General features: G+C 50.0%; 104 protein-coding genes and 3 tRNA genes (1 of these 107 only partly in view). 33 read left to right on the forward strand and 74 right to left on the reverse strand.

The window, feature by feature from the left end; translation table 11 throughout:
• The 5 genes from nadA to queE all read right to left on the reverse strand — a co-directional run.
• Positions 1–397 (reverse strand): quinolinate synthase NadA (gene nadA / locus GILYN3_RS06295; protein WP_198147294.1); only part of this gene is annotated, 397 nt, incomplete at its 3' end.
• A 222-nt stretch (positions 398–619) separates the two neighbouring features.
• Positions 620–695 (reverse strand) — tRNA-Lys (locus tag GILYN3_RS06300).
• A gap of 60 nt (positions 696–755) precedes the next feature.
• Positions 756–831 (reverse strand) — tRNA-Lys (locus GILYN3_RS06305).
• A 174-nt stretch (positions 832–1,005) separates the two neighbouring features.
• Positions 1,006–1,680 (reverse strand): 7-cyano-7-deazaguanine synthase QueC, encoded by a 675-nt coding sequence (gene queC, locus GILYN3_RS06310; RefSeq protein WP_198147293.1) that lies wholly within the window; start codon positions 1,678–1,680, stop codon positions 1,006–1,008.
• Positions 1,681–1,732: 52 nt separating this feature from the next.
• A complete protein-coding gene (gene queE, locus GILYN3_RS06315; RefSeq protein WP_049722046.1) occupies positions 1,733–2,383 on the reverse strand; it encodes a 7-carboxy-7-deazaguanine synthase QueE in 651 nt (216 codons plus the stop codon).
• A gap of 77 nt (positions 2,384–2,460) precedes the next feature.
• On the opposite strand from queE, the gene GILYN3_RS06320 reads away from it, so the two are divergent.
• Positions 2,461–2,787, forward strand: a complete 327-nt coding sequence (locus GILYN3_RS06320; RefSeq protein ID WP_049722047.1) for a hypothetical protein — start codon at positions 2,461–2,463, stop codon at positions 2,785–2,787.
• 38 nt (positions 2,788–2,825) lie between these two features.
• On the opposite strand, the gene GILYN3_RS06325 is transcribed toward GILYN3_RS06320, so the two are convergent.
• The 3 genes from GILYN3_RS06325 to lpxL all read right to left on the reverse strand — a co-directional run bounded on the left by GILYN3_RS06325 (position 2,826) and on the right by lpxL (position 6,091).
• A complete protein-coding gene (locus GILYN3_RS06325) occupies positions 2,826–3,929 on the reverse strand; it encodes a phosphoribosylaminoimidazolesuccinocarboxamide synthase (protein ID WP_049722048.1) in 1,104 nt (367 codons plus the stop codon).
• A gap of 218 nt (positions 3,930–4,147) precedes the next feature.
• Complete coding sequence (corA, locus tag GILYN3_RS06330) at positions 4,148–5,101, reverse strand: magnesium/cobalt transporter CorA (RefSeq protein WP_049722049.1); 954 nt, start codon at positions 5,099–5,101, stop codon at positions 4,148–4,150.
• A 45-nt stretch (positions 5,102–5,146) separates the two neighbouring features.
• Positions 5,147–6,091: an LpxL/LpxP family Kdo(2)-lipid IV(A) lauroyl/palmitoleoyl acyltransferase gene (gene lpxL, locus GILYN3_RS06335; RefSeq protein ID WP_049722050.1), complete on the reverse strand. Its 945-nt coding sequence runs from the start codon at positions 6,089–6,091 to the stop codon at positions 5,147–5,149.
• A 158-nt stretch (positions 6,092–6,249) separates the two neighbouring features.
• On the opposite strand from lpxL, the gene GILYN3_RS06340 reads away from it, so the two are divergent.
• Positions 6,250–6,600, forward strand: coding sequence for a hypothetical protein (locus GILYN3_RS06340; protein ID WP_157484862.1), 351 nt, complete (start codon positions 6,250–6,252; stop codon positions 6,598–6,600).
• Between the two features lie 78 nt (positions 6,601–6,678).
• On the opposite strand, the gene grxD is transcribed toward GILYN3_RS06340, so the two are convergent.
• Both grxD and hrpB read right to left on the reverse strand, forming a co-directional pair.
• Positions 6,679–7,008 carry a Grx4 family monothiol glutaredoxin gene (grxD, locus tag GILYN3_RS06345; RefSeq protein WP_049722052.1) on the reverse strand — a complete coding sequence of 110 codons (330 nt, stop codon included), beginning with the start codon at positions 7,006–7,008 and terminating at the stop codon, positions 6,679–6,681.
• 433 nt (positions 7,009–7,441) lie between these two features.
• Complete coding sequence (gene hrpB / locus GILYN3_RS06350) at positions 7,442–9,886, reverse strand: ATP-dependent helicase HrpB (RefSeq protein ID WP_232305516.1); 2,445 nt, start codon at positions 9,884–9,886, stop codon at positions 7,442–7,444.
• Between the two features lie 388 nt (positions 9,887–10,274).
• On the opposite strand from hrpB, the gene GILYN3_RS06355 reads away from it, so the two are divergent.
• The 4 genes from GILYN3_RS06355 to GILYN3_RS06370 all read left to right on the forward strand — a co-directional run bounded on the left by GILYN3_RS06355 (position 10,275) and on the right by GILYN3_RS06370 (position 14,507).
• The gene (locus GILYN3_RS06355) at positions 10,275–11,435 is read left to right on the forward strand and encodes an aspartate aminotransferase family protein (RefSeq protein ID WP_049722054.1); all 1,161 of its coding nucleotides are present in this window, start codon (positions 10,275–10,277) and stop codon (positions 11,433–11,435) included.
• Positions 11,436–11,457: 22 nt separating this feature from the next.
• The gene (gene argF / locus GILYN3_RS06360) at positions 11,458–12,393 is read left to right on the forward strand and encodes an ornithine carbamoyltransferase (RefSeq protein ID WP_049722055.1); all 936 of its coding nucleotides are present in this window, start codon (positions 11,458–11,460) and stop codon (positions 12,391–12,393) included.
• 159 nt (positions 12,394–12,552) lie between these two features.
• Positions 12,553–13,599, forward strand: a complete 1,047-nt coding sequence (gene ygfZ, locus GILYN3_RS06365; protein ID WP_049722056.1) for a CAF17-like 4Fe-4S cluster assembly/insertion protein YgfZ — start codon at positions 12,553–12,555, stop codon at positions 13,597–13,599.
• 71 nt (positions 13,600–13,670) lie between these two features.
• Positions 13,671–14,507, forward strand: coding sequence for an HDOD domain-containing protein (locus tag GILYN3_RS06370; protein WP_049722057.1), 837 nt, complete (start codon positions 13,671–13,673; stop codon positions 14,505–14,507).
• 247 nt (positions 14,508–14,754) lie between these two features.
• Here GILYN3_RS06370 and GILYN3_RS06375 read toward each other — a convergent pair whose 3' ends face one another.
• Positions 14,755–15,651, reverse strand: a complete 897-nt coding sequence (locus GILYN3_RS06375; RefSeq protein WP_049722058.1) for a 3-keto-disaccharide hydrolase — start codon at positions 15,649–15,651, stop codon at positions 14,755–14,757.
• A 101-nt stretch (positions 15,652–15,752) separates the two neighbouring features.
• Positions 15,753–17,420, reverse strand: coding sequence for a BCCT family transporter (locus GILYN3_RS06380; RefSeq protein ID WP_049722059.1), 1,668 nt, complete (start codon positions 17,418–17,420; stop codon positions 15,753–15,755).
• A 410-nt stretch (positions 17,421–17,830) separates the two neighbouring features.
• On the opposite strand from GILYN3_RS06380, the gene GILYN3_RS06385 reads away from it, so the two are divergent.
• The gene (locus tag GILYN3_RS06385) at positions 17,831–19,405 is read left to right on the forward strand and encodes an FG-GAP repeat domain-containing protein (protein WP_049722060.1); all 1,575 of its coding nucleotides are present in this window, start codon (positions 17,831–17,833) and stop codon (positions 19,403–19,405) included.
• Positions 19,406–19,803: 398 nt separating this feature from the next.
• On the opposite strand, the gene GILYN3_RS06390 is transcribed toward GILYN3_RS06385, so the two are convergent.
• The 13 genes from GILYN3_RS06390 to pgi all read right to left on the reverse strand — a co-directional run bounded on the left by GILYN3_RS06390 (position 19,804) and on the right by pgi (position 35,002).
• Positions 19,804–19,893: transfer RNA gene (locus GILYN3_RS06390), tRNA-Ser, on the reverse strand.
• 215 nt (positions 19,894–20,108) lie between these two features.
• Entirely contained in the window at positions 20,109–20,300 is a 192-nt protein-coding gene (csrA, locus tag GILYN3_RS06395; RefSeq protein WP_049722061.1) for a carbon storage regulator CsrA, read from the reverse strand.
• Between the two features lie 231 nt (positions 20,301–20,531).
• A complete protein-coding gene (locus GILYN3_RS06400) occupies positions 20,532–21,767 on the reverse strand; it encodes an aspartate kinase (RefSeq protein ID WP_049722062.1) in 1,236 nt (411 codons plus the stop codon).
• Between the two features lie 126 nt (positions 21,768–21,893).
• Positions 21,894–24,488: an alanine--tRNA ligase gene (alaS, locus tag GILYN3_RS06405; RefSeq protein WP_049722063.1), complete on the reverse strand. Its 2,595-nt coding sequence runs from the start codon at positions 24,486–24,488 to the stop codon at positions 21,894–21,896.
• 45 nt (positions 24,489–24,533) lie between these two features.
• Complete coding sequence (locus GILYN3_RS06410) at positions 24,534–24,731, reverse strand: Trm112 family protein (protein WP_049722064.1); 198 nt, start codon at positions 24,729–24,731, stop codon at positions 24,534–24,536.
• A 103-nt stretch (positions 24,732–24,834) separates the two neighbouring features.
• On the reverse strand, positions 24,835–25,677 hold the full coding sequence (locus GILYN3_RS06415; RefSeq protein ID WP_049722065.1) for a M23 family metallopeptidase: 843 nt from the start codon (positions 25,675–25,677) through the stop codon (positions 24,835–24,837).
• 124 nt (positions 25,678–25,801) lie between these two features.
• A complete protein-coding gene (gene pyk, locus GILYN3_RS06420) occupies positions 25,802–27,238 on the reverse strand; it encodes a pyruvate kinase (protein WP_049722066.1) in 1,437 nt (478 codons plus the stop codon).
• Positions 27,239–27,250: 12 nt separating this feature from the next.
• Positions 27,251–28,261 (reverse strand): type I glyceraldehyde-3-phosphate dehydrogenase, encoded by a 1,011-nt coding sequence (gene gap, locus GILYN3_RS06425; protein ID WP_049722067.1) that lies wholly within the window; start codon positions 28,259–28,261, stop codon positions 27,251–27,253.
• A gap of 117 nt (positions 28,262–28,378) precedes the next feature.
• Positions 28,379–29,011 (reverse strand): bifunctional 4-hydroxy-2-oxoglutarate aldolase/2-dehydro-3-deoxy-phosphogluconate aldolase, encoded by a 633-nt coding sequence (eda, locus tag GILYN3_RS06430; RefSeq protein WP_084005151.1) that lies wholly within the window; start codon positions 29,009–29,011, stop codon positions 28,379–28,381.
• A gap of 26 nt (positions 29,012–29,037) precedes the next feature.
• A complete protein-coding gene (gene pgl, locus GILYN3_RS06435) occupies positions 29,038–29,745 on the reverse strand; it encodes a 6-phosphogluconolactonase (protein ID WP_049722068.1) in 708 nt (235 codons plus the stop codon).
• 10 nt (positions 29,746–29,755) lie between these two features.
• Positions 29,756–31,228, reverse strand: coding sequence for a glucose-6-phosphate dehydrogenase (gene zwf, locus GILYN3_RS06440; RefSeq protein ID WP_049722069.1), 1,473 nt, complete (start codon positions 31,226–31,228; stop codon positions 29,756–29,758).
• 58 nt (positions 31,229–31,286) lie between these two features.
• Complete coding sequence (gene edd, locus GILYN3_RS06445; protein WP_049722070.1) at positions 31,287–33,101, reverse strand: phosphogluconate dehydratase; 1,815 nt, start codon at positions 33,099–33,101, stop codon at positions 31,287–31,289.
• A 257-nt stretch (positions 33,102–33,358) separates the two neighbouring features.
• Entirely contained in the window at positions 33,359–35,002 is a 1,644-nt protein-coding gene (pgi, locus tag GILYN3_RS06450) for a glucose-6-phosphate isomerase (protein WP_049722071.1), read from the reverse strand.
• 340 nt (positions 35,003–35,342) lie between these two features.
• Here pgi and GILYN3_RS06455 point away from each other — a divergent pair, with 340 nt between their 5' ends.
• Complete coding sequence (locus GILYN3_RS06455) at positions 35,343–36,416, forward strand: beta-N-acetylglucosaminidase domain-containing protein (protein ID WP_049722072.1); 1,074 nt, start codon at positions 35,343–35,345, stop codon at positions 36,414–36,416.
• Positions 36,417–36,552: 136 nt separating this feature from the next.
• Positions 36,553–37,533, forward strand: a complete 981-nt coding sequence (locus tag GILYN3_RS06460; protein ID WP_049722073.1) for an aldo/keto reductase — start codon at positions 36,553–36,555, stop codon at positions 37,531–37,533.
• A gap of 44 nt (positions 37,534–37,577) precedes the next feature.
• On the opposite strand, the gene GILYN3_RS06465 is transcribed toward GILYN3_RS06460, so the two are convergent.
• From GILYN3_RS06465 to GILYN3_RS06545, 17 genes are all read right to left on the reverse strand, one after another.
• On the reverse strand, positions 37,578–38,234 hold the full coding sequence (locus tag GILYN3_RS06465; protein WP_049722074.1) for an anthranilate synthase component II: 657 nt from the start codon (positions 38,232–38,234) through the stop codon (positions 37,578–37,580).
• A complete protein-coding gene (locus GILYN3_RS06470) occupies positions 38,231–39,628 on the reverse strand; it encodes an anthranilate synthase component I family protein (RefSeq protein ID WP_049722075.1) in 1,398 nt (465 codons plus the stop codon). The genes GILYN3_RS06465 and GILYN3_RS06470 overlap by 4 nt, the downstream gene beginning before the upstream one ends.
• Positions 39,629–39,636: 8 nt before the next feature.
• Entirely contained in the window at positions 39,637–39,894 is a 258-nt protein-coding gene (locus tag GILYN3_RS06475) for a Trp family transcriptional regulator (RefSeq protein WP_049722076.1), read from the reverse strand.
• Between the two features lie 124 nt (positions 39,895–40,018).
• The gene (locus tag GILYN3_RS06480) at positions 40,019–40,846 is read right to left on the reverse strand and encodes a YbgF trimerization domain-containing protein (RefSeq protein WP_049722077.1); all 828 of its coding nucleotides are present in this window, start codon (positions 40,844–40,846) and stop codon (positions 40,019–40,021) included.
• A gap of 15 nt (positions 40,847–40,861) precedes the next feature.
• Entirely contained in the window at positions 40,862–41,374 is a 513-nt protein-coding gene (pal, locus tag GILYN3_RS06485; RefSeq protein WP_049722078.1) for a peptidoglycan-associated lipoprotein Pal, read from the reverse strand.
• A 47-nt stretch (positions 41,375–41,421) separates the two neighbouring features.
• A complete protein-coding gene (gene tolB / locus GILYN3_RS06490) occupies positions 41,422–42,708 on the reverse strand; it encodes a Tol-Pal system beta propeller repeat protein TolB (protein WP_049722079.1) in 1,287 nt (428 codons plus the stop codon).
• Entirely contained in the window at positions 42,705–43,499 is a 795-nt protein-coding gene (tolA, locus tag GILYN3_RS06495; RefSeq protein WP_049722080.1) for a cell envelope integrity protein TolA, read from the reverse strand. The genes tolB and tolA overlap by 4 nt, the downstream gene beginning before the upstream one ends.
• Positions 43,500–43,515: 16 nt before the next feature.
• Positions 43,516–43,944, reverse strand: a complete 429-nt coding sequence (tolR, locus tag GILYN3_RS06500) for a protein TolR (protein WP_049722081.1) — start codon at positions 43,942–43,944, stop codon at positions 43,516–43,518.
• Positions 43,945–43,978: 34 nt separating this feature from the next.
• Positions 43,979–44,680, reverse strand: coding sequence for a protein TolQ (gene tolQ / locus GILYN3_RS06505; RefSeq protein ID WP_049722082.1), 702 nt, complete (start codon positions 44,678–44,680; stop codon positions 43,979–43,981).
• 125 nt (positions 44,681–44,805) lie between these two features.
• Positions 44,806–45,237 carry a tol-pal system-associated acyl-CoA thioesterase gene (gene ybgC, locus GILYN3_RS06510; RefSeq protein WP_232305517.1) on the reverse strand — a complete coding sequence of 144 codons (432 nt, stop codon included), beginning with the start codon at positions 45,235–45,237 and terminating at the stop codon, positions 44,806–44,808.
• Complete coding sequence (ruvB, locus tag GILYN3_RS06515) at positions 45,234–46,256, reverse strand: Holliday junction branch migration DNA helicase RuvB (RefSeq protein WP_049722083.1); 1,023 nt, start codon at positions 46,254–46,256, stop codon at positions 45,234–45,236. Before ruvB ends, ybgC begins: the two co-directional genes overlap by 4 nt.
• Positions 46,257–46,265: 9 nt before the next feature.
• Positions 46,266–46,877, reverse strand: a complete 612-nt coding sequence (ruvA, locus tag GILYN3_RS06520; RefSeq protein ID WP_049722084.1) for a Holliday junction branch migration protein RuvA — start codon at positions 46,875–46,877, stop codon at positions 46,266–46,268.
• A gap of 44 nt (positions 46,878–46,921) precedes the next feature.
• Positions 46,922–47,440, reverse strand: a complete 519-nt coding sequence (gene ruvC, locus GILYN3_RS06525; RefSeq protein ID WP_049722085.1) for a crossover junction endodeoxyribonuclease RuvC — start codon at positions 47,438–47,440, stop codon at positions 46,922–46,924.
• Positions 47,441–47,511: 71 nt separating this feature from the next.
• Entirely contained in the window at positions 47,512–48,258 is a 747-nt protein-coding gene (locus GILYN3_RS06530; RefSeq protein ID WP_049722086.1) for a YebC/PmpR family DNA-binding transcriptional regulator, read from the reverse strand.
• A gap of 98 nt (positions 48,259–48,356) precedes the next feature.
• Positions 48,357–50,153 carry an aspartate--tRNA ligase gene (gene aspS / locus GILYN3_RS06535; protein ID WP_049722087.1) on the reverse strand — a complete coding sequence of 599 codons (1,797 nt, stop codon included), beginning with the start codon at positions 50,151–50,153 and terminating at the stop codon, positions 48,357–48,359.
• 45 nt (positions 50,154–50,198) lie between these two features.
• Positions 50,199–50,468, reverse strand: a complete 270-nt coding sequence (locus GILYN3_RS06540) for an FmdB family zinc ribbon protein (RefSeq protein WP_049722088.1) — start codon at positions 50,466–50,468, stop codon at positions 50,199–50,201.
• 263 nt (positions 50,469–50,731) lie between these two features.
• Entirely contained in the window at positions 50,732–51,049 is a 318-nt protein-coding gene (locus GILYN3_RS06545) for a Rieske (2Fe-2S) protein (RefSeq protein ID WP_049722089.1), read from the reverse strand.
• A gap of 191 nt (positions 51,050–51,240) precedes the next feature.
• Between GILYN3_RS06545 and GILYN3_RS06550 the strand changes: the two genes are divergently transcribed.
• Together GILYN3_RS06550 and GILYN3_RS06555 are read left to right on the forward strand one after the other, a co-directional pair.
• Positions 51,241–52,551 carry a flavohemoglobin expression-modulating QEGLA motif protein gene (locus GILYN3_RS06550; protein WP_049722090.1) on the forward strand — a complete coding sequence of 437 codons (1,311 nt, stop codon included), beginning with the start codon at positions 51,241–51,243 and terminating at the stop codon, positions 52,549–52,551.
• 43 nt (positions 52,552–52,594) lie between these two features.
• Positions 52,595–52,948 carry a hypothetical protein gene (locus GILYN3_RS06555; protein WP_049722091.1) on the forward strand — a complete coding sequence of 118 codons (354 nt, stop codon included), beginning with the start codon at positions 52,595–52,597 and terminating at the stop codon, positions 52,946–52,948.
• Between the two features lie 106 nt (positions 52,949–53,054).
• Here GILYN3_RS06555 and GILYN3_RS06560 read toward each other — a convergent pair whose 3' ends face one another.
• A complete protein-coding gene (locus tag GILYN3_RS06560) occupies positions 53,055–54,311 on the reverse strand; it encodes a valine--pyruvate transaminase (RefSeq protein WP_049722092.1) in 1,257 nt (418 codons plus the stop codon).
• 168 nt (positions 54,312–54,479) lie between these two features.
• Entirely contained in the window at positions 54,480–54,845 is a 366-nt protein-coding gene (locus GILYN3_RS06565) for a response regulator (protein WP_049722093.1), read from the reverse strand.
• A gap of 179 nt (positions 54,846–55,024) precedes the next feature.
• Between GILYN3_RS06565 and arsC the strand changes: the two genes are divergently transcribed.
• From arsC to sppA, 4 genes are all read left to right on the forward strand, one after another.
• The gene (gene arsC / locus GILYN3_RS06570; RefSeq protein WP_049722094.1) at positions 55,025–55,372 is read left to right on the forward strand and encodes an arsenate reductase (glutaredoxin); all 348 of its coding nucleotides are present in this window, start codon (positions 55,025–55,027) and stop codon (positions 55,370–55,372) included.
• 7 nt (positions 55,373–55,379) lie between these two features.
• Positions 55,380–55,985 (forward strand): NAD(P)H:quinone oxidoreductase, encoded by a 606-nt coding sequence (wrbA, locus tag GILYN3_RS06575; protein ID WP_049722095.1) that lies wholly within the window; start codon positions 55,380–55,382, stop codon positions 55,983–55,985.
• Positions 55,982–56,410, forward strand: a complete 429-nt coding sequence (locus GILYN3_RS06580; protein ID WP_049722096.1) for a DUF2069 domain-containing protein — start codon at positions 55,982–55,984, stop codon at positions 56,408–56,410. The genes wrbA and GILYN3_RS06580 overlap by 4 nt, the downstream gene beginning before the upstream one ends.
• A 63-nt stretch (positions 56,411–56,473) precedes the next feature.
• The gene (gene sppA, locus GILYN3_RS06585) at positions 56,474–58,360 is read left to right on the forward strand and encodes a signal peptide peptidase SppA (RefSeq protein WP_049722097.1); all 1,887 of its coding nucleotides are present in this window, start codon (positions 56,474–56,476) and stop codon (positions 58,358–58,360) included.
• A 290-nt stretch (positions 58,361–58,650) separates the two neighbouring features.
• On the opposite strand, the gene GILYN3_RS06590 is transcribed toward sppA, so the two are convergent.
• The 3 genes from GILYN3_RS06590 to GILYN3_RS06600 are packed head-to-tail and all read right to left on the reverse strand — an operon-like array spanning position 58,651 to position 61,531.
• Positions 58,651–59,652 (reverse strand): cytochrome d ubiquinol oxidase subunit II, encoded by a 1,002-nt coding sequence (locus tag GILYN3_RS06590; RefSeq protein ID WP_049722098.1) that lies wholly within the window; start codon positions 59,650–59,652, stop codon positions 58,651–58,653.
• Positions 59,649–60,992, reverse strand: coding sequence for a cytochrome ubiquinol oxidase subunit I (locus GILYN3_RS06595; protein WP_049722099.1), 1,344 nt, complete (start codon positions 60,990–60,992; stop codon positions 59,649–59,651). Before GILYN3_RS06595 ends, GILYN3_RS06590 begins: the two co-directional genes overlap by 4 nt.
• 26 nt (positions 60,993–61,018) lie before the next feature.
• Positions 61,019–61,531, reverse strand: coding sequence for a GbsR/MarR family transcriptional regulator (locus GILYN3_RS06600; RefSeq protein ID WP_049722100.1), 513 nt, complete (start codon positions 61,529–61,531; stop codon positions 61,019–61,021).
• Positions 61,532–61,931: 400 nt separating this feature from the next.
• On the opposite strand from GILYN3_RS06600, the gene GILYN3_RS06605 reads away from it, so the two are divergent.
• Positions 61,932–62,498: a uracil-DNA glycosylase family protein gene (locus tag GILYN3_RS06605; RefSeq protein ID WP_232305518.1), complete on the forward strand. Its 567-nt coding sequence runs from the start codon at positions 61,932–61,934 to the stop codon at positions 62,496–62,498.
• 1 nt (position 62,499) lies between these two features.
• Here the strand turns inward: GILYN3_RS06605 and nspC are convergent, their stop codons facing one another.
• From nspC to sdhC, 12 genes are all read right to left on the reverse strand, one after another.
• Positions 62,500–63,669, reverse strand: a complete 1,170-nt coding sequence (gene nspC / locus GILYN3_RS06610) for a carboxynorspermidine decarboxylase (RefSeq protein ID WP_049722102.1) — start codon at positions 63,667–63,669, stop codon at positions 62,500–62,502.
• 52 nt (positions 63,670–63,721) lie between these two features.
• Positions 63,722–64,924 carry a saccharopine dehydrogenase family protein gene (locus GILYN3_RS06615; RefSeq protein ID WP_049722103.1) on the reverse strand — a complete coding sequence of 401 codons (1,203 nt, stop codon included), beginning with the start codon at positions 64,922–64,924 and terminating at the stop codon, positions 63,722–63,724.
• Positions 64,925–64,949: 25 nt separating this feature from the next.
• Positions 64,950–66,863, reverse strand: a complete 1,914-nt coding sequence (speA, locus tag GILYN3_RS06620; protein WP_049722104.1) for a biosynthetic arginine decarboxylase — start codon at positions 66,861–66,863, stop codon at positions 64,950–64,952.
• 238 nt (positions 66,864–67,101) lie between these two features.
• The gene (sucD, locus tag GILYN3_RS06625) at positions 67,102–67,974 is read right to left on the reverse strand and encodes a succinate--CoA ligase subunit alpha (protein ID WP_049722105.1); all 873 of its coding nucleotides are present in this window, start codon (positions 67,972–67,974) and stop codon (positions 67,102–67,104) included.
• Positions 67,975–69,141 carry an ADP-forming succinate--CoA ligase subunit beta gene (gene sucC / locus GILYN3_RS06630; protein WP_049722106.1) on the reverse strand — a complete coding sequence of 389 codons (1,167 nt, stop codon included), beginning with the start codon at positions 69,139–69,141 and terminating at the stop codon, positions 67,975–67,977. It abuts the gene before it with no gap.
• A gap of 213 nt (positions 69,142–69,354) precedes the next feature.
• Complete coding sequence (lpdA, locus tag GILYN3_RS06635) at positions 69,355–70,809, reverse strand: dihydrolipoyl dehydrogenase (RefSeq protein WP_049722107.1); 1,455 nt, start codon at positions 70,807–70,809, stop codon at positions 69,355–69,357.
• 100 nt (positions 70,810–70,909) lie between these two features.
• Positions 70,910–72,124, reverse strand: a complete 1,215-nt coding sequence (gene odhB / locus GILYN3_RS06640) for a 2-oxoglutarate dehydrogenase complex dihydrolipoyllysine-residue succinyltransferase (RefSeq protein WP_049722108.1) — start codon at positions 72,122–72,124, stop codon at positions 70,910–70,912.
• A 46-nt stretch (positions 72,125–72,170) separates the two neighbouring features.
• A complete protein-coding gene (locus tag GILYN3_RS06645; protein ID WP_049722109.1) occupies positions 72,171–75,002 on the reverse strand; it encodes a 2-oxoglutarate dehydrogenase E1 component in 2,832 nt (943 codons plus the stop codon).
• Positions 75,003–75,316: 314 nt separating this feature from the next.
• Positions 75,317–76,021: a succinate dehydrogenase iron-sulfur subunit gene (locus GILYN3_RS06650; protein WP_049722110.1), complete on the reverse strand. Its 705-nt coding sequence runs from the start codon at positions 76,019–76,021 to the stop codon at positions 75,317–75,319.
• Positions 76,022–76,035: 14 nt separating this feature from the next.
• Positions 76,036–77,808 carry a succinate dehydrogenase flavoprotein subunit gene (gene sdhA, locus GILYN3_RS06655; protein ID WP_049722111.1) on the reverse strand — a complete coding sequence of 591 codons (1,773 nt, stop codon included), beginning with the start codon at positions 77,806–77,808 and terminating at the stop codon, positions 76,036–76,038.
• 4 nt (positions 77,809–77,812) lie between these two features.
• Positions 77,813–78,181 (reverse strand): succinate dehydrogenase, hydrophobic membrane anchor protein, encoded by a 369-nt coding sequence (gene sdhD, locus GILYN3_RS06660; protein ID WP_049722112.1) that lies wholly within the window; start codon positions 78,179–78,181, stop codon positions 77,813–77,815.
• Positions 78,175–78,549, reverse strand: a complete 375-nt coding sequence (gene sdhC / locus GILYN3_RS06665; protein ID WP_049722113.1) for a succinate dehydrogenase, cytochrome b556 subunit — start codon at positions 78,547–78,549, stop codon at positions 78,175–78,177. The genes sdhD and sdhC overlap by 7 nt, the downstream gene beginning before the upstream one ends.
• An 839-nt stretch (positions 78,550–79,388) precedes the next feature.
• On the opposite strand from sdhC, the gene gltA reads away from it, so the two are divergent.
• Complete coding sequence (gene gltA / locus GILYN3_RS06670; RefSeq protein ID WP_049722114.1) at positions 79,389–80,663, forward strand: citrate synthase; 1,275 nt, start codon at positions 79,389–79,391, stop codon at positions 80,661–80,663.
• A gap of 218 nt (positions 80,664–80,881) precedes the next feature.
• On the opposite strand, the gene GILYN3_RS06675 is transcribed toward gltA, so the two are convergent.
• The 9 genes from GILYN3_RS06675 to GILYN3_RS06715 all read right to left on the reverse strand — a co-directional run bounded on the left by GILYN3_RS06675 (position 80,882) and on the right by GILYN3_RS06715 (position 90,775).
• Positions 80,882–81,328 (reverse strand): hypothetical protein, encoded by a 447-nt coding sequence (locus GILYN3_RS06675; RefSeq protein ID WP_049722115.1) that lies wholly within the window; start codon positions 81,326–81,328, stop codon positions 80,882–80,884.
• Positions 81,329–81,529: 201 nt separating this feature from the next.
• A complete protein-coding gene (gorA, locus tag GILYN3_RS06680; RefSeq protein ID WP_049722116.1) occupies positions 81,530–82,879 on the reverse strand; it encodes a glutathione-disulfide reductase in 1,350 nt (449 codons plus the stop codon).
• Between the two features lie 87 nt (positions 82,880–82,966).
• Complete coding sequence (locus GILYN3_RS06685; protein ID WP_049722117.1) at positions 82,967–83,206, reverse strand: hypothetical protein; 240 nt, start codon at positions 83,204–83,206, stop codon at positions 82,967–82,969.
• Positions 83,207–83,265: 59 nt separating this feature from the next.
• On the reverse strand, positions 83,266–84,666 hold the full coding sequence (gene cysG / locus GILYN3_RS06690; RefSeq protein WP_049722118.1) for a siroheme synthase CysG: 1,401 nt from the start codon (positions 84,664–84,666) through the stop codon (positions 83,266–83,268).
• 3 nt (positions 84,667–84,669) lie between these two features.
• Positions 84,670–85,956: a serine--tRNA ligase gene (serS, locus tag GILYN3_RS06695; RefSeq protein WP_049722593.1), complete on the reverse strand. Its 1,287-nt coding sequence runs from the start codon at positions 85,954–85,956 to the stop codon at positions 84,670–84,672.
• Positions 85,957–86,021: 65 nt separating this feature from the next.
• Positions 86,022–86,399: a fluoride efflux transporter CrcB gene (crcB, locus tag GILYN3_RS06700; protein ID WP_049722119.1), complete on the reverse strand. Its 378-nt coding sequence runs from the start codon at positions 86,397–86,399 to the stop codon at positions 86,022–86,024.
• A gap of 2 nt (positions 86,400–86,401) precedes the next feature.
• Entirely contained in the window at positions 86,402–87,766 is a 1,365-nt protein-coding gene (locus GILYN3_RS06705; RefSeq protein WP_049722120.1) for a replication-associated recombination protein A, read from the reverse strand.
• Between the two features lie 4 nt (positions 87,767–87,770).
• Positions 87,771–88,412 (reverse strand): outer membrane lipoprotein chaperone LolA, encoded by a 642-nt coding sequence (lolA, locus tag GILYN3_RS06710; protein ID WP_049722121.1) that lies wholly within the window; start codon positions 88,410–88,412, stop codon positions 87,771–87,773.
• A 20-nt stretch (positions 88,413–88,432) separates the two neighbouring features.
• Positions 88,433–90,775, reverse strand: coding sequence for a DNA translocase FtsK (locus GILYN3_RS06715; RefSeq protein ID WP_049722122.1), 2,343 nt, complete (start codon positions 90,773–90,775; stop codon positions 88,433–88,435).
• Between the two features lie 225 nt (positions 90,776–91,000).
• Between GILYN3_RS06715 and trxB the strand changes: the two genes are divergently transcribed.
• The 4 genes from trxB (at position 91,001) to infA (ending at position 93,991) form a co-directional block, all read left to right on the forward strand.
• On the forward strand, positions 91,001–91,936 hold the full coding sequence (gene trxB, locus GILYN3_RS06720) for a thioredoxin-disulfide reductase (RefSeq protein WP_049722123.1): 936 nt from the start codon (positions 91,001–91,003) through the stop codon (positions 91,934–91,936).
• A gap of 159 nt (positions 91,937–92,095) precedes the next feature.
• On the forward strand, positions 92,096–92,875 hold the full coding sequence (gene aat, locus GILYN3_RS06725) for a leucyl/phenylalanyl-tRNA--protein transferase (protein ID WP_084005155.1): 780 nt from the start codon (positions 92,096–92,098) through the stop codon (positions 92,873–92,875).
• A gap of 47 nt (positions 92,876–92,922) precedes the next feature.
• Positions 92,923–93,630: an arginyltransferase gene (locus GILYN3_RS06730; protein ID WP_049722124.1), complete on the forward strand. Its 708-nt coding sequence runs from the start codon at positions 92,923–92,925 to the stop codon at positions 93,628–93,630.
• Between the two features lie 142 nt (positions 93,631–93,772).
• Positions 93,773–93,991, forward strand: coding sequence for a translation initiation factor IF-1 (gene infA / locus GILYN3_RS06735; protein WP_049722125.1), 219 nt, complete (start codon positions 93,773–93,775; stop codon positions 93,989–93,991).
• 255 nt (positions 93,992–94,246) lie between these two features.
• Here infA and clpA read toward each other — a convergent pair whose 3' ends face one another.
• Together clpA and clpS are read right to left on the reverse strand one after the other, a co-directional pair.
• Positions 94,247–96,514, reverse strand: a complete 2,268-nt coding sequence (gene clpA, locus GILYN3_RS06740; RefSeq protein ID WP_049722126.1) for an ATP-dependent Clp protease ATP-binding subunit ClpA — start codon at positions 96,512–96,514, stop codon at positions 94,247–94,249.
• 128 nt (positions 96,515–96,642) lie between these two features.
• Entirely contained in the window at positions 96,643–97,038 is a 396-nt protein-coding gene (gene clpS, locus GILYN3_RS06745; protein ID WP_049722127.1) for an ATP-dependent Clp protease adapter ClpS, read from the reverse strand.
• A 433-nt stretch (positions 97,039–97,471) separates the two neighbouring features.
• On the opposite strand from clpS, the gene cspD reads away from it, so the two are divergent.
• From cspD to GILYN3_RS06795, 10 genes are all read left to right on the forward strand, one after another.
• Entirely contained in the window at positions 97,472–97,696 is a 225-nt protein-coding gene (cspD, locus tag GILYN3_RS06750) for a cold shock domain-containing protein CspD (RefSeq protein ID WP_049722128.1), read from the forward strand.
• Positions 97,697–97,846: 150 nt separating this feature from the next.
• The gene (locus GILYN3_RS06755; protein WP_049722129.1) at positions 97,847–98,497 is read left to right on the forward strand and encodes a pseudouridine synthase; all 651 of its coding nucleotides are present in this window, start codon (positions 97,847–97,849) and stop codon (positions 98,495–98,497) included.
• Positions 98,494–98,943 (forward strand): NUDIX hydrolase, encoded by a 450-nt coding sequence (locus tag GILYN3_RS06760; protein ID WP_049722130.1) that lies wholly within the window; start codon positions 98,494–98,496, stop codon positions 98,941–98,943. Before GILYN3_RS06755 ends, GILYN3_RS06760 begins: the two co-directional genes overlap by 4 nt.
• A 51-nt stretch (positions 98,944–98,994) precedes the next feature.
• Entirely contained in the window at positions 98,995–100,107 is a 1,113-nt protein-coding gene (mnmA, locus tag GILYN3_RS06765; protein ID WP_049722131.1) for a tRNA 2-thiouridine(34) synthase MnmA, read from the forward strand.
• Between the two features lie 64 nt (positions 100,108–100,171).
• The gene (hflD, locus tag GILYN3_RS06770; RefSeq protein ID WP_049722132.1) at positions 100,172–100,807 is read left to right on the forward strand and encodes a high frequency lysogenization protein HflD; all 636 of its coding nucleotides are present in this window, start codon (positions 100,172–100,174) and stop codon (positions 100,805–100,807) included.
• A gap of 108 nt (positions 100,808–100,915) precedes the next feature.
• A complete protein-coding gene (gene purB, locus GILYN3_RS06775) occupies positions 100,916–102,283 on the forward strand; it encodes an adenylosuccinate lyase (RefSeq protein WP_049722133.1) in 1,368 nt (455 codons plus the stop codon).
• Positions 102,284–102,336: 53 nt separating this feature from the next.
• Positions 102,337–103,518, forward strand: coding sequence for a cupin domain-containing protein (locus tag GILYN3_RS06780; protein WP_049722134.1), 1,182 nt, complete (start codon positions 102,337–102,339; stop codon positions 103,516–103,518).
• Between the two features lie 22 nt (positions 103,519–103,540).
• Positions 103,541–104,041, forward strand: coding sequence for a GNAT family N-acetyltransferase (locus tag GILYN3_RS06785; RefSeq protein ID WP_049722135.1), 501 nt, complete (start codon positions 103,541–103,543; stop codon positions 104,039–104,041).
• A 79-nt stretch (positions 104,042–104,120) separates the two neighbouring features.
• A complete protein-coding gene (locus GILYN3_RS06790) occupies positions 104,121–104,621 on the forward strand; it encodes a DUF7931 domain-containing protein (protein ID WP_049722136.1) in 501 nt (166 codons plus the stop codon).
• Positions 104,622–105,084: 463 nt separating this feature from the next.
• Positions 105,085–105,495: an HU family DNA-binding protein gene (locus GILYN3_RS06795; protein ID WP_049722137.1), complete on the forward strand. Its 411-nt coding sequence runs from the start codon at positions 105,085–105,087 to the stop codon at positions 105,493–105,495.
• A gap of 66 nt (positions 105,496–105,561) precedes the next feature.
• Here GILYN3_RS06795 and GILYN3_RS06800 read toward each other — a convergent pair whose 3' ends face one another.
• Positions 105,562–106,038, reverse strand: a complete 477-nt coding sequence (locus tag GILYN3_RS06800; protein ID WP_049722138.1) for an HIT domain-containing protein — start codon at positions 106,036–106,038, stop codon at positions 105,562–105,564.
• 187 nt (positions 106,039–106,225) lie between these two features.
• Here GILYN3_RS06800 and GILYN3_RS06805 point away from each other — a divergent pair, with 187 nt between their 5' ends.
• Positions 106,226–107,959 (forward strand): proline--tRNA ligase, encoded by a 1,734-nt coding sequence (locus tag GILYN3_RS06805; protein WP_049722139.1) that lies wholly within the window; start codon positions 106,226–106,228, stop codon positions 107,957–107,959.
• The gene (locus tag GILYN3_RS06810) at positions 107,937–108,593 is read left to right on the forward strand and encodes a transglycosylase SLT domain-containing protein (protein ID WP_232305520.1); all 657 of its coding nucleotides are present in this window, start codon (positions 107,937–107,939) and stop codon (positions 108,591–108,593) included. The genes GILYN3_RS06805 and GILYN3_RS06810 overlap by 23 nt, the downstream gene beginning before the upstream one ends.
• Before the next feature lie 466 nt (positions 108,594–109,059).
• On the opposite strand, the gene GILYN3_RS06815 is transcribed toward GILYN3_RS06810, so the two are convergent.
• From GILYN3_RS06815 to GILYN3_RS06825, 3 genes are all read right to left on the reverse strand, one after another.
• Positions 109,060–109,833, reverse strand: a complete 774-nt coding sequence (locus GILYN3_RS06815) for a hypothetical protein (RefSeq protein WP_157484863.1) — start codon at positions 109,831–109,833, stop codon at positions 109,060–109,062.
• 112 nt (positions 109,834–109,945) lie between these two features.
• Positions 109,946–112,945, reverse strand: a complete 3,000-nt coding sequence (locus GILYN3_RS06820) for a TonB-dependent receptor (RefSeq protein ID WP_049722141.1) — start codon at positions 112,943–112,945, stop codon at positions 109,946–109,948.
• 560 nt (positions 112,946–113,505) lie between these two features.
• On the reverse strand, positions 113,506–115,343 hold the 3' portion of the coding sequence (locus GILYN3_RS06825; protein ID WP_084005161.1) for a glycoside hydrolase family 3 protein. The gene runs 730 nt beyond the window's last position; 1,838 of the gene's 2,568 nt are visible here — the last part of the coding sequence; its start codon lies beyond the right edge, outside the window — the gene reads right to left on this strand; the stop codon is at positions 113,506–113,508.

Below are 115,343 nucleotides of genomic sequence, written 5' to 3' on the forward strand. Positions count from 1 at the left end.
CGGCGGGACAGCCAATATCAAGCGAGCAGGTAGCCTCTAACGTTGGCATTAGCACGCGTTTATGGGGCGTCAAGATTTTAGCCGTCTCGCCCATAAACTTAACCCCAGCGACAATCAGGGTGGTGGCACTATGCTCTTTGCCAAAGCGTGCCATCTCTAACGAATCAGACACGCAGCCGCCGGTTTCTTCGGCCAGCTCTTGAATGATCGGATCGGTATAATAGTGTGCGACCAACACCGCATTGTGCTTAATCAACAAGGCTTTAATGCGGATTTTAAGCTCAGCTTGCTGCTCGGGAGTAAGCGCAGGCTCAGAGCTTAAGCCCGCCAAATGATCTTGTACCACTTGGCGATCAGATGCCAACGGCGGTATTGCAGACGTTGTTTTTTGAGTCATATGGATTACCACGGTCGCACCCACTTTGTGCGGGCTCTTACTGGGGCGGTATTCTACCATATCTTATGGCGCTATCTGGAACGCAGATAACACGGATTTTTAGACATGACTTGATTGTCGTTACGACTCGAAAACTGAGAGGCCACGCCCTAGCGCTATCGTTAAGACACAAAAAAAGCCAGGGGAAGCCCTAGCTTTTAGCGTGCCCTTACGGGCTGAATATGGTGGGTCGTACTGGATTCGAACCAGTGACCAATTGGTTAAAAGCCAACTGCTCTACCAACTGAGCTAACGACCCATAAACTGATTGTAACTGTAACGCGTCTTAATTTAGACGACGTACCCTTGCGGGGAAAGATGGTGGGTCGTACTGGATTCGAACCAGTGACCAATTGGTTAAAAGCCAACTGCTCTACCAACTGAGCTAACGACCCATTCTAATGCGTTTAAATGCTTTGGCAGACGGCCAAAACGGTGTTGCTAACGCCTTAAAAGAGGCGCACATAATAATGATTTGATCAGAAAAAACAAGCGGTTTTTTACAATACGGCCGTAATAAATGGCAATTGATCAATAACTTAACAACTCCGCTGGAAATTTCGGCAGAGCTAGCGGTAACGAGTTGGGTCGTCGACCCCAGCCATTTCAAAGCCAGTGCGACGCAACCGGCAGCTATCGCACACCCCGCAAGCACGACCATCATCATCAGCTTGATAGCACGATACGGTCAAACCGTAATCTACCCCTAACGCCACGCCTCGCTTAACAATATCGGCTTTACTTAAATCCATCAGAGGCGTTCGCACCCTCAGCCTATGCCCTTCGGTACCCGCGCGGGTCGCCAAATTCGCCATAGCCTCGTAGGCGGCAATATAATCGGGCCGGCAATCCGGATAACCCGAATAGTCCACCGCATTTACCCCAATGAAAATATCAGCGGCGCCAAGCACCTCAGCCCAACCCAACGCAATCGACAAAAACACTGTATTGCGCGCTGGCACATAGGTAATGGGAACTCCAGTGGTGTGCTCTTCAGGCACATCGATAGAGGTATCCGTTAACGCCGAGCCCCCAATCGCGCCAAGATCTAAGGTGATTACTTTATGCTCAACACTGCCCAACGCCTTGGCCGCGCGTTCAGCCGCTACCAGCTCGGCACGCATCCGCTGACCGTAGTCAAAGCTAATGCTGTAACACTCGAAACCCTCGGCGCGGGCGATTGCCAGTGCGGTAGTAGAGTCCAAACCACCGGACACCAACACAACTGCTTTTTTTTGGCTCATGACTGCCTTCTCACTTATTCAACGATGATTTAACTATGCTTATCACGCGGCATTAACGACCTGGGCTATCGTCCCACAACAACTTATGCAGCTGCAGCTGATAGCGCACCGGTAAATTATCGGCCACGATCCACTCGCCCAAGGCGCGCTCATCCACCTGCCCATAGCTTGGCGACATCAACACATCATCGACTCGCTCGGCAAGTTGGCGTTCATCGATTTTTAATCTTGCCCAGTCGTAGTCCTCACGTGAGCAAATCACAAACTTTATCTGATCGGACGGCTTTAACGTGGCGAGATTATCCCATAGGTTGCGATGCGACTCACCCGAACCTGGCGTTTTTAAGTCCATAACCTTCACCACCCGCGCATCGACCTCATCCAGCGCTATAGCGCCGCTGGTCTCTAGAGATACGTTATACCCAACATCGCATAATGCGCTCAAAAGCTCTAAACAGGCGCGTTGCGCCAGTGGCTCGCCGCCAGTTACACACACATAGCGAGGCTTAAAGCTTGCCACCTGTGCCAGCACCGCATCAAGACTCATGCGCTCACCGCCGTAAAAGGCGTACTCACTGTCACAGTAATGACAACGCAGTGGGCAGCCTGTTAGGCGCACAAATACCGTCGGTCGCCCCGATGTATTTGACTCCCCCTGCAAGGAGTAAAAAATTTCAGTGATTTTAACGGTTACTGCATTCATAAACGTGATCTGCTTGGCGCCGAGCGCCGGGAACTGATATTCTAAGTGGCTATGCGACAACTGCCGCAGGAGCCTCGATGAAACTGGCTAGATCTAAAAAAGAACAGCGCCAAGAACTGGACGCTTTGATGCGCGATTATCTTGAACACGGCGGCGCCATTAATGAAGTGGCGCGAGGCATATCCGGCCGTCTCGACAACCGCCAAGCGCTACCCCATGTATTTGATAAAAAAGCCGAACCCGACACCCGCACCCCAGTATCGGATGAGATTGCCGCGATTGAGGAGCGCCGTAAACCAAAGCCAGCCGCGCGCGCAACATCCCCGAAAAAACTCAACCGCGCCCGTAAAAAGATCATCTACGATGAATTTGGCGAGGCGCTGCGCTGGGAGTGGGAAAGCTAAAAAAACACCCACTCCCACACATCACGCAGACAACTCTTTTAGTCCACCAAACCGTAATCGCGACGTAGAATATCGATAATTTCCTGCTTAGGGTTATCGCTTAACACTATCGCTTCACCGGTGATTTTCTCGGCAATACTGCGATAGGTTTCCGATACTTGCATCAACACCGAGGCAGGCAAAGCATTGTCTTTTGCCAGAGCATTACGCTCATCCATGCGATCTTTATTAAGCAAAATATCAGGGTCTGGGAAGTAATTTAGCAGCAACTGGCGGAACTCTTCTTTCGATTTTTCCACCACCTTGCCATCGCGATAGCTTGGGCCATCCCAAATACGTGAGGAATCAGGGGTGCCTACTTCATCCATATAAATCAGCTTATCGTTGCCCGCCGCATCGGTGACATAGCCAAATTCAAACTTAGTATCGACAAAGATTTGGTCAAGCGCCGCCAGTGCGTCACTAATAACATCAAAGCCTTCTTTAAGCAGGCGCTCGTAGTACTCGATGTCATCTTTGCTCTTGAAGTTAAACGCCTCAAAGTTAGCTTCGATATCGGCGCGGGTGATGTTGACATCATCGGCCTCGGGCACCCCCGGTATACCTTTAAGAATCCCTTTAGTAGAGGGCGTAATCAGCAGCTCAGGCAACTTTTGGTCTTTTTGCAAGCCATCGGGGATCTCGATACCACAAAACTCGCGGCCACCTTTAGCGTAATCACGCCACATGGAGCCGGTAATATACTGACGGCAAATAGCCTCGATCATCACTGGACGAGCTTTTTGCACAATCCAGATAAACGGGTGCGGAATATCCAAAATATGGCTGTCAGCCAAACCTTGCTCGCGAAACAAACGGAACCAGTGATTGGAGATAGCATTAAGCGCTGCCCCTTTGCCCGGCACACCGTTCATGCCACCCTCACCGTGCCAAATGCAATCAAAAGCTGAGATACGGTCGCTGATCACCATAATCGCCAGCGGCGCATCGGCGGCTACGTTGTAGCCTTTCTCGGCGATCAGGCGGCGACTATCGGCCTCTGTCAACCAATACACACTGCGAACTTTACCGCTGTGTACCGGTTGTTCGGTGCGAATGGGTAAATCGTTGTTAACGGCAAGCACTCTGTCAGCCAGACTCATAAAATAGCCCTTTGTTGTTGCGCGATTGTTGCTGCGCGATTCTAGTTACGCCACTGCTGCGTAAATGAGAGAAATAAGAAAAGCCGGCGATATTAGCAGATTCGCTCGGCTGTGACACGTTTTGCCGCGATTCGCCGCAAAACGGACAGGCCAAACAGTAACAGGTCCAATCGAAACGGCCGCCAGGCGACGGCCGTCAAACTACATATTAAAGAGATTCACAGCCAATCTTTAGCCTTAAAATACCACAGCGGTGCAATAGCCGATGCCAGCATAATACCCGTACCAATTAAATAGCCCCACTCACTATGCAAGCCTGGGATAAACTCAAAGTTCATCCCGTAAAAACTTGCCACCACTGTGGGCGGCAGAAAGATAACCGCCGCAATCGAGAAGGTTTTAATGATCTGGTTTTGCTCGATATTGATAAAACCCTGAGTAGAGTCCATCAAGAAGTTGATCTTATCGAACAAAAAGGCCGTGTGTGACATCAAGGTATCTACGTCACGCTTAATCTCGCGGGCGGTTTCCTGCAACTCAAAATGCTCGCGCAAATGGCGCTGCAAAAACGAAATTGAGCGCTGAGTATCCATCAGACACAAACGAATTTTACCGTTACTGTCCTCCAGCTTGGCCAAACGATCGATGGCATCCTCCAAGTCTGCATCATCGTCCTCCAGCACCGTATGGCTAACCTCTTCTAGCTTGCGGTGAATATCCTCTAGCACATCCGCGAGGTTCTCCACTTTTTGCTCAAACATGGTAATGAGTAGGTCTTGCGGCGAATGCGCTTGCACCTGCCCTCGCCGAGCGCGCATACGTAATAGCCTAAAGTCGGCCAGCTCACTGTCGCGTAGGGTGATTAGGCGCTTATCTTGCAAAATAAACGCGACGGTGGTGGTTAGATGGCGACCTTCGGTTGGCGATAAAAACAACGAGTGAACGTGAATGCCGGCACTGTCCTGAAAATAGCGCGCCGAGAACTCAATCTCTTCGACATCGTCAGACTCAGGTAACTCGGCGCGTAAAAATTTATTCAGCTCATCGCGTTCTTCGTCTGTAGGCTCAGCGGCATCAATCCATACAGCCGTTGCCATTGCCGCTTTAACGTTGTCGGGGTCGACATTTTGATCCCGTAATTTTGCGCCCTGAATATCGAACATTCTCAGCATACTTTCCACTCCATCCGAATGAGCCCATAGTTACATAATCATGCGTTATTTCTTTCTCCGCGGAGCATAGGGCGAAGCCTCACCCTCGGGCCGAGTCTTAAATCGTCGATGCACCCATAGATACTGCTCTGGGTGACGGCGCACAACCGATTCTATCACTGCATTAACAGCCGCCGCATCGGCAACATCATCGCCGCTCGGGAAATTTTGCAACGGCTCTTTAATTTCTACGTGATACACACCCTTTTCATCGCGGTAATGCTCGAAAGGCACCACTGCCGCGCGCCCCATTTGAGCCATCCTAGCGGTGGCCGTAACAGTGGCAGCCTGAATGCCAAAAAAAGGCGCAAACACGGTATTTTGCACACCATAATCTTGATCTGGCGCATACCAAATACGGTGCTTTTTACGTAAATTTTTCACTAACCTACGCACATCATCACGGGGGATGGTGCCACCCGAATAAGTTTCGCGGGCTCGCGCCATCGCCGCCGCCAGCAAAGGGTTACGATCCACCCGATAAATCATATCGCACTCAATGTTCAACCCCATAACACGCCCAGCGATATCCAGCGTGGAATAGTGCCCACCCAACAACAGTACGCCCTGCCCTTCATTGTACAGTCGATGCAGAATCTCCATCCCTTTTAGGGTATAGCGACCCTTAAATTTACGATCGGGGCCCCACAAGGCAACCGCAGTCTCAACAAAGCTTAAGCCTACATTGCGCAAGATATCGCGCACCAGCTGCTCGCGTTCAAGTTCGGACAAGCCTGGAAAACACAAGGCGACATTAACCTTAGCAATATCGCGCCGCGAGCCAGCAAAGCGGTAAAATAACGCACCCAACCACTCGCCCAGCTTGTAGCACAGCGCCCACGGCAAATGTGCCACCAATACAAAAATACCCAGCATCAGCCAAGTCGCCCAGAAACGCGGGTGACCATAACCGGCTAAACTTGTCCGAGTATCGTGCTCTTTTCGCGCCATTACCCTACCACCCCGTCGCGGTTAACCTACTGTAATCTATAAATCCCGGCGCGATTATAACAAGTGCGCCACCATCTTGTGATTAATCTATTACAATCTGTTAGTGTATTTAGAGAAACAACTTCGCCCCTTTGTACCCCAACCAATGAGACCGCACTTTGGACCCCAAAACCGACACAAGACTAATCGAGCTAAGCGCCAGACTGGATAAAACCCACGCGGATATGACCGCCAAGTTGGATGAGCTTTATCGCTTGCGCGAGGCATCCGATGGCGAACAGTGGCGTGAATACGAAGCCCAGATACGTGCCCTTAAAGAGCAAGAGATCCGCCTGCTTAAATCAAAGAACACGGCATGGATGGCACACTGGCTACGCAGCGATGGCGAGATCGAGGTAGTTGACGCGCCGCATCGCACGCTCGGTATAATTTTGATTGGTATCAGTATTATCGGCGCAGCCGCACTGGCAACCTTGTGGTGGTACCTAGATAGCGCTGGGAAACTATAGAGAGAGGTTTAAAAAGACAGGACTAAAAAAGAAATGGGCAGTCCCCGAGAACGAGAACTGCCCCAACAGGAGCGTAAATCAATCTGAAGAATCGGCAGGTACTGCAGCGTCAATTAACGTCTGAAGCTCACCATTCTCATACATCTCGGTCACAATATCGCAACCGCCTACCAACTCGCCCTTTACCCACAATTGCGGATAAGTAGGCCAATTGGCGTACTGCTTTAGAGCTTCGCGAACATCTTGGTTGGCCAAGATATCCACGTATGCAAATCGTTTGTTGCAGCCCATTACCGCTTGCGAGGTACGCTGCGAAAACCCACACTGAGGCGCATTAGGAGAGCCTTTCATGTACAAAATAACTGGGTTTTCTGAAAGCTGTTGCTTGATGGTATCCAGTACTTCCATAATGCTAATTATTACCTCTTAAGATCTATCTGCAGGGCAAACCTGCTGGGCTGGCTATTCTACCGGAGTGCGGCATTCGATCCAAATATACCTAATGCTATTGCGCCCGATCTTAACTCTAATTAGCTTTAACTAACTTACCGAGAAGAAAGCCGGTCAAACCAGCCCGCCAAACAGGCGTCCATCATAACGTAAAGCACAGATAAATGGGATCCCAAAACAGTAACTATTTGCCATCTTATGGGTAAAAACCTGCTTTTTAATAGCCTAAATTACAATTTTAGCGCGCAGTTATAAGAGAACTCTAAATGACAGCGCTATCAGGCGAAACCTCCCTTGCGCTCAAATATTTATCGCGACACTTGCAGCCAACTTTTGGCCCGCGCCTTATAGACAACATTAACCAAGCTAAATGATTACCGTGACGTTAATCTTACAGTCGGCGCTTTACCAACGCCGTGGCTTTGTGACTTAACGGATCTTCGGGCCAGGGGTGTTTAGCGTAGCGGCCTCGTACCTCACGGCGCACATCGGGGTAAACCTCGCGCCAAAAAAAAGCCAAATCACGGGTCACCGCCAACGGCCTACCGGCGGGAGATAACAACTCAATCGCTAGGGCCACATCGGACGCCGGCAAACTAAAGGCAGCCACACCAAAAAACTCTTGCAGCTTAGCGGCGACACGCGGCTCACACATTTGCTCACCCGCGATAATATCCGCCGGCTGCTGGTCCCCCAGGTAATCCACCGCCACACTGCGGTCGCTAGGCAGGCTGACCTGTGCCGGCAGCCACCTATCTACCTCGCGCGCACCATCAAAACCTAGGTAGTAACGCAGCGCCTCCAGCAGTGGCAATGCAGTTAAGTCAGACTGTGGCGTTAAAAAGCTCAGTAACCATTGCGTGAGCGAGCCAAGTAAGGCCGTCTCGGACAAAGCCGGCAGCTGCACCCGCTGCTGCGCTTGCAGCAATCGGGCGCGCGCAAGCAAACTAAGCGCCGCCGTGGGCCACGGCACCCCAGCCAACCCCTGAGTACGAATAAACTGCAAGATAGCCTCTGGCACCTCACTCTCGGTTAATGGTCGCTCCGACTCATCGACCAACTGCCCGCCAACGCGATAGCAAGTGCGCTCAACCCAACGGCGGCGCTTAGCGCTGCCAAGTTGTTCCAGTGTCGATTCAACACTGGCCAGCTGCCGCACTTGTGCGGGGGTAAGGTCAACCGCCAAACCCACACCGACTTGCTCACGGCCACGCGCCATTATTTGCAGCACTAGCGCCCACTCACCTACATCGGCCAACTGAACGCTAACACCTGAGTTAATCCGGTAACGCCCCGATTCGCACCGGTGCGCTATACGGTCGGCAAACACTTGCGCTAAGCGCCCGGCCAAGGTTTGCGACAAGGGTGTAAGCTGAGCACTGGGAGCGATGGTCGCGCATAAATGTTGCTGCCAACGTTTGCTCAACTTGCGCCACTGGGGGTTGCGACGCGACTCCCGCTCGGCACTGCTTAGCCATTCTTCTAGGGTTGCCTCGGCGGTCAAATCAAAATGCAGCGCCAGTGCTAACAATAACAGCCACGGGTAATCTGTTAACGCGTCCTCCAGCAACAGCAGCAAAGCCGCAATTCGCGGGTGAGTACCCAACGCCGCAACGCGGCGGCCCTGCGCGGTAATTGCTCCGCCTTCATCTAACAGCTGCCAACGCCGCAAATGTTGTTGCGCGTGCTGCAGAGCCAAAGCTCCTGGCGGCTCCAGCCAAGGTAGCTGCGCCGCAGCTGTGCCCCAGTGAGCTAAGCGCAGCGCCAGCGGTAAGTAATCGGTGCGCCGAATCTCTGGCAGCGTTTGCGGTGCCAACGCCTCTGACTCGGGCCATAAACGAATGCAGCAACCGGCCTGCACCCGTCCAGCTCGGCCGCGCCGCTGCTGAGCACTGGCGCTGGATATACGACGAGTTTGCAGCCGAGTAACGCCAGTACGCTGCTCAAACGCAGGCTCGCGGGCAAGCCCGGAATCGATTACTAAGGTGACATCGGCAATAGTAAGCGAGGTTTCAGCAATATTAGTGGCTAAAATCACCCGTGCGCCACGGGCGGCATCCAAGGCGGCCAACTGCTCGACGCGATCCACACGACTATGCAAACAAAATACTAAAACCTCGGGGGCGGCAGCCTTAAGGGCTTGGCGGCACTCATCGATAGCGCGCCAGCCGGGCAAAAACACCAACACCGTGCACGCCTGCCAATTGGGGTGAGTGGCCAAGGCGCGCACCAGCTGTTGCGCTATCGGCTCGGCTCGCGAACCAACCTCACGGACGGGACAATAACTTACTTCGACAGGGTAACAACGCCCCGGCGAATACAAACTCATATCCACTTGCGTGCGCAGTGCCGCATCGGGCGTGGCCGACATCAATACCAGCTGTAAATCATCGCGTAAAATTGCGGTTTCTTGCAGCAGTGCCCACGCGGTATCTTGATCTACCGCGCGCTCGTGGATCTCATCAAGCATCACCGCGCTAACACCCACAAGTTCTGGATCGGCCAGCAAGCGCTGCAGCAGTACTCCCGGCGTCATAATCAATAATTGCGTTGCCGGCCCCTGGCAGCGATCAAATGCTACTTGATAGCCCACCGTTTGGCCCACATCATCGCCCACCAGTTCAGCCAAGCGGCGCGCCAACGTAATGGCAGGTAACACCCGCGGCTGAATCAACCATACCTGACCACGAGCCTGCTGTAACATCCACAAAGGAACCAACGTCGACTTACCTGCGCCAGGCTCAGCCTCCAGTAGAATGCTGCCGGCGCCCAATGCCGCCTCAAAGTCGGCACGCAAATCACTAATAGGAAGTATCGGATATTGATGGCTATTCACAATTGCCGCTCACCCCATCCAGATAAATTGCACGCCCCAGAGATACTGCAAACAGAAAACCCCACCGGCATTTACTGACGGTAAACATAGGCGATACGATAATGCTCATTACAACCCTACTTTCTAATATGACAACTCGACAACATAACCCGACAAACAGGCTGCGAGTTTAGCACTGCCCGTCACGCTACGTCGGCCTATAGGCCGTTATTTGCCAAGCCTTAGGTTTCTCTATAATATTACTTGTTTGGTTTTTGCCCTGCTCAATTGCCTGTCGCATTTAGCCCGCGCATCAGCCTGCACCGCACACTCTTGGATGAATCCCTGATTTTTCTTTGCCAGAACCTACTATCAAGGTTCGGGCGGCACTGTTTTTGGAGAAAGACAAATGTCTACATTGATGAACACTTATGGCGAACGGACCCTCACCCTGATCAAGGGCGAAGGCAGCCGAGTGTGGGACGATGCAGGCAACAGCTACATCGATGGCATCAGTGGCATCGCGGTCTGTGGCCTGGGTCACTCGCACCCTGCGGTAACCCGCGCAATTACCGAGCAAGCCGGCACTTTGCTGCATGTTTCTAACTTGTACAATATTCCGCCGCAGCGCGCACTGGCCGATAAACTGTGCCGCGCTTCGGGGATGGACAAGGTGTTTTTCTCAAACTCTGGAGCCGAAGCCAATGAGGCGGCGATCAAAATAGCCCGCAAATACGGCAATGACAAAGGCATCGAGAACCCAACCATAGTCGTGATGGATGCCGCGTTTCACGGCCGCACCATGGCAACACTAAGCGCCACCGGCAACGTTAAAGTACAACAGGGCTTTGCACCACTGCTGCCTGGGTTTGTACGCGTCCCCTTTAATGACGTTACCGCCATAGAAGCTTTAACCGCCCAGCACAAAAATATCGTCGCCATACTGGTTGAACCTGTACAAGGCGAAGGCGGTGTGCGGGTACCCGCAAAGGATTATTTACCCAAGCTGCGCACCCTGTGCGATCAGCACGATTGGCTGTTGATGCTGGATGAAATTCAAACCGGCAACGGCCGTACCGGTAAATACTTTGCGTACCAACACCACAATTTTAAACCCGATGTCGTCACCACCGCCAAAGGCCTTGGCAATGGCGTACCTATTGGCGCCTGCTTAACTCACGGCAAAGCCTCTGATGTTTTTGGCCCCGGCAACCACGGCTCTACATTTGGTGGCAACCCGCTGGCGTGCCATGCAGCTTGTGCGGTAGTCGACTTACTGGACGATGCCATGTTGGCCAGTATCGATGAGCGCGGCGTGCAGATCGTCGAGACCTTACGTCAAAGTATTGGCCAGCTGGACAAAGTCGTCGATATTCGCGGCCAAGGCCTGCTTATCGGTATTGAGCTTACCGAGCCCTGCCCCGAGTTAGTCGCTAAAGCTCGCGAACTTGGCTTACTGATCAATGTTACCGCCGGCAGCACGATTCGTTTACTGCCGACGTTTGTTATGACGGACGTCGAAACCGATGCGCTAATCAATGGCGTTATCGCTCTTGTTGAAGCACTTTAATTTAGACTGTTAAGGCACACTTATGGTTGCAGCTAGCGCACCACAAAACGGCAAAAAACCTCGGCACTTTTTAACACTGAACGACATCAGTGCCGAGGAATTAAGCAGCATTATTGCACGCGCCATCGAACTGAAAGCCGAGGTTTACAATGGCACATCCAAGCCGCTGCTCGATCGCAAAGTGATGGGAATGATTTTTGAAAAATCATCAACCCGTACGCGCGTTTCGTTTGAAACTGGTATGGCACAGCTCGGCGGACACGCGCTGTTTTTGTCATCGCGCGACACGCAACTCGGCCGCGGCGAACCGATCGAAGATTCTGCGCGGGTATTATCGCGCATGGTTGATATCGTGATGATTCGCACCTTTGGCCACGACACCATCGAGCGCTTTGCGGAATACTCGCGAGTGCCGGTCATTAACGCCTTAACAGACGACTATCACCCCTGCCAATTGCTTGCTGACATTCAAACTTTTGTCGAGTTGCGAGGCTCTATGCAAGGTAAAAGTGTGGCTTGGGTAGGCGATGGCAACAATATGTGCAACTCCTACATTAACGCCGCACGTTTGTGCGATTTTGAACTGCGCATTGCTACACCTCAGGGCTTTGGCCCCACGGCTGAGCGCATCAACGGCGCAAAGCAACGAGTTAAGATCTGCGCCTCACCATCCGAAGCCGTTCAAGGCGCCGATCTGGTCGTAACAGACACTTGGGCCTCGATGGGCCAAGAAGATGAAAAGCAATTACGTGAGAATGCTTTTGCCAACTACCAAGTTAACGAGCAGCTGATGAGCCACGCGGCATCTGACGCGTTGTTTATGCACTGCCTGCCGGCCTACCGCGGCAAAGAAGTCAGTGCCGAGTTATTAGACGCGCCGGACTCGCCAGTATGGCAAGAAGCCGAAAACCGCCTGCATGCACAAAAAGCATTGATCGAGTTTTTAATGACGCAATAACTTCTAGATTAGGCCGGTGACTATAACAACCCATACCCACCGGCCCCTTCCTTTCACTCGCCCTCAGCTCTATGATGTACAGCTAGACAATACTCTTAACGCCGTCCCTACTGCGGCAAGAGTTGAATTGTTGTACCCCTATCTTATAGCGAGAACTTTATGAACAGCTGGCAAGACTTTCTCGATACCCAAGGTGCAACGCGCTCGGCCACCGGCGAGCTCGCCTTTCCAACCGATGAAGCAAACGGCGGCCATTGCGTCGACACCACTTATATTACTGAACTTGGCTATCAAGGCTTACTCGCTTTCGATGGCCCTGACGCGATTAAATTTTTACAGGGGCAAGTCACCACCGATGTGCGTGAATTAGCCAGCGGCCAATGGAAGCTAGGGGCGCAGTGCAATTTAAAGGGGCGCATGCAGGCCAGCTTTGCCTTACTGCAAACACACCCCGAACAAATATTGCTGCGCTGCCACGCAAGTCTTACAGATACCATTGCCGAGAGCCTACAAAAATACGCGGTATTCTCTAAGGTCAAAATTAGCAATGTCAGCCACACTTGGCGACGCCTTGGCGTCTTCGGCCCTGCCGCTAGTAAACTGCTTGAGACTCATTGTAATTTACAGCTAGAACAATGTGGCGACGCACAAAGCCACACCGATATTATTGGCCTAAAACTGGATGAGCAACGCTATGAGCTGTGGGTAAGCGCGGAACGCGCCGAGGATCTCTGGCAAACATTTGTTAACAGCTGCACACTAGGGAATAGCCAGCTATGGCAACTGGCTGATATCCGCGCCGGACGAGCTGAAATTACCGCCACTAACGCCGGTGAATTTAGCCCACACGAGCTACACTACCCCCTGATTGGTGCGGTGAGCTTTAAAAAAGGCTGCTACACCGGTCAAGAAGTTGTTGCACGGCTACACTATAAAGGCAAACTGAAAAAGCAAATGGTACGTATCGCTCTTAGCACTGAGCGGCTCGATACACACACTGCCATTGTTGATGCCGCAGGCACCCGGCGCGGAACATTGGTAATGGCCGCACCCGTGAACACAAGCAGCTGGGAGGCTTTGGCCGTACTACCAAATGACGACAGCATCGAGCTATACCTTGCCGCGCATGAAGGGGGATCAGCAGTGATCAAAATTGATCGATTGAGCTTGCCCTACCCCCTGCCTACAGCAGACAATAGCCTATAGGACTGAGCGCGAAAATGCGTATCGGGCAACAAAGCGAATAAAAACGCACTAAAATACCAACAGGATCACCAATGAGCCAAGTTGTAGATACTGTCCGCCAGGACATCATAACCGCCATTAAGACCGACAAACTGGTACTGCCAACCCTACCCGAGGCCGCCCTCAGGGTACGCGAAGTAGCCGAAGACCCAGATGCCGATTTAGACCAACTGGCAGATGTTATCGGCTCTGATGCAGCGCTTTCAGCTCGTATTGTGCGGGTCGCCAATAGCCCGCTCTTGCGCGGCAATCGCACCATCGATGACCTGAAAATGGCACTGGCACGCCTAGGCATGGAATATACCTGTAACATCGCTACAGGCCTTGCCATGCAGCAGATGTTTCAGGCAACCTCAGACGTTGTCGATCAGCGTATGCGCGACAGCTGGACTCGCTCCAGCGAGATCGCCGGCATTAGCCATGTGCTTTGCCGCCACTACACCAAGCTACGCCCCGATCAGGCAACTCTTGCCGGCTTAATCCACAAAATTGGCGTCCTTCCGATTTTGACGTACGCCGAAGAACACGACTTTTTATTAGAAGACAGTCGCACTCTTGATATCGTGATCAATCAGCTGCAAGGGCCTATTGGTGATTTGATTTTAAAAGCGTGGGACTTCCCCGCCGAGATGATTCATATTCCCTCGCAGCACATGAAGTTTGACCGCGAAGCCGCCAGCGCTGACTACACCGACATTGTCACAGTCGCCATGCTACAAAGCTACTTAGGTAGCGACACCGCTCTGGGCAAAGTAGATTACAGCAAAGTTACCGCATTTGGTCGCCTAGGCATGGACCCAGATATGCAAATGGCCGAGGCTGAAGATTTATCCGCAGAGATGGAAGCGGCGATGGAGTTTCTACAGTAACAGCTAAAAAATATCATAACGGTAGAGACAATCAGCAGCACCCAAAAAAGCCAGAAGCGCATGCTCTGGCTTTTTTGGGGTGAAAATTCTAGGCATCGATTTCGCTACCAGCCCCATAGCTACAGACACAAACTTTAACAACAAACGCTTTAATTTGTAGCTACTTTTATTGTGGCTCGCTGTGACAGCTTAAGGGTTAAATTGGCTCGAGCATTTTCAAACAACTCGATGACCCGCGAGCTTCAACTTAGGAGTCAAAATAACGGCGATACACTTTGGGGATAGCGTCAATGGGTTGCCATTCAATACGTCGATAGAATACCTCTCCGGCTTCGCTTTGAAGAACTATCTGGCCCCGCGTCAGTGGTTTAGCACCAGATTCTGTGGTGTAAGAGGAACGACTCAGAGCCATCACCACCTCACCATTAACAATGTGCAGACTTTTACCTTGATAGGTAATCAGCTCCAACGTGTTCCACTCACCGCTAGGTTTTTCATTGTTATGGCTGGCCCCGCAGGGAATAGCACCTTCGGCACCACCAAAGGTTGTTAACGGCGCGCTCAAATCGTACTTGGCCGGCTCACCTTGCATTGTCGAGCCACAGTTAATATCTATTTGCGAGTGAGCAATCTTCCACCAATCGCCCGTCAGCCCCTCAACCCCCTGCTCGACAATCTGAAATTCTTGGGAGAGCGGCCAAGCACGCCAATAATCGACCCCATGCTCACCGGTACCGTGATACAAAATACCGCTATCGAATGGAAGCTCTTGTCTTGGCGGCCATTTTTTTTGACCCCACTTGACCTGTAACCGCAAATGGTAATTACTGTAATTTTGACGAGTGAAAATACCACCGTAAATCTCGCCAGTAATATGTAATACCGGCTCTCCAGACTCATCATTAACACTAAACACATTCCAGTCATCGCGATCGTAACCAACCGGCTCAAGATATTCACCGTCTTCAGCTTGCTTTAGACCCACAGCGTTTGTCTCGGGGCTGGGAAAACCTAGGTAGGTACGCCATTGACTAAGCTCAGAGTCTAATAATGGCTGCCATTGATCTGCTTTTGTAAAAGACGAGCAACCTAAAAGCAGCGCGGTAGATAACATCACACGATAAAATATTCGAGCATTAACCATACACTGGAAACCTTGTAAGCAATGAAACAACAATAATTTTATTCCGGCAACGTCAAGACTATCAGCCGCACAACCTTAAGCCTAGACATACTCGGCACCAGCTAAGCGATTGGCACTTTAACCGGAGGTTCGCAATCTTGCTCTGGCGCAGTTGGATGTATAGCCTCTTCCACTTGGTGCTCGGCTTCTCGCTCAGGCTCTCGCAGTAACCATTGCTCGATACGAGTTCGAATCAACAATTCTTTCTCCTCCCTTCGCCGAATCTCTGCGGCAAGATCTTTATGCAGCGAAAACGCCATCAAAACCATTAACAGCATAAAAGGAAAAGCCGCGATAATGGAGACCGTTCTCAGACCATATAAGCCACCGGTAAGCAAGAGCACGGAAGCCATTAACAACTGCAGGCAGCCCCACAGAATACGCACAAAACGCGTTGGCGTTAGCACTCCTTTAGAGGTAAACATGCCTAACACAAAAGTGGCAGAATCTGCCGAGGTCACCACAAACATAGACACCAGCGCTACCGCCAAAATCGCTGCAACAATGCCCCAAGGCAACTGATCAAGCAGGACATAAAGACCCGCAGGAACCTCTTTGGCCACAGCATCGGCAATACCCACGCCATCAAACAGTTCAAAATGTATCGCAGCACCGCCAAAGGTTGAGAACCACAACATACTTAACGCAACCGGCACTAGCATCACGCCCATCACAAATTCTCGAATGGTCCGGCCTTTTGATATTCGAGCAATAAAACTGCCGACAAACGGCGCCCAACTTAAGCCCCAAGCCCAATAAAACATAGTCCACTGCTCTACCCAATGCTCGTGGGAATAAGGTGTGGTCACTAAGCTCATTTCAATAATATTGCCAAGATACTCGCCGACAGTTTGCGTCAGCTCGCCAAAAATAAATGCGGTAGGCCCGGTAACAAGCACAAAAACCAAAAGCCCCGCGGCAAGTAGCATATTGGCGTTACTGAGGTAGCGTATACCTTTATCGAGCGGGGTCATGGCCGAGATAATAAACAGCGTTGCCAGCCCTGCCAGTATCATAAACTGCGATACTACCGTGTATTCAGCGACCCCTAACCTAGCCAATCCGCTGTTTACTTGTAAAGCACCAAGCCCTAATGTGGTAGCGACCCCAAATATAGTGGAGATAACAGCCAAAATATCGATGGCAGCTCCCCAACCTTGATCTACCCGACGGCCTAATAACGGGCGGAATGTCTCACTGATCAAACCGTGACTATTATGACGAAAGCGCACATAGGCAATAGCCAACCCGACCAAGGTAAAGTTGGCCCACTGGTGAAAACCCCAATGGAAGAAAGCGTAACGCATACCCAGCTGTGCCGCCTCTGCGCTGCGCGGCTCACCTAACCCAAGGGGTGGCTCATTAAAATGCATCATGGGTTCGGCGACCCCCCAAAACACCAGACCAACCCCCATCCCCGCAGAGAAAATCATCGCCAACCAGCTAACGTAAGAAAACTCCGCTAACTCATTGTCTGGCCCCAAACGAATACAACCGAATCGAGAAAACGCAAGAAAAAAGACAAATAATACAAAGCCGGTAGTAGCCATTAGATACATCCAGCCGACATTTCTCGCCGTCACATCAAGCAGTTTTTGAGCCGTGGATTCAACCGCCTCAGGTTGTAGCGCAGCAGCAATAACAAAAACAGTAATGATCAGGACCGAGACGTAAAATACCAAGCCTACATCACCGAGATATCGCCTTAAAAACATTTTGATCTTGCTCATTGACGACTCACAGAAGGGCGACTAACCCAAACATTGTGCTGCTGAGAACTTATGGACATGACTCACCTCAGTATTGACAAACAAAGGCACGCTTAGCGCTTTATTTGTGAAAATAACGATAATACTAGAAATAAAATGCCATCAAATAATGTGTAAAAAACCTTACACAGGCATCAACCTCAAAGAAACCGGAATATGGCCGTATTGTAGCAGCTGAGCCCAAAGTTGATCAGTACACCCTTTTTTAAACCCGTCAGAAATCTAAACTCATTAAGCCCAGGTAGAAAATTGAGCGCAATCGACTCGAGATCACAATAAAACTCCGGCCTGTACACCGTTAAAAGATACTCTTTCTTTCCGTCGTGGTAGTACGTTATCCTGATTACTAAATTTAAACACGAGGAATAGACATGGGCTTTTGTCGCCTATCCAGCATTGTGTCTCGGGCTGCGAGCATTTATTTAATACTTTTCTGCTCACTGGTACAGGCTGAACAAGTTGCCCCTCCCTCCACCAAAGAAATCATTGCTATGGTTCAGCAATACTGCGGTGGCTGCCATACTGCACCCTCCCCTTCACTTCTGCCTAAGCACAGTTGGCCGGCCGTTATTGATTCGATGGTGATACTGGCTAAAAATCGTACCGGCCAAGATGTAATACCGGAATCGGCCGTCAAACACATTAAGGCGATTTATTACGGCAGCAGTCCAAAAGAGCTGCCAACACTGCCCTATATCGATCAACCACACCCAGCGTTTCGTTTTACCGCCAATAATATTGGCGAGGCATCAACCATCCCACAAATCTTAAATATCCAAGCAGTAGATTTAGGTCGCAAGGCAGATCACAGCTTTCTAGTCTGCGACGGCGAGCGTAATCAAGTTATTTTATTAGAAACCAACACTCAAAAAGAACCTCAGTGGCAAGAAACCGTTCTGGCTGAAATTGATATTCCGATTACCACCCAAGTGGTAGATTATAACGGCGATGGTTTATTGGATATTCTAGTGGCTGACCTAGGTGCGTTTCCTCCCAACGGTATTTTGGCAGGAAAGATATTCCTTTTGGAACAACAAAAGGACGGCTCCTTTAGCAAAACCTTGATGATGCACCAACTAGGTCGCGTGACAGATATGCAAGCTCTGGATTTAGATGAAGACGGGGATCTCGACCTAGCGGTAGCCGTCTTTGGCGGTGGCAATATAGGCGAGGTTTTTTGGATGGAAAACCTCGTTGAAGGCGGCCATAAAAAACACTCCCTACTAACGTTAAGTGGTGCGTTAAACATTACCGCCGCGGACCTTAACGGCAATGGCCGCTTAGACCTTGTAACCTTAGTGGCACAAGAGCATGAATCGATAATAGCTTTCTTGAATCAAGGTAAGGGAAACTTCCAACGCCACAATATTATCACCGCAGGCCACCCGCTCTTCGGGGCCACAAGCATGGCGGTAGAAGATCTGAATCACGACGGTAAATTAGATATTATTTTTACCAACGGTGACGCGTTTGACACCCAGACAGATCCTAAACCCTACCACGGAGTGCAATGGCTAGAGAATCTAGGAAATTTAAAATTTGCCGCTCATGATATTGGTCGTTTTTATGGTGCCGCCAGTACCGCAGTGGGCGACTTAGATGGAGATGGAGACCTAGACATTGTCGCCAGTAGCTGGCTCAACTATTGGGATGACCCCAAGCGACAATCATTAGTGTGGTTCGAAAATAATGGCCAGCAACAGTTTAAACCACGTCCCATCAGTGGTGCTTACCGTGGGCTGGTACCACTTGAGCTGCTGGATATCACCGGCAACGGCCAGCTGGACATCGTTACTGGCTCTTTCCGCATGGATATTCTCAAAGATTTTTTAGGCACAGAGACGGACGGACGTAAGCAAATGGATATTGAAGGTATGAAGGCCGATCGGCGAGGAAACAGCGCTCGCTTACTGTTATTCACATCGGTAACATCTACTAGCCAATAGATTCACCAAAGAAAACTGACCTAAACGGCGAGTGGCAATTATCATAGCCACTCGCCCTGCATTACAGCACTTTTGATGACTCCATTTGCATCAAACGCTTTATTGCCTCCCAGCTAGACGGTAAGACGACATAGAGCCGTCAGAGCCCCCTTTATTAACCTTTCAGGCACAAAAAAACCGCCGGTGCTACATTAGCAAGCAGCGGTTTTTTATATATGGCGGAGAGGAAGGGATTCAATCAGGCACGTCCTGTGCCTGACCGCTTCGCGGCGCCTTCGGCGAGCCAAATGCTCCAAGCATTTGGTCGACCCCTCTGTCGGGTTCGAACACCTCCCTTTAACCTTTCGCGCATAAAAAAACCGCCGGTGCTTCATTAGCAACCAGCGGTTTTTTATATATGGCGGAGAGGGAGGGATTCGAACCCTCGATACCGATCAAGGTATACTCCCTTAGCAGGGGAGCGCCTTCGGCCACTCGGCCACCTCTCCGTGTCAGTTTACCGCGAAGCACCGTCTTCTGGCTTCACTCAACTGGGGCGGCATAATACCATATTTTACAGAAATTCAAAGGGTTGTAAGTCATTCTATTAAATAAAATAGTCTATTGGCGATGATTTGAGCGGCTTGAATGAAAATAATACAGCAAAAAAACGGCAGCTATAAAGCTGCCGTTTATCAGACAAAAGGCCTGTATCTGAAAGAGCTTATGCTAAGTCATCTTCCTGATTTTGCTTTTCGCGCTGAATGCGCTGGTAGATTTCTTCGCGGTGTACTGCGATATCTTTTGGCGCATTGACACCAATTCGTACTTGGTTGCCTTTTACACCCAACACGGTGACTGTTACCTCATCACCAACCATCAAGGTTTCGCCAATACGACGGGTTAAAATCAACATAACGTACTCCTTAGTTCCATCCTGTTACTGCGGCTGGATTCCGCTCTCCAGTGCCACCATAAGTTAACCCCCCTTGCGCGCTTAAGGCTAACCGCAAGCTCGAACTTATTTGCTCGCTACTTACAGTATTGACCATTTTTGGCAAAAAGGGGGAGTTGCCCCCAAAAAGGTTCTCTCAAACCCAAACATCCCTCTTTTTGGTGCAGGCTTACGCTATAACAGCAGCGATTGTTACGCCTGTACCGCTTCGGCATCCAAGCCAAAGGCGCTGTGTAAACTGCGCACAGCCAACTCGAGATACTTTTCGCTGATAATCACCGTTATTTTGATTTCCGAGGTGGTGATCATCTGAATATTGATGCCCTCTTCGGCCAAGGCGGTAAACATAGTTGTTGCAACGCCGGCGTGTGAGCGCATGCCTACCCCAACAATTGAAATCTTAGCTATCGCATCATCACTGATCACTTCGCGCGCACCGACCTCTTTAGCCACATCGGCGAGTACCGCTACGGTTTTTTGCATGTCAGATTTATTGACAGTAAAGGTCAAATCGGTGGTGTTGTCGGCCGCTACGTTTTGCACAATAACATCAACTTCAATATTGGCTTTGCCAACCGGTGCTAAAATCTTAGAGGCAACACCCGGAGTGTCGGGAATACCGGCCAAAGTAACTTTTGCTTCATCGCGGTTAAAGGCAATACCAGAGACGACAGGTTGTTCCATAGTGTTCTCATCCTCATCGAGGGTAATCAAGGTTCCCGGACCATCTTTAAAGCTGGATAACACCCGCAGCGGGACGTTGTATTTACCAGCAAACTCTACCGCGCGAATCTGTAAAACTTTAGAGCCTTGGCTCGCCATTTCCAGCATTTCTTCAAAGGTGATTTTTTCTAATCGACGCGCTTTATCGACAACGCGCGGATCGGTGGTATAGACACCATCGACGTCGGTGTAAATTTGGCATTCATCAGCTTTTAGAGCCGCTGCCAAAGCAACACCGGTGGTGTCCGAGCCACCACGGCCTAGTGTGGTAATATTGCCCTGCTCGTCTACGCCCTGAAAACCCGCGACCACCACTACTCGGCCTGCGGCCAAGTCCGCGCGCATATTGCTATCGTCTATAGACTGAATGCGCGCTTTGGTATGTGCGCTATCGGTTAAAATTTTAACTTGGGTGCCAGTATAAGAACGTGCCTCCCAACCGCGCTGCTTAAGCGCCATACACAACAAAGCAATAGTGACTTGCTCGCCAGTGGACACTAGCACATCCATTTCCCGCGGATCTGGCGTTGACTGAATAGCATTTGCCAGGGCAATTAAGCGATTGGTTTCACCACTCATGGCCGACACAACGATCACCATGTCATGGCCATCGGCACGAAACCCAGCAATTTTATCGGCAACCGCTGCAATTCGCTCGACAGTACCTACCGAGGTACCCCCGTATTTCTGTACCAATAAGCTCATTCTCGGCCTATTCCTCACATTTTCAGCTATAGCACCGCGTTACACATATTGCGAAAGGCGGCAATTAAACACCAAACTAAGACACTTGTTAATCAGTTTGTTGCCATGGCATACAATTATTTACACTCACAGTGCATCTTTTACCCAATTGCTCACAGAAGCTAATGCAGAGTCTAAAGCTGCGACATCGGTGCCGCCGCCTTGCGCCATATCGGGGCGTCCACCACCTTTGCCTCCCACCATTGTGGCAACATGGCGCATCAGATCGCCCGCTTTAATTCGCCCGGTAACATCTTTGCTAACACCGGCAACTAAGGCAATTTTATCGTCTTCGACGCAAGCCAATAACACCACTGATGAGCCAAGTTTGTTTTTCATTTGATCAACACTGTCACGCAAAGATTTAGCATCGGCGCCTTCGAGTTTTACGGCCAACACTTTAATCCCGTCGATCTCGACCGCTTCGGCCACCAGATCACGACTGCCCGCTGTAGCTAATTTGGTTTTTAATACCGCCAAATCTTTTTCTAGCTTGCGATTTTGTAATGCCAGCTGCTCAAGCTTATCCACTAAATTGTCTGGATTGGCTTTAATGACACTGGCAGCTTGCTGCAAACGGTTATTAAGCTGATCAAACAATGCCAATGCGGTGCGACCCGTTACCGCCTCGATACGGCGCACCCCCGAAGCGATGCCAGATTCACTGGTAATACGGATCAGGCCGATATCACCCGTGCGCGCAACGTGGGTACCGCCACACAGCTCTACAGAAAAACCATCGCCCATACTTAGTACGCGCACCTCAGTGCCATACTTTTCGCCAAACAACGCCATAGCACCACGTTCTTTAGCCGTTTCCATATCGCACAGCTCAGTTTTAACCGCAGTGTTAGCACGAATTTGGTCGTTAATCAGCGTTTCAATCGCCTTAAGCTCGTCCGGGGTTACCGCCTCGAAGTGCGAAAAATCAAAGCGTAAACGCTCGGAGTCTACCAGTGAGCCCTTCTGATTCACGTGCTCGCCTAATAAAGTACGCAGCGCAGCGTGTAATAGATGTGTTGCCGAGTGATTAAGTGCTGTGGCGGTGCGGACTTCGGCATCGACCTGGCTTTGCAGCGTATCTCCCGCCGTTATTTTGCCTTGCAGTACACGGCCAATGTGCAAGAAGTTACTGCCCTGCTTAATGCAATCACGAACCTCAAAGCGCACACCTTGCGCTTCTAAGTAGCCACTATCGCCCGCCTGACCACCGGATTCGGCATAAAAAGACGTTTGATCGAGCACCAGTGCAACATCATCGCCTTCAGTCGCTGTCGCAACGCTTGCGCCTTCACGCAATACCGCCAGCACACGGCTTTGGCCGGCCAGCTCGGTGTAGCCGGTAAACTCAGTTGCGGGCAAATCAAGAGCCGCTTGAGTGTAGTCAACTTTAAACTGCCCTGCGGCGCGTGCACGCTCGCGCTGTTGCGTCATCGCGCGCTGATAACCATCTTGATCGATGGTCAAATTACGCTCGCGCGCAATATCGGCTGTTAAATCAACTGGAAAACCGTAGGTGTCATATAAGGTAAACACCACATCGCCGGGTACTTCACTGCCGCTAAGCTCGGCAAATGCCGCCTCTAATACTGTCATGCCTTTGTCGAGAGTTTTGGCAAACTGCTCTTCTTCGGCTAATAACACTTTGGCAATTTGTTCTTGGCGCTCGATAAGCTCGGGATAGGCATCGCCCATAACCTCGGCCAGAGCCGCCACCAGCGAATGGAAGAAAGCCCCTTCTTGCCCCAACTGATGACCATGACGAATAGCGCGGCGAATAATACGGCGTAGCACATAGCCACGCCCTTCGTTAGACGGCAAAACACCATCACTAATCAAAAAGCTACTGGAGCGAATGTGGTCAGCAATTACGCGCAACGATTTGTTTTCTAAGTCTTGCGTACCAGTCGCACTAGCGGCAGCTTTAAGTAAATGCTGAAACAAATCAATTTCGTAGTTGGTGTGTACCCCTTGCATCACAGCCGCAATACGCTCAAGCCCCATGCCTGTGTCGATTGACGGGTTCGGCAACGGCTTAAGCTCGCCATCGGCTTGGCGCTCGTACTGCATAAACACCAAATTCCAAATTTCGATGTAACGATCAAGATCATCGTTCTCACTACCCGGAGGGCCACCCGGCACATCGGCACCGTGGTCGTAAAAAATTTCCGAGCTTGGACCGCAGGGGCCGGTATCGCCCATCTGCCAAAAGTTATCTTCACCAAGGCGAGAAAAGCGCTCGGCACTAACACCCACATCTTTTAACCAAATGTCGGCAGCTTCATCATCCGAGGTGTGTACCGTGATCCACAGACGCTCAGGTGGCAATTTAAGTACGCCGGTTAAAAACTCCCACGCATAATGAATAGCGTCGCGTTTAAAGTAATCGCCAAAACTAAAGTTACCAAGCATTTCAAAGAAGGTGTGATGACGCGCGGTATAACCAACATTTTCTAAATCGTTGTGCTTGCCACCGGCACGAACACAACGCTGCGAACTGGTCGCGCGGGTATAGCTGCGCGGGTCCGAGCCAAGAAAAACATCTTTAAATTGCACCATTCCGGCATTGCTAAAGAGCAGGGTCGGATCATTGCCCGGCACTAGCGAACTGCTAGCAACAATAGTGTGCTGTTTTGATTCAAAATAATGTAAAAAGGCGTCGCGAATTTCAGCGCTTTTCATAGTGTATCCGTCGGTCTAGGGTCATTGTTGTACGTATTGCCGGTTTCAGCAGTGTTTATGTTGCTGTTTTTCTTCATCAGAAAGGTACCGTGCCTCGCTTTCTAGCATTACAGGAATACCGTCCCGAACAGGGTATGCAAGCCCCGCGCTCCAGCAAACTAATTCATTTTTATCGGCCTGATAGTCCAGCTCACCCTTGCTTACCGGGCACACCAATATACTGAGTAGCTTTTTGTCGATCATCTCATCTCTAGCCTCTGTCTACCGGCGATTTAAACCGCCACGGTACTGGCGAAAATCAATCATGTTTGGGGCGCTATATTACACTGCCCAGACGCCGCTGTCTTCACGGCGATCCGCTGGCCGACTGGGTAGGCATCGGCCCGACTAAAGTGGCTGGATCTACCCGCTGATCGAGCCAGTTCATACGCCAATCTAAGTGCGGCCCGGTGGCTCGGCCAGTCGCACCCACCTCCGCGATCAAATCACCCTGCTCAACTCGCTGGCCAACCTTTACCGTAATCTTAGACAGATGAATAAAGGTAGACGATAAACCGTGGCCGTGATCAATAATTAAAGTACCGCCGGAGTAAAAAAGATCTGGCTCCGCTAAGCTGACTTCGCCAGCCGCCGGTGCCAGAACAGGTGTCCCTGTCGGCGCAGCAATATCCACCCCATAATGAGGCCGACGAGGCTCGCCGTTATAAACCCGCTGCGAACCATACACCCCAGTAATAGGGCCGATTAAAGGCCATTTAAAGTCTTGCATAAAGTCCGTAGCACTGCCGCGTAACTGCCTGGCTTGCCATACTTTGGCGGCCTCTTTGCTCGAACGCGCTTGCTGGGCTGCCGAAGGAGTGACTGTTTTTTGCGGCACACCGGTTATACGCTGGACCTGGTATTCACGAGGCGTCACGGTATAACTGCTGGTTAGCGTTTCACCACTGGCCAGAGTGAGAGTTAATTGTGCACTATCGGCCGCGTCTCGGCCCAGACCGAACACAAACTCCCCACCTTTACCTACCGTTACCGGCGAGCCGTTTAGTTGCAACTCACTGTCTACCGGCACATGGCCGCGTAAAACTGCGCCCTGCTGCCAAGCCCCGTTCAGCTCTATAACATTGGAAGATGAGCTGCCCCATACCGTGCTGCAAAAAATTAACCCAAGAAACAAACACACCGTCTTCATAAAGCCTCCGCTTAGTTATCCGATGATATTACAGCATTTACATTGTTACGCTTGGTCTTAAATCAAAAAAAACGGCAGCCGAAGCTGCCGTTTTTATCACTCTAAGCTCAAAGCTTATCGCGGGTTATTCACCAACTTTAAGAATCTTCATGGCATTGGTGCCGCCGAGCTGATCAGTATCACCACCGGTGATAATAATCATATCGCCATCTACCAGAACACCATTTTCTTTCAAGATATTCATCGCACGCACGTAATCGGCGCTAGACGGTGCACTAACACTTTCAAACGGCACCGGACGCACACCGCGATACAAAGCAACACGACGCTGAGTAGCAATATGACGCGAAAATGCGAAGATAGGCAACTGCGAGCCCACCCGTGACATTAAGCGAGGCGTAGTGCCCGACTCAGTCAAGGCAATAATTGCTTTTACCGCAGGCAAGTGGTTGGCAGTGTACATGGCGGCCAAAGCTATCGACTCACCAATATTGCCAAACTCTTCATTCATACGATAAGAGTCATAGCTCGCCTGTGGATGTTGCTCAGCACCAATAATAATACGAGCCATTGCCTCTACCGTTTCTACCGGAAAATCACCAGCAGCGGTTTCTGCAGACAACATCACCGCATCGGTGCCATCTAATACGGCGTTAGCCACATCAAACACTTCGGCACGTGTTGGCAGTGGGCTGTTAATCATTGATTCCATCATCTGCGTTGCAGTAATGACCACTTTGTTTTGTGCACGTGAGCGAGCAATAATACGCTTCTGAACGCCGATCAAAGCGGCATCGCCAATCTCAACACCCAAATCACCACGCGCGACCATTACTGCATCACTGGCGGCAATAATCTCATCCAGGGTTTTGTCATCGGCAACTGCTTCGGCGCGCTCGATTTTTGATACCAAGCCCGCTTTACCACCAGCGGCTTCTAGTAGTTTACGTGCCGCGTTCATATCATCAGCGCTACGCGGAAAAGATACGGCCAAATAATCTACATCAATTTCAGCAGCTGTTTTAATATCGGCAAAGTCTTTTTCAGTCAATGCCGGAGCAGTCAAACCACCACCTTGACGGTTAATGCCTTTATTGTTTGACAAAGGTCCAGCAACACTGGTGGTACAGAAAACTTTAGTACCTTCGATTTTGTCAACATCCAACACCACGCGTCCGTCGTCAAGTAATAACTTGTCGCCTGCAACACAATCGTTTGGCAGTTCTTTATAGTCAATCCCAACGTGCTCTTTAGTGCCCGCATCACGCTCCAGAGAGGCGTCCAATATGAACTTATCACCAATCTCTAAACGAATCGGGCCTTCGGAAAATCGTGCAATCCGAATTTTTGGCCCTTGCAAATCACCTAAAACTGCTACATAGCGATTGTGCTTACTAGCCAAGCGGCGTACAGCTTCTGCACGCGCCTTGTGATCTTCCGGAGAGCCGTGCGAGAAATTCAATCTCACCACGTTAACCCCAGCAAGAATTAATTTTTCCAACACTTCTTCAGATTCTGAAGCAGGTCCCAATGTACTGACGATTTTTGTACGGCGTAACATAATATATCTCGTTTATTTAGCGTTCATCAGGGCAATGGTGTTATCTAACATGCGATTGGAGAAACCCCATTCGTTATCATACCAAGACATAATTTTAATCCAGCGAGTTCCCATTACTTTGGTCTGCGTAGAGTCAAAGTTAGAAGAAGCTGGATTATGGTTGAAATCGATAGAAACTAATGGCTCGTCGTTATAAACCAACACACCAGGCATTTCGTTAGCAGCAGCTTCTTTCATTGCCGCATTAACTTGCTCAACTGTTACATCAGTTTTAACCAGAACATTTAAATCCACCAACGAGACGTTAATGGTTGGAACTCGAACCGACATACCATCCAGCTTGCCAGCCAACTCTGGCAACACCAATGCTACCGCGCGAGCAGCGCCGGTTGATGTTGGAATCATAGACTGAGTGGCAGAACGTGCGCGGTAAACATCTTTATGAAACACGTCACTCAAATTTTGATCATTAGTGTAAGCGTGAATCGTAGTCATTGCGCCTTGCTCAATACCAAACTTATCGTTCAATACTTTAGCAACTGGAGCCAAGCAGTTAGTGGTACAAGAAGCGTTAGAAATAATTTCATCCGTCGCTTTTAAAATATTGTTGTTAACACCATAAACAACGGTGGCATCAACGTCGGTACCTGGAGCCGAAATAATAACTTTTTTAGCGCCAGCATCTAAGTGTAGTTTAGCTTTATCGCGGCTGGTAAAAATACCGGTGCATTCATAAACCACATCAACGTTTAACTTACCCCAAGGCAGGTCAGCCGGATTACGCTCGGCGGTGATTTGGATTTCATCGCCGTTAACAATCATTTTGTCGCCATCAACATGAACTTCACCAGGGAAACGGCCATGCACTGAATCGTATTTAGTCAAGTGCGCATTCATTTTTGCGTCACCCAAATCATTTACTGCGACCACTTGAATGCGATCGCGATAACCAGACTCATACAATGCCCGCAGAACATTGCGGCCAATACGTCCGTAACCATTAATAGCCACTCGAATTGTCATTTATGCCTCTCCTATAAAATTGTACCCGCCGCTAAAACGGGACTAGTAACCTAATTTTTTGCGCGCAGCAGCAATAGTGGCTACGCTAAAATATCTACTTTATTCAAATCGATCTTATTAGCGCGATAAACTTGCGGCTTGACGAGCCAACACTTCAATTTCATCCCACTTTTTCTCAGCAATCAGATTTTTTGGAGCCATCCAAGTACCACCTACACAAGCAACATTAGGCAAGGCCAAATAGCTTGGTGCTTTCTCTAAATTAATGCCGCCAGTAGGACAAAAGGTAATTTGCGGCAACGGGCCACCAATAGACTTAACCATACTGATGCCGCCAGCGGCTTCAGCGGGGAAAAACTTTAGGTGAGTAAAACCTTGAGTGTAAAGGTTCATCGCCTCTGATGGAGTGGCAATACCTGGCAGCAATGGAACATCACACTGCTTCGCGGCTTCGATTAACGCCGCGGTAGTACCCGGGCTAACCATAAACTTAGCGCCAGCATCGACCGATGCTTGTAAGTCGGCTGGAGTAACAACGGTGCCCGAGCCAATCACGGCATCATCTGGCAAAGCTTTAACCATTGCACTAATTGCCTCTAGAGCGACCGGTGTGCGCAAAGTAATTTCCAATACTTTTAAGCCACCATTATAAAGCGCTTGCGCTAACGGAACCGCATCGTCTAGGTTCTCAACGACCATTACCGGCACAACCGGAGCTACTTTTAAAATATCATCTATAGATAGACCCACGTAAACATCCTCGTAATGTTCGTTAATTAAGGCGCCCAGTAAACAGTTACTGGCACGTCATTTTGTTGCAATACTGCACGTACTGGCATATCGGCCACATCGCCACCGGCCAGCGCTTCGCGATAAGTTGCGAGCTTTTCATCACCAGATATAAGTAACAACACATGCTTACTATTAACAATGCCGGCCAACGACAACGTCATCCGCTCAGTGCAATCACCTGTGACCTCACTTTGCTTGGCTGTGATTGCGCTGCATAACGCATCGGTCGTTAATGCTTCAGTTAGCCCTTGAGCATGGGGAAACAAAGACGCCGTATGACCGTCTGGTCCCATACCCAAGATTGTGATATCAAACGGTGAAGATAGCGTTTGGTAAGCCGCCTCACATTGCTTAAGACCGTCAAGCGCGGTTGCTGCGGTGTTTTTCATCCCCACTAACGTGGCATTGGCTGCGCCATTTTGCAGTAGGGTTTTTACGATAAAAGCTTCATTACTTTTATCGTGATCAAAGTTCACCCAACGCTCGTCAACTAGTGCAACTTTAATATCATTCCAAGCCAGCTCAGCTTCGGACAAGCGCTGATAAATCGGCGCCGGCGAACTACCGCCGGAGACTAAAAAACTTGCCGAATCGCCATCAGCTAAAGCGGCTCTGAGAGCGTCAATGGTATGCTCAAAAACGGCATCGATCATCGCCTCACGAGAGTCGTAAAAACGTTCAACTACAGCCATGACCAAACCCCTAATTTTGACACTTAATGTTTTCGCCGACGTTAAACCAACAGCGACCATCATTACGCAGTAGGTCTGCAGCAGCACGCGGGCCCCAACTACCAGCTGAGTAAGGCTGCGGCTTATTTTCAGGGCGCTGCCATGCATCTATGATCGGATCAATCCACCCCCAAGCGGCATCTACCTCGTTACGGTGAATAAACAATGCGGGATTATTAGCGGCCGCATCTAACATCAATCGTTTGTAGGCGTCAGAATAGTATTTTTCGTAGTTATCAGTAAGATTCAAATTAAGTACGCTTGGCACCAACTCGGCTTCGTGCTTCTCTAAGTTATTAGAGGTCACGATCATCTGCACCCGCTCATCAGGTTGCAGCTGGATAACTAAACGATTAGGAGTCATCGGCCCGGCTGACTCGGGGTAAATATGATGAGTAACCGTCTTATACTGGATTATAATTTCAGCACAGCGCTGCTTTAAACGCTTACCCGTACGGAGATAGAAAGGCACGTTAGACCAACGCCAATTATCAATATGCGCGCGAATTGCCACAAACGTCTCGGTGTTGCTCTCTTTACCCAACTCATCCAGATAGCCTGGCACCTGTTTGCCACCAGATTCACCCGCTACATATTGCCCACGTACAGTGTTAGCTACCACATCATCACCGACCAAAGGGCGCAAAGCATCTAACACTTTGAGCTTTTCGGCGCGAATGCTATCGGCGTTAAGCTTGCTTGGAGGCTCCATGGCCACTAAGCACAGGAGCTGCATCAAATGGTTTTGCACCATGTCTCGCAGTGCGCCAGCATCATCGTAAAAGCTTGCACGCCCTTCTAAACCCACGGTTTCAGAAATGCTAATTTCTACGTGATCTATAGACTTAGAATCCCACAGGTGCTCAAAAATGCAGTTGGTAAAGCGCAATGCCAGTAGATTTTGAACGGCCTCTTTACCTAAGTAATGGTCAATACGGAATATGTCATCTTCTTTAAAGTACTGGGCGATCTCGGCGTTAATAGATTCGGCCGAAGCGCTGTCATAGCCTAATGGTTTTTCCACCACAACGCGTGAGTGCTGGCTAATCATGCCGGACTCAGAGATGTTTTTACAGCAAGCCGAAAACACTGCCGGAGGCGTTGCCATATAAAAGATGCGCTCATCATTGCCGCTATCTAGGGTTTTGGCCAAAGCGTCCCAATGCTCGTCGCGCTCGGTGATATTAATAAAAACACCGTGCACGCATGCTTCAAATTCATTCCAAGTGTCGTCATCAATTTCATCGGCTAAGTAATTGTAAGCGGCCTCGCGAACCATCGCACGATAGTTTTCAGCTTGCTCGGCTTTACGTACCGTACCAAAAATACGCGAGCCTTTTGGCATTTGCCCCTCGCGGTGGGCCCGATACCAAGCCGGAATCAACTTGCGCAGCGCTAAATCGCCGGCGCCTCCAAAAATGACAAAATCAAAAGGTTTCTGCATGAAAGAATCTCACCTTATAAACTATAAATATGCGTTGTTTGACTACAACTACCAACAGCTACCAACGAAAAACGGTGGCGCCTTCTTCGGCCGCACCAACAGTTTGTCGCAAGGGGGCAAAGAGCTCTCGCCCCATACCTTCATGGCTTTCACTTAAATCAATTGAAGCATGTTCGCGTGCCGCCAATTCTTTTTCATCAACGTGCAAATGCAAAATACCACTTTCGGCATCGACTTCGATGATATCACCGTCGCGAACCAGGCCGATGGGGCCGTCATCTAATGCTTCGGGCGTTAAATGTATCGCCGCAGGGATTTTCCCTGAAGCACCGGACATACGACCATCAGTGACCAAGGCCACTTTGTAGCCACGATCTTGCAATACACCAAGCGGTGGGGTGAGCTTATGCAGCTCGGGCATACCACACGCTTTTGGCCCCTGAAAACGCACTACCGCAATAAAGTCTTTATCTAGCTCACCGGCTTTAAACGCTTCTTGCAAGGCATTTTGTGTTTGAAAAACTACGGCCGGCGCTTTCACTTTGCGGTGCTCGGGCTTAACCGCTGATACCTTGATAACACAGCGGCCTAGATTGCCGGTCAAAAGTCGCATACCACCGGTGGGACTAAAGGCGCTTTTTGCTGGTCGTAATACCCCATCGTCTAAACTTTCGGTGGGCGCATCACGCCACACCAATTTGCCATCATCCAAGAAAGGCTCTTGAGTATATGGCGCCAAGCCACCTTCACCCATCACGGTTTTAACATCGTCGTGTAAGATCCCTTCTTTGCGTAATTCACGCATCAGGTAACCCATACCGCCCACCGCTTGGAAGCGGTTAATATCGGCAAGGCCGTTGGGATAAATACGGCACATGAGTGGTACCGCATCAGATAAATCAGACAAGTCTTGCCAATCGACAATAACACCGGCCGCGCGCGCAATAGCCATGATGTGAATCGCGTGATTGGTAGAACCCCCTGTTGCCAATAGACCAACCATACCGTTAACGATTGTTTTTTCGTTAACCACCTCGGCCATTGGGGTGTAATTACCGCGCATGGTAATTGCCGCCAACTGCTTTACCGCAGCGTCGGTCAAAGCGTCACGCAGTGGCGTGCCTGGATTAACAAAAGAGCTGCCGGGCAAGTGGAGCCCCATAATCTCCATCAGCATTTGGTTGCTGTTGGCAGTGCCGTAAAAGGTACAGGTACCAGCGCTGTGGTATGAGGCACTCTCAGCTTCAAGCAACTCTTTACGCCCCACTTTACCTTCGGCAAATAGTTGCCGCACACGCACTTTCTCGGCGTTTGGTAAACCGGGGGTCATGGGGCCCGCGGGAATAAAAATAACAGGGAGCTGGCCAAAAGATAACGACCCTATCGCCAACCCAGGTACGATCTTATCGCAAATCCCCAAACAAATTGCGCCGTCAAACATATCGTGAGACAAGGCAATTGCGGTCGACATGGCAATTACATCGCGACTAAATAGAGATAAATCCATACCCTCGCGACCCTGTGTCACCCCATCGCACATGGCTGGCACACCACCGGCGAACTGAGCGGTCATACCCACTTCATAGGCCGATTTTTTAATAGGATCTAAATAAGTGCCATACGGCTCATGCGCCGAGAGCATCTCATTGTAAGAGGATATAACCCCCAAATTAGGTGCGTCGCCTTCGGCTAACGCCGCTTTATCAGCATTAGTGCTAGCGGCAAAGCCGTGTGCTAAGTTACCGCAAGACAGGCGCTTGCGAGCGGGGCCGTTAGAGCGGTCGCGCTCAATTTTAGCCAAATAAGCCTCGCGTGCGCCGCGGCTTCTCTCAATGATGCGCTCAGTAATTGCAGCAATTTTGCTATCGGTCATTTTGTTACCATTAGTCGTCGTATGCTTAGGAATACAGACTGCCACCTAAGCGGGAGGGCCGGCTTAAGTGGGGTTTATGGCTGTAATGTGTCTCTCTTAATTCACCATTTTAGGTGATCCGCTTGGCTTTTCGCTCTTGTGCGGTTTAGCGCACTACTGCAGAAACAACAAAACGACCCCCGAATCGTCAAGCGCTCGGGGCATCGTCTTGGCAGGCGAGTCTAGTCCGCCTTTATTACTGCTGTACGCTGGACCCGTTAACGGGCCTTCTTGTAGTATTCTATCAGATTGCGAGTAGATGCATCATGCTCAGCGCTAATCTCGGCTTCGGGCGTCAATTCCGCCAAAATACCGTTAGCCAACACCTTACCAAGCTCTACACCCCACTGGTCGAACGAGTGCACTTGCCAGATAATGCCCTGGACAAAAATTTTGTGCTCGTACATTGCAATCAACGAACCTAACGACCGAGCACTCACTTTTTGCATTAAGATCGTGTTCGTCGGGCGATTGCCTTCATGTACTTTATGGTTGACGATCTCTTCAATACGCTCAGGACTCATGCCTTTCGCGGTTAACTCTTCGCGCACTTGCTCGGCACTAATGCCGCGCATCATGGCTTCTGACTGGGCAAAGAAGTTAGCCATAAGCGCATCATGATGGCCTTTTACTGCCACCGTGGGCTCGATCGAGCCGATAAAATCAGCCGGAACCACTTGAGTGCCCTGGTGCAAGCACTGATAAAATGCATGCTGGCCATTAATGCCAACCTCACCCCAAATAAGCGGCACGCTTGAGTAATCTATGCGCTCACCGGACCAGTTAACACTTTTTCCGTTACTCTCCATCTCGGCCTGCTGCATATAGGCCGCCAAACGGTGCAAACACTGATCGTAGGGCAGTAAAGCGTGCGCTTTACGACCGAGGAAATTGTTATTCCAAATCCCCATCAGTGCCAGCATAACAGGCGCGTTCTTAGCTAAAGGCTCAGTCAAAAAGTGCTGATCCATCTCGAAAGCGCCGTCTAACAGCTGCTCAAAGACTTCCATACCCAAATTCAGGGCGATCGGCAAACCAATAGCCGACCAAAGCGAAAAGCGGCCGCCAACCCAATCCCACATATCAAAAATGTTTTCTTCGGCAACACCAAATTCCATCGCCTTTGGACGATTCGAGGATACAGCGATGAAATGACGGTTAATAAAGCTCTTATCTTTGGCTTTATCCAAAAACCACGCCTCTGCTGAGCCAGCATTGGTCATGGTCTCTAGGGTGGTAAAGGTTTTAGAGGCAATCACGAACAAGGTGGTTTCTGGATCCAAATCGCGTAGTACCTGAGCGATTTGATAGCCATCAATATTAGACACATAATGTACATTCAGGCTGCCATCGCTGTAAGCGCTGAGCGCCTCAGTTACCATCAACGGGCCAAGGTTCGAACCACCGATGCCAATACTAACGATATCGGTCATGGGCTTGCCGGTGTAACCACGCCAATCGCCACCGCGTACCTGAGCCACCAACGAGCGCATGCGCTCAAGCTCGTGCTTTACCTGAGCGCGAACGTCGTCACCATCAACCTCTAATGATGTGCCACTACGATCGCGCAGCGCCACGTGCAATACTGCCCGATCCTCTGTGCGGTTTAGCTTTTCTCCGGCAAACATTTTATCGCGCAATGACTCTACGTCACACGCTTTGGCAAGCTCAATCAGGGCTTGGCGGGTGTCTTCGGTAATCAGGTTTTTAGAGTAGTCGAGTAGGATATTAGGGGCTTGAATGGAAAATTTAGCAAAACGCAGATCGTCATTATCAAACAAGTCGCTCATATGCTTGCTTTGCATATCGCGAGCGTGCGTTTCAAGGGTCTGCCAGGCAGTCAATTCAGTACGGCTAGACATGTGCGGTCCGCGTCCTCTATTCAGGTCTAATTAAATGACACACCGCACTACAGACTGCCATTTACGCACCAAAACGGGACGTAGCATTTATTGAGAAAACTAAGGCAATACAGGGTGTTACCCTGCTCGGCGAGCGCTCGAATATGACCGAGCAAACACAGACGTAGTACGGCGTAAAAAGGCGGCTATCATAGGCATTTAGGGGCAATATGTCAATCTGACCATGCCCACCGAAAAGAGCGTCAGCACTTTAACCTATGCGCACTCTGAATTAAGCTAGACCCTTAAAGTTGGGCGTTGCAGCGACCAATAACCACCATTAATCCAGCAGGCTCAAAAAATGATAAACAACACCCCGCTCGGAGTAATCGAAGGCTTTTTTGGCCGCAGCTGGAGCTGGCAGCAACGCACTGAACTCGCAACTTTTTTACAGCCCACAGGGTACGGCTACTACCTTTACGCCCCCAAAAGCGATACTCGCTTACGCAGCCAATGGCGCCAAGACTGGAGCCAGGATGACTGGCAAGCACTGTGCACACTGCGGCAGCACTACCGGACGACAGGTATTGAGTTTGGCATAGGCCTAAGCCCGCTCGACCTATGCGCCCCTAATGGCCGAACAGATAGCGTCTGCCTTAGCGCTAAAATCGATCGCATCAATCAGCTGCAACCGGACATTCTCGCCCTATTGTTCGATGATATGCGTGGTGACATACCTCAGCTCGCAACCATCCAAACCGAATTAGCTCACCGCGTAGCGGCGTCAAGCAATGCATCAAAAATTATCCTCTGCCCCACCTATTACAGCGACGACCCGATCCTAGAGAAGGTCTTTGGTGCACGACCAAGTGGCTACTGGGAGGCCCTCGGCCAACAACTGGACTCGAGTATTGACATCTTTTGGACAGGGCCTAAGGTGTGCACCGAGCAATTCACTCGCTCACACCTAAGCGATGTTGCCAATCGACTGCAACGCCAACCGTTCCTATGGGACAACTACCCTGTTAACGACGGCGCCACAAAGTCAAAGCACCTATACCTTAAACCCTTTGGCAGTGACCGCGCCGACATTGGCGACTTACTCGCCGGCCATGCAGTCAACCCAATGAACCAGTTCAACCTCTCTAAGCTAGCGCTTGCAAGCTTACCCCACGCTTATACGGATGCCAGCTATCAACCCGACAGGCTATTCAACACTCTACTCGAACAGCTCTGCCCACCCGCACTGGGCGCAGCTTTGCAGGAGGACGCAGCGCGCTTCACTGCCGAAGGGCTAGATGCCATAGAGCCAGAAGTGCGCGCCAGCCTGGCTCAGCGCTACCGGCAACTCGTTGACGACAGCGGCATGAGCGCTGAAGTGGCCGACTGGCTAGCGGGTAAATACAGCTTTGACCCCGCCTGCTTAACGGATTAAAGGTACCCGCAAGAAATGTTAACAAGCACGCCTACAAACAAACTGCGTGCTAGCATAGCCCAGCCACACAAACATCTGCAGGCACGACATAAAAGTCTCTTAGCTACGAGACTAAAAAATATCACACGGAGAACCCATGAAAACACGCACACTTGGCAATACTGGCTTTAACATCAGCGAGGTTGGTCTTGGCTGCTGGCAATTAGGAGGCGATTTTGGCCCCATCGACAACCCCACTATCGATGATATTTTTGCCGCAGCCCTCGACTCCGGCATTAACTTTTTTGACACAGCAGATGTTTATGGCGACGGCGCCAGTGAAGGCTACGTGGGTCAGCACCTAGCTCAAGTTAACCCCAGACCTATTATTGCCAGCAAATACGGACGCGCAGGCGGCACCTACCCCGACGGCTACTCTCTTATCGATCTGCGCGATAGCCTTAAGCGCTCGCAAGATCGCCTGCAATGCGACAGTATCGATTTAATCCAACTACACTGCATTCCCACCAAAGTGCTGGCCCGCGGCGAAATCTTTGATTGGCTGCGCACCATGCAGCAAGAGCAACACATTAAATTCTTTGGCGCGAGTGTCGAGACCGTAGAGGAAGGTTTGATTTGCACAGAGCACGACGATTTAAGCTCACTGCAGGTGATTTTTAATATTTTTCGGCAAAAACTGCTAGATGAACTACTACCTTTAGCACACGAGAAAAACATTGGCATCATCGCTCGTCTGCCATTAGCCAGCGGCCTGCTAAGCGGAAAATTTAACACCAACACCCAGTTCGACAAAACCGATCACCGCAACTTCAACAAAGACGGCCAAATGTTTAACGTGGGTGAAACTTTCGCCGGCGTGCCGTTTGCCAAAGGTGTCGAACTGGCTCAAGCAATTAAAGAGAAAGCGCCCGAGGGCTACACAACCGCGCAGATGGCTATGCGCTGGATCTTGGATCAGCCTGCGGTCACCACCATCATTCCCGGCGCCAGCCGAGCAACGCAAGTTCGCGAGAACGCCAAAGTGAGCGAACTGCCGCCTTTAACAACAAATCTACACGCCGAGTTAACCGATTTTTATCAACACCACGTGGCGGCACATATTCGCGGCGCCTATTAACAAACAGCAACTCACCAGCACAACTTGCGCTTTATCGTTTACGCTTACCGCCTAAGTACAAAGTTACGCAGTAAATCTTTGCCACCTTCGGTGGCAAAGGATTCTGGATGAAATTGAATACCCTCAATCGGATACGTCTTGTGACGAACTCCCATAATTTCGAACGGCAAACCCGCCTTGACAGTATCGACCAAACTAGCAGCGCCCTGCTGCGCCACAACAGCGGTTACCTCAAGGCACTCCGGCAAAGTGGCAGGATTGGCCACTAGCGAGTGATAACGCATAATATCTAGCCCCTGTGGGGCATATGCAAATACACCTTTAGCGTCGTGAAATATCGGGCTGGTTTTACCATGTACCGGCAATCCGGCCTTAACGACCTTACCGCCAAATACGTGCGCAATACCCTGCATCCCCAAACACACACCCAACAGCGGGATAGTTTTACCCAGCTCACTAATAACCTCAGAGCACACACCAAAGTACACTTTATCATCGGGCGAACCTGGACCAGGAGAAATAATAATGCGATCGGGCGCCCAAGCGCGAATATCCGCAAGCGTCACTTCGTTGTTGCGCTTCACACTAATATTAAAGTCATCGACTTGGCCACGGGCTTTTTCACTTGTCAGCACTTCACCAAGGTATTGATAAAGGTTATAGGTGAACGAATCGTAGTTATCTATAATTAAAACTTTCACTGAGTCGCCTCCTTGCCTGTCGGCTTATAGCTATCTAACACTTTTTTAGTGCCGGCAAATTTCCGCTGAATTTCTTGGTATTCATCGGCGGCGTTAGAGTCATAAACATTGCCACCACAGGTTTGCACATAAGCGTGCTCACCACTCACAAACAAGGTGCGAATGGGTATTGCAAAAGTGCAATCACCATTAAACGAAAAGTGACCTACCGCACCGCCGTAGGGGCCTCGACCATCAGGCTCTAAGTCATCTATTATTTTCATCGCTTCTATTTTAGGGGCACCCGTTAGCGTACCCGCCGGAAAATTACTCGCGAGCGCGGTAAACATATCTTCCGAATCAGCCATAATACCGACAATTTCACTCGAGATATGCTGCACATGGCTAAAGCGCTTAATATCCATGAGGTTGCGAACTTTTACCGTCCCAAACTGAGCAACACGGCCAATATCATTGCGGTGCAAATCGACAATCATATTATGTTCGGCAATCTCCTTAGGATCGTTCAGCAAGCTACGCGCCAGCATTTTATCTTCAGCCTCAGTTGCACCGCGCGCGGCGGTACCGGCAAGCGGGTAAGTCTCCATCTCGCCCTGACGCAAACGAAACAACAGCTCTGGACTTGCCCCGATGATTTTTTCGGAACCAAACTTTAAATAATACATCTGCGGCGATGGGTTTATTTCACGCATCGACTGATAAGCATTAATGGTGTCGCCGGCGACTTTGAATTCGGTTTTAAAGCCAACCTCACACTGAAAAATCTTACCATCTACGATATTTTGCTTTACCTTTTCAACGGCAGCTTCATGACCGGTACGATCCATTGTGTCGCCCAATGGCGTAATCGTTAACTCACCATCTCCCTGATAACTCTGTTCTATCAGCTCTTGCACCAACGCTTGGCGATCATCGTCGTAATAAAAATAAAATATCTCGGCGGTCATTTTGTCCAGTATCAGGCCGTCTTTATAAAGGCCAAACTTAAAGGCATCAAAGTACTCACTTGCCTGCACACTCATGCTGGGCTCAAAGTAATTCATACAGTCGTAACCAATATAACCGGTCAAACCTCCGGCATAGCCACGCGAGAGAATATTCTGCGGCATAATATCCCGCAACAAATAATATGGGTTATCACTTGGGTAAACCGCCGCGCGGCCATCGCGCTCGGTAATCACTAGCGCCTTATCGCGAGCAGAAAAAACCTGACAAGGATCAAAACCAATAAGGGAGTAACGCGATATATGGCTCTCCTCCCCCAAAGACTCAAGTAAGAAGCAGCGCTCAAAGCGTTTTTCAATTTTTTTAAACAACTCAAAAAAATCACACTCGGTGGCGAGCGTGACATAATTTGGCTTGCGCGGAATTTTGATTTTCTCCGGCTTATTCATAACACACCTTAAATATTGTCTAATTTTCCAGCTTGTAGCGCCCGAGACCCGCGCGTAACTGTGGCGATACCGACACCTAAGCGTTTTGCCACTTCGCGCTGCGACACCCCCGCCTTAAGCAAGCGAGTAATCTGTAAGCGCTGTGAGATAGCGTGCAACTCGGCGGGAGTTAACAGCCCCTCAAGTGCGCCACGCAAGCGATCAGAACTATCGGCTTGCAGCAGATAGTCAATCAAGGCGTTTAGATGTTGCGTCTCTGTACTCATGTACTAGTACAGTAACAGCACAATAAAACAAACACAAGCCGTGAAGCTAAAATTCAACACCGGGGAAGTTAAAACAAGAAGGGGGCAGACAATATAAACAAGCCCCGAGAACCGGGGCTTGATATTAAAAGTTTTCTTTCAAGTACTGCTCAGCCAAGCGGGAGGCATCTGAATTACTTGCAGCAACAATACTCAAGAGCTCTTTAGCCCTCTCCTCTTGCCCCTGTAAGTGGTAGACCTTGCCCAACTTAAATTGCGCATCTGGCACCTTACGGCTACTGGGGAAAACACGCAATAAATCGCCAAACCACTGTTGCGCCGAAGGTAGATCATTCTTCAATAAGTAGATCTCACCCAACCAGTAATAGCTATTGCCGGTATATTCGCCATTGGGGTAGCGCGCCAAATGGTCTTTAAAGGCGGCAATTGAGGCATCTACCTCACGCTGACGAAGCAGATCGTAAGCCGCGCCATAAACTTCGGATTCGGAAGCGTTAGCCGAGGTGACAGGCTTAGCTAATATCTCACCTTCAGTGCCAGCGGCAACATCAACTCTAGGTGCAAGCGTGTTATCAGCAGAAGGCTCATAGGTCATACGGGGCGCTGTAGATGTACCGCCACTCGCGCCAGTCGTCAACGCGCTAACACGTCGATCAAGATCAAGGTAATCGTCCATCCGCTGTTGCTTAAGCTTTTTTAGCTCAAACGTTTGCTCCTCAACTAAACCGCGCAAGCTCATCACTTCTTGCTGCAGCGCCTGAAGCTGATAATACAGCTCGGCCTGAGGGTTATTATCGGACGGTGTAGGAGTAGATTGACGGGCACCAGGTACGCTTACGTCAACCGAACTCCCGGCCGCAGATTGCGGGCGGGAGTCGGTAACTTGAACCTGAGCCTGTGCTGTTGAGACGACGACCACTAATGCGGCCGTAATTAACAGATGGGCTCTCATTGCGTAGGGACTCTATTAGTAGTCGATTTCTACGCGACGATTTTTGCTCCAAGAAGATTCGCCGCTACCAAGGTTCAACGGACGCTCTTCACCGTAGCTGATTACTTCTAGGTTTGAACGGCTTACGCCCTGCAAAACCATGAAGTCGCGTACGGCATTTGCACGACGCTCACCAAGGGCCATGTTGTATTCACGTGAGCCGCGCTCATCAGCGTGACCTTCTAAACGGGCAGACGCACCAGAGTTGCGCAGACGCTCAGAGTGAGCCAGCAGTAAAGAACGTGCAGAAGGCAAAAGCACGGCTTGATCGAAGTCAAAGTAAATAACTTTGTCCAGCTCTTCCATGCCATCGTCCATGCCGTTGCTAGAACCCAGCGCGCCACCATCAGCTGTACCGGTTGTTACACCACCGTTAGCGTCGGCATTCGACCCATCAGCGCCAGTTTTGGTATCCGTGCTAGAACAGCCTACAAGGAAAGCCATGACAAATACAAAACTTAAACCTTGCTTCATTGCTTTAGTAATCATGATTAACTCCGATCAAATTGTTGATTTTTTTTGAGCAAACTGAATTATCAGTTAAAAAATGGCGACCAAGCAGGCTCTCTTACGTCGCCCTGCTTAGATGGCAAGCGATACTTGGTACCGGCGTCGAGTGAAACAGCGGCAAGTATACCCTTTCCCCCAAACCGTGTCGCGTACAGCAACATAGCCCCATTAGGCGCTATAGTAGGCGATTCATCAAGGTTTGTCTCGGTTAAAATCCGTAGTGTGCCCGTCGCTAGATCTTGTGCAGCAATGTGGAACACACCTTGCCGCTGATGGACCATTACGAGGGTTTTTCCGTCTTTCGAAACTCGCCCACGAGCGTTGTACTCGCCATCGAAGGTTAAGCGTTCTACCCGTCCGCTGGCAAGCGTCACTTTATAAATTTGTGGTTTACCACCGCGATTTGACGTAAAAATCACACCTTCACCGTCAGCAGTCCAGCTCGGCTCGGTATCGATCGCGTAATGGTTGGTTACTCGACTGAACTGGCGAGTGCGTAAATCGAGCGTATAAATCTCTGGATTACCATCCTTAGACAGCACCATCGCAAGCCTATTACCATCGGGCGAAAAGGTCGGCGCGCCATTTAAACCGGTGAAATTGGTCAGCTGTTCGCGCTGGCCGGTGGCAAGGTTTTGCTTAAAAATGGCCGGGCGAGTCGTCTCAAACGACACATAGGCGATCTCGCGACCATCGGGGGACCATGTTGGCGACAGCAGCGGCTGATCGGATTCCAGCAACAAACGCGCTCGCGCACCATCGGCATCCGCCAACATTAAGCGAAAGTTATCCAGCTGCCCTTGGTTTTGAAAGGCCTCGACATAAAGCACCTGGGTCGAAAAGGCACCGCGAATCCCTGTAATCTTCTCGTAGACTTTATCGCTGATATGATGGGCTATATCACGCAACTGCTCTGGACTGCCATCGACCTTGCCGGCGCTAATCACCTTCCTCTGAGCCAACACATCAAACACATCATAGCGCACAAAATAACGTCCATTTCGCTGTTCTATACTGCTTATCAACAAATACTCGGCATTTATGCCTCGCCAGTCGCGATAAAACACATCGGCAGGCCGACTCGGAAAGGACAGCATACTGGTGCGAGGCACTGGGTCAAACTGACCACTGCGCTGTAAATCGGCCGCCACAATTTGGGCAATATCTTCAGGTAACGGCGTTGAGCCACTCCAACCCATTGGCACAACAGCAATTCGGGTAGGGTTATCCACGCCTTGGGTAATTTCAATGGTGAGCTGGGCAAATGCCGGCGACACCAAACAACAAAATAACAGCGTTAGAAGTTTTCTCACAATCGTAAATCCTTGGGGTTAAAGACCAATTTTAACTGGCGAAAATTTTGCTCAAACAACTCAGGCGACATATTTTTAAGCTCACTAAAGCGATCTATACGGCGCACCGCTTGCTCGGCCGATCGATCAAAAGCGGCGTTACCGCTGCTTTTGGTGATAGTGACGTTCACTACCTGGCCAGTAGGAACCAACTGTAACAACAGCTCGACCTGCATGCCACGGCGCGCCGAAGGCGGACGGCTCCAATTTTGCTCAATTCGGGCGACAATCATGTCAACATAGCTTTGACTCTGAGCTTCAGCAAGCTCCGCCTGACGCTGCTGCTCCTCTTTACGCATGGCGTCATCGAGACGCTGCTGGGCAATACGTTCTTGACGCTCGCGCTCAGCTTTTTCTTGCGCAGCCTTGTCGGCTTTGCGCTTTGCCTCGGCTTCAGCTTTACGTTCGGCCTCATCTTTGCGCTTGCGCTCGGCCTCGGCTTGCGCTTTTTTCTCGCGCTGCAGCCGAGCTTTACGCGCGGCATCCTCTTTTGCTTTTTTGGCGGCAGCGGCCTTTTGCTGCGCCAGCTCGCGCTTTTTGGTTAGGTCAATAACGTTGGTTTTTTGCTGGACCGGCTCGGCCGTGTCCTTCGCCTTAAATTCAACCAGCTTAGCCTGCACAACATTAGGTTTAAAGACCCGCGGTTTAGGATCGATGGTGGTTTCCCAGCCAACCGTAATAGCCAGCACTAAGATCAAGTGCAGGCTAACGCTGATAATAATCGGGAGGGTATACAAGCTACGCCAATTCATACGTTAAGCGGGCCCGTCACTTAGGTGGGTCGGTAACCAAACCTACCGAGGGCGCACCGGCCCCCTGCAGCTCGGTCATTAACGAGACCACCATGCCATAGCTGACCTCGCGATCGCCCCATACCAATACAGGTGTCGTGGGCTTTTCGCCCAGCACTTTACTTACCATAGCGGTAATATCAGCCAATGGTTTGCTCTGCTTAGGCTCACCACCCAGCTCGATAAAATAGGCACCGGTCTTATCTACCGAGACAATCAACGGCTCATCTTCTTTATCGTCTATCGGGGACGACGGCGCCTGCGGCAGATTGACCTGCACACCCTGCATAAGCATAGGTGCCGTCACCATAAACACCACTAGAAGTACCAGCATCACGTCAATATAGGGTACGACGTTGATCTCTGCCATGGGCTTTTTCTTTACTCTTGGGCCAAATGCTGCCATTGCGCTGCCTGTTATTACCGGTTACTTGTTAGGATCAAGAGGAAACTTGTTTGCTGTGTACCTGACGGTGCAAAATTGCCGAGAACTCTTCAGCAAACGTCTGATAGTGATTTTCCATAGTCTCGGCCCGTGCCGAGTAGCGGTTGTATGCCAACACCGCCGGAATCGCCGCAAACAAACCCATCGCGGTAGCCACCAACGCCTCAGAAATACCCGGCGCTACGGTGGCCAAAGTTGCCTGATGCACATTGGCAAGTCCACGGAACGAATTCATAATACCCCACACCGTACCAAACAGACCGATGTAAGGGCTCACCGAAGCAACACTGGCTAAAAATGGTAGGTTGGCCTCAAGCTTTTCATACTCGCGAGCCAACGCCACACGCATAGCGCGTTGACTACCCTCCATCACCGCATCCGAGTCGGCACTAGACTGCGAGCGTAAGCGGGTAAACTCTTTAAAGCCGGCACGGAAGATATTCTCGACACCATCGACTGCGTTTTTACCCGTACGACCATTGCTTTGGCGATACAACTGATTCAAATCGATACCCGACCAAAACTGTTTTTCAAACGATAAAAATTTTGCCCGAGCTCGCCGCTGGTACATGCCGCGCTGTACGATCATGACCCAAGAGACAACCGAGGCTAGAAACAATAACGCCATGACCAGCTGCACAAGTAAACTGGCATTTGAAATTAATCCCCAGATGGATAGTGATTCTGCATTTGGCATAGATCAGTCAGCTCTTTAAAGTGATTCTGTGGTTGTGCCTACAATTGGCAAAACCTTCCCGTTATTTTCAGTTACTTGTGGCCGCGCTCGTTATCTTTAGCGGGCATACATTCAGCGGCTATAATTTATCCGACCGTTGCGATTTGCTTATGCATCGCCGGCGGCATTGCACAGGGTCGCATGGTGTCGGGGTTGACGCACGCGATGCGAATTAGACCTTCACAGAGCAATTCGTTCCCCCGATAAATACGTTGCTTAAACCGGACATTGGTACGCGCCAGCTTATCAACCTCAGTGGTAACCGTCAGCAAATCATCCAACCGCGCCGAGCGGCGATAGCTGACCTCGGCATGATGCACCACCAACAAAGTCCCGTCGTCTAAGATCGCGGGCTTATCATAACCGTACTGGCGCAAAAATTCTGTACGACTACGCTCCATAAACTTGAGGTAATTAACGTAATAGACAATTCCTCCCGCATCGGTGTCTTCAATATAAACCCGAACTGGGATCGCAAAAGGCTCGCTTGTACCACAGACACCTACCAACTCACTCACGATTGCTCACTTAGCCGAGCCGGCACATCAATACCAAAGTGCTCATAGGCAAGCGCGGTTAACACTCGCCCACGCGGGGTGCGCGAGACAAAACCTTGCTGTATTAAGTAGGGCTCAATCACATCCTCTATTGTGCCACGCTCTTCGCTAATCGCCGCGGCGAGTGCATCAACCCCCACCGGGCCACCAAGAAAGTTATCCATCATCGCCAGCAACAACCGTCGGTCCATATTATCAAATCCACGGGCATCCACTTTAAGCATATTAAGCGCTTGATCGGCCACCTGCTCAGTCACATGACCATCGGCTTTTATTTCAGCGTAATCTCGCACCCGGCGCAACAAACGGTTGGCAATTCGCGGCGTACCGCGAGCGCGTTTGGCCACTTCGTGCGCACCCTGGGGTTCGGTCGGCATGCCCAACAAATTTGCCGAGCGCGCGACAATATGAGTTAAATCGGCAATATTGTAAAACTCTAAACGCTGCACAATACCAAACCGATCGCGTAGCGGCGAAGTCAATAAACCCGCCCGAGTAGTTGCCCCAACTAAAGTAAAGGGCGGCAATTCGAGCTTGATAGAGCGCGCTGCAGGCCCCTCCCCGATCACAATATCAAGCTGAAAATCCTCCATTGCCGGATACAGGATTTCCTCTACCACCGGGCTTAAACGATGAATTTCATCGATAAACAAAACATCGCCCGGCTCTAAATTTGTCATTAACGCCGCTAAATCACCGGCTTTTTCCAGTACTGGGCCCGAGGTACTTTTAAGCGATACCCCCATTTCTTGGGCAATAATATTAGCCAGTGTCGTTTTGCCTAAACCGGGCGGGCCAAAGATTAGGGTGTGATCGAGAGATTCGTCGCGTTTTTTAGCCGCCGCGATAAAAATCTCCATCTGCTCACGCACCGCGGGCTGACCCACGTACTCGGCCAATGACTTAGGTCGAATAGCGCGATCGAGCTGCTCCTCACGAGGAGTGTGTTCGGGCGCGATAAGGCGATCGGTTTCTATCATCCTTTATACCTAGCTTGCGATACGCTTGAGGGCGAGCCGAATAAGCTCTTGCGCATCGGCGGAATCTTTGTGCCGCACCGCTGCGGCAATCATCTTGGTCGCCTCGGTGGGTTTGTAGCCTAAACTAATCAAGGCGCTCTCGGCCTCATCGCGCTCATCACGCTTAACCGCACCAACAGCAACGGAATCACTCAACAGGTCGTTCTCAGTGCCCGGAGCGGCAACAAGCTTATCGCGCAGCTCGATAATTAAGCGTTCGGCGGTTTTTTTGCCAACACCAGGCACTTTAACCAAGGCTGTTACATTGTCATTGTGGACACAGGCAGACAATTGAGCCGCATCCATACCCGACAAAATAGCCACGGCCATTTTTGGACCCACGCCATTCACTTTAATTAGGGTGCGAAATAAATCTCGATCGGAGCGTTTGGCAAAGCCAAACAACTGGTGCGCGGTGTCGCTAACAGCCAAATGGGTGTAAACGGTCGCGGGATGATCCACCTCAGGTAGCGCATAAAAGGTCGTCATGGGGGCCTGCATTTCGTAGCCAACGCCCTGCACATCCAACAATAAAAAAGGTGGCTGTTTTTCTAACAGCACACCGCTGAGTCGTCCGATCATGGTTACCTTAATTTCAACATTTTATAAGTCGCTTTAGGGCGTCTTTATACCACACGGCCGCGCCGAAAGCTGCGGGCGGTGGCGAGCTTTATGAGGTGTTGCTGTGAATTTATATGACACAGGGCAATAGCCAGCGCATCGGCGGCGTCCTCTTGCGGGCTGGCCGGCAACTTGAGCAAGACTTTTACCATATGTTGTACTTGCAACTTATCGGCCGCACCGGTGCCGGTTATCGCTTGCTTAACTTTGCGCGCCTCATACTCATGCACCGGTATATTCTGATTAACCGCCGCCACAATAGCCGCGCCGCGAGCTTGGCCAAGCTTGAGTGCCGAGCCGGCATTTTTGGCCATAAACACTTGTTCGATAGCAAACTGCTCGGGAATATACCGCTCGATCAGCTCACTAACGCCATCAAAAATAACCTTTAAACGCTCAGGCAAGCTGACATCGGGCACCCGAATAACACCACTGGTGATATATTCACAGCGCCCACCAATGGTATTGATCAGGCCAAAGCCGGTTTTACGTGAGCCCGGATCGATGCCCATAATTATTGCCATGCTATATGCACCCCGTCGTGCGCCTTATCTGCGTTTTAGTGTCACACGGGCGCAATTTAAGCGCAAGATAACTAGCCGTTTAGCTTGCTGAGCACATCATCACTAATGTCCGCATTGCTGTACACATTTTGCACGTCATCCAGATCTTCCAACATATCCACCAAAGCCATAATCTTCTCCGCCCCTGCAACATCCAGATCAACGGTGGTAGCGGGCTTCATGGTGATTTGCGAATCTTCCGGCACAAAGCCTGCCGCACTCAGGGCTTCCTTAACCGTAAAGTAGTCTTCAAAGGCTGTTTCAACCTCTTTACTACCATCACTGTGCACTACAACATCCTCGGCACCAGCTTCTAGCGCGGCCTCAAGTAATGGCTCCTCTGGCACCTCGGCGGGGTAGCTCAGCAGACCAATTTTGTTAAATAGATATGCCACCGAGCCATCGGTACCTAAGTTGCCGCCGCGTTTAGAAAAAGCGTGCCGCACCTCGGCCACCGTGCGGTTTTTATTGTCCGTCATACATTCCAGCAATACCGCTACGCCGCCCACTCCGTAGCCTTCGTAGGTACACTCTTCAAAATTGTCGCCGTCGGCATTGCCAGCGCCGCGGGCGATAGCTTTATCGATCGTGTCTTTTTTCATGTTGGCGCCCAAGGCTTTATCCATTGCGGCGCGTAAACGAGGGTTGTCATTGGGGTTGTCGCCGCCTTTAGCCGCGACTGACAACTCGCGAATAATTTTGGTAAATACCTTACCCCGCTTAGCATCTTGCGCCGCCTTACGGTGTTTAATGTTTGCCCACTTACTGTGGCCAGCCATACTCAACTCCCCCACTTTTACAGAATTAAAACGTAAAATGGCCGGGCAAGCCCGACCATTTCTTGGGCTATTAGCAGCCCTTAGTTACTCACCTGATCTTACTCGGCAAGTTTTTCTTTTTGTTCTTTTTGTTCTTTTTGACGCAAACGAATATGCAGCTCTTTTAGCTGCTTCGCGTCAACCGCCCCCGGAGCATCAGTCATAACACAGGCCGCACTCTGAGTTTTAGGAAAGGCGATAACGTCGCGAATCGATGCGGCGCCAATCATCAACATAATTAAACGGTCCAGACCAAATGCCAAACCACCGTGCGGTGGCGCACCGTATTTTAGCGCATCCAGTAAGAAACCAAATTTTTCACGTTGCTCTTCGGCGCTAATACCCAGAATTTCAAATACGGTTTGCTGCATTTGCTGATTGTGAATACGTACAGAACCACCACCAAGCTCAGTACCATTAAGTACCATGTCATAGGCGCGCGACAAAGCGGTAGCCGGATTCGCCTTCAGCTCTTCGGGCGAACAAGACGGTGCCGTAAACGGGTGATGCAACGCTTGCATCGAGCCATCGCTGGCCTCTTCAAACATTGGGAAATCAACGACCCACAAAGGCGCCCACTCGCAGGTGTAAAGATCAAGGTCTTCACCCAGTTTGCAGCGCAACGCACCCAGCGCTTCGGTAACAACGCCGGCTTTATCGGCACCAAAGAAAATCAAGTCACCGTTTTCGGCCTCTAAACGCTCAAGGATGGCACTGCGCACATCGTTGGGTAAGAACTTAACAATGGGCGACTGTAAACCGTTTTCTAAATCGGTTTTATCATTCACCTTAATGTAAGCCAAACCTTTAGCACCATAAATACCAACAAACTTGGTGTAATCGTCGATTTGCTTACGGGTTAACTTGTCGTTGCCGCCGGGCACTTTAAGGGCGGTGACGCGACCTTTAGGATCTTTGGCCGGACCCGAGAAGACTTTAAAGTCTACTTCGGCCATTAAGTCTTTAACATCGACCAGCTCCAAAGGAATACGCATATCGGGTTTATCCGAACCGTATTTGGCAATGGCCGTGGCGTAATCCATGCGAGGAAATTCGCCTAGATCAACGCTCATCAGCTCACCAAAGAGCTTTTTAATCATACGCTCGGTGATCGCCATGATGCCTTCCTCGCCCATAAACGAGGTTTCGATATCAATTTGAGTAAATTCTGGCTGGCGATCTGCGCGCAAGTCTTCATCGCGGAAACATTTGGCGATTTGATAGTAACGATCGAAACCCGACACCATCAACAACTGCTTAAACAGCTGGGGCGATTGCGGTAACGCAAAGAATTTGTTCTCGTGGGTGCGCGATGGCACCAGATAATCTCGGGCACCTTCGGGGGTGGCGCGAGTCAAAATCGGGGTTTCGATATCCAAAAAGCCGTTTTCATCTAGATAGTTGCGAATCGCAATGGTCACCTTAGAGCGAAACTGCAGGCTTTTTTGCATCTCGTTACGACGCAAGTCCAAATAGCGAAATTTTAACCGTACATCTTCACCAACACTCGAGTGCTCAGATAGCGGGAAAGGCGTGGTTTCGGCTTCGTTAAGAATCTCAAGCGCGGTGCCGTACACCTCGATCTCACCGGTGGCCATGTTCGAGTTAACGGTAGCGCCATCGCGCGCGCGTACCTTACCGGTAACCTGCAGCACGTATTCACCGCGCACTTTATCGGCCAGTTCGAAATTCTCTTTGGTGTCCGGATCAAAAACCACCTGAACGATACCGTCGCGGTCACGCAAGTCGATAAAGATAACACCACCGTGGTCGCGGCGACGATCGACCCAGCCACACAAGGTTACTTCTTGGTCGATAAATGAGGCATTTAAAGCGCCACAGTATTCACTGCGCATAATCTGTTTCCCGTTTATTTCTGTTGGTAGGGCTGATGCCCGCAATTAACTGGCCGGAGTCGCGGGCGCAGACGTGCTGGCCACTTTGCTGTCGCCACCTTTGGCGGCATCTCCGACGAGATTCTTTTTCTTACCCGATTTAAAATCTGTCTCGTACCAGCCGCCACCTTTAAGGCGAAAACCTGCGGCTGAGATCTTCTTAATCAACTCGCTCTGCTGGCATTCTGGGCAATCAACCAGTGGCGCGTCACTCATTTTCTGTAGGGCTTCTAGCTCGTGGCCACAGCCCTGACAACGATATTCATAGATAGGCATATAGATTCTCCACAATTAGGCGTACAAAGCTTAAACCTACCAAAAACGCACAGAAGATACCTCTGTGCGTCAAAAAGCGCGCAATTATACCTCAGAGGCTGGCAAGGAGAAACCGCACAGGCTTAGGTATGGCGAGATATTAAGCGTTTAACGCGATACTCGGCTATTAGGTCGGGCTAGCTTAGGAGAAACATCGATATTACGAATACCTTAGCACTGACAATGATTGCCCCGCTGGCAGTTTAAATCCTTTTGCGTCGCCGCTATTGATCATTTAGCTCGACTCCGACAGTCGCGCCCTCATACACCAGCGGGTAAAACGTCAAACCCGCAGCACAGTCTGTCGAGTTGAGCGCCCGTCCAGTTTGCAGAGAAAACTCGATTCCGTGGCTAGGACAGCGTAAACCTATGCCGGTTAATGTGGCGCGCGTTAATGGAGCTTGCCGATGAGGACACTCATTAGCGATTAAATACAGTCGCCCGAGCTCTTGCAGTAGCAATAAATCTTTACCCGCCAAACGCACAGGGCGCATAAAGCCATCTGCGATTTCGTGTAACTTTGCCAATTCCACATACGCCATGATACGACTACACCTCTTAACTCTTACCGCCACCCCTAGGCTTCACTATGCACTAAGTCACGAATGAAGAAAAGTCGCTAAAATTGCTACGACACCGCGCCAATAGCAGGCTACAATCGGGCCTCTGCGCGCCTTGCGCCACGGCCAACGACACACTCTCTTACCTAAGAAATACCCGATAGAGCGCCCTCATGACCAGTTCCAGCACGCAAACATACCTCACAAAGCTCAAGGCTCTCTCAGACCAACTGGTAGAGCTACAAAAGCCTATACGCATACTCGACGCTATTAAATGGCCCGTTGAGACACAAGAGCGCTTTTTTACCGCAGGCGCTAAGTGCTTACCTGATATGGGACGGAGCTATTACGAACAGAGCCCGCTGGCCTTTGATCAACATAAGCTCACCGACGCCTTTATTGAGTTGGAGCGAGATGTGGTTCGGCAGCTCGGCAACCAAGACGCACTCGGACGTATCTTACGCGACACTATTGATCAGTACCGACTGGTACTGGAGATGCTCGGCGCACGCGGCACGGCTCGGTTTGGCGAGCTAAGCCGACAACTTTACGGTTCACCTAGCGACTGTATTGCCGGCGACAACAAAACCCTGCTAGAGATTGGCCAAGAGTTATGCCAAGTATTTTCGCTACCCGCAGCCAGCCAACTCACGCAGTTGAGTACCCGCCAACAAGATGCCCATGAAGCCACCGCTTATTTAAGCAAACGGATGGACGAGTACTTTGGTGCCGGTACCGTTAATGTCACCTTAAGCGATGACATCGTCTCCGATGCGGCAGCCGGTGGCGATTGCCTAAAAGTTAACCGCCGCTCGACGTTTACCCAGCAAGATCTAAATGTGCTAGAGGTGCACGAGGGCTGGGTTCACATAGGCACGACGCTTAATGGTCGCGCCCAGCCGTGGGCCACTTGGCTAAGTGTCGGTTCACCGCGCATTACCGCCATTCAAGAGGGTATGGCCGTGCTAATGGAGACACTCACCTTCAGCTCGTTTCCCAAGCGCGCGCAACGAGTTAGCGATCGGGTTGTTGCCGTTGACATGGCCGAACGCGGCGCCGATTTTATCGAGTTGTACCGTTTTTTTCGCGACCGAGGTGACAGCGAGCAAGACAGCTACCGCGTTGCCCAGCGGGTGTTTCGTGGCGGCACAGTCACTGGTGGCTCGGTATTCACTAAAGACATCAGCTACGTCAAAGGCTTTGTAGAAAATGTCGGATTTATTCGCAGCGCTATTCTTGCGGGGCAACCGGAGATGATTCCACTACTGTACCTCGGCAAGCTGGCACTGGATGACATTCCAGCGTTGCAAGAGCACCTGCAGCTTGGACATATTGTGGCGCCACGCTTTTTGCCGCCTATGTTTAAAAACTTAAATGGCTTGTATGTTTGGTTTGGCTTTTCAAGTAGTATTGCCGGCCTTGATAACGTGCGAGTAAGAAAGCATTTTTCACGTCTTTTTAGCGACCCCAAAAATCGCCATTAAAGCGTACGTTTAAATAAATTAATGATTTTAAACAGGCACAACCATGTCCCGCTTTTTTGATGTCACCCTCTGCGGAACAGAGATATTTTTTGACAACTATACCGAGCAAGCGATTATCGGATTTTTAATCGCTCGTCGGGTACAGGCCGACTCGCCAGAGGCGGCCGTAAGGCGTGCACGCCACAGCGTCCTTATTGACTGGAACTATACTCATAACGTGAGCCGTAAACTGGGCGTACCCACGCTTAGCACTGTGCAAGTTACGCCTGTTAAAAAATGGTTACAGCGGAGCCCAAGTGAAAACTTTTATTTTTTTGATTCGCAAGAGCGTAAACAAGCGCATTTAAACACCATCAACAACAGCACCCGCCCCTGGTACTTACCTCGCAAAAAGTAAGCTAAGTGCCCCAAACAACACCAGCGTCCTATCGGCTTGACCTTGCTAAACCCCGCCAACCCAACCGGCTAAATCAAGCGCGAAACGCGTGTAAACTTACCCTGCGTTACTCTGTTCGGTAGGCCGCACGCACTTCATCAGCCAAAATAATAATCGCTCGTGCAACAACCTCCATAGGTTGTCCATAACTCAATCGCAAGCATTCGTGCTGATGCCGCCAAGGCTTATTTAACCCAGGAAAAAAGTGATGCCCCGAAATCACCAACACACCACGAGCTTTTAAGCGTTGGTAGAGCTGCTCACTGGTTATTGGCAAACCCTCAAGCCATAACCATAAAAAAATCGCCCCTTCGGGCTTATGAATTCGAAAAGGTAGTCCTTGTAACGCTTGCTCCAGCAGCGTTACCGTTTGCGTGGCGCGCTCATAATAAAACGGGGCAATGGCTTCGCGCCCTAACGCCAATAACTGCTCGCTGGCAATAAGCTGCCGAGCAATCGCCGGCCCCACATTGCCAGCGGCTAGGCTAAGTACTGTATTGGCTCGGGCGAATGATTCAATCAGCGGCTCGCTGGCTATCACCACCGCGGTACGGACGCCGGGCAAACCTAGCTTAGATAAGCTCAACACCAATACCGTATTGTCATTCCAGCTGGGAGTGGCATCGGTAAAAATAATTTCAGGAAAAGGTGTACCGTAAGCACCATCGACAATCAGCGGCACCCCGTGCTTTTGCGCCTCGGCATCTAGCTGCGCCATCTCAGCATCGGTAATTACGTTGCCGGTAGGATTTGTCGGCCGAGAGACACACAGCGCCGCACTGTTAGGGTCGACCTGAAAAGTTTCAAAATCGACGTGGTATTTAAATTGATGCTCGCCAGCTAACTCAATCGCCGGCCGATCGGCACGATAAAAATTTTCCGCCAAACCCAACTCGCTGTAACCTAGATACTCCGGTACCAGCGGCAACTGAATATGGCGCGACACTCCATCGGCACCCTCACCAGCCAACAAATTAAACAAAACAAAAAAAGCCGATTGGCTACCATTGGCAAGCGCTAAATTGCGGCGTGTTAGGCCCCACTGAAACTCCCGATTAAACAGAGCAGCCAACTCGTCTAACAAGGCTGTATCACCGGCGGGGGCTTGATACACCCCAAGCATCGGCTGCGCCTTAAGCGGATCATTGAGCACGTCTTGTAGCGCTTGCTGCAATGCGGCCTCAACCTGCGGAATTCGCGCGGGATTACCGCCGCCCAAAAACAACATATCGGGGTTCTCACGCAGCGCGCTGCCCAGATCCTCCATCAGTGAAAAAATGCCAGAGCCCTGACTTAGAGTGTCACCAAATTTGGATAATCGCATAACATGAGGCTTTTTGTTGTGAAGGTATAACGGCAGGGTCTAAGCTGCGGCCTAGATTTTTGGTGCTTTTACGATTTTTTACGATGTTGGGTCAGCTCAGAGTTTTTGTGTTTAACCCGCTAGCGTTGTCACTCTGCGCGCGAAGCGTATTTAGCCGAACTTTAGTGATTACAGCAAGCCATAGGTTTGCAACGTTTGCTTTAACATCGATGAACTGACCGGCTTTTTAATGAAATCAACGGCGCCCAAGGCTGTTACTCGGTCGCGGGCGGCGGGCTGTATATCGCCCGAGATAACTATAATCAAACACTTAAGCTGCTCGGCAGCCACCGCTTCAAGCACCTCATAGCCATCCAGCTCAGGCATGGTTAGATCCAACAATACTACTTCACCTAGCCCGGCACGAATCGCACTGAGCGCCTCATTGCCATTGGTGGCAAAACTGATCTCGACATCCCAGTTTTCAGGCAAAGCACGAGCGACCTGCTTGCGCGCCATGTTCGAGTCGTCACAAATTAGTAGCGGTGTACTCATTAACAGACCGTCATTATGTCCGGTGGCTAAAAGGACATTATAGCCATGAGAGCGCCTTAAGCGCCAAACATTAAACGCTTTTTAACTTTCACATCAGCAACCAGCTCTACTGGGGTGCCCCGCAGGGGCCTAAAACGCTATAATCGCCGCTGCTGTCACCACTCAACGGATGCTTTTCTATGCTGTCGATCTATCACAACCCGCGGTGCTCGAAATCTCGCCAAACACTGGCACTGCTAGAAGAGCGAGGGCTAACCCCCAAAATCATTAAATACCTCGATACCCCACCTACACCAGCCGAACTAAAAGACGTGCTAAATAAGCTAGGCATTAGTGCTCGCGAGTTACTGCGCAGCAGCGAGGCCGAATACCAAACACTTGGGCTGGCCGATAAAACGCTGCCAGAGGCAGCCCTCATCAACGCTATGAGTGAATACCCGAAGTTGATCGAGCGTCCCATTGTGATCCATGGTGCCCGTGCTCGACTGGGGCGCCCGCCCGAACAAGTATTGGACATTTTAGCCTGAGGCACCTATGAGCAAGCTTCCGTATGTACTGATCTTATATTACAGCCGCCACGGCGCTACAGCCGCCTTGGCTCGAGCGTTGGCCCACGGCGTGGAGCGAAGCGGGAAAATAGAAGCGCGCATCCGTACAGTGCCTCCGGTATCACCCGATTGCGAATCCAGCGTGCCAGCAATACCTGTCGAGGGGGCTATGTATGCCACGAGCGATGATTTGCGCCACTGTCAGGGGCTATTACTCGGTAGCCCAACGCGTTTTGGTAATATGGCGGCCCCCCTTAAACATTTTTTAGATTCCACCAGCGATATTTGGCTGGCCGGTAGCCTTATTAACAAACCCGCAGGCGTTTTTAGCTCAAGCAGTAGTTTGCATGGAGGGCAAGAGTCCACGTTACTGAGTATGATGTTGCCACTGTTGCATCATGGCATGGTGATTAGCGGCATTCCCTACAGTGAAGCGGGACTTAACAATACCGAAACCGGCGGCACCCCTTACGGCGCTACTCATTGGTCCGGCAAGGCTGATTCCGTATTAAGCGAGATCGAAACCGAGCTATGCCACGCCCACGGTCAACGCATTGCACGGCTAGCTCTACAACTGGATAACCTGACATGAAAATACCGCAGTACAGCACTGCCGACATAGCTCCGCTAACCCATCGCCACCGAGTGGCACGGTGGATTACGCTCTGCTGTTTATTTGCATTGCTCGCCCTATTTGGCATCAGCAATATCATCGAACCTCACGGCAGTCTATTTCGCGCTCTAGTGCAAAGCGTACCGCTACTGCTGTTTGTTCCCGGGGTTTGGATCGCTCATCACCGCACCTACAGCTGGTTGTGCTTTGTTATTTTGTTTTATTTTACAGCGTTTGTAGTCGAGGCCATGTCACCGTTTGCCAATTTCAGTGATTACCTAGCCACCGCACTTACAGTGGTGTTATTCCCGGCGGCTATGATGGCCAGCCGCTGGCGGCAGCATTCGCGTCTGGCCGCACATCAAAACCCGGAGCCAAGCGCTAACAACAGCTGCGATCAATAATCAACGTTATGTCAAATTTATCGCACGACACCTAACACCTAGATGCCCAAAAAGGAACACGATGTGACCGACACTAACAACACCCCAAGTAAAGGAGCTATCCGCAAACTATTTAGCGGTATTTGGGGGGCCATTACTTGGCTAAGACGCGCACTTGCCAATGTGATATTCATCATCATTATTGTCGCCATAATTGTAGCTATCAGTCGCCAAAGCGCCGATGTATTACCCAATACTTTCGCACTGCGCCTCGCCCCTTCGGGTGTATTGGTTGATCAACGCCAAGCGATTGATGCATTGGCAACATTAACCGCCGATGAATCGGCCGAACAAGCTGAGACACTGGTAGCCGATGTGGTGCGCGCCATAAACATTGCGAGCAATGATGATCGCGTTACGGACCTAGTGCTTGATTTAAACAATTTACGCGGTGGCGGCATTAGCAAACTTTACGAGATAGGCGCAGCACTAGAGCAATTTAAAAACAGTGGTAAAAGCATTACCGCGTTATCCGATAGTTACAACCAAGATCAATATTTTTTAGCCAGCTACGCCGATCAAGTCTACCTCCACGATATGGGCTATGTGCTGCTGACCGGCTTTGCCAGCTATCACCCATACTTTAAAGATGCGCTCGATAAACTTGCAGTTAACTTACACGTCTTTAAAGTAGGTAAATACAAAGATGCCGTTGAACCTTACACCCGCAACGGAATGTCCGATGCCTCGCGCGAACACAACAGCTTGTGGCTAAACACTTTGTGGCAAGCGTATCGCAGTACTATCGAAGTCAAACGCGCCCTTCCAATCGGCTCTCTCGATGACATTATCAGCCGCTCAGCCGAGCTATTACAAAAAGCCGGTGGCGACTCGGCGCTAATGGCACAAGAGGCAGGCTTAATCGATACCGTGGCCAGTCGTCAGGCAACTCACCAGGCTCTTATCAAACAATTTGGCTACGACAACAACACCGATCAATACCGCCATGTCGACTGGAATCGTTACCTGCAACACAACCAAGAAATACCGTTGCCCGGCACCGATTATGTTGGTCTTATTACAGCCAGCGGTGCTATTAATTCCGGTATACAACCGCCGGGGGCAGTAGGTAGTGAAACCTTAGTACAGTTGCTGCGTCAGGCGCGCGATGATAAAGATATAAAAGCATTGGTCATTCGGGTCGATAGCCCCGGCGGCAGCGCCTTCGCCTCCGAAGTCATTCGGGCAGAGCTCGAAGCCACTCGCAACTCGGGCATTCCAGTCATCATTAGCATGGGCAGCGTAGCGGCCAGCGGCGGCTATTGGATCGCCACCGGTGGCGATGAGATTTGGGCACTACCTACGACCATCACCGGCTCAATTGGGGTTTTTAGTATTATCCCTACGCTCGAACAATCACTGGGTAAATTAGGTATTTATACCGATGGCATTGCCACCAGCGAGTTGGCCGGCAGTATGGATTCAACCCGAGCGCTAAGCCCTCAAGCCGCTACAGCGCTGCAGCTAAACGTCGACAGCATTTACCAACGCTTCTTAAAAACCGTGGCCGATGCCCGTGGCTTAAGTGTCGAACAAGTCAACGAAATCGCTCAAGGCCGAGTTTGGAGCGGCGTGCGCGCACAAGAGCTAGGATTAGTCGATAAGCTTGGCACACTACAGCAAGCATTAAACGCCGCCGCCGAATTTGCCGAGTTAACACAGTGGAAAACCAAAGAGATCACGCCACCGCTAACACCAATGGAGCAGCTATTTATGCAGCTCGCTAATGCCGGTGTTAGCTTACCCGGCGACTGGCAAAGCTCATTAAACAGCCTAGAAACACTCAACACTTTAACCGGCGGACTTGGTACTGACGGCCATAACGCACTAACCGAATTATTAGGTAACGAGGCCGGTCAAGTACAGGCACGCTGTTTAAGCTGCACACTAATTAGCCGTCCTGGCCAATAGCCAGCGCTTTTTGCGCAGATCAACAGCTAATGGGTAAACCTGCTCGACTCGGGCAGGTAAAGCAAGTGTTGGCAGTGCACGTTAAAGAGCCGAGCCCACCCTCTATTCTTACTCCGACGGATTCAATTGAGCCAGATCACAGCCTACCATGCTGCGCTCTGGCTCTGCGTGCTTGCATCGGCAGAGGTGTTGTTGCTACGACCAGAGGGGCCCTGTAGGAGTATTATTAAAAGTATCAAGGCTTGTCCGCTATGCTAAGTTCTCACAACCCCCTATAAAAAACACAACTGTTAGTAGTAACTCAACGCCTGTGCTTTACCGCGGAAAATACGATACATAAAAATGGTGTACGCCATAATACTTGGCAATACTACTGCCGCACCGTACAAAATAAATCGCAAAGATTCCGGCGCACTAGCGGCATCCCAAATACTTAACTTACCGGGCACTATGTAAGGAAAATAACTGTACGCCAGCGCCAGAAAGCACAAAATAAAAACACCCACCGCACAAGAAAAAGGCACCCAGTGACCAAAATCGTTGTTATAGGGAAAGTGGCGCAGATACATAAACAATGTGACAAACAAAATTGCACATAACAAAGGGATCAGCAGCAACAAGAACGCCTGGGGAAGGCTAAACCACTTATCAAATACCTCGGTGCTCATTAATGGATTCACACCACTCACAACCATCACACCAATAATCATTAAAATGGCCGTCAGTTTAGCCCGCTTTGCCGCCCAACGCTGTACGTCTCCCTCAGATTTTAAGATCAACCAACAAGCGCCAATAAACGCATAAGCTGCGGTAACGCACACAGCACTGAGCAGACCAAAGCCAATCGCCAAGACCCCGCCACTAAAGCCGGTAACGTATATGCCCAGCATATAACCCTGCGCCATAGAGGCTATGATGGATCCAGCTTTAAAGCACCGGTCCCAACGATTTTGATAATCGGCATGGGCCTTAGCCCTAAAATCAAAGGCAACGCCTCGTAGGATTAAACCAAATAACAAAAAGAACGCCGGCAAATACAGATAACCTAAGACAGCACTATGAGCTGAGGGAAACGCAATAAGCAGCAACCCCACCGCCAGTACCAACCAAGTTTCGTTAGCATCCCAAAAAGGCCCGATAGAGGCAATCATGATATTGCGATACTCGGGCTTGCCCATTGGCAACAGAACACCTACACCAAGATCAAATCCGTCAAGCACAGCGTAAATCAAAATTGCCACACCCATCAGCACCACAAAAATCACCGGTAACCAATACGCTTCTCCACTCATAGCTTAGCCTCCTTCGCAGTTGTGGCCAAAGGCTCAAGATCATTGCTAACCGCCTTGCGTGCCAAATAAAATAGCGTGTGTAAAAAAGCCACGATCAGTACAATATAAAGCAGCACATAGGTAATCGCGGTAAATAACACATTGCCAGAAGCGGTCGAGGTCACAGCATCGGCCGTTTTAAGTAAGCCGTACACCAGAAACGGCTGGCGGCCAATCTCGGTAACGTACCAGCCCGCCAACGTTGCCAGCCAACCAGAGAACGTCATTGCTACCAGCGCCCTTTGCCAAAGCGGTGCGATCTTCCCGCGACGCCAAAGCTGCAACGAGCAACTCCACGACACCAACAACATTAACAGACCGACACCGACCATAATGCGAAATCCCCAAAATACCGGCATCACCGGCGGATGCTCGCCTGCGAACTCGTTTAGGCCTTGAATCTCGCCATCGCCGTGATGGGTTAAGATCCAGCTCGCCCCCCGAGGGATCGAAATAGAATAATCATTGGTTTGAGTTTTCTCGTTGGGCAGTGCAAACAATTGTAACGGCACAGCTGTTTCGGTGTGCCACACCCCCTCCATCGCCGCGACTTTGGCCGGCTGATGCTTGAGTGTATTTAGTCCGTGTATATCACCGACAAAAATTTGAATAGGAATCAAGATGGCAGCAAGGTAAGCACCGGTTTTTAATGTCAGCTGCACCTCACTTGAAGAGTCGCCCTTTAACAGGCGATACGCCGATATACCAGCCACAAGAAACGCCGCCGTTAAACCCGAGGCCAAAAGAACATGAGTCACTCGGTACGGCATCGACGGATTAAATATAATCGCAACCCAATCCAGTGGATACGCAACACCGTCGCGCATTTCAAAGCCGGCTGGCGTTTGCATCCAACTGTTTAGGGCCAAGATCCAGAATGCTGATAAAGACGTACCCACCGCTACCAATGCCGTAGCTACTGTGTGTAAGCGGTTAGAGACCCGGTTACTGCCATACAGCATGATTCCAAGGAATGTCGCCTCTAAAAAGAAGGCCGTTAACACCTCGTAACCGAGTAACGGTCCGGCAATATTACCCACCGTTTCCATATAGCCGGGCCAGTTAGTACCAAACTGAAATGACATGGTGATGCCGCTGACAACCCCCAAGGCAAAACTCAGCGCAAAGATTTTAACCCAAAAACGGTAGGCTGCCATCCAAGCCGTATTGCCTGTGCGATCGTAGCGCAGCTTAAAAAACAGCAGCAGCCAGCACAATGCAATCGTGATCGTAGGAAACAAAATATGGAAGGTGATATTGGCCGCAAATTGAATTCGCGACAACATAAAGACATCCAACATAACTACCTCGATGGATTAATAGGAACTTAACTAAGCAACTTACTGACGCCAGCGCCAAGCTTGAGCATACGGGCCAATTGTTTCGGCGACAGGCGCTGTATCTCATCGCTCCAGTGGGTCATCATTTCAATCAGCTTGTACATATCTTCAATCCGCGATTGCGCGTAACGCTCACTAGTATCCGTCGGCTTATCCATCAACAGCTCGCGCATTACGGTTAGTGTTGGGTCGATCTCGCGCTTACGTCGTTCATTAAGTAAGGTACGGGCAATCTCCCAGACATCTTCCGGTGCGGTAAAATAATCTTTTCTGTCGCCCGCTATATGCTGTAAGCGCACCAAGTTCCAGCTTTGTAACTCTTTTAAACCCATACTGACATTCGAGCGTGACACCGACAATTCAGCTGACAATTCGTCGGCATTAACCGGCGCCTCGGATAACACAATATAGGCGTACATCTGCCCTACCGTACGGTTAATACCCCAACGGTTTCCCATTTCACCAAAGTGGCGTACAAATGATTCTATTAACGGTGACATGCATTTTCACTAATTACTGAAATTACAGTAATTATACGCAACAAAGAAAAGCAAGCAAGCGCTTTTGAGACATCAATAATATTTAATGGGCTCGTAAAGCAAGCAGATGCCATTACAACAATAAATGATACCAAGATCGATATGCGGGAAAGCTAGAGTGTTGGATTGATAACAAACAGCGCACATAACAAGAATCTACGTTATGTGCGCTGACTAATGTAAATTTTAAGCTATCATTCCTCCCCCTGTGGTAGTAGGTTAATAGCCTCTAAGCTCGACACCCATCAAAAGTAAGTGCTAGATTATTAAAAGTACTTTATGGCATTTTGCTCAATTTATTCAATTTAAGTTAACCACCCTGCGTATGAGCTGTAATTACGACACAAACACTCCTCCATTAATGCATCGCATACGCCAATGCACGTTATGTGCACAGGATTTACCGTTACCGCCAAAACCCATTTTACAAGTCGACTCAAACGCCAAAATACTGATTGCGGCGCAAGCCCCTGGGCTGCTAGCACACGATGCCGGCCGGCCCTTTGACGACCCCAGCGGCGACCGGTTACGACGCTGGCTAGGCGTTTCACCTCAACAGTTTTATGATCCAACCTTATTCGCACTGCTGCCCATGGGGTTTTGTTACCCTGGCACTCGCGTAGGTGGCGACCTACCGCCGCGCCCAGAATGTGCCCCGAAATGGCGGCAAGAGGTATTGGAATACCTGGAGCAAATAGAGTTGACGTTGATTATTGGTCAGTATGCGCAGGCATACCACTTACCCAATGGCAAAAAAACACTGACCGAGCGGGTACAAAACTGGCGCAACCACCTACCGCAGCAGCTACCACTACCCCACCCCAGTGGCCGCAACAATCGCTGGTTGGCAAAAAATTTGTGGTTTGAAAAAGAGGTCGTTCCTGCACTGCAACACCGAGTGCAGGAAGTGTTAATGGGGTGCGCTTAATTTACGACAAACGCATTTTAAAATCGTCATAACCAAATTCACGTACCACTTGTAGCTCGTCTGTGCGCGAATCCCACAAAGCAATAGCCGGCAAGTTAATACCGTTAAAGGTGGTCGTTTTCACCATAGTGTAATGTGCCATGTCGTCAAAAACTAAGCGCTGGCCTATTTTAAGTGGCTCTGAAAAGCTGTAATCGCCAATCACATCGCCAGCCAAACAAGTCATGCCACCTAAGCGGTAGGTGTAGGCCAACGCTTCAGCCTCACCAGCACCAAACACATCTGCTCGGTACGGCATCTCTAAAGTATCGGGCATATGGCAGGTTGCCGAAGTATCTAGAATCGCTTGCGGCATCGTACTGGTAAACGCATCCAATACCTCTGTCACCAGCACACCGGCGCGAATGGCGACTGCTTCCCCTGGCTCTAAATACACTTGCACATCAAACTTTTTGGCAAAATCTCGCACGAGTGTAATCAGCTGTTCTACCTGATAATTTTCGCGAGTAATATGATGGCCGCCACCAAAGTTGACCCACTCGATAGCGGACAAGTACTGCCCAAACTTTTGCTCCACCGCAGCCAAAGTACGTGCCAATGGTGGTACGTCCTGCTCACACAAAGTGTGAAAGTGAAGCCCCGAGATACCATCCAACAAATTCGCATCGAACTCGGCCAGTGGCACACCCATACGCGATTTTGGCGCACAGGGATCATACAAAGGTACATCACCTTCCGAGTGTTCAGGGTTAATACGTAAGCCAAATTTCAATTCGGGACGCTTTATCTGCGCCGCCATACATAATGGTTTAAAACGCTGCCACTGACTCATGGAGTTAAACACTACATGATCGGAAAGTTTCAGCACTTCAATTAGATCGGCCTCTTTAAAGGCTGCCGAATAGGTATGCACCTCACCGCCGTAATACTCACGAGCCAGTTTTGCCTCGTTAACACCGCTGGCGCAGCTGCCCCACAGGTACTTGCGATTTAAATCGGCCAGCGACCAACAACTAAAAGCTTTAAGCGCACCGAGCACTTTGGCACCACTTTGCTCTCCGACGTATTGGAGTAACTTAAGGTTATCTTCTATTGCTGCGCGATCTACAACAAAGCACGGGGATGGCACCCGAGTCGGATCAAACTGAGTAAAGTACTGCCGTTTTTTCATAGCCGCTCCGCGATAGGGCGATGTAAAAACGGCGGCTTGCGCCGCCGTTAGATTAGTCTTCCATGCCTGTGGGTTGATCGATTTCAACCACCTGCCAAGGTAAGCCGTATTTATTCAAATCTTCCATAAAGGGATCTGGATCAAGCTGCTCCATATTCCAAACACCCGCACCCGCCCACTTTTTCTCAAGCATCATTTTTGCACCGATCATAGCGGGCACACCGGTGGTGTATGAGATAGCTTGAGACTGCACCTCGGCGTAACACTCTTCGTGATCGCAAATATTGTAAATGTAGTAAGTTTTCTTTACACCATCTTTTATACCCTGAGCAATACAACCGATACAGGTTTTACCTTTAGTGAGAGGCCCTAAACTTGCGGGATCTGGCAGCAACGCTTTTAAAAATTGCAAAGGCACAATCTGCTTGCCTTCAAACTCAACCGGTTCAATCGACGTCATGCCGATATTACCCAACACCTCTAAGTGTTTAAGGTAATTATCCGAAAATGTCATCCAAAACCGAGCACGCTTAATTTCAGGCAAATGCGTGGTAAGTGATTCCAACTCTTCGTGGTACATCAGGTAAATTTGTTTTGGACCAATGCCGGCCGGAAAATCAAACGAGCGGTTCTCTTTTAATGGCGCTGTTTCTTGCCACTGGCCATCCTGCCAATAACGGCCGTTAGCGGTTACTTCTCGGATATTAATCTCTGGATTAAAGTTCGTCGCAAACGGTTTACCGTGATCCCCAGCATTACAATCGATAATATCCAGATAATGAATCTCATCCAAATAATGCTTTTTTAAGTACGCGGTATAAACATTGGTAACACCCGGATCAAAACCCGAGCCCAGCAGGGCCATACGCCCCGCTTGAGTGAACTTATCTTGATACGCCCACTGCCATTTGTACTCAAACTTGGCCTCTTCTGGCGGCTCATAGTTAGCGGTATCTAGATAATCAACTCCCGCTTCTAAGCAAGCATCCATAATCGCCAAATCTTGATAAGGCAAAGCAACATTGATCACTAAGTCCGGCTGCTCACGTTTTAACAAAGCCACAGTTTCAGCGACATTGTCAGCATCAACCTGAGCGGTAGTAACTGGCCTTGGCAGTTGCGCGGCAATCGCTTTGCACTTAGATTCGGTACGACTGGCCAGTACGATCTCGGTAAATACCTCAGGCAGCTGGGCACATTTGTGAGCCACTACGCCACCAACGCCGCCGGCGCCGATAATTATTACTTTAGCCATAAAATTTTCCTCTAACGATTAATCGTTAACGTTCAAAATAAGTGTAACCTCGTAGGCTTTCAGAGTATGCGGTCAGCATGCTTTGGCGCTCCGACACATTAATGCGCCCGTCTCGCACCGCTTGTTCCGCCGCAACCCGAAACTGACGAAACATTTGTTGCGGATCATACTCAACGTAACTCAACACGTCGGCAATACTGTCGCCGTGTAATTCGTGCACAAAATCGACACTGCCATCGGTGTTAATCCGCACACTGGCAACATTGGTATCGCCAAAAAGATTGTGCAAATCACCTAAAGTTTCTTGATACGCGCCAACTAAAAAGACACCGAGGTAATACTCCTCACCTGGGTTTACCGGATGCAAAGACAAAGTGCGAGTCTCACCCACGGGACCGGCAAAACGATCCAACTTGCCATCGCAATCACAAGTTAAGTCGGCGATAGTTGCTTGCCGACTAGGCCTCTCATTTAAGCGATGAATGGGCATCACCGGAAACACTTGGTTAATCGCCCAAGAGTCGGGCAAAGACTGAAATACGCTGAAGTTACCGTAATAAATATCAGCTAATTGCTCGGGCAGCTCTTCAAGCTCGGGAGGAATACGTTTCATCTCGGGCAATAAGGCGACAATACGCTGCAGTCCTGCAAGGCAAAGATTTTCGGCAAATGCGCGTTCGCGCAAGCTGACCTCACCATTAAAAAAGCAATCACGCACTTGATCGCGATAGTAAATAACATCGTTATAGCTTTCTTGCAGCTTACTCACTTTAATTGCTTTTAACGTAAACCACAGGTTAGACACCTGCTCATGGCTGCCCTCTGGCAGATCAGTTGGTACTGGGCCCGGCTCAAAATGCCCCACATCTAAAATATTAAATAACAATACAGAAGTATGCGCGACAGTAGCACGTCCAGACTCAGTCACAATAGTCGGGTGCGGCAAGTTATGTGCATTAAATTGCTGAACCAACGCCTCCACAACATCAACACAGTATTCTTGTACCGAGTAATTGCGGCTGTGACCACTAACACTACCGGTGCCATCATAATCAATGGCCAGCCCACCACCTAAGTCGATATAACTCAGTGGTGCACCTTCACTCACCATGGCGATGTAGTAACGACAGGCCTCCAAGACGCCCGCGCGAATACTACGTATATTAGGTATCTGCGAGCCCAAATGAAAATGCAACAACTCTAAACAATGCAGCAAGTCATTACCGCGTAACTCATCCATTACTTCGATCAAATGATTGGTGGTTAAACCAAACAAGCTGCGATCACCGCTGTCTTCGGCCCAATGCCCTTCGACCTTAGTCGACAGCTTTAAGCGCACACCTAAGATAGGATCTACACCCAACAAACGACTGCGCTCGATAACCAGCTTTAGCTCGGCCACCGTTTCCAGCACAAAAATGCACTTAAAGCCCAGTTTGCGCGCCTGCAACCCCAGATCAATAAACTCCGCATCTTTATAGCCATTACAAATAATTAAGCTTTCAAGATTTTTTAAGGTCGACATGGCAATCATCAGCTCGGCTTTACTGCCAGCTTCAAGACCATGGTTATAGCGCTCACCAAAGCGGGCTATCTCTTCGACAATATGACTCTGTTGGTTAACCTTGATAGGAAAAGCGCCACGATACACACCCTGATAACCGGTAGCGGCAATAGCCTCGGCAAACGATTCATTAAGGATGGTGATACGACTATCGACCAAATTTTCGATCCGCAACAACACCGGCATTTCCAGTCCGCGCTGCTGTAAACCATCAATAATATGGGTTAAATCAACCGCCACATCGGCTTTCTCACCAGGTGCACGCACTTCGACGTTTCCCACTGGGCTAATACCAAAATAGCCACTGCCCCACTCCTCAATGCCGTAAAGTTCAGTCGAGCTCTTTACCGACCAGCTATCCGAGGTTTGTTTCAATCGCTCAACTCCTACTTAGATGTTTCTCTGGTGGGCGAACGCCCACTTTAGATGGCGAGATTTTCCACATTTTGAGGCAAAAGAAAAGCATTTTCGCTACTCAATCGCAGATCTTTGCTCAACCAAAGAACCTTAGCTCGAGCCATACGGCCCCGCCAACGCCAGTAAAGTAGAATCATACCCCTTAAACACAAAAAAAGGCGACCAAAGGTCGCCTTTTTTGATTACCAGCTTAAACTTACCAGCCAGTAATTTCTTTCAATGCACTACCGATGTCAGCAAGACTGCGCACCGTTTTTACACCGGCGTCTTCAAGCGCTGCAAACTTCTCGTCAGCGGTACCTTTACCACCAGCGATAATAGCGCCAGCATGACCCATACGCTTGCCGGCAGGTGCGGTTACACCAGCGATGTAAGAAACAACAGGCTTAGTAACATTCTCTTTAATGAATGCAGCTGCTTCTTCCTCAGCGCTACCGCCGATTTCACCGATCATTACAATCGCTTCGGTCTGTGGATCGTTCTGGAACATCTCTAGAATATCGATGAAGTTAGATCCAGGAATTGGATCGCCACCAATACCGACACAGGTAGACTGACCAAAACCATAATCAGTGGTTTGTTTAACCGCCTCATAGGTCAAGGTGCCAGAACGTGAAACGATACCCACTTTACCTGGCTTGTGAATGTGACCTGGCATAATACCAATCTTACATTCACCGGGAGTAATAACACCTGGGCAGTTAGGACCAATTAAACGTACCCCTAACTCATCACACTTCACTTTACAGTCAAGCATATCCAAGGTAGGAATACCTTCGGTGATACAAACAATCAGCTTAATGCCGCCGTTAGCTGCTTCTAAGATTGAGTCCTTACAAAAAGGAGCTGGCACATAAATAACAGAGGCTTCGGCACCGGTTTCAGCAACGGCTTGTGCCACTGTGTCAAACACGGGCAGCCCTAGGTGAGTTTGACCACCTTTACCTGGCGTAACACCACCAACCATTTTAGTACCGTAAGCAATTGCTTGCTCAGAGTGAAAGGTACCTTGTGATCCGGTAAAACCCTGACAGATTACTTTAGTGTCTTTATTGATTAAAACGCTCATTTATTTGCCCTCCGCTGCTTTTACTACTTGCTCGGCAGCGTCAGTCAAACTGGTCGCAGCAATAATGTTTAGACCACTGTCAGCCAGTACTTTAGCACCAAGCTCAGCATTGTTACCTTCAAGACGGACCACTACAGGTACCTTAACGCCCACCTCTTCAACTGCACCGATAACACCTTCGGCAATCAAATCACAGCGAACGATACCGCCAAAAATGTTAATCAAAACGGCTTTTACGTTTTCATCAGACAGAATAATCTTAAACGCTTCAATAACACGCTCTTTGGTTGCACCACCACCTACGTCAAGGAAGTTGGCGGGCTCGCCACCATGCAGCTTAACGATATCCATGGTGCCCATAGCCAAACCAGCACCGTTGACCATGCAACCGATGTTGCCATCAAGTGCTACGTAGTTTAATTCCCACTTAGCAGCGCGCGCCTCACGCTCGTCTTCTTGTGAAGGATCGTGCATTTCGCGCAAGTCGGGGTGACGGTACAAAGCGTTTCCATCAACCGCCACTTTCGCGTCCAAGCAGTGCAAATCACCGGCAGGAGTAATAACCAGCGGATTCACTTCAATTAACGCTAAATCTTTGTCTTTAAACAGCTTAGCCAAACCTAAGAAAATCTGCACAAACTGCTTAACTTGCTTACCTTCAAGACCTAGCTTAAACGCCAAGTCACGACCTTGATAAGGCTGCGCACCAGTTAAAGGATCAACAATCGCTTTTAGGATTTTCTCTGGTGTTTCTTCGGCTACTTTCTCAATCTCTACACCACCTTCGGTAGAGGCCATAAACACAATACGACGGCTTGAACGATCTAGCACTGCACCTAAATACAGCTCTTTATCAATATCGGTACAGGTTTCAACCAAAATACGGCTAACCGGCTGACCCTTTTCATCGGTCTGATAGGTCACCAAATTTTTGCCTAACCATTGCTTGGCAAAGGCTTCGATTTCGCTTTTGGTTTTAACGAGTTTTACACCGCCAGCTTTACCGCGACCACCAGCGTGAACCTGAGCTTTTACAACAAACTCGTTACCGCCAATTGTGTCAGCCGCTGCCGCAGCTTCGGCAGGAGTCTGTGCCGCTACACCCTGGGATACGGGCAAACCATATTGCGCAAACAACTGTTTGCCTTGGTACTCATGCAAATTCATGATGTTTTTCCGTTCTGTTAACGTGATTTGAAAACTGCAGTAGATCGATGAACCTCAGCATTGTAATAATGCTCAGGCATTTCGTCGTCGCTACACTTGGTTTCTTCTTGATCGCGCCTCTACTAATTTCAGTGGCTCTAGGTCACGACCATAGAGCCTGCTCGACAGCTAACACCATCGAGTGGCCCTGTGCTTCATCGTTATTTTAAATAATTATTTTTTGCGCTTGCGATTTGGCATGTGAATGGCGTGACCCGCCACTGCCAATGCGGCTTCTTTGACCGCTTCAGAGAAAGTCGGATGACCGAACACAGTCATACCGATATCCTCAGCACTGGCGCCAAACTCCATAGCAATTGCAACTTCTTGAATCAGATCGGACGCACTTGGGCCAACAATATGGCAACCTAAAATACGATCTGTTTCAGCATGAGCAATCATCTTCACCATACCTTCTGCCTGATCCGCAGCAACGGCACGGCCGATGGCCAAGAAAGGAAAGGTACCAACTTCGTAGGACTCGCCATCAGCTTTTAGCTGCTCTTCGGTTTTACCAACCGAGGCAATTTCAGGATGGGTATAAATGACATTAGGAATAATATCGTAATTTACCAAAGGCTTTTGGCCTGCGATACGCTCGGCAACCATAACACCTTCTTCTGAACCTTTGTGCGCCAACATTGGGCCACGCACTACATCGCCCACGGCCCACACACCTGGTGCATCGGTAGAGCATAAGTCATTGACGTAAACAAAACCGCGCTCATCTAAATTAACGCCACTGTCTTCGGCCAATAAACCTTCGGTATAAGGTTTACGACCAACACATACAATTAATTTATCAAAAATTTCTTTTTGCTCGTTACCGTCTTTATCGGTAAAGGTTACAGTCACTTCTTTTTTCTTGCCTTTGGTGCTAACTTCTGTGCCTGTTACTCGGCAGCTAAGACGAATATCTAAGCCCTGTTTACCGAATATCTTCAAGGATTCTTTAGCAATCTGTTGGTCCATCATAGCAAGGAAGTTATCCATAGCTTCCAGAAGTACCACCTCTGCACCTAGACGCTTCCACACACTGCCCAACTCAAGACCAATAACACCGGCACCGATAACACCTAAACGCTTAGGCACTTCAGTAAATTCTAACGCGTCGGTCGAATCAACAATAACATCGTGGTCAACTGGCGCCACACCGATATTTACTGGTGTTGAGCCAGAGGCCAATATAACGTTTTCGGCTTCTAAGACTTCGGTTTTACCATCATGATTGGTGTATTCAACTTTCTTACCGGCCAGCAATTTGCCAGTACCAAACAAGCTCACAACTTTATTAGCCTGAAACAAACCACCGATGCCGCCAGACATTTGAGCGACAACTTTATTCTTACGCTCGATCATAGCCGGCACATCAATCGCCAACTTGCCAGTAGAGATACCGTGCTTACCAAAAGACTCTTTTGCTTCATGGAACTTTTCAGAGCTATCAAGCAAGGCTTTTGAAGGAATACAACCAACGTTCAAACAGGTGCCGCCGTTAACGCCCTTGCCTTTACCATCTTTCCATTTTTCAATACAGGCGGTTTTTAAACCCAACTGAGCAGCGCGAATGGCAGCCACATAACCGGCTGGACCAGAACCAATTACAATCACATCGTATTTGTCAGACATTGTCGTTTCCCAAAAATTTTAAAAACATAGCCGGCGCTGGTGTTCCGGCAAAACATTTATTCGGCCTGCCGATAAGCTGGCCGAAACGAGTGCACCTGGATTAAATCTCTAACAGGATACGCGCTGGATCTTCTAGCAGCTCTTTAATCGCCACCAAAAACTGTACGGCCTCTTTACCATCGATCAGACGGTGATCATAAGACAGCGCTAAATACATCATTGGCCGAATTTTAACTTCGCCGTTAACGGCCATAGGACGCTCTTGGATTTTGTGCATACCCAAAATAGCCGTTTGTGGCAGATTTAAAATTGGCGTTGATAAAAGTGAGCCAAACACACCGCCATTGGTAATAGTAAAGGTGCCGCCGGTCATCTCATCAATGCCTAGCTTGCCATCACGGGCGCGCATACCAAAATCACGAATCGTCGATTCTACTTCAGCAATACTCATATTCTCAGTACTGCGTAATACCGGCACTACCAAGCCTTTTTCGGTAGAAACTGCCACACCGATATCTTGATAACCATGATAGACAACATCATTATTATCCAACGACGCATTAACGGCAGGATAACGTTTTAACGCTTCGGTAGCGGCTTTAACAAAAAAGCCCATAAAACCTAAACGTGTGCCATTATGGATTTTTTCAAATTTATCTTTGTACTGTTTCCGCAGCTCCATCACCGGACCCATGTCAACCTCGTTAAAGGTAGTCAACATGGCGGTAGTACTTGTGGCCTCAAGTAGACGCTCAGCAATACGCTTGCGCAAACGTGTCATCGGTACGCGTTTCTCTACCCGATCACCTTCTGGCGCTGCGGGTGCGGCAACAGCAGCCGGCGCAGTTGCCGCAGCAGCTGGCTTAGAGCCTGCCGATTTAACGTGATTTAAAACATCTTCTTTTGTTACTCGACCATCTCTACCAGTACCGGCCACAGAGGCGGGATCGATATTATTTTCATCGGCAATTTTGCGGGCAGCAGGACTCAACAGCTTGTCGCCTGAATCGTTACTTTCGGCAGTTGCTGCACCTTTTTGCTCGGCAGGTGCTGCCTCAGCTGTTACAGAGCCGCTGGCACCGGCTTCAAACTTAGCAATAATTTCATTGCTAAGAACGGTCTCGCCCTCGCCTTTAAACACTTCGATAAGAGCACCGTCAGCGGGGGCAACCACTTCCAGTACCACTTTATCTGTTTCAATATCGACAATCAGTTCATCACGCGAAACCGCTTCACCTGGCTGTTTGTGCCAGGTCGCAATAGTCCCATCCTGAACAGACTCGGGAAATGTAGGGGCTTTAATATCAGTACTCATTACGTGTCCTTAGCTTTCGCTAGTTTTCTGTTCTGCAATTTGCGTATCAAACACTCAATGCTTCGTTGATAAAACGTTTCTGTTCTTCGAGGTGCACGGAAGCATAACCCGCTGCCGGCGCCGCCGATGGATCGCGACCCACATAGCCTAGAAACAGCTCGGGGTTTAAGTCATACACGACACGGCGAATATGATGCTGAGTTGAATACCAAGCACCTTGGTTCATCGGCTCTTCTTGACACCAAACCACGTCTTTAACATTGGCGTAAGGAGCAAGTGCGGCTTTAAGCTCTTCTTCTGGGAACGGATAGAGCTGCTCTAAACGAATCAAAGCGACATCGTCTTGCTCGCGAGTAGTACGCTCTTCTAACAGATGGTAATAAACCTTACCGCTGCAAAGCACCACACGTTTGGCCTTGTCGGGCGCAATGTCGTGCTCGCCAATAACATTTTGGAAGCCGCCTTCGGCGAGTTCTTCAATGCTAGAGGTGGCCAACGGGTGACGCAAAATCCATTTTGGACTCATAATCACCAGCGGGCGCCGCATCGGTCGGATCGCTTGACGACGCAAAATATGGAAAACTTGCGCCGGCGTAGTAGGAATACAAACCTGAATATTATGCTCGGCACACAATTGCATAAAACGCTCAAGGCGAGCAGACGAATGCTCAGGCCCCTGCCCTTCATAACCATGTGGTAACAACATAGTAAGGCCACACAAACGGCCCCATTTGTGTTCGCCGCTGGTAATAAATTGGTCGATAACCACTTGCGCACCGTTGGCAAAATCGCCGAACTGCGCCTCCCAAATCACTAAGCCTTTGGGCGATGTAGTGGCATAGCCATACTCAAACGCCAACACCGCCTCTTCGGACAAGTACGAATCGTACAAATCAAAATCGGGCTGATCTTCGCTCATATTCGCCAAGGGCGTATATCTGCTGCCATCTTTTTGGCTGTGTATAACCGCATGACGATGCGAGAAAGTCCCACGGCCAACATCTTGCCCGGTTAAGCGAACCTGAAACCCTTGCTCCAGCAAAGTGGCATAGGCCAATGTTTCACCAAAGCCCCAGTTAATGGGCAGTGCACCGCCGGCCATCTTGCGGCGGTCATCGTAAATTTTTGATACTTGGCGCTGTAGTACGATGCCATCTGGAACATCACACATTTTATAGGCAGCCGCCTGCAACGATTTTAATTCATAGCCCGTTTCAGCGGGTGTTTGCCAATCGTGACCAATGTAAGGAGACCAATCAACAAACAGCGAGCTGTCAGGCTCCGACACCAAACCGCTGGCAACACTTTCACCACGATCGAGTGCTGCGCGGTAATCGTTCATCATTTTTTCTGACCCTTCTTTACTCACAACATTCGCCTCGATCATGGCGTCAGAGTAAAGCGTGCGTACAGTTTTATGATTGCGAATCTGTTTGTACATTAAAGGCTGGGTCGACGATGGGTCATCGGCCTCATTGTGACCACGACGACGGTAACAAACCAGATCAATCACGACATCTTTATGAAACTCATAACGATAGTCTGTCGCCAGTTGTGCAATAAACAATACCGCTTCTGGATCATCACCATTGACGTGAAAGATCGGTGCCTCGACCATCTTAGCGGTATCGGTACAATACTCGGACGAGCGCGCATCCTCACGCAGGTTGGTGGTAAAACCAACCTGGTTGTTGATAACCAAATGCAGTGTACCGCCAGTTTTGTAAGCGCGGGTCTGAGACATTTGGAACGTCTCCATCACCACACCTTGGCCAGCAAAGGCAGCATCGCCGTGCACCACGATGGGCACTACTTTATGCCCAAGACTGTCTTTGCGGCGATCTTGACGCGCGCGTACAGACCCCTCGACTACGGGCGATACGATTTCGAGATGCGACGGGTTAAAGGCCATCGCCATATGCAGCTCACCGCCGGGCGTCATAACGTTAGACGAAAAACCTTGGTGATATTTCACATCACCTGAGGTGTCGACTAAACGCTTACCTTCAAATTCGCCAAACAGTTCTGCGGGGCTTTTACCAAATACGTTCACCAAGGTGTTTAAGCGACCGCGATGGGCCATACCCAGCACGATTTCTTTCGCACCGTAAGAGCCCGAGCGTTTTACCACAGCATCAACTAGTGGAATAAAGCTCTCACCGCCTTCCAAACCAAAACGCTTGGTGCCTGGATATTTGCTGTCAAGATGACGTTCAAGGCCTTCCGCCGCAGTCAAGCGCTCCAACAAGGCGAGCTTTTGCTCTTCATTATAAGTCGGCTTAGAGCGAACGCTTTCTAAGCGCTGCTGCAACCACTGCTTTTCAGCAAGGTTGGTAATGTGCATGATCTCGGGGCCAATATGACCACAATAGGTTTGCTCTAGCACCTCGATTATTTCACGCAGCGGAGCCGTAGCCTTACCAATAAACAGAGTGCCCGTATGGAAATCAGTGTCGAGATCGGCTGTGGTTAAACCGTGGTAGGCAAGGTCCAGATCGGGAACAGTTTCGCGCTCCATTAGATCGAGCGGATCGAGCTTGGCTCGTTGATGGCCGCGAAAGCGGTAAGAGCTGATAAGTTGCAGGACTTTAACCTGCTTGCGCTCATGCTCGATAGAAACTGCTGAAGCGGCGTTTGGCGATGCGCTGTGCGAACGATGCTTAGCTAACTGCGCAAACTGTTCACGAATCACCGAGTGTGGCGAATCTTGAGAAATCACGCCCTCGACTCTGGGCAACTGATCAAAGTACTCACGCCATTGTTCGGGCACGCCGTTAGGGTCGTGTAAATAAGTATCGTAGAGGTCTTCCACATATGAAGCGTTCCCACCAGATATATGGGACGTGCTCCATAGTCTCTCCATAATGCTGTCTTGCATTCCACCCACCTTTTTACGGGGATAATTCGACCAGCCGCACACTGCCATGTAAGGCTCGCGAGCTTGGCAGGTTGAACAGGTTCAGGGATGCCCCGAACCCCCCTGCTATAAATAGCCGTTAGCTTCCAAAACGCGCCCCGCTTGTGGCCAGGCCCGCCGCTTAATCGCACCATTTCAGAGTTTGGCACATACACAAATGCGCCGCGGGTTGTAAACATATATAACAACCGAGCAGCGCACCTGTTTACTCGTTCATACTACCAACATTAATTAATAATTTCGCATTATCTCGCATCGAGCTGAACAACACGGCACTAAGTAGCGCTGCGCAACAACATAGAGCGAATATGACCAATAGCCCGAGTGGGATTTAACCCTTTGGGGCATACCGCCACACAATTTTGAATACCATGACAGCGGAATACGCTGAAGGGATCATCCAAGTTTGATAGACGATGTTCCGTCGCCTCATCGCGGGTATCTACCAAGAAGCGGTAGGCCTGCAAAAGGCCGGCGGGACCAATAAATTTATCGGGATTCCACCAAAAAGACGGACAACTGGTAGAACAACATGCACAAAGTATACACTCGTACAGGCCATCTAGCTTGGCACGGTCTTCTGGAGATTGTAACCGCTCAATGGCCGGAGCGGGATTATCATTTTGCAAATAAGGCTCTATTTTTTCGTATTGCGCGTAAAACTGCGTCATATCGACAATTAAATCGCGAATTACCGGCAAGCCCGGCAGCGGACGCAGGATCAGAGTATTGTTTTTAGTACACTCGGAAAGCGCGGTAACACAGGCCAAGCCGTTTTTACCGTTAATATTCATGCCATCAGAACCACACACACCTTCACGGCATGAACGACGATAAACAATTGACGAATCTTGAGCTTTTAACAACTCTAACACGTCAAGTACCATCAAATCTTTGCCCTGAGTATCAAGCTCGTAGCGCTTCATATAAGGCTTCGAGTCGGTCTCTGGGTTATAGCGATATATTTCTACTTTTAACATAGCCGGCCGACCCCTTAATAGGTGCGAATTTTTGGTTCAAACTTAGCCATGGTCTTAGGCGTGAAGTTTACATCACGCTTGCCCACGCGTTTTTCACCAGGGAAATACATCGAGTGACACAACCAGTTGTCGTCGTCGCGGGTGGTAAAGTCATCGCGGGCGTGTGCACCACGAGATTCTTTCCGTACGTCGGCAGCAATCGCTGTCGCCTCGGCCACTTCAAGCAAGTTTTGCAGCTCCAGCGCTTCGATCCGCGCCGTGTTGAATGCATTACTCTTATCGTCGAGCGCCACATTGGCAATCCGCTCGCGCAAATCGGCAAGCTTTTTAATACCTTCCGCCATCATATCGCCACGACGGAACACCCCAAAGTGATTCTGCATAACACTTTGCAGCTCGGCACGCAGCACCGCGGCCGACTCACCACCGGTAGAGGTGTTAAGACGGTTTAAGCGCGACATAGCCGCTTCAAGATCGGCCTCGGTGGGATCACTGTGCTCTATGCCCGCACGCAATGCTTGCTCAATGTATTGTCCCGATGCGCGACCAAACACCACCAAATCAAGCAGCGAGTTACCGCCCAAACGGTTGGCACCGTGCACCGATACGCAAGCCACTTCGCCACAGGCGTACAACCCATCAATCACTTGGTCATTACCATCGGCATCCTGGCACAAAGCTTGACCACTGATATTGGTAGGAATACCACCCATCATATAGTGACAAGTTGGCACCACCGGAATCGGCACTTTGACCGGATCGGCGTGCGCGAAGGTGCGCGACAACTCTAAGATGCCTGGCAGTTTAGCGTTTAGGGTTTCTTCACCTAAATGATCTAGCTTAAGCAAAACGTGATCGCCGTTCTCGCCACAACCACGCCCTTCTAGGATTTCCAACACCATCGAGCGGGCCACAACATCACGGCCTGCCAAATCTTTGGCGTTGGGCGCGTAACGCTCCATAAAGCGTTCGCCATCTTTGTTGATAAGGTAGCCGCCTTCACCGCGACACCCCTCAGTGACCAACACCCCTGCACCGGCAATACCGGTTGGGTGAAACTGCCACATTTCGATATCTTGCACCGGGAAGCCCGCGCGCAACGCCATGCCGATACCGTCACCGGTATTGATATGGGCATTAGTAGTAGAGGCAAAAATACGCCCTGCACCACCGGTAGCCAACACGGTCGCTTTAGACTTAACAAAAACCGTCTCACCATCTTCCATATTAATGGCGATAACACCCACCACCACGCCATCTTGGTTTTTCACCAGATCGACCGCAAACCACTCGTTTAAAAAGACGGTATCATGCTTAATATTACCTTGGTACAAGGTGTGTAGCAGCGCATGGCCAGTACGGTCTGCCGCCGCACAAGTACGCGCGGCCTGACCACCACGACCAAAGTCTTTTGACTGGCCGCCAAACGGACGCTGATAAATGCGGCCCTCTTCGGTACGTGAAAACGGCAAACCCATATGCTCAAGCTCGTACACCGCTTCGGGGCCGACAGAACACATATATTCGATAGCGTCTTGATCGCCGATATAATCGGAGCCTTTAACGGTATCGTACATATGCCAGCGCCAATCATCCTGCGGATCATCACTAGCAATGGCGCAGGTAATACCGCCCTGTGCCGACACTGTATGCGAGCGAGTTGGAAATACCTTAGTAATTACTGCTGTTTTGTAGCCGGACTGTGCAAGCTGTAACGCCGCGCGCATACCCGCGCCGCCGCCGCCAATAACAATGCCATCAAAAGAAATCGTGCGCATATTAGCCATCTATTTAAAGCCCCCAGATGATTTGGATACCCCAGACGGTATAGGTAATCGCAACAATGCCCAGGACAACCTGAACAAATACGCGCACCACAGTGGCTTTGCCACCCAACGTCTGGTTAGTAATGTAGTCAGTCAGAACGGCCCACAGGCCGACCCACGCATGTGCCACAATAGACAACAGCGTGATCAAGCTAAAAACGCGCATCCACAACTGATCAAACAGAGCGCGCCACTGACCAAAGTCCAATTCGGGGTTGATCACCAAATATGCGACTAGAAAAATAACATACGCGGTCATGGCGACCGCACTAAGGCGCTGTATTAACCAGTCATATAGACCGCTACGCCCCAAATTTGTAATTGCCGTTACCATACCCAAACCCCCGCCAAAAGCATCAGAATCACCGCACACACCAACATCAACTTAGCGCCCAAGCGGCCTCCTTCAAGGCTCTCACCGACACCGCAATCCATAATTAAGTGTCGAACACCTGCCGCCAAGTGGTAAGCGAGGCCGGCCAATACGGCCCAGATAATGAATTTGCAGATAGGACTTGCCAGCGCATCTTGAACTGCGGCAAAACCTTCTTCTGAGCTTAAACTAGAATCCAGCATCCACAGCAACACAGCAACGCCGGCAAAGATAAAAACGCCTGATGCACGATGTAAGATGGAGACAATGGCTGTTATCGGGAATTTAATCGTCGATAAATCGAGATTGACAGGTCTATTGTTGTTCACGGTAGCTAATCACCTTTTTGCCCTTGTGGGGCCGGTTTGTAAGAATCAGCGTCTGGGTCTATCGCCCATGAATAGAGCGGATAACATCTAACATGTGCCACAATTATGCACCATAGATGACCCCAGTCACATCCTGCAAGTCGCGGCGTATTATAAGGATTCAACCCGCGAAACACAAACAAAAAGCGGATGCAAAAAAAGGGTTTTTTACTGTTTTTCCAAGCACATCCCGACACAATCAACCTTGCACACGATGTAAATACAAGCTGTCGAGACACACAGCCAACCCCACCGCAAACAAACCCAACCACCGACCTTAACCCCAGTTAGGCTCAAAAAGTTATAACCCCCAACCAGACAATAACGCTTCTCCAACACAAAAGAGGCCATATTTACCCATAAAGAGTTAACGACCAAGCAAAGTAATCAACAAAAAAACACGGGGTTTAGGCCCGAAAGCTATGCCTAAGCGCAAATTCTCCTCTATAATGCGGCCTCCTGATGACGGGGCGTTGACTCACCCAGCCAAGGAGATGTGTTGCCTTTACAGATTACTCTGTTAGATATGCTTAACATACTAGAGCCACGACGAGCCCACGATTGATGTTGGCCCGGCAAAGATAGAGAGCTCATTAAAGAGCCGCAGCAACACCACCTGCTGAGCGCGACCTACAGCTTGCCTAATGGCATTGCCGACTCGCCCTCACAACCCATGTATTAACGCACAAACCCACTCCTAGCGCCTTATCGGGCCGGAGCCAAGCGGTCGCGTTCACGTAATTTACCGGTTTGACCGCCACAGTGCGATCAAACTCGTCAAGTAACTACAGGAGTCCGTAATGACTGACAAAACAGCACGTTTAATGGTCGAGGGCCTGGCTGCAGACGTAGAGCTGCCTATATATGCCAGCGCCGTTGGCCCAGACGTCATTGATGTCACCAGCCTGACAAAAAACGGTTATTTCACTTATGATCCGGGCTTTATGTCCACTGCCGCCTGCGAATCAAAAATTACCTTTATTGATGGCGGCAAAGGGGTTTTACTGCATCGTGGTTACCCCATCGATCAACTCGCAGAGCACTCCGACTTTTTAGAAACCAGCTACTTATTATTAAAAGGTGAACTTCCTAACGCCGAGCAGAAAAAAACTTTTGTGCAGGCCGTTAAAGATCACTCCGAAGTTGCCCCATCGGTTGCCAACCTGATTCAAACGTTTGCCAAAGATGCCCACCCGATGGCGGTATTGTGCAGCGCGGTAGCGGCACTGGCAGCGGTTTATCACAGCGAAATCGACATCACCAATGACAATGATCGCGACATCACAGCCTACCGCTTAATTGGCCAGATGCCGACACTGGCAGCGATGACCTACAAGCATTTACAAGGCGAGGATTTTGTTGCTCCTAATGCAGCCCTCGAGTATGCCGAAAACTACCTCAACATGACCTTTGGTAAAACTGGCGAAAGCAAAGTGAATCCAGTATTGGCTAAGGCTATGGATCGCATCTTCTTACTGCATGCCGATCACGAACAGAACGCCTCGACGTCCACCGTGCGCCTATCCGGCTCATCGGGCACCAACCCATTCGCAGCGATTGCCGCTGGCATTTCAACCCTGTGGGGGCCCGCTCACGGCGGCGCCAACGAAGCGGTGCTGGCAATGCTAGAAGAGATCGGCAGTGTCGACAACATAGACACCTACGTCGAAAAAGCCAAAGATAAAGCCGATCCATTCCGCTTAATGGGCTTTGGTCATCGCGTTTACAAAAACTTTGACCCGCGCGCCAAAGTGATGAAACAAACTTGTGACGAAGTATTAGCCGAGCTCGGATTAGAAAACGATCCATTATTGGCTATGGCTAAAAAGCTAGAGAAAATTGCCTTAGAGGACGAGTACTTCATTAAGAAAAAACTCTACCCCAACGTCGATTTTTACTCTGGCATCATTATGAAAGCCATTGGTATTCCACCCGAAATGTTTACCGTTATTTTTGCCACCGGCCGCGCCGTTGGCTGGTACGCTCACTGGGATGAAATGGTCAGTGAACCGTACAAAATTGGCCGCCCACGACAGCTATACACAGGCTACACCCAGCGCGATTATCCAGCATAATCGCCAAGTAAAAAAAGGCCCTGCGGGGCCTTTTTTGCTAAAGAATTTTAAAAATCATTTAAATAGCAGCTCGCCTCTCAGTCACAACAACATAAGCAAACCCTCTTAAAACCGCGAAGACTTCAATACTTAGACAGGCGATAACTTTAGGTGTTTTCTGAGAGACAAACGGGCATAAAAAACGCTGCAAGAGCAGCGCTTTTTAACTTACCAAAATATTACTTAAGCTTAACTACTTCACCAATTAAGGCAACACCAGCCACAAACGCGCCGTTATGGCACTCATATTCTGTTTCGCTGCTGACTTCATTTTTCTTGTAGTAACTGCGAATATTAACCACCGCATCACCACCTTCGCGCACTGCACGCTCTTGCAACGACAACAAGGCCGACAACATTACCCACTCACATGCTTCGCTGTCAGACTTATTAAAACCATTGGTTTTTTTATTGGTGGGAAATTCGCCCAATTTTTTGGCTACAGCTGGGTAGGATTGCTTACCAAAATATAAAGCAACGTCACTGTCCAACTTAGACTCGTAACGCTCCAGCACATCACTCACCGGACGCATTGCTTTACTGTCGCGAGCCTCTGCCTGTACGGCCCCCAACAACAATACTACACCCAATCCACCCAAGATTTTTTTTGAACGTAACACTGACATTATTGATCTCCTTTGAGTCATATTGTTGGCGCAAGCTATTGGCAGCTTGGCACCAGAATCTTCAAGCACAACAAGCTACCCACAACACCGGCTTAGCCTTTCAAAAACAAGCAAAGTATCGCAACTGCCGCCCTATCTCGCAACTCCAAATAAGCGAACCAAGACACAAGTACTCACTTAAACTAGGCAATACCGATGCGACTAGCGCACCGCTTCGCGCAAAGTTACAAACTCCTCTGCCAGCGTCGGGTGCACCCCAATAGTCCGATCAAAATCGGCTTTAGTCGCACCGGCGGTCATCGCCACAGCCAAGCCTTGAATAATTTCACCCGCCTCAGGGCCAACCATATGACAACCTAATACTTTGTCACTGGCAACATCGACAATGACTTTTATTAAGCAACGCTCATTGCTGTCAGTTAACGACAACTGCATAGGTTTAAAGCTCGACTGGTACACCGCGATTTCACCAAAGCGCTCGCGTGCAGCCGCCTCGCCAAGTCCGACTGTACCGATATTGGGCTGAGTAAACACCGCCGTTGGAATCAAATCGTAATTAACCGACTGTCCCGCCTCGCCAAACAGATTACGTGCCAGCGCCATACCTTCGGCTAGCGCCACAGGCGTTAGTTCGGCGCGTCCCACGACATCACCAATGGCGTACACCCCAGGCTCACGAGTTGCAAAATCATCATCAACCTCAATCGTGCCTTTTGCGGTGAGACTAACCTTAGTCGCCTCTAGCCCCAAGTTATCCAGCAGTGGTCGACGCCCAGTGGCATACATCACCTGCCCAGCGGTAAGCACCTCGGCATTATTCAAAGTGACGTTACGAATACCGGCGTCATCAAGATCGATTGAGGTTACATCGGCATTAAAGTGTACATGAATACCTTTGGCGCGCATTTGCTCGGCCATAAACAGGCGAATATCGTCATCGAAACCGCGTAAAAATAAATCGCCACGGTACACTAGGTGCGTTTTCACCCCCAACCCATTAAAAATACCGGCAAACTCAGCAGCAATATAACCCCCACCGACAATCACAATTTCATCCGGCAGCTCATCTAGGAAGAAAACGTCATTAGAATCAATTACATGCTCGCGCCCAGGAAACTCTGGCACAAAAGGCCAACCACCTACGGCAATAATAATACGATCGGCTGAGACCTCCTCAGCGCCCACCATTACACGCTTATCACCCAACAATCGAGCATGCCCCTCAAGTAGGGTGACACCAGCGTTATCCAGCAAATTGGCATATACGCCATTCAGGCGCTCAATCTCACGATCTTTGCTCTCGCGTAATGTCGCCCAGCTTAACTGGGGATTAGCTACCGACCAGCCAAAACCACGCGCTTGCGAGTACAAGTCGCTAAAATGTGATGCGTACACAAATAACTTTTTAGGGACACAACCCACGTTAACGCAAGTTCCTCCAAGGTAACGCTCTTCGGCTACGGCGACTTTCGCGCCAAGATTGGCCGCGATTCGGCTAGCGCGGACGCCGCCCGAGCCGGCACCGATCACTAGCAAATCAAAATGTTGCATAGATTTCTCCAACTAAAAGGCAGACATTAATAATGACACAGCGCTCAGTTTAGCATCGAAGACTTAATTGCGGGGGAAGGTGAAAGGTTAAACTTCAATATCGATCTTAGCGCGCGGCCGAGGGCGGCGACGATCGCGGCCAGTACGCGTATCCAGTATAGTATCACCGCGTTTGTTACGCCGATCGCTGCGGCGACGCTCAAGCGCAGGCGGCAAGTGCTCGGGCAATTGCTTACTCACCATAATATCTCTATCTGGTTCATAACCGGTCGCCGGCTTCGATTTAATAATCGGTGTCAGGCGAGTAATGGGGCCTAGGTACACCATGGAGCATCCTCACAAAAAAGTATCAATATACTGAGGCATCGGCCAAAAATGGCTAAACTTTAATCAATGACGGGAGCGTCAGGAGCGAACCAACTGAGCTGACGATGTAATTTCACGACCTCGCCAATAATCAGTAAAGTCGGAGCACTCACAGACTCAGCGACCACGCGCCTAGCAATGTTCGCTAAATCGCTGACTATCACCCGCTGCTCACGAGTGGTGCCCTTTTCGATCAGCGCCACCGGCGTTGTGGGTAATCGCCCGTGTTGAATTAAGCCTGCACATATCGCCTCAAGCTCAATCAAGCCCATGTAAATCACTAATGTCTGATCCACCCGAGCCAGCTCAGGCCAGCTTAAGTTAGCGTTATTGGTTTTTAAATGCCCCGTCACAAAACGCACAGATTGAGCGTAGTCACGATGAGTTAACGGAATGCCAGCATAGGCGGCACAACCGGATGCGGCGGTGATGCCCGGCACCACCTGAAAAGGAATGTTGTTTTCGGCCAACAATTCGATTTCTTCTCCGCCGCGACCAAAAATAAACGGATCACCGCCTTTTAAACGCAACACCCGTTTGCCTTCGCGCGCTAAGTTAACCAACATCTGATTAATCGCGGTTTGCTCAACAGCATGCTCGCTCCGCCGTTTCCCCACATAAATACGCTCGGCATCGCGGCGCACCAGCTCCATGACTTCCGGGGAAACTAGACGGTCGTAGAGCACCACCTCGGCCTGCTGCATAAGTCGTAAAGCTTTAAGAGTGAGTAGCTCCGGATCACCTGGGCCACCGCCCACCAAATACACTTCACCTTGGCAAGTATCGTTAGCACTCGCGCTCAGACGCGCTTGCAATAGCTGTTCGGCATCGGCGTCACGGCCGCTAAAAATCAACTCGGCCGCGGGCCCTTGTAAGGTATCTTCCCAAAAGCGGCGGCGCTCATCAGCACTGCTAAAGGTTTGTTTTACACGCTCACGAAAACGACTGGCAAGAGCCGCCAAGCGGCCATAACTGGCGGGAATTAATGTTTCTAATTTGGCCCGAACCATACGCGCCAGTACCGGAGCCTCGCCGCCACTGGATATGGCAATGACGAGCGGCGATCGATCGACAATAGCAGGGGTAATAACCGTGCACAGCGCAGGGCTATCTACCACATTGACAGGCAGGTGACGCGCTTGCGCATCGATAGAGACTTGCTTGTTAACAGCGGCAATATCCGTGGCCGCCACCACCAACACAACGCCGTTTATATCATCATGTTGATACTCGCGGCGATGCATCTCACCACCCGTAGCAACAACGATAGCTTCTAGCTCGGACTCTATAGCTGGAGCCACAACGACTAAGTGCGCGCCGGCTTTACTTAGCAGACGCGCCTTGCGGGTTGCAATATCTCCCCCTCCGACCAACAGCACGCGCTGGTTGCGCAGCTGCATAAAAAGCGGGAAATATTGCATTGCTTAGCCCTCAGCGCCAATACGCTTTACGCCACCCATGTAAGCTTGCAGAACCTCGGGGACCAACACACTGCCATCCGCTTGCTGGTAATTTTCCATAACCGCTAACAAAGTTCGGCCAATCGCCAAGCCTGAGCCGTTAAGCGTGTGCAGCAATGCCGGCTTGCCAGTTTCTGGATCGCGATAGCGCGCCTTTAAGCGGCGAGCTTGGAAATCGCGAAAACTAGAGCAAGATGAAATTTCGCGGTACTTACCCTGCGACGGTACCCATACTTCGATATCGTAGGTTTTAGCCGCCGAAAATCCGACATCGCCACCACACAAAATCACTGTGCGATACGGCAGGCCCAGTTTTTGCAAAATAACTTCGGCATGGCCGGTGATGGCTTCGAGTGCGGCATCGGATTCTTCTGGACGAACAAACTGTACCAGCTCGACTTTTTCAAACTGATGTTGCCGAATCATGCCGCGGGTATCGCGGCCATGACTGCCCGCCTCAGACCTAAAACACGGCGTGTGAGCGACAAATTTAATCGGTAGCGCAGTATCTTTATCCAGCAGCGTGTCGCGCAATAAATTAGTCACCGGCACCTCGGCGGTGGGAATCAAATAAAACTCGCGCTCATCATCAAGCTTAAATAAATCATCGGCAAATTTAGGCAACTGGCCGGTTCCGTATAAAGATTCGGCATTGACAATAAACGGAACATTAACCTCTTCATAACCGTGCTCGGCAACGTGTGTATCGAGCATTAACTGCACTAAAGCTCGGTGCATACGGGCAACCCCGCCACGCATTACAGCAAAACGCGAGCCGGTAATTTTACTGGCTGTTTCAAAGTCTAAGCCGTCAATATCTGCGCCTAAATCGACGTGATCTTTTACCTCAAAGTCAAACTCGCGAGGCGTACCCCAACGGCGTACTTCAACGTTATCGTCCTCGCTTAGTCCCTCTGGAACTTCAGCGGCCGGTAAGTTGGGTACACCGGACAAGTAATCATCCAGCTTATTTTGCACATCGTTTAACTGAATCTCAGCTTCAGACAAGTCATGTTTAAGCTGATCGACCGCCGCCAACAGCGGTGCAATATCTTCACCCGCGGCTTTAGCTTTACCAATGTTCTTTGATCGACTGTTGCGCTCAGACTGGAGGTTTTCAGTTTTCACTTGAATTGCTTTGCGCTCTTCTTCTAAGCTTTGCAAAAGGCTGACATCCAAAGTAAAGCCACGCTTTTTCAGTGCATGGGCCACGTCGTCGAGATTAGAGCGAATCAGTTTTGGATCTAACATAGTAATAACTTTTAAGGTCGGTTGAGTAATACCATAGTGCTTGGCAGCACCTGATTTTTGGGACGTTAAGATAACACAAAGTTGACCAAATACCACGAGGCGGTCACGGCTAACAAACACAGGACAACATTAGCCAACACGTAAAGCGTAGCAATAACCGGTACACCGTTCTGCCACAAAATAAGTGCATCGAGCGAGAAAGTCGAGAATGTCGTCAGCGCACCTAAAAAACCGGTAATAAGCAAATGGCGCCAATACGCTGGCAGCATAGTTTTTTCGACAATAACGATATAAAGCAGCGCCACCAAGAAACAACCCAGAACATTGACAACCAAGGTTCCCAGAGGAAAACGATTGCCCGTCACCGGGTATAAGTGGGCGGTGATGTAAAAGCGCAACATAGCGCCAAGCGCCCCGCCGGTGGCGACAAAGAGCCACTGCATGGTTAATCCTCGTCCGTCTGGGGTGGATCATCGCGGTAGCGACGATACGTGCTGGCGGCATCTTGCTCGCGCAGGTGCTGCATTTTTTCTCGTATTTTAAGCTCTAAACCACGTGCCACTGGCTGGTAATATTGCCGATCGGCGATTTCACGGGGCAAGTAATTCTCACCGGCCGCGTAGGCGCCTGGCTCGTCGTGTGCGTAGCGGTACTCGGCACCAAAATCCATGCTCTTCATCAATTTAGTCGGGGCATTGCGCAGGTGCATCGGCACCTCGTAGCCCGGGCTACTGCGTACATCTCGCATGACTTGGTTAAACGCAGTATACACGGCATTACTTTTGGGCGCTGCGGCCAAATAGGTGATCGCCTGCGCGATCGCCAGCTCGCCTTCGGGGCTGCCCAAGCGCTCTTGTGTGTCCCACGCCGCAAGCGCCAAAGGGAGCGCGCGCGGATCGGCATTGCCAATATCCTCACTGGCCATACGCACTACTCGGCGTGCTATATAGAGCGGATCGCAACCACCGTCGAGCATTCGTGCCAACCAGTAAAGCGCACCATCGGGTGATGAGCCGCGCACCGATTTATGCATCGCCGATATCTGCTCGTAAAACAGGTCGCCGCCTTTATCAAAACGGCGGACGTTGCCGCCCAACACTTCAGCCAATACGCTCTCATCGATCACCCGCTCGGCGTCCTCATCGCGGGCCAAATCGGCAGCTAACTCTAATAAATTAAGGGCTTTGCGCGCATCGCCATCGGCCGCGCCTGCCATCAATGTCAACGCTGGCTCGTCTAACCGCAATGACATATCCCCCAAGCCCAGCTCGGTATTTTCCAGCGCTTGGCGAATAATCATTTCGGTGTCGGCCAGCTCAAGTGAGCGCAGCACATACACGCGGCAGCGGGATAAGAGTGCGTTATTCAACTCAAACGAGGGGTTTTCGGTGGTGGCACCAATAAAAATAAAGGTGCCGTCCTCTACGTAGGGTAAAAAAGCATCTTGCTGCGATTTGTTAAAACGGTGCACTTCATCGACAAACAAGATGGTTTTGCGACCGCGGCCGGCACGTTCTTGTTGCGCTATTTGCACCACCGCACGAATATCTTTAACACCGGCCAAAACGGCCGATAGGGTTTCAAACCGGGCATCGGCACGCTCGGCAAATAGCCTTGCCAACGAGGTTTTACCCACGCCCGGCGGCCCCCATAAAATCATCGAGTGCAGCTGGCCTTTATCCACCGCTTCCCGCAGCGGTTTACCCGCACCTAAAATATGCGTTTGGCCGATGTAATCAGCCAACGCTCGCGGTCGCATTCGAGCCGCTAGAGGCTGGTAGGTCGGTTCGGAGGTAAACAAATCGCTCATGACGTTAGTCAATCAACACATCAACGCCCTCGGGGGCATTAAACGAAAACTGCGCAGCATCGACTGGCTGGTTGCGCACGGTATCGATTAAAGCAAATTCTGTGGTTTGCCCTAGGCTGTCGTGTACGATAATGCGTTGCAATTGCTGACCGTCAAACTCCAGCTCTAAACGCGCAAACAAACCATCCTCGTTGATCGGCGCTAAGCCAAACACTTCGAGCCCTTGCTGACCCACGCTGCGGGTAATTCTAAACGCTTCCGTTAACGATTCGGCACTCTCACTCAACAACGCCGCCGGTGTTGCCTTAAGGCTGTCATCTACCGGCCGTACGGTAACCTGTAATAGGTCTGGATCGTACAGCCAAATAGTACTGCCATCGCTAATTAACTGCTGCTCAAAAGGCTTTTGGGTATGCCAAAAAAAGCGCCCAGGACGCTGCAATACAAAACTGCCAGAGCTGGCCTCAATCGTTTCGCCCTCGGCATCGCGCAGGGTTTGCTCAAACTGTCCACTTAAGCTGGTAGTGGCCGCCAAAGTATCACGCAGCGCGTTGGCACTGTTGTCCGGCCCGGCAGCGCTACTGACCGCACTAAAAAGTACAGTCAGTAAGCCAACCGATACGACCCTTAATAATTGTTTTAACATGAACTCTCCCGAGCAATATTTTAAGATTTAGGGGCCAGTACTTCGCGGCTACCATTGTGACCGGGGCCCGACACTACGCCCGCCGCTTCCATTGTCTCTATCAGGCGAGCGGCACGGTTGTAACCAATACGCAGCTTGCGCTGCACCGATGAAATAGACGCTTTGCGCGAATCTAATACAAACGCCACGGCCTCATCATAAAGAGCATCACTCTCGTCATCGCCGCCTTCATCGCCGCCCGACAAACCTGGCACAGGAATATTATTGGTGCTTTCGTCAACGATCTCCTCTAAATAATTAGGTTCGCCGCGACGCTTCCAATCAGCCACCACTTTATGTACTTCGTGATCATCGACAAAAGCGCCGTGCACTCGTACCGGCACACTGGTACCCGGTGGTAAATACAGCATATCGCCATGCCCTAATAACTGCTCGGCACCGCCTTGATCCAGAATCGTGCGCGAATCAATTTTAGAGGACACCTGAAATGCCATCCGAGTCGGTACGTTGGCTTTAATTAGGCCGGTAATCACATCTACCGAGGGACGCTGGGTGGCCAAGATCAAATGAATACCGGCCGCCCGTGCCTTTTGAGCAATACGAGCAATCAATTGTTCCACTTTTTTCCCGACAATCATCATCATGTCGGCAAATTCGTCAATCACGACAACAATCGCCGGCAAGGTTTCAAGCTCGGGGGCCGTTGCTTCAGCGCTACCGGCTTCAAAGTGATCGGCAGGTACAAACAGCGGGTCAAGAATCGGCGTACCGGCTTTTTGCGCATCTTCAATTTTACGGTTAAAGCCCGCCAAATTACGCACACCCATCGCGGCCATTAACTTATAGCGCCGCTCCATCTCGCCGACACACCAACGTAAGCCGTTAGAGGCATCATTCATATCGGTGATAACCGGGGTCAACAAATGCGGGATGCCTTCGTACACCGACAACTCCAACATTTTAGGGTCCACCAAAATCAGTCGTACATCTTTGGGGGATGATTTGTACAGCAGTGATAGCAGCATCACGTTGACCCCGACAGACTTACCCGAGCCCGTGGTGCCCGCCACCAACAAGTGCGGCATCTTGGCCAAATCGGCAATCACCGGATCGCCGGCGATATCGTGCCCCAGCGCCATGGTTAAGCGGGAGCGGGATTTCTCGTATAATTCAGAGGCGATAACCTCACTTAAGCGCACAATCTCACGGTGCTCGTTAGGAATCTCGATACCCATCACCGAGCGACCGGGTATCACCTCGACCACCCGTACACTGATAACCGCCAACGAACGGGCTAAATCTTTTGCCAAATTAGTGATACGACTCGCTTTAACGCCAGGTGCTGGCTGAATTTCAAACCGAGTAACCACCGGGCCCGGCTGTACCGAGACCACCTCAATTGTGATGCCAAAGTCTTTAAGCTTAAGCTCCAATAGTTTCGACATCGCCTCCAAAGACTCTTTAGAAAAACCTTTGTCACTGCGTACATCGGCAGGGTCAAGCAAGCTAATAGGTGGCAACTCTCCCACCACGGGTGCGTCTTTATCAAACAGTGATGCCTGTCGCTCTTTTTGCACCCGTGCGCTTTCGACCGGTTTTTTCTTCACCGGCTCAGTAATGGTAGGCGGCACGCGCTTCGCTTCTTCTTTTTTCCGCGTTGCTATCACCTCGCGACGCTGATGTTGCTGTACTTTAATCTCACGCTTGGCCGTGCGACGGCTGCGCCAATCGACCCAACCCTCGCCGATTTTGCGCGACAACTGCAGCGTCCAGCGACCAATATCGTCCATTAATTTTAACCAAGACAAATCGGTAAAAATTGTTAACCCGAATAAAAACACTGCAAACAACAACAAAGTGCCGCCCGTATGGCTAAAAGCACCGGCCACAGAATCAGCCACCGCAAGACCTAAAATACCGCCATCGTAAAACGGTAATGCGCCTTCTCTCCCGCCCACACGCAGCACCGCAAGCCCAGAGCCAGCCACCATCACTAACACCAAACCAATGGTACGAAGCCCCAGTAAGACAGGATCAAACGTCGCTGGATGAGCGCGGTCACGAAAGATTAGCCAAGCTCGATAACCCAGCATAAGCGGGAACAAAAACGCCAAATAGCCAAACAAAGAGAAACAAACATCGGCCAACCAAGCACCAGCAGGGCCACCAGCGTTACCGACTCGCGTGTTATCTCCCGTGCGCGACCAACCCGGATCGCCAGCATCGTAGGTAAATAGCGTTAGCAGCACAAATACGCAGACGGCCACTAAGCCAATCAACGCCCCTTCGCGCACAATAGTTAGTATTAGCTTTGACGCCTCAGGGCGAGAAACTGGTGCTTTATTAGTACTTTTTTTACTCAAACAGGTACCTATAGACTCTTACAAAAACGTCTTACTACGACACAATAGCCCGCTATTGTAATGCATAGTTAGGGCCTTCTAGTTCGCGATGTTGGCAAATCTCGGCTATATCATCCATTAAGCTGATTAATTTTACCAATCTAAGGTATTGAAGAGTACAATTTTGCCCGCATTGATTGATTGACCTATTATTGACGCTGAACTTTTTAACAAGGACCTCTGCACATGAGCCAACCCCAGCACCACCGCTTAATCATCCTCGGCTCCGGCCCCGCCGGTTACACCGCTGCCATTTACGCGGCCCGTGCCAATCTTAAGCCAGTTATTATTACCGGTATGCAACAAGGTGGTCAGCTAACCACCACCACCGACGTAGAAAACTGGCCCGGTGGCGTTGCCGACTTGCAAGGCCCAGACTTAATGGTGCAAATGCAACAACACGCCGAGCGCTTTGACACCGAAATTATCTTCGATCACATCGATGAAACCGACCTAAGCAAACGTCCGTTTACCCTTAAAGGCACCCAAACCTACACCTGCGACGCCTTGATTATTGCCACTGGCGCCTCGGCGCAGTACCTCGGGTTGCCCTCAGAGGAAGCGTTTATGGGTAAAGGCGTCAGTGCTTGCGCCACCTGTGACGGGTTCTTTTATCGCGATCAGAAAGTCGCGGTTATCGGCGGCGGCAATACTGCGGTTGAAGAAGCGCTGTATTTATCGAACATCTGTAGCGAAGTGACCTTGGTGCATCGCCGTGACAAATTGCGCTCAGAGAAAATCTTACAAGATAAATTGTTTGCCAAAGACAACGTTAAAATTTTGTGGAACCACACCCTAGACGAAGTGTTAGGCGACGACTCGGGTGTAACAGGCGTAAGGCTTAACAGCACCAGCGATGAAAGCTCGCAAGATTTAGACGTATCCGGCGTGTTTATCGCTATTGGCCACAAACCCAATACCGGTATATTCGACGGCCAGCTGGACATGAAAGATGGTTACATCAAAATTAACAGCGGTCTAGACGGCAACGCCACCGCCACCAGCGTGGCGGGTGTATTTGCCGCCGGCGACGTGTCCGACCACATCTACCGCCAAGCCATCACCTCGGCAGGCTTTGGCTGTATGGCCGCGCTAGATGCGGAAAAGTTTTTGGATGATTAATCGCTAAAACTAAATGTAAAGCGGCGGAAGTTTCGTCGCTTTACATCATATTTTAACAGTCACTTATCTCCCCCCTGCCAAGCACTAAAAAACCAAACATAAACACTTCTAACCCGCCTCTAATACCACGCCCGTATATTTTTATGCTTAAATGCCAGCATGATTCAATTACCTTGGCTTGAGCCAGATACACTCGATTTTCCGCCGCTCGATACGGCGCTGACCGACCCCGACGGCTTGCTGGCGGTGGGCGGCGATTTACGCCCTGAGCGTCTAATCCACGCCTATTGCCAGGGAGTGTTCCCTTGGTTTGATGACGAGCAACCGATTTTGTGGTGGAGCCCTAACCCACGCTCGGTCGTCGAACCGGCCAATGTGCATGTTTCGCGCTCGATGGCTAAGGCGCTGCGCAAAACCCAGTTTCACGTCACTTGTGATACCGCCTTTGAGCAAGTCGTACGCCAGTGCGCCGCACCGCGCGCACAAGCAGCCGGCACTTGGATTACCGACGATATGCTTGAGGCCTATAGCCAGCTGCACGAGCGCGGCGTAGCGCATTCGATCGAGGTTTGGAATGGTGAATTATTGGTGGGCGGCCTGTATGGATTAGCTTTAGGGCGAGTGTTTTTTGGCGAATCAATGTTTGCCCGCGCAACCGATGCATCCAAGATTGGGTTTATTACTCTGGCAAGTTATCTGCAAGCATGGGGCTTTGAGCTAATTGATTGTCAGGTGAGCAGCGCCCATATCAACAGCCTTGGCGCTTTTGAACTGCCCCGTAATGCATTTGCCAAACGCTTGCAGCAACTGACTGACCCTAGTGGCGCATCCTACTGGCCGCCTAACACTAGCCTACTGGAGATACCCAGAAGTTCTCTGGGGCAGACAAACAGCGCCATTTCCTCTAGAGTAAATAACACGATCGCTAACAAGGCTTAAGCACGACACACTTCATCTTTGAATCCATGGCACATTAGGGGGGCCACATGAGTGATTTATCAAGTTTGAAATTATTTGCCACCGCCCCCCACCCCTGCAGTTACATTAAGGGAGAAGAAGCGACCACGGTGTTTATTGATCCCGAGGCCGAGGTAGACGCGGAGCTTTACAGTGAATTATCCGAACTGGGGTTTCGCCGCAGCGGCGGACATTTATACCGCCCGCACTGCGTTAACTGCCAAGCCTGTATGTCATGCCGTATTCCGGTTAATCAATTTCGGCCCAACCGTAGTCAGCGCCGTTGTGCTAAACGCAATCAAGATCTCGACATTTGCTTTATCGACGACATTAGCAGCGACGAACATTACGCTCTGTACGAACACTACATCAACACTCGTCACCGAGATGGCGATATGTTCCCGCCGACCCGAGAGCAATACAACGCTTTTTTAAGTCGTGAGTGGGGGGTCACCCGATTTATTGAATATCGCAGTCAAGGCGCGCTGGTCGGCGTCGCCGTCTGCGACCAACTGCAAACGGGACTATCAGCGGTTTATACTTTCTTTGACCCCGAAATGACACCTCGCAGCCTCGGGGTATTTGCTATTTTAGTGCAAATCGAGCAGGCAAAACGCATGGGCCTTGCGTATGTTTATTTAGGCTACTGGATTCGTGAGTGCCGGAAAATGGCTTACAAAACTCAGTATCGACCACTGCAAATACTGACAAATAAGTGTTGGGTACAGCTTAAATAGCTCTGACACCCTGCAAATTTGACGTATCTAGCCTCTTTTAGCTAAAAATTCATCCCGACTCTTGGCTAACGCGTGGATTTCAGGCACAATTGCCGCCTTTTCGTGCCCGTGATTAATGAGACCACATTGAGGAATCTGCCGAATGGCAAAAGAAGACAACATAGAATTTGAAGGTGAAGTGATTGATACCCTGCCTAATACCACTTTTCGCGTAAAGCTGGAAAATGGTCACGTGGTAACGGCGCACATCTCTGGAAAAATGCGAAAAAACTACATCCGGATTCTGACCGGCGACAAAGTTAAGGTAGAGATGACTCCTTACGATCTAAGCAAGGGTCGCATCACCTACCGCGCGCGCTAAGTTACGCTGCGCCACTGCTCAACCGGCACACACAAAACCCCGCCTAGGCGGGGTTTTGTCGTTTTAACGAAATACCCACATCAACAAAAGCTCGCTGCCCTTACACTGTAACGAGCGGCAGCGTTAGCTACTTTAGTGCTGCGTATATGGCCACTGCGGGGCAATTTTGGTTTTTCTCCAACCATAAAAAATCCCGGCAAGCCGAGATTTTTTATGGTTTAGTTAACAGCCGCAGCATTCTAGCCGCGACTAAACTTAAGGTGCCGCATCAAACTCCAGTGCCAGCTCTTCGCCACTATCGGTAACAGCAACATGCACTTTACCGCCGCCGGCTAACTCGCCAAACAATACCGCCTCGGCCAGAGGCTTTTTCACTTTTTCTTGAATTAAGCGAGCCATGGGTCGTGCCCCCATTTTTTCATCGTAACCGTGCTCGGCCAGCCATTTACGTGCAGCACCGGTTACATCTAGGGTTACTTTTTTATCATCTAATTGCGATTGCAACTCGGTTAAAAATTTATCGACCACAGTCTCAATAACATCCAGCGATAAAGCCCCAAACTGAACCGTGGCATCTAAGCGGTTTCTAAACTCGGGCGTAAACATTTTCTTAATCGCCTCTTTGCCGTCGCTAGAATGATCTTGCTTAGTAAAGCCAATTGAGGCGCGGCTGACATCTTCGGCACCGGCATTGGTCGTCATAATAAAAATGACATTGCGGAAGTCGGCCTTACGGCCATTGTTGTCAGTTAGCGTACCGTGATCCATCACCTGCAATAATAAATTAAATACATCTGGATGAGCTTTTTCAATCTCATCAAGCAAGACAACACTGTGAGGCGATTTGGTTACCGCATCCGTTAGCAAACCGCCCTGATCAAAGCCCACGTAACCGGGTGGAGCCCCGATCAAACGCGACACTGTGTGCCGCTCCATGTATTCAGACATATCAAAACGAATCAGCTCGACCCCTAAGCACAGCGCCAACTGGCGGCTGACCTCGGTTTTACCCACCCCAGTGGGGCCAGCAAACAAGAACGAACCGATAGGCTTATCACCCGAACGCAAACCCGCGCGCGCTAACTTGATCGCGGTCGACAAGGTCTCAATCGCCTCATCTTGACCAAACACCGTCATTTTCAGGTTGTCGTCAAGCTTGCGTAGCTGCTCAAGGTCTGACGATGAAACACTTTTGGGCGGAATCCGTGCAATTTTAGCAACCACCGCTTCAACATCGCCCACCCCCACCGTTTTTTTACGCTTGCTGGGTGGCTGTAGTTGCTGATAAGCACCGGCCTCGTCGATAACATCGATTGCCTTATCGGGTAAAAAACGATCGTTAATATAGCGCTCGGCTAACTCAGCTGCCGCTCGTAACGCGGGATCGGTATAACGTAATCCGTGATGCTCTTCAAAGCTCTTTTTAAGCCCTTTAAGAATTTGGTAGGTTTCGTCAACACTCGGCTCGTTAACATCGACCTTTTGGAAGCGCCGCGAAAGCGCGCGATCTTTTTCAAAAATACCACGGTACTCTTGATAGGTGGTCGAGCCCATGCAGCGCAACTGCCCCGAGCTAAGCAACGGTTTAAGCAAATTAGAGGCATCCATAACCCCGCCAGATGCGGCGCCGGCACCAATAATGGTGTGAATTTCATCAATAAATAAAATTGAATGCTCTTGTTTTTTTAGATCGGCAAGTAACCCCTTAAAACGCTTTTCAAAGTCGCCACGATATTTAGTGCCGGCAAGTAATGCCCCCATATCCAGCGAGTAAACCACACTCTCGGCCAAGGCATCCGGCACCTCGCCATCGACAATACGGCGCGCTAGACCTTCGGCAATAGCGGTTTTACCCACGCCTGACTCACCCACCAATAGCGGATTGTTTTTACGGCGGCGCGATAAGATTTGTGCCACACGCTCAAGCTCTAGCGCACGACCAATTAAAGGATCGATGCGCCCTAGGCGCGCCTCCTCATTTAGATTGGTGGTGAAATTCTCTAGCGGACTCGCGGGCTGTTGCTCCACCCCCAAAACGTCATCATCGGCTTGATCGTGGGAAGAGTCATCGCCGTGCTCGTGACCGGCTACTTTTTGAATGCCGTGGGTGATGTAGTTGACCACATCAATGCGCGCAATACTCTGTTGCTTTAAATAGTAAACCGCCTGGCTTTCTTGCTCGCTAAAAATTGCCACTAAAACATTGGCACCCGTCACCTCTTGCTTGCCAGAGGACTGCACATGAAACACGGCCCGCTGTAACACTCGCTGAAACCCTAAGGTCGGCTGTGTTTCGCGGTCTTGGTCGTTTTCAGGCAATAACGGAGTCGTTGAGTCGACAAACTCTATTAATTCACGACGCAATACTACTAAATCGGCACCACAAGCGCGCAATACCATGGCCGCCGACTCGTTGTCGATGAGCGCCAGTAACAAGTGCTCTACGGTCATAAATTCATGACGCTTACTACGAGCACCTTTAAAGGCCATATTCAGGGTGACTTCAAGATCTTTACTCAGCATCACTAGTACCTCTCAATCAGGAGCCTACAATCAGGAGTTAACTCCATTTACGCTAAACTCCAGGCACTAAATACACGGATGAGTACAAGCGTGCATTTAGTTAATATTACTTTTGCTCATGACAAGGATTACTCATCATCCCCTTCACTCGCCTCTATCTCACAAATAAGGGGGTGCTCATTATCTTTGGCAAACTGGTTTACTTGAGCCGCTTTGGTCTCGGCAATATCGCGAGTATAAACTCCGCAGGTTGCCTTACCTTCGGTATGAACGGTCAGCATCACTTGGGTTGCCGCTTCACGATTCATGCCAAAAAACACCTCAAGCACCTCAACGACAAACTCCATCGGAGTATAATCATCGTTAAGCATAATAACTTTATAACGCGATGGTTTTTTCAACTTGGGAGGCGCCTCTTGCAAGGCTAGTCCTTCGTCGTAGTTATCATCGTAATCATCGCCAGCGTTATGACACTGCAATTGATTTAATGTTAGTCGAATGTTGTCGAATTTTCCCGTAGTCATAGATGCTTTTGACCGTAAATATTGTCTTTATTCATGCGCATCACAAAATTGAAGCGCCAATATCCCATTGTACCTCATCGGCTGCACCACAACACTGACGGCGAACCGGCAAGGGTTTGCCGGTCACCATACTTGACAAGGTCGATATGGTCGGCTAAAAAGTGCACTACTGTTCAATATTTCGCCAGCAATACTTATAAATTAACTGGCGCACCTTGGGGTGGTGGCATCAAGCAAACCCCGTTAATTAATACTACGGCGCTCGAGCCCTGCATGGATGCATTATATTTGCAAAAAATACTCAAAGCCCCCTACTCCAAATACAACTCTGAGCTTGTTAGCAATACAACAATCAGGTCGGGCTATATATTCGCACCTGCACACTTACCGGAACCATAAAAACCATAACCGTAAATAATAAAGGAGCAGCACTATGCCTACAGGTACCGTCAAATGGTTTAACAATGCCAAAGGCTACGGATTTATCCTCGCCGACGAAGGTTCAGAAGATCTTTTTGCGCACTATTCGGCCATCACCATGGATGGCTATAAAACGCTTAAAGCCGGACAAACCGTCTCGTTTAATATTTCTCGAGGTGACAAAGGCTTACACGCGATAGACATCAGCCTGCCTCAGGCCGAAGCTCAGCCCAACTAACACCCCAGCTTAAAGCCTCGTGTAAGTCGCCCCCGCGAGCCGGCCAACCCTAGCCGGCTCGCGCCGCTGCGCGCTAGTCGCACCACGGTTGCAGCTGCGGTACACTGCACCGCTAACTTAATCGTCTTTTCACTCACACTCGGCTTATATATGGCCACTTTGGTCCTTTTCAATAAACCCTACGATGTTCTGTGTCAGTTTCGGGATGACAGCGGCCGCGCGACGCTGGCTAATTTTATCAATCAAAAGGGCATATACCCCGCTGGCCGGCTGGATTTAGACTCCGAGGGGTTATTGCTGCTCACCGATGACGGCGCACTACAACACCGTATTACCCACCCGCACAACAAACTGCCAAAAACCTACTGGGTGCAAGTAGAGGGTGAGCCCACAGCCGATGCATTAACCGCGTTACGTCAAGGCGTCACTCTAAACGATGGCCCCACTCGCCCAGCGACGGTCGAACTCATTGCCCCACCAGAGCTCTGGCCCCGCCCCAACCCTGTACGCGAACGTAAAAACATCCCGACCCGCTGGCTCGCGCTAACCATCACCGAAGGGCGCAATCGCCAAGTGCGGCGCATGACAGCCGCAGTTGGCTACCCTACCCTTCGATTAGTAAGGGTGCGCATTGGCGATTGGCAGCTAGGGGCGCTACAACCCGGCCAAGCCAGCAGCCAAACGGTGCATATGCCCGCCCCCCAAAAAACCAAAATTGGCGAGCCTAAAAGCCAAAGGCGCGGCCCAAAAGCCAAACCCTCTAACGGCAAACGCCCCAACCACAAGCGTACACGCCCATGAGCCGCTTTTTACCCCACGTTACGGTTGCCTGTGTGATCGAGCACGACGGCAAGTTTCTATTGGTGCGCGAGCTAATAGACGGCCAAGAGCGACTCAATCAGCCAGCCGGACACTTAGAGGCTAACGAATCACTGCAACAAGCGGCGCTACGCGAAACACTTGAAGAAACTGGTTGGGATATCGAGCTTACCGGCGTCGTGGGCATAGATTTGTACAAAGCTCCCGCCAACAACGAAACTTACGTGCGCACCACATTTATTGGCACGATTATCAAACATCACCCCGAACTTTCGTTAGACGACGGTATTATTGGCCCCGAATGGCTGACCCGCGAGCAAGTAGCCGATGCCCGCAGCATACTTCGCAGCCCCATGGTCTTGGACGTTATTGACAATTACCTTGCCGGACGCCGTTTTGCGCTGGAGGTCGTGGCCGCAGACAGGTAAAATGCGGCCTCGCCGTATACATACCTCCACCCTTAGCGCTTGGCTTTTTACATGACAACCTCTAGCGACAATACCAACACTCCATTAGTGATCGTCGGCATGTCCGGCGGCGTCGACTCGTCCGTCTCAGCCCTGCTATTACTCCAGCAAGGCTATCGAGTTGAGGGGTTGTTTATGAAAAACTGGGAAGAGGACGACGGCACCGACTACTGCACCGCCAAAGAAGACTTAGCCGATGCACAAAAAGTCTGTGACACGCTGGGCATTAAACTACATAGCGCCAATTTTGCCGCCGAGTACTGGGACAACGTATTTGAGCATTTTTTAGCCGAATACAAAGCCGGTCGCACCCCCAACCCTGATATCTTATGTAATCGCGAAATTAAATTTAAAGTGTTTATCGAGTACGCCGAGATGCTCGGCGGCGATTTAATTGCCACTGGGCATTATGTTCGCCGCAGCCAAAGCGACGGTCACACTTATTTATTGCGCGGCTTAGATGCCAATAAAGATCAAAGCTATTTCTTACATGCCGTGGGCGAAGCGGAATTTGCTCGCACTTTATTTCCGGTAGGCGAGCTAGAAAAACCTGAGGTGCGCCGTATTGCCGAGCAGCACAATTTAATCACTCACAGCAAAAAAGACAGCACTGGCATTTGTTTTATTGGCGAGCGCCGTTTTAAAGATTTCTTGCAGCAGTACCTGCCAGCCCAACCCGGCGACATTGTCACCACCGAGGGTGCCGTTATCGGGCAACACGCCGGTTTGATGTACCACACTATTGGCCAGCGCCAAGGGCTGGGCATCGGGGGCGTCAAAGGGGCGCCCGACGAGCCTTGGTTTGTAATTGCTAAAGATCTGGTTAACAACCAGTTGGTGGTCGCGCAAGGCACCGATCACCCGATGCTATACACCAACTTTTTAAGTGCAGGGCAAGCCCACTGGATCAATGGTGCGCCTACTGGTAACACCTTGCGAGTAACCGCCAAAACCCGCTACCGTCAAGCCGACCAAGCCTGTAAGGTGACGCTACTGGCCGACCAGCAATTAACCGTACTATTCGATGAACCGCAACGGGCGATTACGCCTGGGCAATCCGTGGTATTTTACCAAGATGATATTTGCCTAGGCGGCGCAGTCATCGAGTACAGCGAGAATCGTTGATTGGCGGTTAATACTTACCGCTAAACAACCTCCTTTACACACACCAAAGTAAGGCATTTCTCCATTGGCTAAGGTAAACAACTGGCAAGACATAACATTAGCAGCGGCCGGAATACTGCAGGCATCGGTTTTGGTAGATCAGCTCGCTCGCACCGGATTTGTCCCCAGCGATGCTTACGGTTGCAGCATAAATAGCCTGCTGGATTTAAATCCACCAGACACCATCAGTGTTTATGGCGGGCGCCCTGAAAACCTACGGCTGGGCCTTGAAACACTGCGCGATTTATTGCTATCAAGCCGGCAACTGCAAACCAATACGGTACGCTACAGCGCCGGAATCCTGCATTTACAAGGTCGCTTGCGCAAGCGTAAAGACATGTTAGGGGTGCTATCCAGCCGTTTAAAGCAAGCCTCGCAGCAAGCTCTACATTTTGGCCCTACCCACGAAAATGTCATTGCTAACTTGGCAGATATCTATAGCGATACCCTCAGCCGGTTTCGCTTTCGCATTCAAGTATCGGGTGATCCGGGCTACTTACAACAACAGCGTATCGCCAACCAAGTGCGTGCACTGTTATTAGCCGCAATACGCTCAGCCACGCTCTGGCGTCAACTTGGCGGTTCACGTCTGCACTTTGTCCTACAACGCAAACGTCTATTGGCCGAAACCGAAACCTTACTGCGCAACCTACGCGTATAAACCGACTGAAAAATAACCCGCTTTACGGTATGATGGCGCTCCTATATTTTACTGCGGGGCGTGCCCCGCAAATCGATTAACTCAACCGACTAACCTGTGAGATCACCCATGGAACTTCTTTCCCCGCTGAGTGCAGTGTCCCCCGTTGATGGCCGTTATGGCAGCAAAACCACCGCCCTGCGCCCTATTTTCAGTGAGTTCGGCCTGATTCATTGCCGCGTAGAAGTCGAAGTACGCTGGCTGCAACGACTAAGCGAATTAGATGGCGTGACCGAAGTACCGGCATTTAGCGAGGCTACACACGCGCAGCTCAATAAGATCGTTGAGCAATTTAGCGAGGCAGATGCCCAAGCCATTAAAGATATCGAAGCCACCACCAACCACGACGTAAAGGCGGTTGAATACTTTCTTAAAAGCCAATTCGCCGGTAATACCGAGCTAGAAGCCGTACTGGAATTTGTCCACTTTGCCTGTACCAGCGAAGACATTAACAACTTGTCGCACGCTTTAATGCTCAGCCGTGGTCGCGATGTCCTGCTGACCGATGCCCAAGCGATCAGCGATGGTATTGCCAAACTGGCACACGATTACGCCGCCGACCCGATGCTATCACGCACCCACGGCCAAACCGCCTCACCGACTACCGTGGGCAAAGAGCTGGCCAATGTGGTAGCGCGCCTACGCCGCCAGCTGGTGCAAATAAACGCCGTCGAACTGCTGGGTAAAATTAACGGTGCTGTGGGCAACTACAACGCCCATCTTTCGGCCTATCCAGATATCGACTGGCAAACCAACGCCGAGACGTTTGTAACCTCACTCGGCTTAAGCTGGAACCCCTACACCACGCAGATCGAACCGCACGATTATATTGCCGAATTGTTTGACGCTATTGCGCGCTTTAACACCATATTGATCGACTTTGACCGCGATGTCTGGGGCTATATTTCTCTCGGTTACTTCAAACAAAAAACCATTGCTGGTGAAGTAGGTTCATCCACCATGCCGCACAAAGTTAACCCCATCGACTTTGAAAACTCTGAGGGCAACCTCGGTATCGCCAACGCTATTTTTGGCCACCTAGCGCAAAAACTGCCTATCTCACGCTGGCAGCGCGACCTGACCGACTCAACCGTATTACGCAATATGGGCGTTGGCTTTGGCTACAGCTTAATCGCTTACGCCTCAACCAAAAAAGGTATTAGCAAGCTCGAGATTAACCGCGCCCGCTTAGCCGAAGACCTCGACAACAGCTGGGAAGTATTGGCCGAGCCAATCCAAACCATTATGCGCCGCTATGAAGTTGCCGAGCCTTACGAGAAACTTAAAGCGCTCACCCGCGGACAAAAAATTACCCGCGAAGTGTTGGCCGATTTTGTCGAGACGCTGGATATCCCAGAACACGCCAAACAAACCATCCGCGAACTGACCCCAGCCAACTATATCGGCAACGCCGCCGCGCAAGCCGAAGCAATTTAACCCAACCCAACAAGCCGGCCCGACTAGGGCCGGCCTTGCTTTAAGGTGTCACCATGTCTTCCGCGTCACCGATTTTGTCCAGTTTGGGCGAACTTTGCATCGATAAGTTCCTCAAGCAATACTGGCAGCGCCAAGCCGTTTTCTTACCTCAAGCGCTAGCCGATTTTCGCTCGCCAATAACCCCCGATGAGCTAGCCGGATTGGCACTCGAAGACGTTATCGAGTCACGCTTAATTATCCACAGCAAAAGCGCTCCTTGGCAGTTAAAAACTGGCCCCTTTAACGAGCAAGATTTTGCCGAGCTACCAACCGAGCAGTGGAGCTTATTGGTGCAGGCCGTGGATCACTGGGTGCCTGAGGTGGCCGATTTACTCGACCGTTTCCGGTTTATCCCCAACTGGCGACTCGATGATGTCATGGTCAGCTATGCACCCAAAGGTGGTAGCGTGGGCCCACACTTTGATTACTACGATGTGTTTTTAGTGCAGGGGGCTGGCACCCGCGAATGGCATATTGGTCAGCATTGCGACAGTAACAGCGAGCGCTTAGAGGGTACCGATTTAAATATCTTGCGTGACTTCACTCCAGAGGCGACTTACACCGCCCAGCCAGGCGATGTACTGTATATCCCCCCTGGTGTGGCGCACTGGGGCACCGCTTTAGACGATGACTGTATGACATTTTCGATTGGCTTTAGAGCTCCATCAGAGGCCGACATTATTGACGAATTTGGCCAACACATTGTCGCCGAGCTGACCAACGACAATCGTTATAAAGATCAAAATGCATCGGCAACTAACACTCCTGGCGCCATTGATATAACGGTTATCGAGCAGTTGCAAAAGCAACTTGTTAGCCATTTAACAACAGCCAATATCGCCCAGTGGTTTGGCCGCTATATGACTGAGGCCAAGTACCCGCTAGAGTGCACACCCGTGGCCGCAGACGCCTCAAGCTGGCAGCAATGGCTTGACCAAGAAGTAGCCGTCGAGCGCGAATTAGCCGCGCGATTTAGTTACTTTGATGACGCGCAAAGCACCACATTATTTGTCGATGGTCAGGCCTACCCGTGTAACACACCGCTAGCGCACACTCTGTGCAATCAGCGTCACTGGTCGATTGTAACACTCGACGCGCTGTGTCCAAACGATGCTGACAAATCGTTGCTACTGCAATTAATAAAAGACCATAAAATCGTGATTGACGATGGCAGCGACGAACAAGATTCTCCATAACGACGGCAAACAGAAATCAGCCATGAATCACACACCCGAGTTTCAATGCCACACCGTTAGCTGGGCTACCGCCGCCGCGGCCCTTTGCGACATTCGCCAGCAAGTATTTATTGCAGAGCAAGGCGTGCCTCCTGATTTAGAATGGGAGCACGCCGATGAGCAGGCTATCCACTTTTTACTCACCGCAACTGGCCAAAGTATTAACGCCCATCAAGATACGATTGGCTGCGCTCGAATACTACAAGAAACACACGCAGGTGCGGCACACTTTCACATTGGGCGAGTTGCCGTAGTGGCCAACTCACGGCTGCGTGGTGCAGGCACATGCTTAATGCGTGAACTGCTGCATTGGTGCCAACAACAAACCGGCTACACTCATTGTGAACAGGTGTTTTTACACGCACAAAGTAACGTGATACCTTTTTATGAACGCTTAGGTTTTAACACCGTAGGCGAGAGCTTTATAGATGCAGGCATCGAGCACCGCACGATGATCTGGCAAACTTCTCCAGTTTGTCGATAAAAAAACAGCTAAAACTCACATAAAACGCTAACAAAAAATACCTAGCGCAAACAGCTTGAGAAAAAAGAACGGAGCCGATATGACCCAAGAGCCCGAAAGCTGCGACAGCTTATATCTGTTCGAGTCAGTTGAGCAGTGTCTCGAGCACACCCGAAAACTTATTTCTAACGCGCGACGTAAGCTGTATATTTTAAGCCATCAACTCGATCCGCTCATTTACGATAGAGACGATATTGCGTCAGAACTATCCCAGTTTGCTCGTCGAGCCCGCGACTGCCAAGTGCATATTTTAGTTCGTGATACCGCCGACATGTTAGAGCGCGGGCATCGCTTAGCTCGGTTGCATCAGCGCCTACCCAGTAAAATACAACTGCGCAAGCTAGCGCTGGAGCCGAACAATCAACAGATGGGTTTTATCGCCGCCGACCGCAATTTATTAGTGTATAAAAATGACGACACTCAACCGGCCGGCTTTGCTAATTACCGCGCCGCGCCAGAGGTAAAAAACCTCACCGAAGAGTATCAAAGAATTTGGCAGCACGCGGTAGCCGAACCCGGATTGCAATTACTTAGCCTTTAACGTTATCGTTAAGAAATCAATATACTATCAGCCAACACCCATTACTTAACTCACGCCATACCCTCTTACTGGGGTGAGCGCGCTATCGATGCATACGCTTAATCAAGACTTATGCGACATTACCACAGGGGCATCCGAGCCGATCGAACAATGAATTGCCCTTACCCAAGCGCATACCAGCTGTCACGGCAACCGCCAAACACTATCAACTCGCAATCTTAGACAACACGACTTACATAAACCTTGAGCAACCAAGCAACGCCGCCAAATTGTTAAGAGCAAGCTTAATATCAACTAATAGTGTAAATATTGCGCTTTTACTGCGGTTAACGTAACTTTTTTCTTGCCGATCGTATTTTAATCCTTTATATATAGTCTCAATTGCGCTTCAGGCGCTATAAACGTGTTATATTTGCACACCTTAATACTTTACTTATTCAACTCTTAATAAAAGGAAAAAATCATGGCTGCAAAAAAAGCTCCTGCGAAAAAAGCCCCGGCTAAGAAAGCCACAGCAAAAAAAGCTCCCGCTAAAGCCGCTGCTCCAGAACGTAAAATTACCGCTGTACGTGAGCGCTACAACAAAACGCAGATTGTTGCCCAAATTGCAGAAAACACTGAGTTGAGTAAAAAACAAGTTCAGTCGGTGCTTGACGAATTATCAGCCGTAATTGAGGGTCATATCAAAAAACGCGCCTGTGGCGAATTTGTTCTGCCTGGCCTGCTGAAAGTGCAAACCGTTAAAAAGCCTGCCACTAAAGCTCGCAAAGGCATCAACCCGTTCACCGGGGAAGAAACCATGTTTAAAGCCAAGCCTGCGACCACTACTGTCAAGGTTCGCCCGCTGAAAAAACTAAAAGAAATGGCACTATAAGCACCAAGTTAAATACCACAAAAAAGCCCGCTATTGCGGGCTTTTTTTGTGATTATTGGTTGAATATTAACAATTAATTTTGGGGATATTGCTCTTGCGCGGCTGATACGGCTCACTTGATGACAGCGGCATAAAACCCTTGCCAGCTAATGCATCGGTAAGTTTGCCCACCCGTTTTTGCAACAATTCGGCATCATACGCTTTTGCCGCTACCGCCCCCCATACCGGTGCTGGCCAAGCTTGGTCAGTCACAAAGCGTGCCACATGATGCACGTGCAATTGCGACACGACATTCCCCAATGCGGCAATATTGATTTTGTCAGCATCAAACAAACTGTTCATGACCTCTGCCAACTGACAGGATTCACGGGTCAATTGCTGCTGGTCAGCATCACTCAGATGATACAGCTCAAGCACATCCTCGCGCTCCGGCACCAAGATGCACCAAGGATAATTGGCATCTTTCGACAACAGCAGTAAAGATAAATCAAACCGCCCAATAAGATAGGTATCGTCGGCAAGACGTTGGTCTAATACAAACATAGCTCACTCCTCACACCATTCTGCTTACAGCGCGCTTAAGCCACTATAGACGAGCCAAATTTTACCCCGGTATCTGTACCCCGAGGTCTAAGCTGCGTAGAATACGCAAACCCGCTTTACTAAGTATAGCGACTAATACTGTACACTTGCAGTAATAAACATCGACTCTTAGATAAGATCTGACACTATGCGCTCCAGCCGTTTTTTAATAGCCACCCTAAAAGAAACTCCCGCCGATGCCGAGGTTATCAGTCATCAGCTTATGCTGCGTGCCGGTATGATCCGCAAGCTCGCCTCAGGCCTGTACACTTGGTTGCCGTTAGGACTTAGAGTGTTACGTAAAGTGGAAAGCATCGTCCGCGACGAGATGAATCAAGCTGGTGCTCAAGAGGTCATGATGCCGGTAGTGCAACCGGCTGAGTTGTGGCAAGAGTCAGGGCGCTGGGAACAATACGGCCCCGAGCTGCTGCGCATGCGCGACCGACACAATCGAGAATTTTGCCTTGGTCCGACCCACGAAGAGGTTATCACCGACTTGGTGCGCGGCGAAATCAACAGCTACAAGCAACTACCCGCTAATTTTTATCAGGTTCAAACCAAATTTCGCGATGAGATTCGCCCGCGCTTTGGGGTTATGCGCTCTCGCGAGTTTATTATGAAAGATGCCTACTCCTTTCATGCCAGTGCCGAGTGTTTACAGCAAACCTACCAGCGCATGCACACCGCTTACTGCAATGTGTTTAGCCGTATTGGTTTGGCGTACCGTCCCGTTCTGGCCGATACAGGCTCTATCGGTGGCGCTTTCTCGCACGAGTTTCACGTACTAGCCGATAGCGGCGAAGACGCCATTGCCTTTAGCGATGGTTCTGATTACGCCGCTAATATCGAAAAAGCCGAGGCCCTCCCCCCCACAGATCCGCGCCCTGCCGCCAGCGCTGCCAAGCAAGATGTTGCAACCCCCGGCAAACACTCTATTGATGAAGTTGCCGAGTTTCTTGGCGTTGCGGCCAGCCGTACCGTAAAAACCTTAATTGTTTTAGGCGATGCTGCCGAAGAAGGCGCCGAGCAACCACTGATAGCCTTAGTGCTGCGTGGCGATCACGAGCTTAACGATATTAAGGCCGAGAAACTCGACGGTGTTGCCGCGCCATTAACCTTTGCCCCAGAAGAGCGTATCAAGGCCGAACTAGGTGTTAGCGTTGGCTCCATTGGCCCGTGCGGTTTAAGCATTAAAATCATTGCTGATCATAGTGCATTGGTATTAGCCGATTTTGTCTGTGGAGCCAACACAGATGGTATGCACAGCACTGGTGTTAACTGGGAGCGCGATTTACCCCTGCCTCAGGCCGCCGACATTCGCAACATCGTCGCCGGTGACCCCAGCCCTTGTGGCAAAGGCAACCTAGAGATAAAACGCGGTATTGAAGTCGGCCATATTTTTCAGTTGGGCACTAAATACTCTGAGGCCATGAACGCCACCGTACTCAATGAAAACGGTAAAGAGCAAACCATGATGATGGGTTGCTACGGTATTGGTGTCACCCGTGTTGTCGCCTCCGCTATTGAGCAAAATTACGATGACAAAGGTATTATCTGGCCCGCCGCGATTGCGCCGTTTCAAGTAGCCATTGTGCCGATTAACATGCACAAGTCTGAAAAAGTCGCCGAGGCCTGTGAACAACTATACCGTGACCTGCAAGCGGCAGGAGCCGACGTATTATTAATGGACGAAGAGAAAGCTCGCTTAGGCGTACTGTTAGCCAATACCGACCTTATGGGTATTCCCCACCGTATTGTGGTGGGAGATCGCGGCTTAGACGCGGGTAATGTCGAGTATAAAGGCCGCCGCGATGAAGATAAGCAAGACGTCGCGCTCGATCAAATCGTTACCCTTATCAATGATGCCCTCAATCAGCAGTAACAAGCACCGTACTCAACCGCACACCATCGCCGCCTTGGCGTTTGTGTGCGGTATACTCGCGGCCCAACCAACTCTCAATGCGGAACAAATTGCAGGCAACGTCGCCCTGGCATCACCGGCTGCGCAACCCGCCAGTTCCCAGTCAAACGTCGATGACCAGCTGCGCCAGTTACTCAAAAACCACATCGATCAAGCCGACAGCTTTACAGACCGCTTTGACGCCGAAGCGTGGTTAATGCTGATGGACGGCCGACTGGCCCGCTACGTTAAATCCCCCGATGAGCGTTTGGCTCTGCTGCGCTTAATTCATCGCGAAGCCACGGCTGCTGGTGTAAAACCCGAACTTGTTTTAGCGGTTATCGAAACCGAAAGTCATTTTGACCGCTTTGCGATATCGTCTGTCGGCGCGCAAGGGATTATGCAAATTATGCCTTTTTGGAAAAACGAAATTGGCCGCCCAGAAGATAATTTAATCGATGCCGCCACCAATCTGCGCTACGGCTGCATCATTCTCAAACATTACCTTGATATCGCCGATGGTCGACTGGCCGAAGCGCTAGCTCGTTACAATGGCAGCTATGGCAGTTATCGCTATTCGAGCAAGGTGATGGATGCTTGGGAACGCTGGCGTTAGGTTTGGCTCGCAATGATTTATAGTCATCCAGCTTGATAAACTAATTATTTTCTCACAGAGTTTATTAAGCTTCTCCAAAAAATGCCACTCGGATGTGGCATTTTTATATTGAAAACTAACGACTTTCAACTATTTGTATAGTCTTCGCTCACCGCTAATTAAGGTTTGCACATCAAAAATCATGCTTCGTATTTGATGTGTTACACATAATTCAGGTTTTGCATACAGACTTCAGTTAAGCTCAACCTCTTGCCAGAACTTGTAAGACTCGATAGAGCCATTTGCCCGAGCTTAGAACTTTATTGGCAGTTCCTTCTCGAGCAGTCACTCAAAAAATAAATACATTGAATGAGGGGATTAAAAATATGCAATCCAATCGAATTAAATTGTGCACCTTTTAAGCGAGCAACACGGCAAGATTTAGGTCAACTCCGAGGTCTGAAACGGCTTCACGAAGTAACTAAAGTCAGTGGCATACTGGATTTGATCTCATACATGATGAACGATACGGCTCCAAAGCCAAAGGACACCGTTCCAAACATGCCGATGAATTAGGACCCGTCTCTTCCCCAACAATGTTTTTATAACCAGCAGAAGTGACTTTATAAATCGAGTAAAAATACCCATCAAAAACTTTTGCCCTAGCTTCCATGTCGCAGTTCAATCCAAAATCAAAACTGTTGCTAGTGCTACTTTCTACTACTGTTTGCCAAGCATTCCACTCTCTGCACTTCAATTCGATACTATAGAGCGGCCCAGCCCTGTCACGCGCAGAGTAGACGTTATCAATGTTTCCATGAACGACAATTGTTCCATGAAGCCCTCCCCCTAAATTACGTAGGTTTTTTATCTCTATCGAACTCACCACAGGGCGGGATCTTTGAACCGAAACATTTTTACAACCAATATCACCATTTGCATCTACCACTACAACCCAAGAAGCCCCCAAACTACCTGTACTATTAAATTTAATATTTTTTCTTGCATAGACCTTGAGACCTCGAATACGATTAAACTCCGTCTCACCTATGTAACCATCTTCCGATGTAGAAAAATAAGCGTCCTCACCGTAGCGAAGAATATCCATTGAAGTATCATATTCACTCCACTCATTTAGCACAACACGAGCAGGACCATTCGGCGAGCTATTGGTGTTATAACCATCCTGCTGGCAAGTATCAGCTTTTACAAACATACAAGCTAGCGACAACGAAAAGAATATTACTGTTAAATTTTTCATATATTGCTCCATTTCAATAATCCAAATTACTAATCTAAAACGATTAGCGAACTCCTTTTTCGAGAGAATCACCGCCTCGAAGACTAGAAGTGGTGATCTCATTCAAAAATTTTTAAAACCTTGCGCGAACACCTAAGGTGTAGCGTGGCTCGTAATAGTTTTGGAAAGCGTACTGATCCTCAAAGCCGAGGTAGTAGTTTTCATACTCGCCCGTTACGTTGGAGCCAGACAAATAAACGGTCATAGCATCGGTAATATCGTAACTTGCCGAGATATCGACATAACCTGCTGCTTCTTGATAAAGGTTTAAAGCACCCCAAGCACCAGCGCCCACAGAGGCTAAGCGCTCGCTGCGATAGTTATAAGCAACCCGAGCCTGAAAGCGATCGTCCTGATACCAAGCGGCTAAGTTAAACTGATGCTCTGAGTTATCAGGAAAGAGATTTTTATCTCCAAAGATATCATCACCGGAACCTTCGCTGGGCGAATAGGTGTAGTTGCCATCTATACCGAAATTACCCAAGAAACCATCAATGAAATCACCAAAAGCGAGCTTAGCGGCAAATTCAACACCCTCTAAGGTTCCACCCTCACCTTGCACCAAAGTTTTGATCGGAACCTCGCGGCGAATTACTCCATCCGCATCTGGTTGCGCCATATTCACGGTCGTGGACTCCGTAAAGCTGTCGATCTCCACTTTAAACACAGCTGCACTCAGGACAGTCGCCGCACCCGCATACCACTCCATCGAGAGGTCATAGTTGGTTGAACGCCAAGGATCAAGTGCTGGGTTACCGGCAAGGCTACCTTCAGTGACGATAAACTGACCTTGAGTGGGGCTGCCATCGGTGCTATCGATGGCAGTATTAAGAGTCAAACCATCGCCATATTGATTAAGATCCAGCGGCACCATGTTCTCGCCATAAGCAAAACGCAGCACTAAATCATCGCTAAACCAATAGCCCAGATTTAAGGTCGGCAGTACATCTTGGTAGCTTCGTTTGGTTAACACATCGCCGGTATCGACGTTGGTGTTACCGTAATCTTTTTGCGGCCCAGCAATGTTTTGCTTAACCGTCAGATCAGTTTCTACAACACGCACACCAAGGTTACCTTGCAGGGCGCCGGCTTCAAAATTGGCCTGAGCAAAGTAAGACAACTCATCCATATCGACCGCAAATGTATTACCAGGAACGACCTGCTTAGTTGACGAACCAAAGACACGATTTTGGAATGCCTCTGGATCATCGTAATCGTGTGGATCTACCGCCCAAACGCCTGGAATACCGTTTACTGGCCCAAAGTCTGTCACCCAAATAGCATTGTTGTATTGATCAAGCGCCACGTTTGGCAAAACCGTATAACCAACAAAGGTATCGGTAATTTGATTGCCATTCAGAGTGCCGTTAACCACTTCACCATCCTGACAAGGACCAGCGTGCAACTGTACGTCAGTGGCCTTCCACTGAGCTTCACAGCCATTGTCATAAAAGGGCGAAAACAAGTTATAACGCTCAAACTCGGCTGAACGTTGTGACGAACGCACACCAACATCAACACTGGTAACAAAACTGTCTTCAAACTTGTAGTTGCCTTTTAAGCTAAAGGCTGTAAGAGCGCCCTCAGAGTTTTCGTTATTCTCAGACGAAAAAGCACCGACGTTGTAGCTGTCCATGTTGGCCATGTAATCGGCAATCGATGCACCTGCACCTAAGGCACCGGCTAACGGACGGTCAAATCCAGACCAAGTAGGATGCTCAGTTGTGGTGTCATAGGAGATCTGTGGGTTTTCACTGTAGCCCATAGGGTTGATGGTCTGGAAACAACCACCGTTGTCACCAATAGCTACGGCGCCTTCGCCACACAACTCAGCGGGGAAGAAGCCCGGTGGCAAGCCACCACCGCCCCAAGCTAGGGGGTTAATGCCAGTTGAGGTACCGTTGGTTAAATCACCTTCGTTGTAGCCGTGGCGTTTATTGCGTTCGGCATCGCCTTTTACAGCGCGGAAACTACCAGTAAAGGCTCCGCCGTTATCATAATCAAGCTGAATATTAATGTTGGTCGATTTAGAATGGTAAACGTCATTCTGAGTAAAAGACTTAAGACGCTTGGGCGACAATTCTGCCTGAGTCCAGGCATAGAACTCACCATCATCAATACTAGTGCCTGTAGCGCGCTCTTCGGTTGGCACAAACCAGTTATCACCCTGCCACTTATTGGTCGCGCTCAAACCCACTTTGCGGTTGTACTCATCCTGATCGGTGTAAAACCAGTCAGCGGTAAAAATAAAGCCTTCGCCCAAATCTGCCTGAAATGACGAGTTAAGCCCCAAGCGTTCACGCTCAGTGATTTGATTCCAAGCTGAAAAGCCTTGCGCACCGACGTAACGACGTCCTTCGTCAGAAAGCCCCACAGCAGTATCGGAAAAGCGGCTAGTCCAGCCTGCATCACCCGGCGAGCCGGTATTTAGACCGTTATAAGAGTTGGATAGATTTACATTAGCGTAAGTTGCCGCCACCATAAAACCCATATCGCCGTTTTGCCAATTTATTAGGCCATTAACAACCGGATCGGTTTCTTCTGTTTCGGTGCCATACTGCATCTCGGCACCACCGGCAACGGTTAGCCCTTCATCAAAATCAAAGGGGCGGTAGGTTTTTAAGTTGATAGTACCGGTAATACCTGCATTGCCTAAGTTGGCAATAGCCGATTTATAAACATCGGCACCTTGAAACAATTGTGACGGAATATCTGAGAAATTAGGCTGAGTCGATACGACCGAGTTAGATCCTAAAAATTGCTCACCGTTAAGCTGAGTCACAACCTGAGGCAAGCCTCGAATGTTAACCGATGAGCCTTCACCGGCTGAGCGACGAATCTGAATACCGGGGATACGTTGCAGTGAGTCGGCAATAGTGGCATCGGGCAGCTTACCGATATCTTCTGCCGATATTGCATCAACTACGCCAGCGGCATCGCGCTTGACGCTAACAGCAGTCTCCTGAGCCGCGCGCACACCGCGGACAACCACTTCCTCCAGCATCTGATCATCCTGTGCTACAGCAACGCCATTGAGGCTTGCCAAAGCGCAAGAAGCTACGACTGATGCCATTAGCTTTCTCTTGAAATTGGTACTTTTATACATAGGACTCTCCCTTTATTATGATTGGGAATCACTGACTATTCCCATACGTTCTAGCTCAGCCAAAGACCGGGCATGATCTTCTTATCGCGGCTTCGCTTAGCAAAGCGAATACGGCAGGCCTTACAGCCCATTTTTACTATTGCCTTTTTGTGGCTGGCGCGACTTTAAAGCCCGTCAATTAAAAATGACCGACTAACAAGCTCTTGTTTTTAGTAACAAAAGCAAATCAAGCTACACCAGCGCTCGGAGTGTAACCCATTACATTGACGCATGTAACCCGTTACAGGAGGTTTTATGTGACAAAGTGGGGGTAGTTATATAACTTTCAGGGAGTTAATCAAAACAACTCGAAGTACTGACACGATCCGCTTTTTAAATATAAAAAAACCATCGAAAACAAAAGCCTGCGAACAATAACACCTTTAAAACATGGAGATGGATATATTGCCACGCACAAAAAAGCAGCCTCTGGAGGCTGCTTTAAATCATGCAATTGGGGCACGGCGGCCCCATATTAAGATGTTAGTTTATTGACAGCTAATCAATGCGCTAGCCCCTGCACCTTTTAAAACACGGACATTAGCAAAGCTCATATCCAACTCGCCCGTAGTATAAATCGTGAACGGACGCAACAGCTGGGTAATGTATTCGGTCTGCGGCTGAGTTAAACCAAAGTTCTCGCCCGCAGCTGGGAAGCACGCCAAATCGACAGTAATGGTTTGCCAGCCAGCGCCAGCCAAGCTCTCTGTCATACGCTCGGTCATGTCGATATCTGCCGCACAGTAAGAGCCACAACCAAGACGTAAGTAGGTAGTCGCCGTAGGCGCTTTATCTACTTTAATATCAAACGACAGCGCGGCCTTAGCTTCAATGTAACCACTCCAATCTTGACGATCTTCAGCAAACAAGGCTACGTGCCCAGCCCCTTTACCGTTAAAGACTACACGGCGTGCATCTTGTTGCTCGTTGCGATCGACCGCCTCTACCAATACCGTCGAGGTTTGCATGGTGTTGCTGTTCATAACCGCACGGTCATTCTCAGCACCTACAGCCTCAATCGCCCAAGGGTCCAATGAGCGGCGATTAAACAGCTCAAGTACGTCTTGAGTAGCTGCTTTTTTCAGGCCTTTTTCAGACAGCTTGTCACCCAGCGTGTCTTTATCGGCGTAACTTAAACCAAAACCATAAGGAAACAGTGGATTGTAGTTTTTATCGCCGCGATTTAAGCGGTACTGATCGGGGCGCTCAGGCCAAGTAAATGACAAACGTCCTTTGGCATCGTGATTAATGGCACCCGTGTTATCGCGGAACACCACATCGGCCACACCGTTGCCCTCAGTACCGGGCTGCCAAACGACCATAAAGGCATCAGAGGCATTTAACTCACGATTTACCCACAATGGGCGGCCAGTAATAAACAATGATACAACCGGAATCCCTTGTTCTTTAAAAGATTTCAGCAAGTTTAAATCAGACTCGGAACCATTTTTGTACATCAAGTTGGTTAAGTCGCCCTGCATTTCGGCGTAAGGGTCTTCACCAAACACGACAATTGCTACATCCGGCTTTTGCTGATAAGTACCCGACTCACTCAGCTCCACCGAACCGCCGCCCGCTTGAACTGCCTCGGCAATACCGTCATAAATCGAGGTGGCGCCAGGGAAGTCAGAGTTTTTATTGCCTGTACCCTGCCAAGTTACCGACCAACCACCGGTTTGCTTACCAATATTATTGGCGCCATCACCGGCCACTAAGACTTTCATATCGCGGCTTAACGGCAATAAACCGTCGGTGTTTTTCAGCAATACCAATGATTCACTCACAGCTTGTCGAGCCACCGCACGGTGCTCTGGCGCACCTAACAGATCGGCACGTCCGGCAATACCACGCTCAGACGGTGCACCGGCCTCAAACAACCCCGCACGCAACTTAACCCGCAGGATGCGACGCACAGCATCGTCAATGCGAGACATTGGAATGGTGCCCTCTTTAGCGTGTTTTACCGTGCTGGCAAACAGCTTTTTCCAATCAGGCTCGGGTGCCATGTAAATGTCCAAGCCGGCGTTAACCGCTTGCGGACAATCCAGTGCGGTACAACCGGGAATAAAGCCGTGGCCACTCCAGTCACCTACTATTAAACCATCAAAACCCATTTGTCCTTTCAGGACATCGGTCATTAGGTACTCATGCCCGTGCATCCGCGTTCCCTCCCAAGAGGTAAACGAGGCCATGACCACCTGAACGCCCGCTTCAATCGCAGTAAAGTAACCTGCTCCATGTATATCGCGCAGCTGCTCTTCGGTCGCGATCGTCTCACCGCGATCAACGCCTTTATCGGTGCCGCCATCGCCAATAAAATGCTTGG

It is taken from the genome of Gilvimarinus polysaccharolyticus (assembly GCF_001187555.1).
Taxonomy (GTDB): Bacteria; Pseudomonadota; Gammaproteobacteria; order Pseudomonadales; family Cellvibrionaceae; genus Gilvimarinus; species Gilvimarinus polysaccharolyticus.

Excerpts from the sequence above, each read along its gene's own strand:
- tolA (WP_049722080.1), bottom strand. The coding sequence starts at position 43,499 with ATGAATTGGCGTAGCTTGTATACCCTCCCGATTATTATCAGCGTTAGC.
- GILYN3_RS06805 (WP_049722139.1), top strand. The coding sequence starts at position 106,226 with ATGCGCTCCAGCCGTTTTTTAATAGCCACCCTAAAAGAAACTCCCGCC.
- gap (WP_049722067.1), bottom strand. The coding sequence starts at position 28,261 with ATGACAATTCGAGTGGCTATTAATGGTTACGGACGTATTGGCCGCAAT.
- pgl (WP_049722068.1), bottom strand. The coding sequence starts at position 29,745 with ATGGCTGTAGTTGAACGTTTTTACGACTCTCGTGAGGCGATGATCGAT.
- GILYN3_RS06580 (WP_049722096.1), top strand. The coding sequence starts at position 55,982 with ATGAAAATACCGCAGTACAGCACTGCCGACATAGCTCCGCTAACCCAT.
- lpxL (WP_049722050.1), bottom strand. The coding sequence starts at position 6,091 with ATGGCGCGAAAAGAGCACGATACTCGGACAAGTTTAGCCGGTTATGGT.
- sdhD (WP_049722112.1), bottom strand. The coding sequence starts at position 78,181 with ATGGTAACGGCAATTACAAATTTGGGGCGTAGCGGTCTATATGACTGG.
- GILYN3_RS06675 (WP_049722115.1), bottom strand. The coding sequence starts at position 81,328 with ATGTCAGTGTTACGTTCAAAAAAAATCTTGGGTGGATTGGGTGTAGTA.
- nspC (WP_049722102.1), bottom strand. The coding sequence starts at position 63,669 with ATGAAAAAACGGCAGTACTTTACTCAGTTTGATCCGACTCGGGTGCCA.
- trxB (WP_049722123.1), top strand. The coding sequence starts at position 91,001 with ATGAGCCAACCCCAGCACCACCGCTTAATCATCCTCGGCTCCGGCCCC.
- GILYN3_RS06530 (WP_049722086.1), bottom strand. The coding sequence starts at position 48,258 with ATGGCTGGCCACAGTAAGTGGGCAAACATTAAACACCGTAAGGCGGCG.
- GILYN3_RS06400 (WP_049722062.1), bottom strand. The coding sequence starts at position 21,767 with ATGAGCTTATTGGTACAGAAATACGGGGGTACCTCGGTAGGTACTGTC.
- arsC (WP_049722094.1), top strand. The coding sequence starts at position 55,025 with ATGCTGTCGATCTATCACAACCCGCGGTGCTCGAAATCTCGCCAAACA.
- sucD (WP_049722105.1), bottom strand. The coding sequence starts at position 67,974 with ATGAGCGTTTTAATCAATAAAGACACTAAAGTAATCTGTCAGGGTTTT.
- queC (WP_198147293.1), bottom strand. The coding sequence starts at position 1,680 with ATGAGCCAAAAAAAAGCAGTTGTGTTGGTGTCCGGTGGTTTGGACTCT.
- clpA (WP_049722126.1), bottom strand. The coding sequence starts at position 96,514 with ATGCTGAGTAAAGATCTTGAAGTCACCCTGAATATGGCCTTTAAAGGT.
- csrA (WP_049722061.1), bottom strand. The coding sequence starts at position 20,300 with ATGTTGATTTTAACCCGTCGTATTGGCGAAACCTTGATGGTTGGTGAT.
- argF (WP_049722055.1), top strand. The coding sequence starts at position 11,458 with ATGGTTGCAGCTAGCGCACCACAAAACGGCAAAAAACCTCGGCACTTT.
- pgi (WP_049722071.1), bottom strand. The coding sequence starts at position 35,002 with ATGTCTAGCCGTACTGAATTGACTGCCTGGCAGACCCTTGAAACGCAC.
- GILYN3_RS06790 (WP_049722136.1), top strand. The coding sequence starts at position 104,121 with ATGACCCAAGAGCCCGAAAGCTGCGACAGCTTATATCTGTTCGAGTCA.
- GILYN3_RS06810 (WP_232305520.1), top strand. The coding sequence starts at position 107,937 with ATGATGCCCTCAATCAGCAGTAACAAGCACCGTACTCAACCGCACACC.
- GILYN3_RS06605 (WP_232305518.1), top strand. The coding sequence starts at position 61,932 with ATGCATCGCATACGCCAATGCACGTTATGTGCACAGGATTTACCGTTA.
- GILYN3_RS06590 (WP_049722098.1), bottom strand. The coding sequence starts at position 59,652 with ATGAGTGGAGAAGCGTATTGGTTACCGGTGATTTTTGTGGTGCTGATG.
- GILYN3_RS06370 (WP_049722057.1), top strand. The coding sequence starts at position 13,671 with ATGAGCCAAGTTGTAGATACTGTCCGCCAGGACATCATAACCGCCATT.
- GILYN3_RS06795 (WP_049722137.1), top strand. The coding sequence starts at position 105,085 with ATGGCTGCAAAAAAAGCTCCTGCGAAAAAAGCCCCGGCTAAGAAAGCC.
- crcB (WP_049722119.1), bottom strand. The coding sequence starts at position 86,399 with ATGCAGTGGCTCTTTGTCGCCACCGGCGGGGCGCTTGGCGCTATGTTG.
- GILYN3_RS06325 (WP_049722048.1), bottom strand. The coding sequence starts at position 3,929 with ATGAGTCTGGCTGACAGAGTGCTTGCCGTTAACAACGATTTACCCATT.
- GILYN3_RS06760 (WP_049722130.1), top strand. The coding sequence starts at position 98,494 with ATGAGCCGCTTTTTACCCCACGTTACGGTTGCCTGTGTGATCGAGCAC.
- ruvB (WP_049722083.1), bottom strand. The coding sequence starts at position 46,256 with ATGATAGAAACCGATCGCCTTATCGCGCCCGAACACACTCCTCGTGAG.
- cysG (WP_049722118.1), bottom strand. The coding sequence starts at position 84,666 with ATGCAATATTTCCCGCTTTTTATGCAGCTGCGCAACCAGCGCGTGCTG.
- GILYN3_RS06375 (WP_049722058.1), bottom strand. The coding sequence starts at position 15,651 with ATGGTTAATGCTCGAATATTTTATCGTGTGATGTTATCTACCGCGCTG.
- odhB (WP_049722108.1), bottom strand. The coding sequence starts at position 72,124 with ATGAGTACTGATATTAAAGCCCCTACATTTCCCGAGTCTGTTCAGGAT.
- cspD (WP_049722128.1), top strand. The coding sequence starts at position 97,472 with ATGCCTACAGGTACCGTCAAATGGTTTAACAATGCCAAAGGCTACGGA.
- GILYN3_RS06815 (WP_157484863.1), bottom strand. The coding sequence starts at position 109,833 with ATGAAAAATTTAACAGTAATATTCTTTTCGTTGTCGCTAGCTTGTATG.
- GILYN3_RS06755 (WP_049722129.1), top strand. The coding sequence starts at position 97,847 with ATGGCCACTTTGGTCCTTTTCAATAAACCCTACGATGTTCTGTGTCAG.
- GILYN3_RS06800 (WP_049722138.1), bottom strand. The coding sequence starts at position 106,038 with ATGTTTGTATTAGACCAACGTCTTGCCGACGATACCTATCTTATTGGG.
- tolQ (WP_049722082.1), bottom strand. The coding sequence starts at position 44,680 with ATGCCAAATGCAGAATCACTATCCATCTGGGGATTAATTTCAAATGCC.
- gltA (WP_049722114.1), top strand. The coding sequence starts at position 79,389 with ATGACTGACAAAACAGCACGTTTAATGGTCGAGGGCCTGGCTGCAGAC.
- GILYN3_RS06785 (WP_049722135.1), top strand. The coding sequence starts at position 103,541 with ATGAATCACACACCCGAGTTTCAATGCCACACCGTTAGCTGGGCTACC.
- grxD (WP_049722052.1), bottom strand. The coding sequence starts at position 7,008 with ATGGAAGTACTGGATACCATCAAGCAACAGCTTTCAGAAAACCCAGTT.
- ygfZ (WP_049722056.1), top strand. The coding sequence starts at position 12,553 with ATGAACAGCTGGCAAGACTTTCTCGATACCCAAGGTGCAACGCGCTCG.
- GILYN3_RS06730 (WP_049722124.1), top strand. The coding sequence starts at position 92,923 with ATGAGTGATTTATCAAGTTTGAAATTATTTGCCACCGCCCCCCACCCC.
- edd (WP_049722070.1), bottom strand. The coding sequence starts at position 33,101 with ATGACCGATAGCAAAATTGCTGCAATTACTGAGCGCATCATTGAGAGA.
- pyk (WP_049722066.1), bottom strand. The coding sequence starts at position 27,238 with ATGTTACGCCGTACAAAAATCGTCAGTACATTGGGACCTGCTTCAGAA.
- GILYN3_RS06820 (WP_049722141.1), bottom strand. The coding sequence starts at position 112,945 with ATGGCATCAGTCGTAGCTTCTTGCGCTTTGGCAAGCCTCAATGGCGTT.
- infA (WP_049722125.1), top strand. The coding sequence starts at position 93,773 with ATGGCAAAAGAAGACAACATAGAATTTGAAGGTGAAGTGATTGATACC.
- GILYN3_RS06565 (WP_049722093.1), bottom strand. The coding sequence starts at position 54,845 with ATGAGTACACCGCTACTAATTTGTGACGACTCGAACATGGCGCGCAAG.
- GILYN3_RS06455 (WP_049722072.1), top strand. The coding sequence starts at position 35,343 with ATGATAAACAACACCCCGCTCGGAGTAATCGAAGGCTTTTTTGGCCGC.
- GILYN3_RS06320 (WP_049722047.1), top strand. The coding sequence starts at position 2,461 with ATGAAACTGGCTAGATCTAAAAAAGAACAGCGCCAAGAACTGGACGCT.
- GILYN3_RS06615 (WP_049722103.1), bottom strand. The coding sequence starts at position 64,924 with ATGGCTAAAGTAATAATTATCGGCGCCGGCGGCGTTGGTGGCGTAGTG.
- sucC (WP_049722106.1), bottom strand. The coding sequence starts at position 69,141 with ATGAATTTGCATGAGTACCAAGGCAAACAGTTGTTTGCGCAATATGGT.
- lolA (WP_049722121.1), bottom strand. The coding sequence starts at position 88,412 with ATGTTAAAACAATTATTAAGGGTCGTATCGGTTGGCTTACTGACTGTA.
- GILYN3_RS06705 (WP_049722120.1), bottom strand. The coding sequence starts at position 87,766 with ATGAGCGATTTGTTTACCTCCGAACCGACCTACCAGCCTCTAGCGGCT.
- alaS (WP_049722063.1), bottom strand. The coding sequence starts at position 24,488 with ATGAAAAGCGCTGAAATTCGCGACGCCTTTTTACATTATTTTGAATCA.
- ruvC (WP_049722085.1), bottom strand. The coding sequence starts at position 47,440 with ATGGCAATAATTATGGGCATCGATCCGGGCTCACGTAAAACCGGCTTT.
- zwf (WP_049722069.1), bottom strand. The coding sequence starts at position 31,228 with ATGCAGAAACCTTTTGATTTTGTCATTTTTGGAGGCGCCGGCGATTTA.
- ruvA (WP_049722084.1), bottom strand. The coding sequence starts at position 46,877 with ATGATCGGACGACTCAGCGGTGTGCTGTTAGAAAAACAGCCACCTTTT.
- GILYN3_RS06645 (WP_049722109.1), bottom strand. The coding sequence starts at position 75,002 with ATGCAAGACAGCATTATGGAGAGACTATGGAGCACGTCCCATATATCT.
- GILYN3_RS06685 (WP_049722117.1), bottom strand. The coding sequence starts at position 83,206 with ATGGTGTACCTAGGCCCCATTACTCGCCTGACACCGATTATTAAATCG.
- GILYN3_RS06555 (WP_049722091.1), top strand. The coding sequence starts at position 52,595 with ATGTCCCGCTTTTTTGATGTCACCCTCTGCGGAACAGAGATATTTTTT.
- aat (WP_084005155.1), top strand. The coding sequence starts at position 92,096 with ATGATTCAATTACCTTGGCTTGAGCCAGATACACTCGATTTTCCGCCG.
- aspS (WP_049722087.1), bottom strand. The coding sequence starts at position 50,153 with ATGCGCAGTGAATACTGTGGCGCTTTAAATGCCTCATTTATCGACCAA.
- tolR (WP_049722081.1), bottom strand. The coding sequence starts at position 43,944 with ATGGCAGCATTTGGCCCAAGAGTAAAGAAAAAGCCCATGGCAGAGATC.
- GILYN3_RS06460 (WP_049722073.1), top strand. The coding sequence starts at position 36,553 with ATGAAAACACGCACACTTGGCAATACTGGCTTTAACATCAGCGAGGTT.
- GILYN3_RS06480 (WP_049722077.1), bottom strand. The coding sequence starts at position 40,846 with ATGAGAGCCCATCTGTTAATTACGGCCGCATTAGTGGTCGTCGTCTCA.
- GILYN3_RS06650 (WP_049722110.1), bottom strand. The coding sequence starts at position 76,021 with ATGTTAAAAGTAGAAATATATCGCTATAACCCAGAGACCGACTCGAAG.
- queE (WP_049722046.1), bottom strand. The coding sequence starts at position 2,383 with ATGAATGCAGTAACCGTTAAAATCACTGAAATTTTTTACTCCTTGCAG.
- GILYN3_RS06410 (WP_049722064.1), bottom strand. The coding sequence starts at position 24,731 with ATGATCGACAAAAAGCTACTCAGTATATTGGTGTGCCCGGTAAGCAAG.
- GILYN3_RS06355 (WP_049722054.1), top strand. The coding sequence starts at position 10,275 with ATGTCTACATTGATGAACACTTATGGCGAACGGACCCTCACCCTGATC.
- pal (WP_049722078.1), bottom strand. The coding sequence starts at position 41,374 with ATGATTACTAAAGCAATGAAGCAAGGTTTAAGTTTTGTATTTGTCATG.
- GILYN3_RS06415 (WP_049722065.1), bottom strand. The coding sequence starts at position 25,677 with ATGAAGACGGTGTGTTTGTTTCTTGGGTTAATTTTTTGCAGCACGGTA.
- GILYN3_RS06550 (WP_049722090.1), top strand. The coding sequence starts at position 51,241 with ATGACCAGTTCCAGCACGCAAACATACCTCACAAAGCTCAAGGCTCTC.
- clpS (WP_049722127.1), bottom strand. The coding sequence starts at position 97,038 with ATGACTACGGGAAAATTCGACAACATTCGACTAACATTAAATCAATTG.
- GILYN3_RS06545 (WP_049722089.1), bottom strand. The coding sequence starts at position 51,049 with ATGGCGTATGTGGAATTGGCAAAGTTACACGAAATCGCAGATGGCTTT.
- sdhA (WP_049722111.1), bottom strand. The coding sequence starts at position 77,808 with ATGGCTAATATGCGCACGATTTCTTTTGATGGCATTGTTATTGGCGGC.
- gorA (WP_049722116.1), bottom strand. The coding sequence starts at position 82,879 with ATGCAACATTTTGATTTGCTAGTGATCGGTGCCGGCTCGGGCGGCGTC.
- corA (WP_049722049.1), bottom strand. The coding sequence starts at position 5,101 with ATGCTGAGAATGTTCGATATTCAGGGCGCAAAATTACGGGATCAAAAT.
- serS (WP_049722593.1), bottom strand. The coding sequence starts at position 85,956 with ATGTTAGATCCAAAACTGATTCGCTCTAATCTCGACGACGTGGCCCAT.
- GILYN3_RS06560 (WP_049722092.1), bottom strand. The coding sequence starts at position 54,311 with ATGCGATTATCCAAATTTGGTGACACTCTAAGTCAGGGCTCTGGCATT.
- GILYN3_RS06475 (WP_049722076.1), bottom strand. The coding sequence starts at position 39,894 with ATGAGTACAGAGACGCAACATCTAAACGCCTTGATTGACTATCTGCTG.
- lpdA (WP_049722107.1), bottom strand. The coding sequence starts at position 70,809 with ATGTCTGACAAATACGATGTGATTGTAATTGGTTCTGGTCCAGCCGGT.
- GILYN3_RS06380 (WP_049722059.1), bottom strand. The coding sequence starts at position 17,420 with ATGAGCAAGATCAAAATGTTTTTAAGGCGATATCTCGGTGATGTAGGC.
- GILYN3_RS06385 (WP_049722060.1), top strand. The coding sequence starts at position 17,831 with ATGGGCTTTTGTCGCCTATCCAGCATTGTGTCTCGGGCTGCGAGCATT.
- GILYN3_RS06780 (WP_049722134.1), top strand. The coding sequence starts at position 102,337 with ATGTCTTCCGCGTCACCGATTTTGTCCAGTTTGGGCGAACTTTGCATC.
- mnmA (WP_049722131.1), top strand. The coding sequence starts at position 98,995 with ATGACAACCTCTAGCGACAATACCAACACTCCATTAGTGATCGTCGGC.
- GILYN3_RS06595 (WP_049722099.1), bottom strand. The coding sequence starts at position 60,992 with ATGTTGGATGTCTTTATGTTGTCGCGAATTCAATTTGCGGCCAATATC.
- GILYN3_RS06540 (WP_049722088.1), bottom strand. The coding sequence starts at position 50,468 with ATGCCTATCTATGAATATCGTTGTCAGGGCTGTGGCCACGAGCTAGAA.
- wrbA (WP_049722095.1), top strand. The coding sequence starts at position 55,380 with ATGAGCAAGCTTCCGTATGTACTGATCTTATATTACAGCCGCCACGGC.
- purB (WP_049722133.1), top strand. The coding sequence starts at position 100,916 with ATGGAACTTCTTTCCCCGCTGAGTGCAGTGTCCCCCGTTGATGGCCGT.
- GILYN3_RS06600 (WP_049722100.1), bottom strand. The coding sequence starts at position 61,531 with ATGTCACCGTTAATAGAATCATTTGTACGCCACTTTGGTGAAATGGGA.
- GILYN3_RS06470 (WP_049722075.1), bottom strand. The coding sequence starts at position 39,628 with ATGAATAAGCCGGAGAAAATCAAAATTCCGCGCAAGCCAAATTATGTC.